We start from the raw sequence: 111,080 nt of genomic DNA on the forward strand, positions 1-111,080 counted from the left end.
AACTTTTTGCATCTGACCATGTGGACCGGTGAGCGATCAAGCTATCCTAAACATGCCCGATTCCCCGACTTCCATGAGAGACGCACATGTCCGGCTTTGCACTGTTCGTTCTGTTTTTCTTCGTCCTTTGCATCATCCTGGTGGTGCTCAGCGTCAAATTCGTACCCCAGGGAACCGAATACACGGTGGAACGCTTCGGCAAATACACGAGGACGCTGAGTCCCGGCATCAACTGGATTCGTCCGGTCATCGATCAGATCGGCGCCCGGCTGAACATGATGGAGCAGGTGCTGGACGTCCCCTCGCAGGAAGTGATCACCAAGGACAATGCCATGGTCACGGTCAACGGAGTGGTGTTCTACCAAGTGGTGGACGCCGCAAGGGCCGCTTATGAAGTCAACAACCTCCAGTTCGCCATCATGCAACTGACCATGACCAATATCCGCACCGTCATGGGATCGATGGATCTGGATGAGTTGCTCTCGAAGCGGGACGAGATCAACGCTCGCCTTCTCACCGTCGTGGACGACGCCACCACCCCCTGGGGCGTCAAGGTCACCCGCATCGAAATCAAGGATATCGCCCCACCGCAGGACCTCGTCGATTCGATGGCCCGGCAGATGAAGGCCGAGCGGGACAAGCGCGCCGCCATCCTGGAAGCGGAAGGTCATCGCCAGGCCGAAATCCTCAAGGCGGAGGGCGAAAAACAGGCGATGATCCTCGAAGCCGAAGGACGGCGTGAAGCGGCTTTCCGCGACGCCGAAGCCCGCGAAAGGCTGGCGGAAGCCGAGGCACGCGCCACGGCTCTGGTCTCCGAGGCCATCGCCAAGGGCGACATCCAGGCCGTCAACTATTTCGTCGCCCAGAAATACGTCGAAGCTCTGCGCGATGTGGCCGCCGCGCCGAACAACAAGCTCATCCTCATGCCGCTAGAGGCCTCCAGCCTGCTCGGTTCCCTGGGAGGCATCGCCGAGCTGGCTCGGGAGAGCTTTGGCGCGCCCAAGGTCCGCCAATGACCGGGTTCAGCCTGGTTTTCTGGCACTGGTGGACGCTGGGTGCCCTGTTGCTGATCCTCGAGCTCCTTCTCCCGGGGATGTATTTCCTCTGGATGGCGGAAGCAGCGCTGCTGACGGGTGCGGTACTCTGGCTGCTCCCCGGGCTGGGGTGGGAAATCCAGCTGCTGGTGTTTTCCGTCCTTTCTCTGGCCAGCATCTTCGTCTTCGAAAAATTCATCGGCCGCAAACCCATCGTTTCCGATCGGCCTTTGCTCAACCGCCGGGCGGCGCAATACATCGGGCGAACCCTGATGTTGGAGCAGCCCATCGTCAATGGTATGGGGAAAATCCGTATCGACGACTCGATTTGGCGGGTGCATGGGGATGATTGCCCCGCCGGTACCAAAATCAGGGTGTGTGACGTGGACGGCGTCATTCTGAAGGTCGAGCGGGTCGATTGATTGCCGTCATTTGAATCCTGCGTCTGCGGGTCTTTTCGAAATGCATTTCGAATTCATTCGGAATAAACGCCGACGCGCCATCGTTTGTCCGGCGGTCTGGTTTTTGTTCCTCGTCGTCTTGTATGCGGCTGCCGGATTATGGATCGTTCCCTATTGCCTTAAAGCCAGGTTACCGGAGATTGCGGCAGCGCGATTGCAGGGGTCGCTCCGGTTGACGGAGGTCAGATTCAATCCCTTTTCAGGCAGGTTGGAGTTCGATCAGATGGCATTGGCCACCCTCGATGGCCAATCCGCCCTGACGGCGGAGCACGTCTTTTTCGATATCGCCGTGGCGGCCAGCCTGAGAAGCGGGTATTTTGTGGTGGAGGGCATGGCGGACCAGGTCGGTCTGCGTATATGTCTGGATGCCAAGGGGGTTTCCAACTGGACCAAGCTCATGGGAGGGACCGGAGAGTCGCCTCCTCCACGGGTGCCTTTTGGTGTCGAACGATTTTCCATCAGAAACGCTGGCGTGGAATTCTTCGAGGAAGGTAGCAAGGTCCACCTTAACGCCTCGGAGGTGAATGCCGATCTTTACGGTCTGGGTCCGGATTTGAGCGAGCCAGCGCGCCTGGAAATGAAGGCTTCCATTGCAGGCCGGGCGGAGGTTCGCGGCAATTCGGAACTCACGCTGATTCCTTTTCATGTGAATCCAGTCGTCTACCTGGATGATTTCGACCTGACATCCATCGCGGCTTATCTCGAAGGGATGGGCGTCGTGATCAAGCAAGGAAGGATGAAAGGAAATCTGGCGTTTGAATATGGATCGGATGAGGCAGGACAAGTGTTCAGGCTGGGTAAATCGAATCTTATATGGCATGACGTTCGATGGGGCATGAAAAACGGTCCGGACGCAGATTGGGAGGTCGACGACATCCGCCTCGACGGGCTGGAATACGATGGTGCCACGGCGACGCTGAGGTTGGCCAAGTCACATATAGATACCCTGGCAGTTGCTTCCCGGACTGGGGTCAAGGTCCGGATTCGTGACGCGGATGTGGGAAAGCTGTCGCTCGATTTGTACAGGTTTTCGGCGCAGGCCGGGAGCATCGCCATACGTACCGTCGACCTGACCCAGGACCGCGGGTCTGGAAGCATGGCGGCGGCAGTTTCCAATCTCTGGTCCAATGGTTTGGAATGGAGTGGAACCCGGCTGGCGGCGAGAGGATTCGGATGGGAGGGCATGAGGCTCTGGGATTCTTCCGCGACCTTGGGTGAACCACCGGAGATTCGTTTCAGAAAAATGTCAGCGGACGATGTGGCGGCCGATTTCGTAAAAAGGTCTTTTTCGATGGCCAAGTTCGATTCCGCCGATGCTGAAATCAGTGCCTGGATTTCGCCAAAAAGGGAATTCGAAATTCCTGGTTTTCTCGGTGACTGGGCCGGTGTGATACGTCCTGGCTCTTCTAACGAAGGCTGGGCGTTCAGTCTGGGGGAAGGAGTGATCCGAAATTACCGGCTCAACCTCGCCGACCATGGCGTCGATCCGCCAGCCCGTATCAGCCTCGATGATTTGGAAATACGGCTCCAGGGAGTGGATACTCGGCAGGGAAAATTCGCGCTCCGTCTGGAATCTGTCGTGGACCGCAAGGGCAGGATCAGCGTGCAGGGTTCCGGGAGTTTCGATCCACCGGAAGCCGAGCTGCGCCTGCAAGTGGAAAACCTCGGTCTGCGGTCGTTCCGATCCTATCTCGACGATTTCGCCCGGATTGATCTGGCCAAGGGACGGCTCAACCTCGAAGGGGGGCTGGCATACCGTCCGGTCGGGAACGACGTTCGTTTCAGCGGAACGGCCGAAATCGCCGGCCTGGTTACCGTGGACAGGAAGGATGGAAGGGATTTCATTCACTGGCGGTCCTTGCGCGCGGAAGGACTGACACTGGAAACGTCCGCGAACCGGCTGAGCATACGCCAACTGGTCGCCGACAGGCCCTATGCCCGTATCGTCGTGAGCCGGGAACGTACGCTCAATTTGATCGAAAATCTGTTTCAGCCGCGTTCGAAGCCCGCTGCCCCGTCTGGGCAGGCGAGCCGGCCGTTCGCGGTCACGGTGGGTTCCCTCCTGGTTCGCGATGGCTCCGCGGATTTTTCCGACCTCAGTCTCCAGCCGAGCGTTTCCGTCGATATTCGCGGTCTGACCGGTGTCGTCCAGTCTTTGTCGTCCAGGCCGGACGCCGAGGCGGAAGTCTCGATCAAGGGCAGCATCAGCGATACCTCACCGGTGACCATCAGCGGCCGGATCAACCCGTTCCTGTTCGGTACCTTCGCCGACCTCAGCATACGCTTCAAGAACGTCGATCTCACCGAACTCTCGCCTTATTCCGCCCGCTTCGCCGGTTATCGCATCGACAAGGGCAAGGCCGACCTGGATCTGCATTACCGGCTTCGCGACCGGAAACTGCTGGCCGACAACAACCTGGTGTTCGACCATCTGACCCTGGGTGAGCGCGTCGACAGCCCGGAGGCGACTTCCCTGCCGGTGAAGCTCGCGGTGTCCCTGATGCGGGGGCTGGACGGCAAGATCAACATCGATTTGCCCATCAGCGGCAATTTGGACGATCCCAAGTTCAGCATCACCGGCTTGTTGACGAAAGCTGCCGTGGGGGTGATCACCAAGGTGGTCAGCTCGCCGTTTTCAGCGATCGGCATGTTGTTCGACGGCGGCAGTGACGATGCCGGCTCGATCGATTTCCGTCCTGGTTCGTTCGAACTGGAGGGTGCCGAAAAGAGTAGGCTGGACGAACTGGCGACAGCGCTTTCGCAACGCCCCGGCCTGTCCCTGGAAATCCGCGGAACGGCCCGGAGCGGCAGGGATGCGGGCGCGCTGGCAGAACAGCAGTTGCGGCGGCAACTGGAGAATGCCAAAGCCATCGAACTGCGTCTTGCTGGAGGAGACCGAGACAGGGCGCCGGCCGGTTCCTCGGTCCTGTCCGGGGAGGACTATCGCCGCTTGTTCAGTCACTTCTACCGTCTCCGTTACCCCGGAGCAGCGGAATGGGCGGCGTTGCCGCGAGGCGAGCGGGTGCTTGGGGGGGAGCTTTTTGAAAGCGCCCGGGGGAAAGTGTTGAAGGACTGGTCCATCAGCGAAATCGATCTGCGCCGACTGGCGCAGGCGCGCGCCGCGGCAGTACGCAGCTATCTCGTGCAGAAAGGGATCGAGCCGACGCGGATTTATCTGCTCGACGTGGAACTGACCCCCGGTGACGGTGACACCGTCGCCCTCTTGAGTCTGAGTTGAGGGCTGTCAGATGAAGCGGAGAATGCCGCGCTCGTGGAGGTCTGCCAGTACCGGCTCGACCTGCCGGCTCAGGATCAGGGTATCGCCGCCGGTTTCTGCCGCCAGCCGTTCGACATGTTTCCTGAGCGTGGAGGTCCCGCTTTCGCCGAACCGTTCCAACAGGCGATACAGCAGTGGTGGGCACTCCAGAAAGTGCACCCGGTCGTCCCGGCCGCGGTAGACCAGAAGGAAGCTGGGTATTTCCGGGGGGGAATCCGGCATGAAATCCGGACCGATGCGGTGGACCGGGTACCGGTAGGCCAGTCGCCAGGCCAGAGGGGAAATCTCCACGCTTCGGTCCAGCCAGTCTGGCGGCAGGCCGTCTGATCGCGAAAACGCCTCGGCAGGATGGATGGCCAGAGCGAGTTCGACCCATTCGTAATGGGCGAGTTCGAACAGAAAGGGAGGGTCGTCCCCGCCTGCTTTCCGCTCTTGTTCGAGATAGGCGAGGAATTCCTCGCCTATCTCGGAGAAATACGGGGTGGTGCAGACATGGCAGGCGAAGAAATCCCGTACCAGCGCATTCCAGCGCTCCTCGCCCAGAATCCGTTTGATGACCGGAAAGCCGTGACCGATGAAACTTTCGATGTTGTTGTACAGCAGTTCCTGATAGATCGCGATCCGCTTGGAGGGGATGCCGGCTGGAGCGGGATGCCGTGCAGGATCCCGGATGTGGGAGGCGAAAGCTCGCTGCAGGCGCTGAAAGGCGAATCCGGTTTCAGCCATGACACAGTTTGGGTTCGGCCGCCGGTCGTCGCTGCATGGCTCGGATCGTACCGAGCTCGTCCAGCAGTCTGGACAGAGGAGGGATGTCGAAGTCCCGTTCCAGCAGTGTAGGGAAAACGCCGAAGGTCTCATAGGCGGTGCCGAGCAGTTCCCAGACCGGGTCCACCACCGGCGCGCCATGGGTGTCGATCAGGAGATCCGGTGCTTGTACGTAGTGGCCCGCTATGTGGGCATAGACGATGCGCTCGGGTGGCAGGGCCCGGAGGAAGGCCGTCGGGTCGTAGCCGTGATTGACACTGTTCACGTAGATGTTGTTGACATCGAGCAGCAGGTCGCAATCGGCTTCCGCGAGCACGGCGTTGAGGAAATCGATCTCGTCCATTTCCTGGCCCAGCGCGGCGTAATAGGAAATGTTCTCGATGGCGATGCGCCGCTCCAGGATTTCCTGGACCCGGCGGATGCGTGCCGCGACGTAGTCCACCGCGTCGGTGGTGAACGGGATCGGCAGCAGATCATAGAGATGCCCTTCGTCGCTGCAGTAGCTGAGGTGCTCGCTGTACAGTGAGATGGAATGGTATTCCAGGAACGCCTTGAGTTCGGTGAGAAAGGCCCGGTCCAGAGGCGTCGGTCCGCCGAGGGAGAGCGTCAGTCCGTGGCAGACGAACGGGAAGCGTTCGGTCAGAGAACGAAACAGGCGACCGTTGCGGCCGCCCATTCGCATCCAGTTCTCGGGCGCGACTTCATAGAAATCCACCGATTCCGGCGGATCGGCGGCGACAGATTCGATGAAGTTGCGTCTGAGGCCGAGGCCCGCGCCGCAAATGCCGGTGGGTCGGTCGCTCATCCCGCGCGGCGCAGCCCGTAGGAAATTCAGGGTTTGGGGGTCTCGGCCGGAGCGGGAGCCGGGGAGGCACCATCTTTCTTCATGCCGGCGCACTTGCCTTCCATCGCCTTGGTGTCGGTGCTCTGCATCATCGAGGCGCCGCACTTCATCTCCGGGTTGTTTTTCATCACCTCGGCGCCGCATTTCATTTCCTTCTGCTCTTTGCCGGCTTCGGCGACCTGCATGTAGCCGCTCGTTAGTTCCTTGGCGGCGAAGGGGTTCTCGGCGGCGACGGTACCGGCCGACAGGGAGGTGGCCAGGGCGGTGCCCACGACGGTCGACAGCGAGGTTTTCTGGAATTTATTGCTCATGGCAGCTCAAATCCTCCAAGGTAAGTAATCATGCACGATCGAGGCATGCATTTGGTTAGACAACGCCGGAGCGAAAAGTCATCATGAATCGCCGAAGCCATTGTCCGGGGCATTCTCCCCTGCGGTTATTGTCACACATGGCCCACACCTTGGGTACTCCGAGAGTATGCTTGAAATGAGCGCTCCCGCCCTCACAACCTCGGACAATTGAATACGACCTTGAGGGGTTGAACCGATGCGAATGGACAAACTGACCAGCAAATTTCAGGCGGCCCTCGCCGATGCCCAGAGCCTGGCGCTCGGACGTGATCATCAGTTCATCGAAGCAGTGCACGTGATGTCGGCGCTGCTCGATCAGGAAGGCAGTACGGTGCGGCCGCTGCTGATTCAGGCCGGAGCCGACGTGCCCCAACTGCAGCAGGCCTTGGGTGCGGCGCTGGAGCGTCTGCCGGTGGTGGAAGGCGTCGGCGGGGACGTGCAGATTTCGGCCGAGCTGTCGCGGGTGCTGAACCTGACCGACAAGCTCGCCCAGAAACGCGGTGACCAGTTCATCACCAGCGAGATGTTCGTGCTGGCGGCGCTGGAATCGCGCGGCGAACTTGCCGAGCTCCTGCGCAAGGCCGGCTTGACCAAGGAGGCCTTGGAACGCGCGATCCAGGCGATGCGTGGCGGCCAGGCGGCGGATGATCCGAACGTGGAGGACCAGCGTCAGGCCTTACAGAAATACACCATCGATCTGACCGAGCGTGCCGAACGCGGCAAGCTCGATCCGGTGATCGGCCGGGACGACGAAATCCGCAGGACCATCCAGGTGCTGCAGCGGCGCACCAAGAACAATCCGGTGCTGATCGGCGAACCGGGCGTGGGCAAGACGGCCATCGTCGAGGGATTGGCCCAGCGCATCGTCAACGGTGAAGTGCCGGAAGGCGTCAAGGGCAAGCGCCTGCTGGCTCTGGACATGGCGGGGCTGATCGCCGGGGCGAAGTTCCGTGGTGAGTTCGAGGAGCGGCTGAAGGGCGTCCTCAATGACATCGCCAAGCAGGAAGGCCGCGTCATCCTGTTCATCGACGAGTTGCATACGATGGTCGGCGCCGGCAAGGCGGAAGGGGCCATGGATGCCGGCAACATGCTCAAGCCGGCACTGGCGCGCGGGGAATTGCACTGCATCGGGGCCACCACGCTGGACGAATACCGCAAATACATAGAAAAGGATGCGGCGCTGGAACGGCGCTTCCAGAAGGTGCTGGTGGATGAGCCGACCGTCGAGGACACCATTGCCATTCTGCGGGGCCTGAAAGAACGCTACGAGGTCCATCACGGCGTCACCATCACCGATCCGGCGATCGTGGCCGCCGCCACGCTGTCGCACCGTTACATCACCGACCGCCAGTTGCCTGATAAGGCCATCGACCTGGTGGACGAGGCCGCCAGCCGCATCCGCATGGAGATCGATTCCAAGCCGGAGGAAATGGACCGGCTCGACCGCCGTCTGATCCAGCTCCGGATCGAACGCGAAGCTTTGAAGAAAGAGACCGACGAGGCATCGAAGAAGCGGCTGGAGGCACTGGAAGGCGAGATCGGCAAGCTGGAAAAGGAATACGCCGATCTGGAGGAGATCTGGAAGAGCGAAAAGGCCCGGCTCTCCGGCGCCGCCAGCATCAAGGAGGAACTGGAAAAGGCCCGGCTCGACCTGGACAACGCCAAGCGCAGCGGCGATCTGACCCGCGCCGGCCAGATCCAGTATGAACGGATCCCGGCTTTGGAAAAACGGCTGGCCGTGGCCGAAGCCGGTGAGGATAGCGAGTTCCGTCTGCTGCGCAACAAGGTCACCGACGAGGAGATCGCCGAGGTCGTTTCCAAATGGACCGGAATTCCGGTGGCGAAGATGCTCGAGGGTGAGCGTGAGAAACTTTTGCACATGGAGGAGAACCTGAGCCGGCGGGTGGTTGGCCAACAGGAGGCGATTACCGCAGTGGCCAATGCCATACGCCGGTCCCGCGCGGGTCTGGCCGATCCCAACCGGCCGAATGGATCATTCCTGTTCCTGGGGCCGACCGGCGTGGGCAAGACCGAATTGTGCAAGGCGCTGGCCGAATTCCTGTTCGACACCGACGAGGCGATGGTACGCATCGACATGTCGGAATTCATGGAAAAGCATTCGGTCGCCCGCCTGATCGGGGCACCGCCCGGCTATGTCGGGTACGAAGAGGGTGGTTACCTCACCGAGGCCGTGCGGCGCAAGCCCTATTCCGTGATCCTGCTGGATGAAGTCGAAAAGGCCCATCCGGACGTCTTCAACGTCTTGCTGCAGGTGCTGGACGATGGCCGCCTCACCGATGGCCATGGCCGTACTGTGGATTTCCGCAATGCGGTGGTGGTGATGACCTCCAACCTGGGCTCCAATCGCATCCAGGAGTTGGCGGGGGAGGCGCATTACGCCGAGATGAAGGCCGAGGTCATGGAAATCGTGGGTCAGTATTTCCGGCCGGAGTTCATCAACCGCATCGACGAGGCGGTGGTGTTCCATCCCCTGGGGCGGGAGCAGATCCGCGCCATCGCCCGGCTGCAGGTCCGCCATCTCCAGGAACGCCTGGAGGCGCGCGAACTGTCCCTGGTGGTATCGGACGCTGCGCTGGACCTGCTCGGCGAGGCCGGATTCGACCCGGTCTATGGGGCGAGGCCGCTGAAGCGGACCATTCAGCAGGAACTGGAAAATCCTCTGGCGCTGGACATACTCGCCGGTCGCTTCGCAGCCGGCGACGTGATCGGGGTGGATGTCGAGAACGGAAAGCTGAAATTCTCCCGGATGGGCTGAGACTGACCGCGCCGCCTTCGTCCCCCGGCCTGACGCGGAGTTGTAACGGGACGGTAATCTTCGGTAATTAGATTAGACGCGGTTTTTTAACGCTGGAATCCGAAGAATGTCCGACATCAACGTGCTGGTAGTGGAAGACGAGGAAGCCATCCGGGAGATGCTGACCCTGGTCCTCGAACAGGCGGATTTCGCCGTGCAGACCGCAGGAGACGTCCAGCAGGCCTTGAACCGGATGGACGAACAGGAACCCGATCTGATCCTGCTGGACTGGATGCTGCCCGGCGTCAGCGGCGTCGAGTGGGCGCGTCGCCTGAAGAAGGACGAGAATTATGGCGACATCCCGTTGATCCTGGTGACGGCCCGCGGTGAGGAGGAAGACAAGATCAGGGGGCTCGACGTCGGCGCCGACGACTACGTGACCAAGCCCTTTTCGCCGCGGGAGTTGATCGCACGCATCCGTGCGGTCCTGCGTCGCAGCAACCGGCAGTCCAAGCTGGACGGGCGCATCGAGATCGGCGGTATCCTGCTGGACACCGATGAACACAGACTCAGCATCGATGACGAATCGGTGAACCTCAGTCCGACGGAGTACCGCCTGATGGAGTTTTTCCTGACCCACCCGAGCAAGGTGTACAGTCGGGCCCAGCTGCTCGACCAGGTGTGGGGCCGCAGTGCCTATATCGAGGAACGCACGGTCGATGTCCATATCCGGAGGCTGCGCAAGATACTTTCGGAACACGACCGGGAAGACATGATTCAGACCGTCCGCGGATTTGGTTATCGTTTCTCGACGCGGCCCGACTGACGCATGTTCCGGGCCTGGGCCTCCGAGCTCTTCACGATATTCTGGGTGGTGCTGGTTGCGGTCATCGCTGGCCGTATCGCTGAGGACTTCGGTTTCGCCCTGTGGGTCGGCACGCTCTTGTACCTGCTTCATCACCTGGTCCATGCCAACCGCCTGTATGTCTGGATGCGGGGCGGGCGGAGCGGCCGTGTTCCCGCCGGCACGGGAATCTGGGAAGAAATCTATTACCTGATCCACAAACTGCGCCGCCGCAACAAACGGCGTAAGAAGCAGCTCATCCGCATGCTGGAGCAATTCCGGACGGCGACTTCCGCCTTGCCGGACGCCACGGTGGTGCTGGGTGCGCGGGACGAAATCGACTGGTTCAACGAATCGGCCTGCCGTCTTCTCGGCCTCCGCAAGAGCGATCTCGGTCAGAACATCGGCAATCTGGTGCGCTATCCGAAGTTCGCCGAACACTTGAAGAATTCCCGGGACAGCGCGACCGTCTGCATCCCCTCTCCGGTGGACGAGGCGATGCAGCTGGAGGTTCGGGTCGTCCCCTACGGTGAGGACTCCAGGCTGCTGATCGCCCAGGACGTGACCCAGCTCCGTTTCATGGAGCGGGTGCGCAGTGATTTCGTGGCGAACGTTTCTCATGAGCTGCGCACGCCGTTGACGGTCTTGAAGGGTTACATGGAAACGCTGAACGAGGCCGGGCAGGATCTCCCCCCGTCGGCCTACCGAAAGATGGTCCAGCGCATGGTGGAACAGACCGGCCGCATGCAGAGTCTGGTCGACAATCTGCTTTCCCTCACCCGGCTGGAATCGGGTCCGCCCAAGCCGGCGGCCGTGGTTCGGGTGCCCGCTCTGCTGGAACGGCTGTGCAAGGAAGCCAACGTGGCGGAGGCGAATGAACACACGCCCGTGCGGCTGAAGCTCGATTCGCAGGTTTCCCTGCTGGGCAACGAGACCGACCTGCACAGCGCGTTCGCCAATCTGATTTCCAACGCCATCAAGTACAGCAGACCGTCCGATACCGTGACGGTACGCTGGTCGCAGGAGGAATCCGGAGCCGCCCGGCTGGATGTCGAAGATACCGGTCCGGGAATTCCGAAGGAACACATTCCCCGTCTCACCGAACGTTTCTATCGGGTGGAAATCGAAGGCTGCCGCAACAAATCGGGCACCGGCCTGGGACTCGCCATCGTCAAGCACGTCATGTCGCGGCATGATGCCGAATTGCTCATCGCCAGTGAGCTGGGCCGAGGCAGCCGGTTCACCTGTCTTTTCCCGTCGAGCCGCGTCGTGCCCGGCGCGGACAGGGGAGACCCAGAGTAACCGGCGAGTTCCTTTCCGGGTCCTTCTTTTTCTATCATTTGCACTGAATCCCCCCGGATCGGGCTCGAATCCGCCTGTCAAGAAAATTCAATGGAGGGGGTGGGATTGTGGTTGCGCTCGTCTGTTAGGCTGTTTTACTATTGGACCTGTTGTTTTATCACGCGTGATTTGTTGCATTTTTGCTAAGGAGACGGGGTATGGTTAAACGCACTTTGATGGCGCTGGGCATGGTGGCCGCAGCGACCGCTTCGGTACAGGCCGAAGAGACTTTCATGGACGACCGCTGGTACATTGCGCCGGTCGCGGAGTACACCTATACGGGTCGTAGTCCGGGCATTCTTCAGCAAGCCTGGGGCGCAGGTCTTGGCATCGGCAAGATTATCAATGAATACTTCAATGTCGAAGTACGTCCGTTGTGGAATCATTACGAAGGCAACACCACCAATGTAGGTGGGCCGGAGAACCGTAACGCGGACATGTACGGCGGCGTGGTCGATGTGCAGTATTACTTTTCTAGGGATGCGTTCCAGCCGTATGCGGTCGTTGCCGCCGGTGGTTCGACCTGGGGCTACAACGGAAATAATCGATCGACCCGTTTCCTGGGGGAAGCCGGGCTCGGTGCAAACTACGAGCTGAGCGACAACTTCCTGCTCCGCGGTGACCTTCGTTACCGTGCCAACGTGCTGGCGGACAACAATGGTCCTGGAGACCAGCACGGTTTGATACTGAACATCGGCTTCATGGTTCCGTTCGGCGAGAAGCCCCATGCAGCAGTGGCCGCCGCACCGGTTGCGCAGGACACCTGCGAATCGCGCGATTCCGATGGCGACGGTGTGAACGACTGCCTCGACAAATGCCCCGGCACGATGAAGGGCGCGAAGGTCGACAGCGATGGCTGCTTGATCCGCATCGAGCTGCATGGCGTCAACTTCAAGTACGACTCGGCCGAGCTGACCGACAGCGCCAAGCGTATCCTCGACGAGACGGCGGAAAACCTGATCCTTTTCCCCGAAAAGCGCGACATCGAAGTCGCCGGCCATACCAGCACCGAGGGTACCAACGAGTACAACATGCGCCTGTCGATTCGCCGTGCGCATTCGGTGGCCGACTACCTGAAGGCCAAGGGCGTGACCAACCAGCTCTATCCGAAGGGCTATGGCGAGGAATATCCGCTGGTTCCCGAGCATAGCGAAGCGGATCGTGAAAAGAACCGCCGCGTGGAACTGATCTGGATGGGTGACTGACCGGCGGCTGGCTTCGGCCGGCCTTCCGTACCGCCCAGCCCGACCCGCAAACCCGCCTTCCGGCGGGTTTGCTTTTTTGGCGCGCGCCGAGGCAGTAGTACAATCCGCCCCGTCGGATACCCGACGTTCGGGTAGACGCCACTGCTGTTGATCCAACCCATTCACGAGGATATCAGGTGCTAAAAAGATTCCCGGCGTACGCCGCCGCTTCAGTCCTGTTTTTCCATGCCGCAACGGCGCAAGCGGAATTCGGACGCCCTTATCTCTTGATCGCGGGCTCGTCGACGATTTTCCCCCTGGCCAGCGCCGTGGCGGATCATGTGTCGGCATCGGGCAAGATCCGCAAGCCGAAAGTCGAGTCCACCGGCACCGGCGGCGGCATCAAGCTGTTCTGCGAAGGGACGGGTCGGAACTATCCCGACATCGTGCTTGCCTCCCGAATGATGAAGAAGGTCGAGCGCGAGGAATGCGGGCTCAACGGCGTGAACGAAATCACCGAATTGAAGATCGGCTATGACGGCATCGTCATCGCGCAGTCACGTAAAGACGGGCCTTGGAACTTGACCAACCGCGACCTGTACCTGGCCTTGGCCAAAATGGTCCCGGACCCCAAGTGCAGTGGGTCCTGCGACCGGCTGATACCGAACCCCTACAGGAAATGGAGCGAAGTCAACCCCGCCTTGCCGGATCTGCCCATCGTAGTGTGGGGACCGCCCTTGAGTTCCGGAACCCGTGACACTTTCGCCGAGGACGTGCTCGAAGCGGGCTGCGCGGGCTTTCCGGCGATGAAACAGATGATGCTGGCCAACGAGGCCAGGTTCAAAAAACTCTGCCAGTCCATCCGCGAGGACGGTGTTTACGAGAGTGAGCCGGAAAGCAGCATCATTGATCATATAGCAAGCGGCCATGGCCTAGGCATCATCGATTTCGGCGTCCTTGCCAAGCACCGGTCCGAACTGGTCGCGGCTCCCATCGAAGGCATCGAGCCGACCTACGAATCCGTCAAATCACAGCGCTATCCGGTGGGTCGGCCCCTTTACATGTATGTCAAACAGGCGCATTTGGGCCTGGCACCGGGCATGGAGGCCTATCTCAAGGAATTCACCAGCGATAGGGCCTGGGGTGACGAAGGCTATCTCATCGCCGACGGTCTGATCCCGATGCCATCCGCCGAACGGACCATCGAGTTGGAGAAATTGAAAGGAATCGTGGCCTTGGCGGAGCCCGCGGCAGCCAAGAACGGAAAGAAACCCGGAAGCAGGGAAAGCAAGTCGGCCAGCAAAGCCAAATCCGCTAACTCCGCTAAGGAGAAGGGGGCCAGGAAGTCGCACGGATAGGCCGATGAGCCAGACCCCGGTCGAGTTGAACCTCGACGACATCGATCGCTACATCGCCGAAGATCTAGGCGCCGGCGATCTGACGGCCGACGTCGTTCCAGCGTCGGTTTCCGCCCGGGCCGAGGTCGTTACCCGGGAGTCCATGGTCTTGTGCGGGCAGGCATGGTTCGAGGCCGTTTTCCGGCGGCTCGATCCTGCCGTCAGGGTAATCTGGTTGGCCGAGGAAGGCGCGGAAGTTTCCGCCGCTGACCGCGTGTGTGAAGTCGAAGGAAACGCCAGGGCGTTGCTCAGCGGCGAGCGCACGGCGCTCAACCTGCTACAGACCTTGTCCGGGACCGCGACCATCGCCCGCCGGTACGCCCAGGCCGTCGCCGGCACCGGCGTGAAAGTCCTGGACACCCGGAAAACCCTTCCCGGCCTGCGTCTGGCCCAGAAATACGCCGTGCGGTGCGGAGGCTGCCACAATCACCGCGCCGGTCTCTACGACGCCGTGCTCATCAAGGAAAATCACATCGCCGCCGCCGGCTCCATCGGTGAGGCGGTGGCAACGGCGCGACGACTGCATCCGGGTGTCCTCGTCGAGGTCGAGGTGGAAAACTTCCCGGAACTCGAACAGGCCTTGGCCGCCGGTGCCGACCGGATCATGCTGGATGACTTCGAACGGGATGCCTTGAGCAAGGCGGTAGCCGTCGCCGCAGGGCGTGCGGAACTGGAAGTGTCCGGCAGCATCGATCTCGACAGTATTCGTGCCGTGGCGGAAACCGGGGTGGATTTCATTTCGGTAGGCGGATTGACCAAACACCTCCGCGCGATCGATCTGTCCATGCGCATCGCCCTGCTCGGCTGACGGCCGTCTCAATGCCGTTCCAGCGCTTTGCGTATGACCGATTCCACCCGGTCCAGGCAGAGCGGGCGCACCAGGTAGTCGAATGCGCCCTGATTCAGGGCAGTGAGCGCGCTTTCGTCGGTGCCATAGGCTGTCACCAGGATGACCGGGGTCGCGATGCCCATGGTTTTCAGCGCCGCGAGCAGGCTCAACCCGTCCAGTTCCGGCATGTTGATGTCGGTGATGATCAGATCAATGGCGCTTTCGCCGATTTGCTTCAGGGCCGATTTTCCATCGCCCGCCGACAACACATCGCAGCCCAGCCGGGACAGCAGTATTTCCAGCATCCGACGGCCGTTGGGTTCGTCGTCCACTACCAGGATGCAGGGTCTGGTCATGACGTGGTTTCCTCCTTCAGTGGCAGGCTGACCTTGAAGCGCGCTCCGCCCCACTCGGAGGCTTCCGCGACGATGCGGCCGTGATGGGCGTCGACGATCTGGCGGGTGACGGTGAGCCCCAAGCCGATGCCGCCTTCGCGAGTGGTGAAGAACGGATCGAACACTTTCGGGCGGTTTTGCTCGGGGATTCCGGGACCATCGTCGTCGACTTCCACCGACAGTGTCTCCCGATCCGAGCTCGAGCGGACTTCCACACGTCCCCCGGAAGGGGTGATCTGGATGGCGTTCATGACAAGGTTAAGGAACACTTGCATCAGCAGCTCCTCGTCGCATGCCGTCGTCGAATTTTCCGCTTTCAGCGAGCAGCCGAGGCGGATGTTCTTTTTCCGCGCCTGGGTCGCCAGCAAATCGGCGACGCGCCGCACGATGGCGTGCACATCGCACGACCGCATTCTCGGCGGGCGGGGGCGAGCGCATTCCAGCAGGGTGGAGATCAGCCGCTCGAGCCGCGCCGACTCGTCGAGCATGAAGCGGGTCAGTTCAAGCCCTTCGGCGCTCAGTAGCGGTTCGCGCTGCAGCATCTGCGCCGAGGTGTGCAGGATTCCCAGAGGAGTACGTACCTCGTGCGCCATGATCGCGGCCATTTCGCCGACCATCGCCAGCTTTGCGGCGTGGATGACTTGCTGGCGGGATTGTTGCAGATTCTCGAGCATCTGTCCGAATGCCGTTCCCAGTTCCCTCACTTCACGGGTGCCGGCGATGTGAGGGCCGACGGCGTTTTCGTGACGCACGAAATCTCGGGTCCAGGCCGTCAGCCGGACCAGGGGGCGGGCGATCCTGCCGGCGACCGCCAGCGCGGCGACGCCGGCGAGTAGCCCGGTGACGAGGAAAACCAGGCTGAACAGCCAGAGCAGTGCCCTCACCGAGCGAAAGGCCTGCTCGGTCGGCTGGAATACCAGGACCGACCAGCCGAGGCCAGGATAACCCTGATAGCCGCGGGAAGCGGCATGTCCGATCAAGACCTCCCCCTTCAGCAGCGGCACGCCGTTCCGGGTGAACGTCGCCATGCCGTCGGGGCGCCAGTCCGACAATGCTTTTGCCAGCAGGAGTCCACGATCGCGCAACGACGCCGAACCGGCAACCAGACGTCCTTCCTGGTCTATGAGGGCGACGTACCGGTTGCCCGAAACGGAATGTTCGGCCTGGTCGAACAGGCGGAAAATCTGCCACAGGTCGAATGCGCCGTACAGACCGCCGATTTCGCGTCCGTCGTAACGGCTGTAAACCGGGGTGTGGATCAGGAGGGAGGCCTGGCTGTAGGGCGCTTGCAGATCCAACGGTTGCAGGAAGACTTCGCCATTGGGCAGCTTGGCGCCGACCCAAGGTGCCTGGAGCGCTTGGGTTCGGCCGATGGCGGCGGTGGTGCTGGAGGCGACGACACGGCCGGTCCCGTCGGCGAAGAAGAGCTCGCTGTAGACCTCGCCATAGCCTTGGCGGATGTCCGTGAGGAAGCGGGCGAGCCGTTTGTCCACATCGCCCACTCTGGCGTCCTGCATAACGTCGAGCCGGCTCCAGGAATGGATGTTCTGCAGGCGCTCGAACAACTGCATGTCGACCTGTTCCATCAACAGCGTGGCGTCCTTGGCGAGGTTGCGGCCGATTTCCTCCGCCAGCGCTTCGCGTGAGGCGAAGAACGAAAGGCTCGCCAACAGGGCCAACGCCAGGAAAGTCAGCGACAGGAAGGCGATCAGCAGCAGCCGGGAGATGGTCATGAGACGGGAAGGAGAGTCCGGTTCGCGAAGTTAATGTAACATTCGTGGTTCCTGTGGAGCCTGCTTTCGCAGGCCGAATTTTTCACCATCCTGTCGCCGACGGCCAAGCTTTTGCTCGCCCGACTCCGTCTCTTTTTCCTCTCGGTTCTTGTCCTGTCCGCCGCGCGGGCCGAACCAGGCGGCGATGGCTCCAGCTATCAGCTGGGGCGGGGTTTGGCCGTAGGGGATACCGGCATCCGCTTCGGCGGTTATGCCAGCGTCGAAGCGGGAGCGCCGAGTCCCGGCCCATGGGAATTCAGCGTCAGCGATCTCAGCCTTTTCACGACCTGGACCGACCACGCGCACTGGCGCTTCTTTTCGGAAACCGAAGTGGGCGAAGCGCTGACCGCGGGGGGGAACCAGGGTTTCAGTACCCGCAACGCGCATTTCGAACTCGAACGTCTGTACATCGACCGGCTGTTCGACGATTTGTTCTCGTTACGTTTCGGCAAGTTTCTGACCCCCGTTGGCCGCTGGAACCTGCTCCACGCCAGCCCCCTGACCTGGACCACGACACGGCCGGTCGCGACCTACGATCTGTTCTCCAAGCATGCCACCGGCCTGATGCTGCACGGCGGTTTCCCCGTGTTGGATCGGCACATGGACTATGCCTTTTATGCCGACCTGACGGAAGACCTCGATCCGTATCGCTCGGCTGATCCGTTCGACAATGCTCTGGGTTCCCACTGGCTTTATTCGTTGGCGGACAACCTGGAGCTGGGGCTGTCCTATGTCAATTACCAATTGCATGACGATCCCAGCCACCGCTTCAACCTCGTCGGCGTCGAAGGGGCCTGGTTTTACCGCCGGTTCGAACTCAACACCGAGTGGGTATACCGGAACGGCGGGCTCCAAGGTCTGTACCAGGGCTTTGTGCAGGGGGTGGCACCGTTGGTAAGCCATTGGTACGCCATCGGGCGCTACGAGTATTTCGATCAGGTACAGCAGCCAGCCGGGCAGCTGGGCGTGTTCGGACTGGCATTCCGACCCGTCCCACCGTTGGTTTGGAAGGTGGAGTACCGGATCGGCAGCCATAACGAAATTTCGGCTCCGGACGGTCTGTACGGGTCGTTTGCGGTGTTGTTTTGATCGCCGTGTGCCGGTTGCTCCTCATCCTTGTTCTCGCATCCTGGCAGGCGTTTCCCTGGGCGGGGGAATCCATAGCCGTGGTCGCCGCAGCCGGAAGCCGTCTGGACAAGCTGTCCCTCGACACGGTCAAGCTCATCTTCAAGCGCAAGAGCATGGTGAACGCGTATGGCGACCGCTGGATTCCGGTGAACCTACCTCCCGCGCATCCTCTGCGCCGGCTCTTCTCGCTCGCCGTGTTCGACGCCCTGCCCGAGGACATGGAGGAATATTGGAACGAGCAGTATTTCCAGGGCATCAATCCGCCTGAGGTGCTCTCGTCCGAGGAGGCCGTGCTCCGGTTCGTCGCTGCCACGCCGGCGGCCATCGGCTATGTGCGGCAAGCCCAGGCCGATGCGCGAGTGAAGATCCTGTTGCGGATCCCGTCGACGGGCGACCTCGGCGAGCCGCCATGACAAACCCGGGCCTTCAGGGTGACAGGTGTTTCTTCGGGTAGTCCAAGAATTTCAGCCGGCCGGCGCCTTCCATGACATGCGCCCAACTGTCGAGCGGGAATTCGATCGCCACGATGCCGCAGGTGGGTATCTGTCCCAGACTTTCGCCGATAAGGCAGGAAGCGGCTTCCGACAGGTCGGGATTGTGGCCGATCACGTACACCCGCCCGTTCTTGTCGTCCAGCGCCCGCACCAATTCCACGATGGCCCTCGTCCCGCCGAGATAGAGTTCTTCCGCGATGACGATGGAGTCTTTGTCGTAGCCGACTTTGCTGGCAATGAGGTGGGCGGTTTTCCGCGCCCGCCGCGCGGGGCTGGACACCATGCAATCGGGTTCCATGCCTCTGAACCGCAACAGACTCCCCATGAAGGGGGCATCGCGCTTGCCGCGCTTGTTGAGCGGCCGGTCGCGGTCGCTGAGCGATGCGTCGTCCCAGGCGGATTTCGCATGCCGGATCAATAGCAGCTCTTTCACAAGCCTCTCTCTCGTGCGTGTGGATGGCAGGGGTTCAAGTTCAGGTAATGGACACCCCGTTGTATACTATGAACGGCACGATGTGCCAACGCGTGAGCATTTTTGTGATGCCGCTGGTGATGATGCGCCGGGCGTCCTGAGGGGCGTCGCTCCATCCGTAGATCTCCCCGCCCGGCGGCGTGCCGGCACTCGATTGGTTTTTTTGCAACTCTCTTGGCGAGAACGATTCCATTGAACAGACGCACCGGGATGCTCCTGTATCTGTGCCTGGCATGGGCCGGCGGTTTGGCGCACGCAGGCCCGGCGAGACAGCCCGCACCGGTACCGCTCCCGAGTTCCACCCCCCTGCCTCCGGCCACAGAGGAAGACAGGCCTTTTGGTTTCGATGTGGTTGAACGGCGCGCCCGTGCCCTGGCAGCCCAACCCTATGTCCGTGACGACGGCGGTGTGCCGGAATTCCTCGGCAAACTGGACTACGATCAGTACCGCGATATCCGCTTCAAGGCTGAAAAGGCGCTGTGGCGCGACGAGGGGCTGCCCTTCCAGATCCAGCTGTTCCATCGGGGATTCATGTTCAAGGACCGGGTCATGATCAACGTGGTCAGCAACGGCGAAGCGACACGCCTGGCTTATTCGCCGGAATTGTTCGACTTCGGCAAGAACCCGCTGCCGGGCCCGCTCGATGCCGACCTCGGGTTTGCCGGTGTCCGCTTCCATTACCCCTTGCGCCGCAACGACGTTTTCGATGAAGCCGCCGTCTTCCTGGGCGCCAGCTATTTCCGCGCCGTGGGTCTGGGCCAGACGTACGGCCTTTCGGCCCGGGGGCTGGCGGTCGATACCGGGCTCACCAAGGCGGAAGAGTTTCCGGTCTTCCGGGAGTTCTGGATCGAAAAACCGGCCCCGGGTGGGTCTGAGCTGGTCATCCACGCGCTCATGGACAGCCCCAGTGTCACCGGTGCCTATCGCTTCGTGCTGCGACCGGGCCTGGATACCGCCTTGGACGTGACCCATCATCTCTATTTCCGCCGCAAGGTCGAGCGTCTGGGGATAGCGCCGCTGACCAGCATGTTCTTCCATGGCGAGAACACCGACCGTTTCGCGGACGACTTCCGCCCTGAAGTCCATGACTCGGACGGCTTGCTTATCTCTCGCAGCAACGGCGAGTGGATCTGGCGTCCCCTGAACAATCCTCGCCATCTGCGGATCAGCGTGTTCCGGGACGAGAAGTTCAACGGGTTTGGCTTGCTCCAGCGCGACCGCGGCTTCGACCATTATCAGGATCTGGAGGCGAATTATCATCGCCGGCCGACGTCCTGGGTCGAAGCCGTGGGTGATTGGGGTCCCGGTGCGATTTATCTCATCGAGATTCCGAGCGATGCGGAGAAGTACGACAACATCGTCGCGTTCTGGGTGCCGGATCAGCCGGTCGATGCGGGCAAGGAGATGAGCTTCTCGTACCGGCTGCATTTCACTTCCGACGAGCTGATGGCGCCACGTTCCGGCAAGGTCCAGGCGACCCGGATCGGTGCGGGTGGCACCAATGCCCAGGAAGCCGGCAGACGCAAGTTCGTGGTCGATTTCGCCAGCGAAACCCTGAGACTGTACGGCGAGGACGCGAAGATCGAAGCGGACGTTGGCACCTCTTCGGGCTCGATCCGCGACACGGTGGTCCACAAGAACACCGAGACCGGGGCCTGGCGCCTGAGCTTCGAGCTGGAGCCTGAGAAGGATAAGGATCCCGTCGAGTTGCGTGCGGTGCTGCGTGCAGGCAAGGACGTGCTCACCGAGACCTGGCTGTATCAATGGAGTGCTCAATGAGTGCCGAGCCGGCGGCCGTTTCTGCGGCCATGGCAGCCGATACCACCGCGCACGGTGCTTGCGAGACCGGGGAAACAGTCAGATCTTATCTACGGCGCCTTCGGTTCCAGGATCCAGCCCTCATCGAAAGGCTGGCGGCGGAATGCGTGGAACGGGCTCGCCGGCGCGTCTCCCGACACGACCCGGCCGAGCTGTCGCGGCGCGCCATCGAGGAAGCCCAGCGGCGCCTGGATCAGGCGCTGGCGCGGGCGCTGGGCGTGAATGCCGGTCGCGAGCCGGCGTTGATCGCGGCTGCGCGCGCCGCGTTGCTGCTGGCCGATGCGGGGGTCACTGCCGACGAGGTCTACCTGACTGCCTCGGCCAATCCGGCGCTGGCCTCGCGTCTGTCCAGACACCTTCCCCAGGCTCAGCCGCCCGAGGCGCCCGCGTCGATGCAGCCGCAGAAGCTTCGCTTCTTTCTCTTCAAATCCGTCTGATTCATCAGGACCCGCATGGCCGTTCATTCGCCGATGCCCCGCCGGCCCAGGCTGTTCCGTCGAACCGTGTTCCTGACCCTGGTGACGCTGACCACCTTCGCCGCCATGTTCATGATCACCAGTGCCTTCCAGCAGAACGGCCTGACGCCGCAGGAACTCGTGCTGCTGCTGCTCTATACACTGCTTATCCTGTGGATCAGCACGTCGTTCTGGACTGCGACGATCGGTTTTCTGGTCCTGCTGTTCGGCGGCGACGGCCAGTCGATCGGCCGTTTGCCGCCGACGGCGTCGCCGGAGCCGGAGGCGACGCCGCTGCGGACGGCCATCGTCATGCCGATCTACAACGAAGATCCACAGCGGGTGTTTTCCGGCCTGGCGGCGATCTGGCAATCCCTGCTGGAAACCGGGCGTTCCGAGGGTTTCGAACTGTTCATCCTGAGCGATACCCGCGACCCGGAGATCTGGATTCAGGAGGAGACTCGCTGGTACCGGCTGTGCGAGGAGTTCGACGGGCACGGGCGCATTTTCTACCGCAACCGGGAAAAGAACATCGCCCGCAAGAGCGGCAACATCGAGGAGTTCTGCCATCGCTGGGGCAACCGCTATCGTTACATGGTCGTGCTCGATGCCGACAGTCTGATGAGTGGCGAGACGCTGGTGCGCATGGTGGATCTGATGGAGGCGCATCCCAACGTCGCGCTGATCCAGTCTCCACCGCTCCCGGTCAATCAGAAGTCGCTGTTCGCTCGGATCCTGCAGTTCGCCAGCAGTCTGTATTCAGACATCTTCACCGCCGGGTCGTCGTACTGGCAGCTCGCCGACAGCAATTACTGGGGCCACAATGCCATCATCCGCATGCAGCCGTTCGTGAAACATTGCGGCCTGCCCAGGCTGCCGGGCCGCGAGCCCTTCGGTGGCGAAATCCTCAGCCACGACTTCGTCGAGGCTGCCCTGCTGCGGGAGGCGGGCTGGGAAGTCTGGCTGGCCTACGAGCTTGCCGGCAGCTATGAAGAACTGCCGCCCACCCTCATCGATTACGCCAAGCGGGACCGGCGCTGGTGCCAAGGCAATCTTCAGCACGTCCGCATGGTGTTCGCCCGCGGACTCTCCGGCATCAGCCGGTTGCATTTGGTGATGGGTATCATGTCCTACCTCTCGTCCCCCTTGTGGCTGCTGTTCCTGCTCATCACCGGTTTCGAGGCCTATATCCAAAGCCAGACTCTGCCGGTGTACTTTTTCGGTGACAACATCTTCCCGGTCTGGCCGGAGTCCTACGCCGTCGAGATGACGACGGTCCTCCTGGTCACCCTGGCCATGCTGTTTTTGCCCAAACTGTGGAGCCTCGTTCTGCTTTTTACCCGCAACCGCCGCAAGCTGAAGGCGTTCGGGGGCGTTTTCCGGGTGACGCTCAGCGTGCTTTTCGAGAGCGTGTTCTCGATTTTCACCGCGCCGGTGCTGATGCTTTACCAGAGCAAATTCGTCATCTCCATTCTGGCGAGGAAGAGTGTGGGCTGGCCGCCCCAGCAACGCGATGCGCATGGCTTGAGCTTCAAGGAGGCGTTTCTGGCCCACGGTGGACAGACGTTGGTCGGCATCGTCGCCGGTGCCCTCAGCTATTACTATGTGCCCAGCTTTTTCTGGTGGTTCACCCCGGTCCTCGCTGGCCTCGTTTTCGCCATACCGACCTCCATGATTTCCAGCAGCGCCGGGTTGGGTCTCCTCGCCCGCCGGCTTGGGCTGTTTTTGACGCCGGAGGAATCCCGGGCTCCCCGGGTGATCGAACTCTTACATCGGAATCTCGAGCGCGACTCCGGCGTGGAAGAAAGCAGCTACGGCAAGATCGTCGATCCCGCCGCCTGTGCATTGCATGCGGCATTGCTTCCTCAGCGGCTTCCGAAGAAGCGTCTGCGCCACCAACGGCATGCACTGATGTATCAGTTGGTCGAGGAAGGCCCGGAAACGCTTTCCAGCGCAGAGAAGCGCAGCCTCGTTTCCGATCCGGATACCTTGATGCGGCTGCACACCCTTGCCTGGAGCCGGGGCGAAAGCCATTGACTGACGTCACGGAAGCGATAGAGCGCCATCAAGCCGAGTTACGGCGGTGCAGCCGTTGCCCGGACATGGTGCCGCCGGTGGTCGTGGGTCAGCCGGTCGTCTCGCCGGTGTACCTGGTGGGGCAGGCGCCGGGCGCAAAAGAGGGCGCGCTGGGCAGGCCGTTCGCCTGGACGGCGGGCAGGACGATGTTCCGCTGGTTCGCGAACATCGGCCTGGACGAGGAAACGTTCCGGGAGCGGGTCTACATGGCTGCGGTATGTCGCTGTTTTCCCGGCAAGAACCCCAAGGGCGGAGACCGTGTCCCGGCTCCGCAGGAGATCGAGCGGTGTTCGGTCTGGCTGCATACCGAACTCGATCTGCTCAGGCCGGCGCTGATCATTCCGGTGGGAAAGCTCGCGGCGAGCCGGTTTCTGACGTTCGGGCAGCTCGGCGACGTTGTGGGGAAGCGGCACCGTGTCGAACTCGGAGGGGTAAGAGCGGATCTGATTCCGCTGCCGCACCCATCCGGCGCATCCACTTGGCATCGGCGCGAGCCGGGCAGGAGTCTGCTCGAACAGGCGCTGGGGCTCATTCACAGCCATCCCGCATGGCGTTCTTTGTGTGACTGGAATGCACGCTGACAGGGCATTCTGCTGCGAGTTGTGCACAATCGTACGGATCGCCCCGTTTTGTTGAAGGTCTTTGTCCCATGCCGAAGCCGTGTCGGCAAATATTTGTATTAAAAGTCATTTTATGAGAATCTCGAGACGAGGGACGGCGATGCCGTGGCAGTTGACGGAGCTATTCGGGCATATCCCGCATTTTTCCCACAAAGTTATCCACAGGTTATCCGCCCCCTGAACCCATGTCAGCCATGAATGTCCAGGTCAGCCCGGAAGGCAGTCTCGAAGTCCTTTCCAAACTCGAAGTTGGGAAGTTGCTCGACAGCAGCGAGAGCGCTCTTCACGAACTGTTCCGCAATTGTTCGCTCGCGGTGTTGAACTGCGGCGGCCAGGTCGATGACAGCAGGGCGGTGTTCGATAAGTACCGCAACTTCGACATCCGAGTTCTCCCCACGGCGCGCGGCGTGCGCCTGGAACTCATCGACCCCCCGCCGAGCGCTTTCGTGGACGGTGAAATGATCCGTGGGATACGCGAGCACCTGTTCTCGGTGTTGCGGGACATCGTCTATACCCGCTTCGAGATCGTCGGTGATCCCAAATTCGACCTGTCCCAATCGCGGCACATCACCGATGCAGTGTTCCACATCCTCCGCAACGCCAATTGCCTAATCCCCGATGTGCCGCCGAACATGGTGGTGTGCTGGGGTGGTCATTCCATCGACCGCGGCGAGTACGAGTACACCAAGGAAGTCGGCCACGAACTGGGTCTGAGGGGACTGGACGTGTGCACCGGTTGCGGACCGGGTGCGATGAAAGGGCCCATGAAGGGTGCCACCATCGCCCATGCCAAGCAGCGTATCCGGAGCCCGCGCTATGTCGGTATCAGTGAGCCCGGCATCATTGCCGCCGAGCCGCCCAATCCGATCGTCAACGAACTGGTCATCATGCCTGACATCGAAAAGCGCCTGGAGGCCTTCGTGCGGACGGGCCATGGCATCGTCGTGTTTCCTGGCGGTGTGGGTACGGCGGAGGAGGTTTTGCACCTGCTCGGTATCCTGCTGCATCCGGAAAACAAATACCTGCCGTTTCCCCTGGTCTTCACCGGCCCCCGCCACAGCGCTGGCTATTTCGAGCAGATCGACCGCTTCATCGGCGCGACTCTGGGGCAGGAAGCACGGAAGCGCTACCAGATCGTGATCGGCGACCCTGCGCAGGTCGCCCGACGGATGAAAGAAGGCATCGATCTGGTGCGGCAGTTCCGGCGCCACCATGACGACGCCTATTACTATAACTGGCTGCTTCACCTCGAACCGGCGTTTCAGACGCCTTTCGTGCCGAGCCACGAAAACATGGCCGGCCTCGCCCTGCACCGGAACCAGCCTCCTCATGCGCTGGCGGCGAATCTGCGGCGGGCTTTCTCCGGGATCGTCGCGGGGAACGTCAAGGCCGACGGCATCCGCCGGATCGAGCAGGAAGGGCCGTTCGAGATCCGCGGCGACCGTTCGATCCTCGATCCCCTGGACGAATTGCTCGCGACGTTCGTGGCGCAGAAGAGAATGAAGCTGCCGGGGACGAAATACGAGCCGTGTTACCGACTGGTCGCCTGAAGCCGTTCAATGTTTCGCGGCGGGGGCGGGGGACTGGCGGGGTGTCATTTTCTGTACCACGCTGTCGATCCCGTTCTTTTTGAGGATCGTGCGCAGGCGGTCGGCTTCGGCCAGATTCTCATAGGGTCCGATCTTCACGCGGAACCATTCGACGTTTTCTATTTTGACTCTCTCCAGCCGGGCTTTGACCTTGAGCTTGGCCAGTTCGGCACGCATTTTTTCGGCATCGGGCCGCGAGCGGTAGGATCCCGCCTGGACGATGTAGCCGCCACCCGGCGGCGACCTGCCCTGTTCCTCCTCGCGCTTGATGGTCCGGATTTCCGCTTCCGGGATGATTTCTTCCTTTTCCGACAATATCTTGTAGAAGGTAAAGCGGGGGGGAGCGGCTTTCTTGACGGCCGTGGGGGCAGGCGTTTCCAAACGCCTGGCTTCGGTCCCGGTTCCTGTGGGAACCGCCGGCGCCGGCTGGGGGGGAGCTTCCGGCGTAGGGTTCACCGTGGCTGTTTCGGCCTGTCGGGAAAGGATGACATAGGTTCCGGCTCCGGCCGCGAGGCATACCACGACGATGCCCGCCGCCAGCCAGCCCCGCTTGCCTCGGCGCCGTGCCTGGCGGTAACCGGGAACCCTGTGTTTGTAATCCTTAGGCATTGCTACATGGTTTCGGGAGCGGACACGCCCAGCAAGCCGAGACCGTTGGCGATGACCTGCCGTACGGCATCGATCAGATTCAGACGGGCATCTCGCAGGTCGCCGTCCTCGACCAGGAACTGACAGCTATTATAGTAGCCGTGGAATTCCGCGGCGAGGTCGCGCAGATAGTGCACCAGGTGATGCGGGGCGTATTGCAGCGCCGCCTGCTCCACGACTTCCGGGTAGCGCGAGAGGCTGGCCACCAGCGTGAGCTCATGCGGTTCGCAGAGTCTTTCCAGACGACGCATCCCGCGCCCCAGATCCCGTGCCCAGCCTTTCTCGTCGAGCTGGCGGAACACGCTGCATACCCGGGCATGGGCATACTGCACGTAGTAGACGGGATTTTCGTTGGTTCGCGAGGTGGCCAGCTTGAGATCGAAGTCCATGTGCTGGTCGGATTTGCGCATCACATAGAAGAAGCGTGCCGCATCCTTGCCGACCTCGTTGCGGAGCTGGCGGAGGGTCACGAACTCCCCGGAGCGGGTGGACATCTGCACCCGCTCCGTACCCCGGTACAGCACGGCGAACTGTACCAGCAGCACCTCCAGTTTGCTGGCATCGCCCCCCAGTGCCTGGATGGCGGCCTTGACGCGGGGGATGTAGCCGTGATGGTCGGCACCCCAGACGTTGACGATACGGTCGAAGCCGCGTTCCAGCTTGTTCAGGTGATAGGCGACGTCGGAGGCGAAATAAGTGGTCTGGCCGTTCTCTCGCACCAAGACCCGGTCCTTTTCGTCGCCCAGCCGGGTGGAAGCGAACCACTGCGCCCCGTCCTTCTCATAGACGTAGCCCGAGGACTTGAGTCTTTCCAGGGCACGTTCCACGGCTCCGGTTTCGGTGAGACTCTGTTCTGAGAACCATTCCTGGTAATGGGTGCCGAATTCGCCCAGATCGTCGCGGATGTCGTCGAGGATGCTGTCCAGGCCGGCGTTGAACACCTCGCAGTAACGCTCGGGGCCGAGGAGGTTTTTCGACTTGCTCACCACGGCGTCGATATATTCCTCCTTATCTCCCCCCTGGGGCTCGTCCGGCGGCAGTCCCAAGAGGACTTCGTCGGCGGACGTCCGGTAACGCTCGCCCTGGGTACGGTAAAGATCGGAGGCGATGTCGCGGACGTATTCGCCGCGGTAACCGTTGGCCGGAAAAGGCAGCACTTCCCCGCAGTTTTCCAGGTAACGCAGCCAGACGCTGGCGGCCAGGATGTCCATCTGCCGGCCGGCGTCGTTGACGTAGTATTCCCGGTGGACGTCGAAACCCGCCGCTTCGAGCAGGTCGGCGACGACGGCGCCATAGGCGGCGCCGCGGCCATGGCCGACGTGGAGGGGGCCGGTGGGATTGGCGGACACGAATTCGACCTGCACCCGCTGTCCCGCACCGATGCTGCTGCGGCCGAAGCCGGGACCCTGACCGTGTATATCGGCGATGACCCGGTGCTGGGCGATCGCATCCAGGAAGAAGTTGATGAAGCCGGGGCCCGCGATTTCGGTGCGGATGACCGCCGGGTCCTCGGGCAGTGCGGCGCGGATTTTTTCCGCCAGCCGCCGCGGGTCGCAACGGGCGGATTTGGCCAACAGCATGGCGGTGTTGGCCGCGAAATCGCCGTGCGCCGGATCACGGGTGCGTTCGATCTGAAGAGGTACTTCCTGGTCGGCGGGGAGGTCGCCGGCTGTTTTGAGTCGCTCCAGCGCACTACGGAGCAGGGTTTCCAGACGCTTTTTCATGAACGGGGAGCCGGACAAAGGGAGAATGGTGAAAAAGCGATTATTATCCTATAAAGGCACGCCTGCCGCCCAATACGACGGGCAGGTCTTTCACCATCGGAGATGATCAATCGTCATGACCACACGGGATATTTTTCATCGCCTCCGCGTGGGGCTGGCCTTGCTCGCCGGTTTCCTGGTGGGCAAACTGCTCGGAGGGCATTTCGGTCACCATGCTTCCGAGTTTTTCATCGGCGGCTTTATGTTGGGCTTCCTGCTGACCCATGCGCTCTACTGGGTCATTGACAGGGCATTCGGCCGCCGCGCGCCGCTCTGAGGACTGGCCTGGGCCGGCGGATGCAGGGGGGCGAGCGCGACCGGACCGCGGTTCTCCGCTCTGGCTTTGCCGAGATCGGTGGTGACGATCGCGGCCCACAAGGCCGCACCGTTCCATTCCGTCCGGGGATATCCATAAAGCGCCCGGCCGAGTGCTTGGACGGCGTGCTTGAGCTCGCCTTGGGAGTGTCCGGCAATCCCTTCCAGCGAAGCGTCACAGTCGGGCCAGCGCTGCGCGGCCCAGTCGAGCAGGGCCCGGCGGGCACGGCCTGGATCGTTGGCGGCACAGGCCTCCTTCAGTTCGCGCATGAGCCGTGAACCGGAAAGCTGCGGGGATTCCGATGGCTTCATGACGGTTTTCTCCTGGCTCCACCGGGCCGTTCGCCACCACAGGCCGGCGGTGATCAGCCATCCTCCGGCGAGGAAGAGGCAGAGCCAGAACCAGATCGGCGAGTCCGCTCGGCCGCTTTCTGGTTCGCCGCCCTTGACGGGCGGGGTACCTGCCGTCTCCTGTGCGGATGCAGGCGTCGGTTCCGGGACCGGCTGGATCGGCGCTGCAGCACCTGCGGCGACTTCGATCTCGCGTTCGGGAAGACGGGCCACTTCCATTCTTTCGGCCGCGGTGTTCCACCACGGCACCTCGATGGCGGGAAGGAGGTAGCGGCCCGGTCTGTCGGGGACCAGGGCCGTCTTCTCCTGGCGGGTGCTGAGGAGCCCCGTGCCTTGCCGCTGCTCGTCGAGGGCCGGCTGATCGGGATAGCGCCGGATGTCCTCCGGCAGTCCCGCCAGGCCGAGTTCCGGCAGCACCCCCACGGTGGCCCCTTGCGCCCTGAGCGTGAGGGTGCGGGTGAGCGGCTGGCCAGTCTCTATCCGACCGGTATCGGGTGACAAGGTCTCCTCCAGCGTCACGTTTTGCGCGGGTAGCCAGTGCTTGCCGGAAAATGCGGCGGGTGCCGGCCGCACCTGCAGCTCTATGGCCTTGGAACGCAGGCTAACGGTCTTCATCGGCCGGCCGAAGAACGGGTTGAAGCCGCCCCGTCCGCTGGCCTGTACTTCGGCGTCCAGGGTCAGCGGCGGGATGAGCAGGGGGCCGCTCTTCTGCGGGAAGATCGCATAGCGGATTTCGGTCGCCGAGTAGGTCGCGCCGTTGCGTTCCGTCGAGTAATTGTGTTTGTCTCCCAGCTGCTGCACCAGCGCATCGGGAATCTCCAAGGGGCTCAACCGGGCGCCGCCCAGACGGGTCCGGTAGAGCACCCGCACCGTGTAGATCACCTGCGCCTGGACGTACGGGTTCTTCGGCGAGACGTCGACTTCGATCAGCAACGCGTCGTCGCCCGCACTACCCGCCGGTCCCGGCGCCGGCCGATCGGTGACCGTCACCGTCAAGGGCTTGGAGCGGTCGTCGCCGAAGGCGATGGGCGGCACGGTCAGTGTGCCGGCCTGCTTGGCGACGACCGTGACGGTCCATTCGAAGGTGCGGCTGACCTTGCCGTTGACCATCGAGATCTGGCTGTTCTGACTTTGGCTCAGTACCCGGAAATCCCGGCTCAGCGGCGTGAAGTCCGGCTCACCGTCCGGCGATTCGTCGGCGCTGAAGGTGAGGTTGAAGGACTCGTCGACGGAGACTGGCTCGCGGTCGGCTGTGACGATGATCTCCGTTGCCAGGACGGCGCCGCTCCAGCCCAGCCAAAGCAGTAGGCCAAGGATGAGCGGGCCCCATGCGCGCAAGCCTCGTGCCGCCATGCTCACTGCCCTCCCGTGCCCTGCTGGCGTTGCCGATACTGGTAAAGGAATTTGCGCCGCAGCAGGCCGCCGGGGTCGTCCGGGATGCGTTTGAGCCATTGTTCGGTGGCCTGCTCCTTTTCCTGCTCGGTCTGGGATTCGGATTGCTGCATCGGCTTTTCCTGGGTTTCTCGTTCTTCCGCCGGTGGCTCGCCGGACTGGGGGGTCGGCGATGCACCATGGGTTTGGTCCGGTGCTTCCGGCTCGGGGGTTTGCCGTTCACCGTCTTTCTGGCCGGGCGGCGGCTCGGGTGGTGTTTCGTTTGGTCTGGATTCTTCCTCGGACGGGTCTGGCCGTCGTTCCGGCGAATCTCTGCCGCGGTCGTTCGGATCCTGTTGCTGATCGTCCTTCGGATTCTGGTCCCGGTCATGGGAACCGGATGGCTGTTTCTGCTGTTCCCGTCGCTTCAGTGCGTCTTCCACGACTGCGCGGTTGTGGCGAATGTCTTCGTCGTCGGGGGCGAGCCGTTCGGCCTGTTCGTAGGCTTCCAGTGCCTCCTCGAGCCTGCCTGCTTTCGCCAGCGCGTTGCCCCGGTTGTAAGCGGCGTCGGCGCCATCCAGTCCTTCCAGCGCCCGCGCCGCTTCCTCGTATTTGCCGGCGCGGTACTCGGCAGCGCTCTTCCAGGCCGGGTCGTGAAAGCCGGTGGCGGCCTGGTCGAATCGTCCGGCTTCGAAGGCTTCCGCCGCCCGCTGGTCCGGCGTCTTCCAGAGCCCCTGCCAGTCCAGTGCGTGGGCGGGGTCAGGCCAGGGCAATGCAAGCACCAGCGCGGCGAGCCAGCCGCGACGGAAGCCCAGGGCCGCCAAAGGCAAGACCAGCAGGAGCAGCCAGGGGCCGCGGTCTTCCCACAGCTCCAGCTCGCTGGCCGCCTCCCTGTCCTCGTGGCGGCGGGCGTTTTGTTCGAAGAAGGTGGTGAGGGCATCGGTGGTCGCGGCGCCGGAGTTCAATTCGAGGTAACGCCCGCCGCCCTGGGCCGCCAGTTCGCGCAGCGCAGGCGCATCCAGGCGCGACAGTTCGATTTCGCCGCTGGCTCCTTTGCGGAAGCCGCCGTTTCGCAGCGGTATGGGGGCGCCCGCTTCGGTACCGACCCCCAGTACCGAAATCCGGAAGCCTTCGCCGTGCAGTTCCGCTGCCAGCTCCGCGGCCGCCGGGTCCGCCCGGACCGCGGCTAGCAGAATGTCGCCGTGGCGGAAACCGGCATCGCGCAGGAGCTGCGCGGCCAGTGTCAGCGCCCGGCCGGCATCGTGGCCGGTGGCCGGTACCAGATCGGAGCTCAGGGCCGGAAGCTGGGCGTCGATGGTGTCGACGTCGTCGGTCAACGGCGTGACCGTGAAAGCATCACCGCCGTAGACGAGCAGTGCCGTCTGGCCGTCCTTGCGGCGTTTCAGCAGGTCGGTGACCGCGTAGCGCAACCGGGTGAGGCGGGAGGGTCGAAGGTCCGTCGCGTCCACCGCCGGAGACAGCTCCAGCGCGATCACCAATGCCGACTGGTTTCGGAAGGCCGGCATCGGCTGGCGTTCCCACGTGGGGCCGGCCGCTGCCAGAATCGCCAGGGCGCCGACGATCGTGCCCAGCCACCACGGCAGCTTGCCATTCCGCCCCGGCGTGCCAGTCAACAACAGATGAGGCAGTAGCACTTCGTCGCAAATCTTGGCCCAGTCGCTTCCGCCCTGGCTGCGGCGATACCAGTAACCGAGTGCCAGCATCAGGGGAATCCAGGCCAGCAGCCAGAGCGGACGCAGGAAATGAAACTCCGTCACGTGGCGTTCCTCCCGCGCAGCCACAACGCACCGGCACCGGCCAGCAGCCCGAGTCCCAGCGGCCAGGGATAGAGTTCGTCCCGGGGGCGGAAATAGCGGGCATCACGCGCGGTGGGTTCGAGTCGGTCCAGCAGGGCGTAGATCCTGTCCAATTCCTCGGTATTGCGGGCGCGGAAATAGCGTCCCCCGGTCTTCTCCGCGATGGCGGTCATCGCGGCCTCGTCCAGGTCCTCGGACGGATTGACCCGGCGGGTGCCGAAAAAGTCGCGCACGATCATTTCGTCCGCGCCGACGCCGATGGTGTAGATCTTCAGCCCTTCCCGCGCCGCCAGCTCGGCGGCCTGCAGCGGCTGGACCTGGCCGGCGGTGTTGGCGCCGTCGCTGAGCAGGATCAGCACCCGCTGGTCGGCCGGGTTGTCGCGCAGGCGCTTGATCGCCAGGCCGATGGCATCGCCGATCGCGGTCTTGTCGCCGGCCAGGCCGATCGCCGCCTCATCGAGCAGCTTCTCGACGGTCTTGCGGTCGAAGGTGAGCGGCACCTGGAGATAGGCCTGTTCGCCGAACAGGATCAGACCGATCCGGTCGCCGCTGCGGCGTTCGATGAAAGCGCTCGCGACCCGCTTGACCGCCTCGAGCCGGTTGGAAACCTCCCCGTCGACCACGAAATCCTCGATGTCCATGCTGCCAGACAAGTCCACCGCCAGCATCAGGTCGCGCCCGCTCACGGTCTGCTCGATCGGTTCGCCCAGCCACTGCGGGCGGGCGGCGGCGGCCACCAGCAGTAGCCAGCCCACCACGGCCAGGATCAGGGGCGCGCGGCTGCCCGGCATCGTGCTCCCCGCGGCTCCCAGATCGGCGAACTCGCCGGCGAAAGCAACCCGCAGCGCTGCTTCGCCGCCGCGCGGCGCGGGTTTCCAGAACCGATGCACGAGGAGCGGCGCGGGCAGGACGAGGAACAGCAGAGGCCAGGCGAATTCGAACATGGCAGTGAAGCTCAGGGCGGGTATCGCCGGGATCGGGGAAGTTTGCGCGCCCAGCTCCGGCAGAGGGCAAACAGGACATCCAGTTGCACTGCGCCGCCGGGGCGGTAAGGAGCGTCGATCAGGCAGCGGCCGGGGCCATCGCGGAACTGGCGACCGCCCAATACGGCGTCCAGCCGTTCCAGCCACGCCGGGCCGGTCAATCCCGCCACGTCCTCACGCGGATAGAGTGTGAGGCAGGCGCGCCGCAGCAGGATCGAGACCCGCGCGATCTTCTCGGCCGGTTCGAGCTCGTCCGATGCCTCGATTACGGCCAGCTCGCGCAGCAGTGCCGCCCGGAACGGGTTGCGGATGAGGCGCCGCCATGCGATCCACAGGGTCAGGATCAGCGCCAGGACGAGCAGCGGCGCCAGGTACCAGCCGGGCGCTGGAGGCCACCCGCCGACCGGCGGGGGCAGATGGATGTCACGGAGATCGAGCTGCTGTTCCATGCTCTCAGCGTGTTTTCGACGAGGCGCGCAGCGACCGCTGCAGGAAAGCCAGCGGATCGTCGGCGGTGGAACATTCGAGCCAGCGCATGCCGCGGCCGCGGGCGAAACGCTCCAGTGCGCCGCGGCGCGTTTCGAATTTCGCGCGCCAGCGCTCGGCGCTGCGGCGGCCGGCGTCGAAGGCCGTTTCCCGGACCGTGTCGCTGACCCGGAAATGGCCGGATTTCGGCAATTCCGCCTCCAGAGGATCGTACACGAACACCAACACCACCGAGGAATGCCGCGCCAGGGCACTCAAGGCGGTCTGCGCGGCGGCGTCGAAGCCGCGGAAGTCGCTGAGCACGAACACCAAAGTCCCCGGTTTCGCGTGCTGCTGTAAGTGCTTCATGGCCATGGCCGGTACGGTTTCGGACGCCGTTGCCGGCAACGCCGGAGCCTGCGCCTCCGCCAGCTGCCGGATGAGGCGAAGCACCCCGCGCTGGCCGTGCTCTGGCTTGAACTCGCTGCAGCCGTGATCGGAAAAGATCTGGCCGCCCACCCGGTCGCCGTGGTGGCTTGCGCTCCAGGCCAGGAGGGAAGCGAGCTGAGCGACGCGCACCGATTTGAACGCCCCGCGGGTGGCGAACCACATCGCCGCGCGGTAGTCCACCGACAGCATCACCGGCCGCTCGCGTTCTTCCCGGAACAGCTTGGTGTGGGTCCGGCCGGTCCGCGCCGTGACCCGCCAGTCTAGGTTGCGAACGTCGTCGCCCGGGGCATAGGGGCGGGATTCCGCGAATTCCATGCCGCGGGCCTTGAAGCGTGACAGGTAGCCGCCGCTCTCCACCGCCTTCACCGCGATCCGGTACAGCCCGATGCCGGAGGCCGGATGGTTCAGGCGGATCAGCCCGGCCAGCGAAGGGCGGACCAGGTCGGCGGTAGGGCCAGCCGGGTGTGGCATACTGCTCATCGGATGCGGAGTGGAAGAGGCGGAACGCGGTACGAAGCGGAATTCGGCAGGGGCTCGATGCCTCGGTGAGAAAGAATTAAAGCGCTCCAGAGCGGCGGGGTCAAATGAGGTTTGCCGGTCGGCCCGAAAGTCGCAGCCCCTTTGCTTTAATTCTCCCCCAGGAGCGGTATTCGTTCGGCGCATCCCCATGCCGAACCCTTCGGGCGCCACCCGGGCAAACCGGCTTTCCTGTCGATTCATGCATCGACCCCGAGGGCGCCGGGCACGAGAGCCCGGCATGAACCCTCACGCCGTGTCGGTACACTGTCCCGTCACCGGGTTGTCCATCCACCCTTGTCATGAATCGCCCAATCCCTTCGATTCTGCTCCCCCTTTGCCTGGCCGCCTGTACTGCCGCGGTGGACGGTCTGGAGGGCACCGCTGTACCCCGTGTTTCCAGAGTTTTGTTACATTAGAGACAAACAGAACGCTCATCGGCTCTCTGGTTTACGGTGCGTGGGCAGCCCGCAGGAGCCGCCGTCGCGGTTCGCGATTCCGGCGAGTCGCGGCCGTCCGGTGGGGAATTCGACGCCGAGGTATTGCGGCCTCGGCAGCGTGAGTTGCAGGCCCTACCGGTACGGCGCTGGCATTCAGTGCCATCGAGGTTCGAGTCAGGCCATTGAATTTCAAGGAAGCCAGCGAGGCATCGGCGCCTGGATGGCATCGCAAGTCTGGGGAGAGGAATGAACGAAACGGATGACCGGCAAGCCCGTATCTTGATCGTCGATGACGCCTTGGCGAACGTCGGCCTGTTGCTGGACGCCCTGGAACCCGAGTTCGACGTCCAGTTCGCGACGTCCGGGACCGAGGCGTTATTTCTGTTGGAAGCGGGGGCGCAGCCCGACCTCATCCTCCTCGACGTGGCGATGCCGGACATGGACGGCTTCGAGGTTTGCCGGCGGCTCAAGGCGGACGGGAGGACCCGCGACATCCCGGTCATCTTCCTGACCGCCGAGGATGGGGAACACGACGAAACCTTCGGCTTGGCTCTCGGGGCGGTGGACTACATCGCCAAGTCGTCTCCCATGGCCATCGTGAAGGCGCGGTTGCGCAACCATGCCAGACTGGTCATGCAGGAACGGCGCCTGCAGCGGGAGATCGCCGAGCACAAGGCAGCCCGGGAGCAGCTGCAAGTGGCCGGAATGGTGTTCAGCGCCTCCAGCGAAGGCATGCTGCTGGTGAATGCCGACAACCGGATCGTGGCGGTCAACCCCGCTTTCGTCGCCCTCACCGGATACGGGCCGGAAGACGTGGTCGGCAAGGACCCGAAGCTGCTGCAATCGGGGCGGCACGGTCCCGCCTTTTACCAGGCCATGTGGGCGGCCCTCGAGGCTACCGGAACCTGGCGCGGCGAGATCTGGAACAGGCGCAGGAACGGCGAGGAATACGCCGAGCATCTCACCATCAACACGATTTACGACGAAGCCGGCAAAGTCCACCTACGCGTCGCCCTGTTCTCCGACATCACCGAGAAAAAGGCGTCGGAAGCCCTGATCGAGTTCCAGTCCTGCTACGACGCCCTGACCCGGTTGCCCAACCGACGGTTGTTCGCCGAGCGCCTGGCACTGGCCAGTGAACGGGCGCACCGCGACCGCGGCCGCGTGGCGCTGTTATACATCGATCTGGATCATTTCAAGGAGGTCAACGACACACTGGGGCACCACCAGGGTGATGCCCTGCTGGTCCAGGTGGCCCACCGCGTCCGGCGCTGTGTCCGCGAGTCGGAGACCGTAACCGTCGCCAGGCTCGGGGGCGACGAGTTTACCGTGATCGTACCGGACTTCGAAGGCATGGATGAGGTCGAGCGGCTGGCACGCGCCATCATCGACAGCCTGAGCGAGCCTTTCCGCCTCGGGGATCAACTCGCCCATGTTTCCGCGAGCATAGGTATCACCGTCTTTCCGGACGACGCCGCCGACACCGACGGTCTTTTGCGGAATGCCGATCAAGCGATGTATGCGGCCAAGCGGGCGGGGCGCAACGGTTACCAGGCGTTCAATCCGGAGATGCAGCGCGCCATGTCGATGCGGGTACGCCTGAGCCAGGCGCTGCGGGACGCGGTGCAGGCGGGTCAGTTGCGTTTGCATTACCAACCCATCGTCGAACTGGCGTCCGGACGGGTACGCAAGGCCGAGGCCCTGTTGCGGTGGGAGCATCCCGAGTTCGGCGAGGTGAGTCCCGCCGCCTTCATACCGATCGCCGAAGACTGTGGCAGCATACATTGCATCGGCGATTGGGTGTTCGAGCGGGCGGCTTGCCAGGCGGCCCGCTGGCGGAGCCGGTTCGGGACCGATTTCCAGGTCAGCATCAATGTCTCGCCCCGGCAGTTTCAAGCCGGCGGCAGGGATTTCGGTCGCTGGCTGGAACGGCTGGGGGAACTCGGGCTGGATGGAAGTATGCTGGCGCTCGAAATCACCGAGACGCTGCTGATGGATACGGACCAGGCGATCGCCGACAAGCTCGCCCAGTTTCGGGCCGCGGGTGTGCAGATTGCGCTCGACGATTTCGGGACGGGGTATTCTTCGCTTGCGTATCTCAAGGAATTCAGAATCGATTACCTCAAAATCGACCGGACGTTCGTTCGGGACATGACGCCGGATTCCAAGAGCTTCTTGTTGTCGGAAGCCATCGTAACGATGGCGCACCGGCTGGGCTTGAAGGTCATCGCGGAAGGGGTGGAAACTCCGCAGCAGTACGCGCTGCTCGAGCGCATCGGCTGCGATTACTTCCAAGGATACCTGTTTTCCAGGCCGCTGCCGGAGGATGCGTTCGAGGGCTTGCTGCGATCGGCCTCCTGCGAGGCTGTATGTCCATGAACGGCCGAAACTGACGGAGGCGGCCATGGTCGTATTTTTGGTGCACCTTTTCTTTACGGCGGCACTGCTGCTGGTGGTGGCCCATCTGGTGCGTGGCGTGGAGGTGGAAGGCTGGGGGCCGGCGATCCTGGGCGCGATCATGCTCGGCCTGGTGAATGCGTTCGTGAGGCCGGTCATGGTACTGCTGACCCTCCCGTTCACGATTCTGAGCTTCGGGCTGTTCCTCCTGGTGATCAACGCCTTGATGCTGTGGCTGGTGTCGGTGCTGGTGCCGGGCATAAGGGTCAGGGATTTCGCTTCGGCCTTGCTGGGGAGTCTCCTGCTCACGCTGCTCAACCTGGGCGTCGCTTCACTCCTGGGGCCGGTCTAAGCCCGTTCGTCCTTGGTTCAGGCCGGCGGGAGGAAGCGCTGCAAGACCTCGTCCAGGAAATTCCAGCCGCGGTCGCTACAGCGAATCACGCCGCCATGGCGTTCGAGGTGTCCTTCTTGCAGGCATTCCGACAGGGCGGGTTCCAGGGCGCATGCGGTCAGTCCGGTGCGTTCGGTGAAGCTTGCGAGTTCGAAACCTTCCCGCAGCCGCAACTGGTTCATCAGAAATTCGAAGGGCAGGCTCGCATCGTCCACGACGTGCTCGCCTCCCAGACCCTGGGTTTCCAGGTATCGCGCGGGATGGCGGGTCTTCCACAGGCGCGTGATCCGACCCGATGCCGGGTCGGTGACCTTGCCGTGGGCGCCGGCTCCCACCCCCAGATAGTCGCCGAAACGCCAGTAGTTGACGTTGTGGCGGCAGCGGAAGCCGTCGCGGGCATAGGCCGAGATTTCGTAGTGGCCGTAGCCGGCATCGGCCAGCAGTGCCTGGCCGGCGCGCTGGATGTCCCAAACCGCGTCCGCCTCCGGCAATGCAGGGGGGGAGCGGTGGAACAATGTGTTGGGTTCGAGCGTGAGCTGGTAATAGGAGACATGGGTCGGCCGCTGGGCGATGGCCGTTTCCACATCCCGTTTCGCCTGGGCGATGGTCTGTCCGGGCAGGCCGAACATCAGGTCGAGGTTGAAGTTGGTGAATCCGGCTTCGCGGGCCATCGCCGCGGCCTCGACGGCGGCGCGGCCGTCGTGGATGCGGCCCAGCGCGGTCAGTTTGGCATCGTCGAAGCTCTGCACGCCGATCGACAGGCGGTTGACGCCGGCTTCGCGGAAGCCCTTGAACTTGGCGGTTTCCGCCGTGCCGGGATTGGCTTCGAGCGTGATTTCCGCGTCGCTGGCCAGGGCGATGCGCGACCTGACACCCTCCAGCAGCAGGTCGACGGCTTCGGGACTCAGCAGGCTGGGCGTGCCGCCTCCGATGAAGACCGATTCGACGCAGCGGCCGGTCACCCTGTCTGCGTCCCGCGCCAGATCGTTCAGCAAGGCCGCGATATAATCGCGCTCCGGCAGTCCTCCCTCGAGGCGGTGGGAGTTGAAGTCGCAGTACGGACACTTGCGCACGCACCAGGGCACGTGGACGTAGAGTCCCAAGGGTGGTGGTTTCAGCATGGACGGGGCCGTGCGTCCCGGTCGACTTGCATTTCGTACAAACTTTCGTATCTTACGCGCAACATGACGAGCCTGATTCAAGTTCAAGAACTCTATAGGTATTACGGCGATCACTGCGCTGTGAACAATGTGAGCTTCACGCTGGAGAAAGGCGAGATTCTCGGGTTTCTCGGCCCCAATGGCGCCGGTAAGTCCTCGACCATGCAGATGATCTGCGGGAACCTCGCGCCGACTTCCGGCCAGATCCTGATCAACGGGATCGACATCCTCGACCAGCCACGCGAAGCCAAGCGCGAGCTCGGCTACCTTCCGGAGATTCCGCCAGTCTATCGGGATCTGACCGTGGATGAATACCTGGAGTTCTGCGCCCGGCTCCACGGGATCCACCGGGACCGGTCGCGCCGCGCGGTCGACACCGCGAAGGAGCGTTGCGGTCTGACCGAGGTGGGGCCGCGCCTCATCAACAACCTGTCGAAGGGTTACCAGCAGCGTGTCGGTATCGCCCAGGCCATCGTACACATGCCGGCGGTGATCGTGCTGGACGAGCCCACCGTGGGCCTGGACCCGATCCAGATCCGCGAGATCCGCGAGCTGATCCGGGAACTGGGCCGCGAGCACGGGGTGATCCTGTCCACCCACATTCTGCCGGAAGTGCAAGAGTCCTGCACCCACGTCCAGATCATCCACAAGGGCAGGCTGGTGCTCAACGGCACCATCGCCAGCCTGGAGCAGCGGATGCGCGCCTCCAGCCTCGTGGTGGCGACCTGTGAGCCGGCCGACGTACGGCAACTCTACAGCGTGGAGGGTGTGCAGTCCATCGAGGAGACCGGCCACAACCGCTACCGCATTTTTCACGACAAGGACAAGGACCCGGCGGTCCGGATCGCCGAGATCGTGGTGGGCGCCGGCTGGGGCCTGGCCGAACTGGTACCGGAGCGGCGCAGCATGGAGCAGATCTTCATCGATATCACCCAGACCAGTCCGCAGGGCGAGGAGCAGACGGCATGATGGCGTTCACGATCGCAGCGCGCGAATTGCGCACCCTCTTTCTGTCGCCGTTGGCCTGGTCCGTGCTCGGCGTGATCCAGATCATCCTGGGCTATATGTTCCTGGCCCAGCTCGATTATTTCCTGATGGTCCAGCCGCGCATGGCCGGCATGGAGGACGTCCCGGGCGTGACGGACCTTATCGTGGCTCCGTTGTTCGGCAATGCCGGCGTCATTCTCCTTCTGGTGACCCCGCTGCTCACCATGCGCCTGATCAGCGAGGAACGCCGCAACCGGACCCTGAGCCTGCTGTTCACCGCGCCGGTGTCGATGACCGACATCATCGTGGGCAAATACCTGGGCGTGTTCTTCTTCCTGCTGATCATGGTCGGCATGCTGGCGCTGATGCCGCTGTCCCTGCTGATGGGCGGTGCGCTCGATCTCGGCAAGCTGGCTTCCTGTATCCTGGCCTTGGTGCTGTTGCTGGCCGGTTTCGCAGCGGTGGGCCTTTACATCTCGGCTTCGTCCAACCAGCCGACGGTGGCGGCGGTGGCGACCTTCGGCGCCTTGCTGCTGCTGTGGATCATCGACTGGACGGGCGGTGCGGAAGGAAACGCCAATGGCGTGCTGCAGTACCTATCCCTGCTGAGGCACTACGAGGCCTTGTTGAAAGGTTTGGTTTCGACCACCGACCTGATCTATTTCCTCCTGTTCATCCTGACGTTCCTGGTGCTGAGCGTCCATCGTCTGGATAACGACCGGCTGCAAAAATGAAGATCAACCGCAAGACTCACATGGAGCTACGGCTCCAGAACCTGACGTTCACCCTGTTGTTTCTCGGCGTGGTGGCGCTGGTCGCCTGGCTGAGCACCCGCTATTCCGCGCAGTTCGATTGGACCGCCGCCCACCGACACACACTGTCGGAAGCCAGTGTCAAGGTGCTGGACATGCTGAAGGATCCGGTCCGGGTGACGGCCTACGCCCGTGAAACCAAGAGCCTGCGCGATCAGATCAGCGACCAGGTCGGCCGCTACAGCCGTCGCAAGAAAGATCTGAGCCTGAATTTCGTCAACCCCGATACCCAGCCGGACAAGGTGCGGGAACTCGGCATCTCGGTCGACGGCGAACTGGTCATCGAATACCAGGGCCGCAGCGAAAACGTGCAGGAGGCGAACGAGACCACCATCACCAACGCGCTGCAGCGCCTGGCCCGGGCCAAGGACCAGCGCATCGTGTTCCTGGAAGGCCACGGCGAGCGCTCGCCCACCGAACGTGCCAACCACGATCTGGGCCAGTTCGGTGACGAGCTGGGGCGCAAGGGCCTCACCGTATCCACGGTGAACCTGGGGGTCACGCCGAAGATTCCCGACAACACCGACGTACTGGTCATCGCCGGCCCGAACGCCAACCTGCTGCCGGGCGAGGTGAGCCTGATCGGTGACTGGGTGAAGCAGGGCGGCAATCTCCTGTGGATGATCGATTCCGACAACCTCAAGGGTCTCGGGCCACTCGCCCAGCAGCTCGGCATACAGGTGCTGCGGGGCACGGTGGTGGATGCCTCCACCCAGTTGTTCGGCATCGACGATCCCACCTTCGCCCTGGTCGCCGAATATCCGCCGCACGCCATCACCTACGGTTTCCAGACCATGACCCTGTTCCCGTCGGCGCTGGCGTTGGATGCGGTGCAGGACAACCATGACTTCGAGCGCGAGGCGCTGCTGAACACCCTCTCCCGCTCCTGGACCGAGACCGGCCCCATCGAGGGCAAGATTCAGTTCGATGCCGACAAAGGCGAACGCCAGGGCCCGCTGCACATCGCCTACGTCCTGACCCGCGAGCTCAAGCCCGAGCCGAAGGGGGAAGAAAAGAAGGAGGGCGCCGAGGCGGGCAAGCCGCGGGAACAGCGCATCGTGGTGATCGGCGACGGCGATTTCCTGTCCAACGCCTTTCTCGGCAACGGCGGCAATCTCAATCTGGGCCTCAACATGATCAACTGGCTGAGCCAGAACGACCAGTTCATCAACATTCCTGCCAAGACTTCGCCGGACCGCGATCTGCAGCTCACTCCGCTGGCTTCGGGCATCATCGGTTTCGGGTTCCTGATCGTGCTCCCTGTGGCATTGATCGGCAGCGGCGTGCTGATCTGGTGGCGGCGGCGCCAGCGTTGAGGGTCGAGGTCGCGGCGGCTCTGGTTCGGACGTTCCGGGAGCCGTCGCCTGCCTCGGCTTCCGGTTATTTGGTGGAGGGACTATGAAATCTCGTATGCTGCTCAATCTTTCGCTGCTGGCCGTCCTGGCGGTGCTCGGCGCCGTCGCCTATTTCGAGCCCGGCAAGAAGGAGCCCGCCGAGACGCCGCTGACAGGCGTGGAGACTGACAAGGTCGATACTCTGACCCTGCAGCGGGGGGACAAGACCATCGTCCTGGCGAAGAAGGGAGGACATTGGTGGGTGTCGGCGCCGTTTTCCGCTCCGGCCAACGAGTTCCGGGTCCGCCAGCTGCTGGAGATCGCCAAAACCCCCAGCGACGCCAGCTATCCGCTCAAGCCGGACGAACTGGCCAAATTCGAGCTGGACAAGCCCCTCGCCAGCCTGACCCTGGGAGATGTGGTGCTGGTCTTCGGCGGAGCCGATCCCATCAACATGCGGCGCTACGTTCGCATCGGGGATACGCTGCACCTGGTGCGCGATGATTTCTCGCGGCACCTGACGGCGCAGGCGACGGATTACGTCGACAAGAAACTGCTGCCCGAGGACGCGCGGATCCAGGAGATCGCCTTGCCGGAATGGAAAGCCCGGCTGGGGCAGGATGGCAAATGGGTCTTCGAGACGCCGCAGGAAGGCGGAGAGACCCTCATCGGCGAGCTGCTGACCCAGTGGCAGGCGGCACGTGCGATCGACGTCAAGCACCTGGACAAGGCGGCTGAAGGGCAGAAACTCCACATCGGATTGGCGAACGGGGAGTCGGTGGATTTCGTCATCGTCCAGCGCGAACCCGAGTTGCTGCTGGTTCGCCCGGATTACGGGCTCCAGTATGAGGTCGTGGGCGAGCCAGCCAAGCGCCTGCTCAGCCTGAATCCCAAACCTGCCGAGACCCGGACCGAGGAAGCGTCCCCGTCGGCTTCACCGGTCCCCCAGGCCCCAACGGACGAGGGCGGGGCCGAGGAAATCGAGGCAGACTGAAGACGGGGCGTGTCCCTTCCGGCCCGTCGCCACAGGCAACGCTACGCCTTTCGTTCGGACCGGTCCCGGTCGCCCCGCTCGAGCCGGTCCGATGCTGTTCAACTCCTACGAATTCCTGTTCTTTTACCTGCCGACGGTGCTTGCCGGCTTCTATGCCCTGCGGCGGCACCGCAGCGATCTTGCCCTCGCCTGGCTGGCGTTGGCTTCGCTGTTCTTCTACGGTTGGTGGAATCCGAAGTATGTCCTGCTGTTGCTGGTTTCCGTCGGTTTCAATTTTCTCGCCGGGCGCCACATCAGTCTGATGCCGCAAGGGTCGAAGGCGCGACGTTGGCTGCTGGCCGGTTCCATCGCCGTCGACCTCGTCGTGCTGGGCTACTACAAATACGCCAATTTTTTCGTGCGCGCCGTGAACGATCTGTCCGGCGCCCACTGGGGTTTCGAGGAGATCGTGCTGCCACTGGGCATCTCCTTCTTCACCTTCACCCAGATCGCCTTCCTGGTCGATGCGTACCGGGGTCGGGCGCGGGAATACCGTTTCGTGCCTTATCTTCTGTTCGTCACGTATTTTCCCCACCTGATCGCCGGTCCCGTCCTGCATCACGGCGAGATGATGCCGCAGTTTTCCCGGGACCCGGGTGGCCGACGGATCGCCGACGATTTCGCCACGGGATTCACCCTGTTCCTGTTTGGTCTGTTCAAGAAGACGGTGCTGGCCGACGGCATCGCGCCCCATGCCCAGCAGTTGTTCTCGGCGGCGCAGAGCCAGCCGCCGATGTTCCTGGAAAGCTGGACAGGCGCCCTCGCCTATACTTTCCAGCTCTATTTCGACTTTTCCGGGTATTCCGACATGGCGATCGGCCTGTCGCTGCTGTTCGGAATCCGTTTGCCCGTCAACTTTGATTCCCCCTACAAGGCGACGGACATCGCCGATTTCTGGCGGCGCTGGCATATGACGCTGTCCCGTTTCCTGCGGGACTACCTCTACATCCCACTGGGCGGCAACCGCTGTGCGCCCTGGCGGCACGGCCTGAACCTGTTCGTCACCATGGTGCTGGGCGGGTTCTGGCACGGCGCCAACTGGACCTATCTGGCCTGGGGCGCGCTCCACGGTACTTACCTCGTCATCCATCGCGGCTGGCGTAGCTTGCGGCGGCGCGCGCGATGGGGTGCCGACCCCGCGTCCCGCCCGGCGCGCTGGGCGGGGAGACTCCTCACCTTCCTCGCCGTGGTGTTCGGCTGGGTGTTGTTCCGCTCCGACAGCCTGACGACCGCCGGGGGCATCTTGCGCGGCATGTTGGGGCTGAACGGGTTGGCGCTGCCGGCCGGGTTGAAAGACGGCGCGTTGGGCGACTACCTGGCGGCGGAAGGCTGGAAGTTCAGTGAGTCGCCGTTGCTGCACGGTGCCGGGCCGGTGCTATGGATCGCGGTCTTGTTGCTGGTTTCCGTAGCCATGCCCAACACCAACGAAATCTTCGCCCGCTTCCGGCCCGGCCTGAACGGCGCCAGAGTCGGTTCGCACGAAGCGAGGTTCTGGCAGTGGCGGCCGGATCGGGCCTGGGCGTTGCTGAGCATCGTCGTCGGGGTGGCCGCGGTGTGCGCGATTTCCGGGCTGAGCGAATTCATTTACTTCCAGTTCTGACGATGGACAGCGACGCCTATCTCAAGACGGTATCGACCGGGATCTTCGCCCTGCTGGCGGCGCTGGCGACGTTCTGTTACCTGGTCGATCCGTTTTGGTACAACCGCAAGGTGAGCATTCCCGGTTTCAACGCGGTCAAACCGGAGTTCAAGCGCTACGAGCGCCATGTCAAGCCGCAGATCGTCCGGCGCGAACGGCCTGCCGCCCTGGTGTTAGGCAATTCCTACGCGGAAATCGGCTTCGATCCGCTGCATCCGGCGCTGACCCGGTCGGACCGGCACGAACGGGGCTATAACTTCGGCCTCGCGGGTGCGGACTGGGAACGGGTGTACTGCTCGGTACGGTTCGCCCTCGAGTACGCCGCGCCGAAGCGGATGGTCATCGGTTTCCAGCCCGGCCATCCGTTCCCGGCAGTCGACTGCCGGATGCTCATGGCGGAGATGGAGCACCTGCCGGTCGCTGCGCTGCTGCTGTCGGGCAAGGCCATCAAGGCTTCGCTACGGACGGTGAAAGGCCAGCGCAGGATGCCGACCCATACCGCGGAGGGCCTGTTCTATTACACTCGCTTCGAGGTCGACGAAGTGGAGCGCCGTTTCCGGGCGGACTTCGCCCGCTATCTGGCCAACCTGAGGCCGGATGCGCCTTGCCTGCTCAAGCCCCGGGCCGCCGTGGTCCCGCCGGATTTCGATCCGTCCCTGGGGACGACCATTCCCGCGGACCTCGCCGGCCTCCAAGATCTGGTGGACCGCCTCGCCCGCGCCGGTGTCGAAACCCGGCTGGTCGCCTATCCCGTGCATGCCTTGCGCGCCGAAGCCGACATCGCCTGCGGCTTCGCCGATCTGCGCTGGGAGGCGCTGCTGTCGGTTGCACGCACCGTCCGCGCGGCGGATCCGGAGGGGCGCTGGGCGGAGGTCTGGGATTTCCAGGGCTACGATCCCGATCTTTTGGAGCCCATCCGCGACAACCAGACCCGGCTGTGGCAGGACGTCGGCCATTTCAATTTCGAATTCGGCAACCGGTTGTTGGACCGGATGTTCGGCCTGGGCGAGGAAGGTTTCGGGAGCCGGGTCGAGCCGGCGGCGGTTCCGGCGTTGCGCGCGGCATTTTTCCGCGACCGCGCCACGTTCCTGGAAAGCCACCCCGGTTTCATGCGCGAATTCGCCGATCTGATCGCTTCCTGCCGCAAGACTTCCTGAGACACGATGCCCGAACTGCCCGAAGTCGAAACCACCCGCCGCGGCATCGCTCCGCACATCGCCGGCCGGCGAATCGTCGACGTGAGGGTGAGGGAGGCGCGGCTGCGCTGGCCGGTACCCGCCGATCTGGGGGAGACGCTGACCGGTCGGCGACTGACGGATGTGCGTCGCCGCGGCAAATACCTCCTGCTCGATTTCGACGAAGGCACCCTGATCGCCCATCTCGGTATGTCGGGGAGTCTGCGTATCTGCAAGCCGGGCTTTCCTCCGCGCAAGCACGATCATGTCGATCTGGTGTTCGAAGGCGATATTTGCCTGCGCTACCACGATCCGCGGCGCTTCGGCTGTTTGCTGTGGACTGCGGAACCGCCTGAGCGGCACCCGCTGTTGGCCGCGCTCGGTCCGGAGCCCCTGGACAAAGCATTCGATGGCGCGCATCTGCACCGCCTCGCTGCGGGACGGAACACGGCGGTCAAATCCTTCATCATGGACAGTCGCGTCGTGGCTGGCGTTGGCAATATCTACGCCAACGAAGCCTTGTTTCGGGCCGGTATCCATCCCGCGCGTCCCGCCGGAAAAATCAGTCTCGCCCGCTACCGGAACCTGGGGGAGCATATCGCCGAGGTACTGGCGACGTCCATCGAGCAGGGAGGTACGACCTTGCGGGATTTCGTCAACGAATCCGGCGCGCCGGGCTACTTCAAGCAGGTACTCCGGGTCTATGACCGTGCCGGTCAGCCTTGCCGGGTTTGCGGCGAGCCGATCCGCTGCATGCGGCTGGGGCAGCGCGCGACCTATTACTGTCCGCGCTGCCAGCGTTGAATCGCGCTACGCCTGACGCACCCGCTCGACGATGGCTTCGGCCATCTGTGCGGTGCCGCAGGGGGAGTCCTTGGCCAGGTCCGGCGTGACCGAGCGGCCGTCCTCGATCACCTCGCGCACCGCGCGTTCGATCCTGCGCGCGGCGTCCGGTTCGCCGATGTGTTCGAGCATCATGGCGCCGGCCATGATCATGGCGGTGGGATTGGCGATGCCTTTGTCGGCGATGTCCGGCGCGCTGCCGTGCACGGCTTCGAACAGCGCCGCGTCGGTGCCGATGTTGGCGCCCGCCGTGAGCCCGAGGCCGCCGATCAGGCCGGCCGCCAGGTCCGACAGGATATCGCCGAACAGATTGGTGGTGACCAGCACGTCGAAGCGCTGAGGCTGCATGACCATCTGCATCGAGCAGGCATCGACGATACGGTCGTCGAATTCGATGTCTGGGTATTCCTTGGCGATTTCGCGACCGATTTCCAGGAACAGGCCGGAGGTGCACTTGAGGATGTTGGCCTTGTGCACCAGGGTGACCTTCTTGCGCCGGGCGCGGCGGGCATAGTCGAAGGCATAGCGGATGATGCGCTCGGAGCCCTTGCGGGTGACGACCGCGATGCTTTCCGCCGCGATCTTTTCCTCGTCGACCTTGATGAAATGCTCGATGCCGGCGTACAAGCCTTCGGTGTTCTCGCGGACGGTGACGAGGTTGACGTCGCTGAAGGCGGTGTCGGTGCCCTCGAAGGAGATGGCCGGACGGACGTTGGCATAGAGGTTGAAGGCTTGGCGCAGGGTGACGTTGACGCTGCGGTAACCTCCGCCGACGGGAGTGGTGAGCGGTCCCTTGAAGCAGATGCGGTTGGCGCGGATGGAGTCCAGCGTGGCGTCCGGCAACGGGGTACCGAATTTCTCGACCGCCGCCATGCCGGCGGATTGGGTGTCCCATTGGACCTGGACGCCGGTGGCCTCGATGACCTTGACGGCGGCGTCGACGATGGAGGGGCCGATACCGTCGCCGGGGATGAGGGTGATCTTGTGCATGGGACTTTCCTTGGAGTTTGGAACAATCGGTCGATTATCCGACAGACGCCAGCAAAAATTAAGCCGCAGCCGATCGGGGTGTCAGAAACCGTCGAACTCGGCGACGACCGGGGCGTGATCCGAGGGACGTTCGAGGCTGCGCGGCGTCTTGTCGATGGAACAGGCGGTGCAGCGCCCGGCGAGCGGCAGGGAGGCGAGGATGTGGTCGATCCGGAGCCCCAGATTGCGGCGGAAGCCGGCGGCGCGGTAGTCCCACCAGGAGAAGCTGCCCTCGGGCTGCTCGAAGCGGCGGAATAGATCGGACAGCCCCAGTCCTGCCAAGGCACGGAAGGCATCGCGTTCGGGCGTGCTGCACAGGATCTTTTCGCGCCAGCTTTCCGGGTCGTGCACATCGCGGTCTTCGGGAGCGATGTTGAAGTCGCCCAGCACGACCGCATGGGGGTGTGCGGCCATTTCTTCCGCGATGAAATCGCGGACTTTCGCCAGCCAGTCGAGCTTGTAGGCGTATTTGTCCGAACCGACTTCACTGCCGTTGGGGACGTACAGGTTGATGATGCGCAGGGGTCCCGCGGTCACTGCCAGGATGCGCCGCTGCGGATCGTCCAGGTTGGGCGGATCGGTCAACACGTCCGCGACCGGCGCTTTGCTCAGTACAGCCACGCCGTTGTAGGTCTTCTGGCCGCTGTAGACGGCGTGGTAACCCACGGCACGCAACGCATCGACCGGGAACGCGTCATCCGTCAGCTTGGTTTCCTGCACGGCCAGGACGCCCGGCTGCACCGATTCCAGCCAGTCGAGCACCTGCGGCAGTCTGACCCGCAGGGAGTTCACGTTCCACGTCGCTATTTTCATGACATGAAGGGCAGGATCGCCGCGCTCCGAAGGCCGGAAAGCCTTGCCGACATCGAAGCCTTCCCTGCTCCCCGGGGAGCAGGGAGGATTTCGAGGTCATTCGGCGGTTAGCCGGAAAAACTCGTAACGGCCGCGTCTTTCGGTGACGAGCTTGCCTTCGCGCGCCAGCCAGCCGATGGCGCGCTGCACCTCGTTCCTGTCCAGGCCCGTTTCATCGGCGAGCCGGCTGGCGCTGGCTTCGCCGTTCTGGTCGAGGAAATGCCATATCTTGCCGGCGGCGTTCCCAACGGTGGTAGCGATGTCGTCGTGCATGGAGGATCTCCCGTGGTTTGGGCGGGTCGGAAAATGGGACGTTCAGCCGCGCTTGCGCTTCGGCCGGGATTCGATGGCGTCCGGAAGGACGACGTTGAGTTCGAGCACCTCCCGGTTGTCGTCCTTTTCCATGGTGACCGTGATGGCATCCTGGCCGACGTTGACGTATTTGCGTATGACTTCGAGCAGCTCCTTCTGCAGCAAGGGCAGATAATCGGGCTTGTTGCGTTCGGCCCGTTCGTGGGCCACGAGGATCTGCAGCCGCTCCTTGGCGACCGCCGCGCTGTCGGTTCTAGAACCGCGAAAATAGTCCAGGAGTCCCATGGTCTTAACCTCTGAAAAGCCGGCTGATGAAGCTTTTCTTTTCCGCCGCGATGAACCGGTGCGGCACATCCTCACCCAGATAACGGCGTACGGCGTCATCATACGCCCGTCCCGCATCGCTTTTTTCGTCCAGGATCACCGGCGATCCCGCGTTGGAGGCGTTGAGCACGGCGCGGGAGTCCGGGATCACCCCCAACAGGTGCAGGGACAGGATTTCCTGCACGTCGTCCACGCTGAGCATTTCACCGATCTTGGCGCGCTGCGGCGAATAGCGGGTGAGCAACAGGTATTCCTTGATCGGTTCCTCGCCCGCTTCGGCCCGCCGCGACTTGGAGGCGAGGATGCCGAGCATGCGGTCGGAGTCGCGTACCGACGAGACCTCGGGGTTGGTGACGACGATGGCGTCGTCGGCGAAGTACATGGCCAGGGTGGCGCCGCGCTCGATGCCGGCCGGGGAATCGCAGACGATGTAGTCGAAGGTTTCGCCCAATTCGCCCAGGACACGTTCGACGCCTTCTTTGGTGAGGCTCTCCTTGTCCCGGGTCTGGGAGGCGGGGAGGATGAACAGGTTGTCGCACCGCTTGTCCCGGATGAGTGCCTGGTTGAGGGTCGCCTCCTGGTTGATGACGTTGACGAAATCGTAGACCACCCGGCGTTCGCAGCCCATGATGAGGTCCAGGTTGCGCAGTCCGACGTCGAAATCGATCACTGCAGTGCGGAAACCCTTGAGCGCAAGCCCCGTCGCGAAGGCGGCGCTGGTCGTGGTTTTGCCGACCCCGCCTTTCCCGGAGGTTACAACGATGATTCTGGCCAAGTTTCGGTCCTCCCAATATTCGTCGAAAACGTCATAAATCCTGGATGATCAGTGCATTGTCGCGCAGCATGATCTGTACCGGTCTGCCGCGCGCGGTGCCGTCGAGGTTCTCGCTGACCTTGTAATGGCCGCCGATGGCGATCAGCTCCGCCTGGAGATCCAGGCAAAAGATACGGGCGTCGAGGTCACCCTTGACACCGGCCATGGCGCGCCCGCGAAGCGAGCCGTAGACATGGATGTTGCCGTCGGCCATCAGTTCCGCTCCCGGGCTTACCGTGGCAATCACGACCAGATCGCCGTCGTTCGCGTAGACCCGCTGGCCCGACCGAATCGGCTGGTCGATGATTTTCGTGCCCTGCCGGGGGGGGCGAATCGGTTCCGGCGTGGGATGGGGGGACTCGGTCGCGGGGTGGCTTTCGTGATGCTTGCCCTCGGCCAGCAGGGCCAGCCCCGCCGCGTCCGCAGCGGCGTTCTGTTCCGCATTACCACCGCGGACCCCCACCGGGGTCAGCCCGCTACCGCGGAGGATTTGCAACAGGGCGTCGAAGTCGGGGACCTGATCACGAGTGGCCAGCTCGTGTAGATCGAGGATGACCGGGGCGTGCCGGAAGAAGTCCGGGGCCTGCTGGACCCGGGCCGCGAGCAGGCCGGCGATGGCGTCCGCGCTGTCGCTGGTCAGCTTGAGCACGGGCAGATTGAACGAGCCCGCGCGGATTTCGAAGGGGACATCGTGGGCTTGCGATGGATCGAGCATGTCTTGTGCGGCAGAGACGGGCTGGGTCAGATGTATTCTCGGAATTCTAACATTGCGCTCACCGGCCGCCCACGGCTGAGTCAAGTCCTTGCCGGATCGGCAAAGTCCGGAGAGGCTTTCTTGAGATGCAGCAGGGTGAACAGCCCCATCGGTGGCAGTGTCTGCCGGCGGACTTCATGCAGCGAGGTATGGGCGAGAATTTCGTCGATGGGCATGTCGGGACGCCAGCCGAGCTTGTGGGACAGCGGTGACAGCAGGGTCTCGAAATGGCGACGAGTACCTTTTTTGTCGGCCGCGAAGTGGTTGACGATGATGACGTCGCCGCCTGCCTTGCAGACCCGCTCGATTTCGCGCAGCACCCGCTGCGGTTCCGGTACCACTGACATCACGTAGGCGGCCACGACCGCATCGAAGTGATCGTCGGGGAATGCCATCTCGCGCGCGTCCATGATCTCCAGCCGGACCACGTGATCGAGGTTTTTGCTGTGTACCCGCCGGCGCGCGCGCTCCAGCATGTGGGGCGAGATGTCGATGCCGTGCACCTGATGCTCCTTGCGGTAGAACGGCAGGCTGATGCCGGTACCCACGCCCACTTCCAGGATGCGGCCCGGCCGACGGTTGGTGAGATGGGCGGCCAGCGAGCGTCCGCGGAAGTTCAGGAGCCAGCCGAAGGTGTGATCGTAGACCGGCGCGTAACGCGCATAGGACCTCAAGATGTGTTCCAGTTGCACGAGCTTCCTCTTAACTTTGAACTGAACCGATGCGTGGGAACGCCGCCCTCGTTCCGGGCGGTTCTTATGGGATACGGACTGGAATTATACCCGTGCCGGGCGATCGTTGCCGGTCCGCCGTCATCGCCAGCTCCGACCAATTCGGCTACCATACCGGCCGCTATTCCTCAGTGCCTCACAGGACCATGAGCAAAGTCATCGAGATCAAGATCGGTTCCGAGCCCCGCTCGCTCGTCGCCAAGGCGGAAAAGGCGGCGCGCGAGAAAGGTATGGAATTCTTCGGCGACGAAACCTCGGGCCGTTTCAGCGGCCATGGGGTGGACGGGGTTTACGAATTCAGGGGCGACGTTCTGGCCATCACGATCACCAGGAAGCCCTTCGTATTGCCTTGGGCGGTGATCGAAGCGAGCGTGAAGGGTTTCTTCGCCTGACCATACGGTTTTTTTTCCGGCTGAGCGCAAATGAGCCGAAATGGTGCCAAATACCGGGATCTGAGGGATTTCATCGCCCGGCTCGAGGCGGAAGGGGAGCTGCGGCGCATCGGTGCTTCGGTGGACCCGAATCTCGAAATCACCGAAATCTGCGACCGGACATTGAAGTCGGAAGGTCCGGCTCTCTTGTTCGAACATCCCAAAGGCTCCGCCGTCCCCTTGCTCGGCAATCTGTTCGGCACCCCGCGGCGGGTGGCCTTGGGGATGGGGGAGGTCTCGGTGGGAGCGTTGCGGCAGGTGGGCGTGCTGCTCGCCTCCCTCAAGGAGCCCGAACCGCCCAAGGGCATGCGGGATGCCTTCGAGAAGGTGCCGTTGTACCGCCAGGTGCTGCACATGGCGCCGAAGGAGGTCCGCAACGCCCCCTGCCAACAGGAGGTGCTGCGCGGCAGCGACATCGACCTCGGACGCTATCCGATCCAGACCTGCTGGCCGGGTGATGCCGGTCCGCTGATCACCTGGCCGCTGGTCATCACCCGCGGGCCGTACAAGGCCAGGCAGAATCTGGGAATCTACCGCCAGCAGGTCATCGGCCGCAACAAGACCATCATGCGCTGGCTGGCCCACCGGGGCGGTGCCCTGGATTTTCGCGACTGGCAGGAGGCAAGGCCCGGCGAGCCCTTTCCGGTGGCAGTGGCCCTGGGCGCCGATCCGGCGACGATGTTGGGGGCGGTGACGCCGGTGCCGGATACGCTGTCCGAGTACGGCTTCGCAGGCCTTTTGCGGAGCGCCAGGACGGAGGTTACCCCCTGCATCCTGAGCGACCTGCAGGTGCCGGCCAGCGCCGAGATCGTCCTGGAAGGGTTTCTATATCCCGGCGAGACGGCGCCGGAAGGCCCGTTCGGCGACCACACCGGGTATTACAACGAGGTGGAGTCGTTTCCGGTCTTCACCATCGAATGCATCACCCAGCGGCATTCGCCGATCTATCACAGCACCTATACCGGCAGGCCTCCTGACGAACCCGCGGTACTGGGCGTGGCGCTCAACGAGGTTTTCGTCCCCATCCTGCAAAAGCAGTTTCCCGAAGTCGTGGATTTCTATCTGCCGCCGGAGGGCTGTTCCTATCGCCTGGCCGTGGTCAGCATGAAAAAGCAGTATGCCGGCCACGCCAAGCGGGTGATGTTCGGCGTATGGTCGTTTCTGCGGCAGTTCATGTACACCAAGTTCGTGATCGTGGTCGATGACGACGTCGACGCCAGAAACTGGAAGGACGTGGTCTGGGCGATGACGACCCGGATGGACCCGGCCCGTGATCTCACCCTGATCGAGAACACGCCGATCGACTACCTGGATTTCGCCTCGCCGGTGTCGGGACTGGGTTCCAAGGTCGGCTTCGATGCCACCCACAAGTGGCCCGGTGAAACCAGCCGGGAATGGGGCCGGCCCATCACCATGGATGCGGCGGTGCGGCGCCGGGTGGATGAAATCTGGGATTCGCTGGGGATATTCGCCGGCAGCCGTGGCTGAGGGCGCCGTCAGTCCGGCGTTTCGGTGTCGAACCCGGCGGGTTCGGATTCGCCGCGGGGGTTTCGGTCGATCTGGGCGATGACTTCGTTCGAGGCGAGCAGCAGTCCTCGACGGAAACAGTCACAGGCTGCCGCCGTCTCGTTCCGCTCCAGGAGCAGGTCGCCCATGAGCTGGCAGGCCTCCACGCTCGGTTCCAGTGCCAGGCTCCGGTCGAGATAGCGCAGGGCGGATTCGGTCTGCCGGGCGAGTACCGCGAGCTTGCCGAGCACCCGCAGCAGCACGGCGTCGTTGCTGTGGCGGACCAGCCACTGCTCTGCCCGGGCGAGTTGCTCGCCGGGGTCGGGCAGCTGGATGCAGCCGTAAAGGACCACGACGGTTTGACTCCATTCGCGGTCCAGACTCGCGCGTACGGCGGGTTCGATTTCCGGTCCTGCGCCGGCATCGATCATGGCGGCGAAATACAGCGTTTCGATACCGGCGGCCTTGCGGATATGGGCCGGGATGTTCTCCCAAAGCGCTTTCAGGCGCGCGGCATCGCGCGTCTCTGCGTGCTGCTTCAGCAAGGCGCTGTAGGTTTCGGTCTCCAGCAGCTTGATCTCCGCTTCCATCATCACCTTGTTGGTGTGGAGGCTGGGGATGAGGTTGCGCAGGCCTTCCCAGTCTTCCATCTGGGCATAGACCTGATGGAGCAGTCTCAGGACGGTTGCGTGGGTGGGAGCGATCCGGTTGAGCTGCGACAGCGATTCCAGCGCCTGGTCGAACTGTTTGTCGGAAAGCTGCAGCTCCGCCCGGGTGAGGCCGATGGCGATTTCCGCCTCGGGCACGGCTTCGTGGGCCAGTTTCAGGTATTCGTCACGTTGCTCGGCCGCCCCGCGCGAGTGCGCCGCCCGGGCCGCGGTCAGGTAGTTGATCAGGGGAACGCCGCTGTCGGCAGCATGGCGGATGAGCGTCTTCTCGGCCTTTTCCCAGTTGCCTTCGGCGGATTCGATCAGGCCCGTGATGAGCGCCTCCTGCGATTGCCGGCTACGCCGGTGGCCGCCGCGCTGCCGCAGTATCTTGGGTAGCCGCATGGCGTGGATGACCAGGCGGATGCTGGCGTAGAACAGAATGAAGGCCAGGGTGAGGGCACCGGCGAGGACCACCAGGGAAGATTCCAGCGTCCAGGGGCCGTAGCCGATGATGACGTAGCCGGGATCGCCCTGGGCCAGGAAATGGCGGTAGACGTAATACGCCGCCCCGGCGACGAGGGCCAGGATCGCGGCCGCAATAGCGAGTCTTCTCACGGTCTGTCTCCCGGCGCTTCATTCCCGGCGGGGGCGGCCGTGCTTGCCGGTGCGACGGGGTCGGTTTCGAGCCGCAGTTTTTCGATGTTGCGGAGCAAGGCGAGTGATCCGCTGATGTCGGGGAAGGCGGCCTTGAGCTGGACGCCGGCCAGGGCCCGGAGATCGTCCGAGATGTCCTTGAAGGCGGGGGACTCGCGGTCGAAATTTTCGTTCAGCCAGGCGTTTGCGGATTCCAGATTGCTGTGGAACAGTGCATCGTCGCCGCGCAACAGGGAGGTGCGGGTCATCTCCAGTTTGAGCAGCAGGATTTCCCGGAGGCCGGCGGCCTCCTGGGGAGTCAGGACGGCATGCACGGGGCGGTCGCTGCGGCGCACGGTGACCAGTCCCTTGAGCTGCTCGAGGGTGGACTCGACGGCATCGCCGGTTTCGGGCTCCGGTGATTTGGGCTTGGACGTCTCGCGCGGTTCCTTCGACATGTCGGGATGTGGCAGGAACAGCGGCAGCTCCCGCGTCTTGGCTTCAATCGCCAGCAGCCTGGCCGACAGTCCGACCACGTCGGGCGGCTGGAAGGCCTCGAGTCGGTTGATTTCCTCCGCCAAGACCTCCCGCACCTTGAACACGCCGGGGTCGCCGCTGTCATGGAGTCTTTGGTCCGCGGCCTTCATGGCTTCGAGGACGGATTTCACGTCACCGGTGAGGTGCAGCTTCTGATTGGCAATGCCCAAAAGATATTCGGCATCCGCGATCAGGACATCGCTGTGGGTCCGGCTTAGTTGACGCTGGAGGGTCTCGATGGACCGCGTCAGTTCTTTGCGGCTGTCCTCGAGCCTCTGGCCGAAACTGGCGGATTGCTCGCCGAGCAGACGCTCCAGCTTGCTGTCCTCCGTCCCGAGCTGGGACTGGAGGGTGGCGAACTGGGAATGGAGGGTGGCGAGTTGAGTCTGCAGGCTGCTGACCTGGCGGCTGAGTTCCAGCAAGTGCAGATCGCCCTTGTTGAGCTCGCCGCCCAGACCCTCCTGCTTGGAGCGCAGTTCCTGGATCAGGAAATAGCCGGCGGTGGCCAGCAGCAGAATGGCGGCCAGCATCGAGTAGCCCAGCCAGGCGACTATCCGCGATCTGCGCGGCGGATGCACCGGAGGCGCGGCAGCGTTGCCGTGCGGGTGTCGGGAGACTTCCCCGGCTGCCGGTGATTGCGGCGCTTCGGTCATTTGTTTTTCTTCCTCGGCCAATGGCTTATCCCCGTCGTTGGGCGCGGCTCGCAAGGATGCCAAACGGGCTGCGACATCCTCCAGGGCTTGCAGCACGGCGGCATCCGATGCGGCGTCGGCCACCTTCACGTGCCGGAAACCCAGCGATCCGGCTTGATTTTTCAATCGTTCGCTGATGACGACCAGCGGCGTCTCGACCAGCCGCGGCCGGTCCTCGGGTGGAACCAGGCGGTACAGATGCTCGATGGCTTCGCCGCTGGTGGCGGTCAGCATGTCGAGCCCGGCGGTCCGCAGGCCTTCGATCAGTGCTTCGGCACCCGTGTGCACCGGCACCCGCCGGTACAGCTCGGCATACTGGACCAGTGCCCCACGTTCGACAAGCCGTTCCTTGAGCGTTTCCCGCCCGCCCTCGCCGCGCACGATGAGGATCCGCCGGCCTGCGACGTCCCGCATCGGGGGCGTCTCCAGCAGTCCTTCCGAATTGGCCTGCGATTCCGGAACGAGGTCCACGGCAATCCCGCCGTCGACCAGGGCATCGGCCGTGGCTTTGCCGATGGCGGCGATGCGCGGCCCGGCACCGTCCGGCCGAAGCACATCCAGAGCCCGGGCCCGGTTCACCGCGTTGACGCTGACGAAGATCCACCAGTCCCAATCCGATGCCTGCCGGAGGAGAGCCGCTCCCTCTTCCGCCTGCGCGCTCGGCTCGATGTCGAGCAGGGGGAAACGGACCGCCTTGCCGCCTGCCGTTTCGATCAGCCTGCACAGGGGTTCGGCCTGTTCCTTCGGTCGCGTGACGAGGACGCGCATCCCCGACAAGGAGGGCGGCGGGCTCATCGTCGTCAGGGGGTGGCGTAAACGCGCCGGAGTATTTCGTCGGCGCCCTGGTCGAGCAGATGCTCGGCGACCCGCTTTCCCAGTGCCTCGAAGGTGGACGGGTGACCGACGGCTTCGGCGCGGATGATGCCCGAGCCGTCCGGGTTGCCAACCAGTCCGCGCAGGCTCAGGGTGTCGCCTTCGAGCTGGGCGAAACCGGCGATCGGAACCTGGCAGCCGCCGTCGAGGCGTCGGTTCATGGCGCGTTCGGCCAGGACGCACCACGCCGTGGGCGGATGGTGCAGCGGCACCAGCAGGGCGTTGGTCCGGGTATCGGTGCTCCGGCACTCCACGCCGATCGCCCCTTGACCGATGGCCGGGAGGCATTGTTCCGGTGTCAGTGTTTCGGCGATACGTTCCTGGAAGCCGAGCCGTTTCAGGCCGGCAGAGGCGAGCACGATGGCGTCGAACTCACCCGCGTCCAGTTTGGCGAGCCGGGTGTTGACGTTGCCGCGCAGATCGTACAGGGAGCAGCCGGGGAGGCGGCATTTGATCTGGCACTGGCGCCGCAGGCTGGAGGTGCCGATGCGGGCATCGGCCGGCAACTCCGCGAAGCTCCGGTAACGGTGGGAGACCAGAGCGTCACGCGGGTCTTCGCGTTCCAGGATGGCGGCGAGATGGAGCCCTTCGGGGAATTCGACTGGCACGTCCTTCATGGAATGGACGGCGATGTCGGCCCTGCCCTCGAGCAGGCCCTGTTCCAGCTCCTTCACGAACAATCCCTTGCCGCCCACTTTCGCGAGTGGAGCATCGAGCAGCTTGTCGCCCCGGGTGGTCATCCCGACCAGTTCGACCCGGAGGTCGGGGTGGGCTGCCCGAAGACGGGATGCGACGTATTCTGCCTGCCACAAAGCCAGTGGGCTCTTGCGGGTCGCTATGCGGAGGGTGTGACTGGCCACGGTCGAAGGAAAACTTGGAAAAGACGATCCGCGCATTTTAACAGATCGCGATTTGCCGGGCCGAAATCCTGGTACCGGCGTTCCGTGGGGCGGTGGTCCGCTCAGCGTTCGGCGTTCCACCATTGCAGCAGACTGAAGGCGCCCAGGCCCAGGAAGCAGATCAGTACCCAGGCGGGCATGCTCAGGCCGAGGAAAGTCCAGTCCACCTTGGCGCAGTCGCCGGTACCGCTCAGCATCGCCTTGAGTGTGTCGCCGAGTGGAAAATTCCGGAACATGTAGCTCAGTCCTGGTCCGCATTCAGGGACTTCCTCCGGCGGCAGGTGCAGTAGCCAGACATGGCGGCCGGAAATCGAAGCGCCGCCCAGAGCCACGGCGGTACCCAATAGGGCGTAAGCCCGGATACCGATGGAGGCCGGGTGGTGGATCGCTGCGGCCAGGAAAACCAGCGCCACCGCCAGCACCATGATGCGTTGCGAGATGCACAAGGGGCAGGGCTCGAGTCCGCCGGAGAACTGGAAGTAAAGCGCCGCTGCCAATAAGGCGGCGCAGAACAGGAAGCCGAGGAGGAAACAGGTACGGGCGCTGGGGAGGGTCATGAGGTATGAAACAGGGGAAAAAATGGAGCTTTCAGTCTTCGATTCGAAAGCCGACTTTCAGTGTGACCTGAAAATGCGCCACCTCGCCGTCGACGATGTGTCCGCGGGTTTCGACGACTTCGAACCAGTTCATGTGGCGCAGGGTCTTCCCGGCTTTGGTTATGGCCGTGCGGATTGCATCGTCGGTGCTGACTGTGGACGAGCCGACGATTTCGATGACTTTGTAGACGTGATCGGGCATGACTGTTCTCCAATGGAAAGGGCTGAAAAGGCGGCGCGGCGGGAGCCCCGGTTTTCGCCGAATATCCTTAATATCACACATCGGTGCCATGACGTCGATCACGCGCTCACCGTTCGGGCTCGCCTCGAGCCAGGAGTTCGCGTACCCTCAGGCGGATGCTCGCTGCGATGTCGTCGGTGGGAAGATCGTTCGCGTCCTCGCCGAACGGATTCTCGATTTCCTCGGCGATCAGTTCGAGGCTGGCCAGCACGTAGAATACCAGGGTCGTGATCAGCGCCGTCCAGTAGTGGAACTCCGGCACGAAGCAGAACGGCATGGAAACGATGTAAAGAAAGATGAACTTCTTCAGGAACAGGCTGTAGGAATACGGAATGGGCGTTTTCTGGATCCGCTCGCAGCCACCGCAGACTTCGGCGAATGCGCTCAGGTCGGGATTGAGACAGAGCAGCTGATCACCGGAGAGGTCGCCTCTGTCCCTCAAGCGGGCCGTTTCCGCGAACAGTTGGGCGGCGATACGGTTGGGACGGTGTTCCGCCGTGGCTGCCGCCCGGAGGTGGCGTGTCAGGCTGTCCGCATACGCGCCGATGAGCCCTGCGATCTGTGGCCTGGAAGGGTGGCCGCTCGGCAGAAAGGCATCCAGCTTGAGTGCCAGATTGCGCGAGGCATTGGTCAGGCTGCCCCACAGTCTCCGGCCTTCCCACCAGCGTTCGTAGGCGGTGTTGGTGCGGAACACCAGCAGCATCGAAATGACGAAGCCCAACAGGGCGTGCAGGGCTGTGGTGCTCTTGAGCTGATTCGGGAGGAGGTGCCGGTCCGCATAGGCGATCCCGGCGGAGAACAGGGCCAGGGAGAGCATGGCCGGCAGTAGACGCCGGAACGTGTCGCTTTTGTGGAACTTGAAAATCAGTCCCCACCAGGACTTGGGGTCGTAGCTGATCATCGTGGCGGTGACGACCTCGACGGATCGTTCATTTCCGTGGACGAGGGAATTTCCTGCACCAAAACCCAGGGAGCGACGACCACGGCCCAGAACAGCGGATCGCGCTCGTGCCAGTCGCGGGCCTCGGTTGCGGTCGCTCGTCCTACCTGCCCGTCGCGGAGCCAGCGGGACAGGGTTCGCGTCTCGTCGGCAGCCATGACTGTGGCGACCTCGATGAGATCCAGACCCGGAGCGACCCGAACGATGGCTCCCCGGGCGAAGTGCGGCTGCATTTCCTGCCAGGTCAGTTTGCCGGAGTCCAGGTTCAGCTTTGCGTAAATCGAAGATGGGTGTTCGGCCATCGGTGGAACGGATCACGGGCTGGGGGGGGGAGCATGGCCGTCCGTGTTCGTCCGGACCCAGCGCTCGCCTTGCTCCAGGCTCTCTTTCTTCCAGAACGGAGCACGGTGCTTGAGCGCTTCCAAGATATGGCGGCAGGCATCGAAGGCGGTTCCGCGGTGGGACGACCAGACGGCGACCAACACGATGGGGTCGGCGGGAAACAGCTCGCCGACGCGGTGAATCACGAGAGCGTCGTCGAACGGCCAGCGGTTCCGGGCTTCGTCGACGATGGTTTGCAGCTGACGCTCGGTCATGCCGGCGTAGTGCTCGAGCGTCATCTTGTGGACGGATGAGCCTTCGTTGAAGTCGCGCATGGTACCGATGAAGACCGCGAGGGCCCCTATCCGTGCCGTGGGTAGAGACGCGTCCTGGTAGCGGGAGAGTTCGGCGAGAGGATCGAAGGCCTCACTGCGGATCTCGATCAGCATGTCAGCCTCCGGTGACCGGCGGAAAGAAGGCCACTTCGTCGCCGTCTTTCACCGGTGTGTCGGCCCCGGCGTAGTCCAAGTTCACTGCGCACAGGACATCTTCGGGCAGGCGTTTGCCGCGGCAGACGGCTTTCCAGACATCGGCGACGCTGGCGAAGTCTTCGAAGGCGAGCTGTTCTTCGGCGCGGCCCATCTGTTCCCTCAGGCCGGCGAAATATCGGACACGGATCGTCATGGCTGTGGATCGAAGCTGGTGCTATGGAATATCAGGAAGTTGCGGATGCATCGCTTTGCTCGGTCGAGCATGCGAGGGTGTCGACGACCGCGTTCAGCGCCCGGTCCAGCAACGGTTCGTTCGCCCCCGCTATCAGCCGGATCGTATTGGCGGCGAGTCCGGAAGCCAGTTCATGCAGGCCGATTTCGCGAAGTTTCATGCCGCGCCGGTTGACGAAAACATAACGGGAGGTGAACCGGCTTTTCAAGAGGAGCTTGGCACGGAAGGGCAATGCCGGGCCATCGCAAAATTCGACCCAATCCCCCGCGCAGAGGTTCCTGGCCTGTTCGACGAAGCTTTCATCGATGGCTGGCGCGGACTGCGCGGCGGGCTGGGCATCCTCCATGCCCTCGATGAGAATGTCCTCGATTTCACACGGTTCCACCGTTGCATTGGCCGGAGCCGGTGTGGGACCGAGGTTCCCGCGGCTGAGATGCCAGAGTTCGAGGTCCTTGAAAAACGCGTGCAATTGCCCCGGATCGAAAGCGATGTTCTCCAGCCGCTCGCGAGCGGCCCGGATGGCTTCCGGCTCACCCGTTCCGGCGTCCGCTCGCCGCGGTTCGGCGTCATGGGCGTCCGCCCAATCGATGAGCCGATCCATGATGGCCAGGGCCTCGTCCCAGTCGGTGGAATCTTTCTCCCGGCGCAGATGGGCGATCACCAACACGTCCTTCCAGGCGTTGAGCAGCAGCGAAACCAGGGCTGGCGGAAGCGGCCGCTTCTCGATGCGGGCCGTGATTTCGACGGCGGCGGCGCGCTTCGCCAGGGTTAGCCGCTCCTGGCTGATCGCCGCCTGGCGCGTGCGTTCTTCCATGGCCTTGACGCCCTTGCGCTCGCCCTCGATGAAAGCGGAAAAGTCCTCCAGCAGCTCAGCGAATATTCGGGTATCTTCGTCGAATTCGGTCAGTATCCGGTAAACCACTTCCTCGATTTTCTTCAGCACGATCCGGTCCTTCCTGTCGTCCGGTTCCAGGCCCACGCCGGCCTGAGCCAGGGCATTCAAGAGCGCCCGCAGGGGATGCGTTTTTTTGGCCAGGAACGAGCGCTCAATGATCGCGACTTTGACGACGGGGATCTGGAGGCGGGCGATGAGCGCCTTGACCGGGTCGGGCAGGTTTCGGTCCTCCAGGATGAAATCGAAGATCATCGACACCATGTCGATGACGTCTTCCTCGAACCGGCCCAGACGGCGCAGTTCGCCATCGGGGTAAAATCCGGTCAGCTGCTCGACCAGGGACTGCTTCAGCCGCGGGACCGGGGCACCGGGGCGCCATTCGCCGGACGCGAGGGCACTGGCGCTTTGCTGCAGCAGACTCAAGGCGCCGACCACTTCGCCAGGATCGAAGTGTTGGCCATCGGTTTGGCTCGCGTCGTTTCCCGCTTGGCGCTTCCAGAGATCGAGCAGATGCAGCAGATCACTCAGCTGTTCAGCGGAGTCGTCTTCTCGCACGTGGGCGGCGGATGATGGCCGGTGCTGCTCCGGCATCGTGGAAGTCTTGGCCTTGAAGACAAGAGAGGCATCCGGCAGCACGCCATGGTCGGCCAGGAGCTGGTTCATTTGCCGGTAGGTCGTCCCCATCTGGCATAGGACGTGGCGGTCGAACAGTTTCAGTATCAGCAGGGTCACCCGGATGTCGACCGGTTGGCCGGTGAGTGACGCGGCGAATGCGTGGGCCAGTGCCTCGGGTGTGAACGGATGAGGCGGCAGAGGGGGGCCTTGGAGTCCCTTGAGCGCCGCGAGACGGAGTTCGAACGGCCCCAACGTGTCCTGGAACAGGAGGTTTGCCTTCTGTGCGGCATGGGTCACCGCGAGCTCGATTTCCAGGACGTCGTTTTCCAGGAGTGTCAGGCCAGGGTTGCCGGAATCCTCCGGCTGTGCGGAGGGGGTGTCCGCAGGATTCCAGAAGTGCTCCTCGGCCTCGAGTATTTCCCGCAGGCAGCGGCTTCGCATGCCGGCCTGGTCACGGCGGATTTGGCGCATGGCATCGAAATACAGCGTTTGCAAGCCGCTGTTGTCGGCTCTGTCGGCGAGCTTGAACAGCTCGTCGTCGATCCGGCTGAACAAGTCCTGCAGCAGCTGCCCGAAGCCGGTCTCGAAAATGGCGCGAATTTGAGCTGCCAGAGAGTGATGGTCCGGGAGATCGTCGGTCGGGTGCAGATGGTCGGCATCGGGATGAAGGCCTGATGGCATGGGCTGGACTCACTGACAGACGGAATTCGGCTACCATAGTTTAGCCTACCGCCGGCCCGCCTGGGCGGCGCGGCGAGGAACCGTCGATGGCGGCGCGTGACTGTTCGGTGCGCGGGTGAGCGTCGACACGACTGACGAGGTATGCGGGCGATGAAAGAGGATGACAGAACGGGCTGGGGAGAGGAAACCTTGTCCTCGCCCAATCAGGACGACAGGCCGTGGGGGGAGACGATCTCCCTGATCGTGATCCACGGCATCAGTCTTCCGCCGGGTCGGTTCGGCGGTCCCTGGATACGGCACTTGTTCACCAACACCCTCGACGGCACCGTCCATCCGTTCTTTGAGTCTATTCGGCACCTTAGGGTGTCGGCCCATGCACTGATACGGCGGGGCGGTGAAGTCGAACACTATGTGCCGCCCGATCGTCGGGCGTGGCATGCCGGCGTGTCCGAGTTCCGGGGACGGAGTGCCTGTAACGACTTTTCGATCGGAATCGAACTCGAGGGAACCGACGATCTTCCCTACCGGCGGGAACAATACAGGAGTCTAGCCGCTCTCGTGGCGGAGCTGATGGCGCGTTATCCGGCGATCACCGAGGATCGCATCGTGGGACACAGTACAATCGCCCCGCAGCGGAAAACGGATCCCGGTCCCGCTTTCGACTGGGGATGCTTCTATCGCGAACTGGCGAAGCAGGGAGGGCGCCGCCAGACCGTCGATGGCGAGCCGGGTCGCGTGAGGGAGGTCAGCCTTTCTCACGATCCGCCATCATGCGTTCGAGTATCGGCCGGAAAATGATCTCCATTGCGAGTCCCATCTTGCCTCCCGGAATCACGATCGAATTATGTCGTGACATGAAGGAGTTTTGCAGCATGGCCAGGAGATAAGGGAAATCCACGTTGAATTTGCCAGGCTCTTTGAAGCGGATGATGACGAAACTCTCATCCGGGGTGGGAATATCCCGGGCAATGAACGGATTGGAAGTATCGACCGTCGGGACACGCTGGAAATTGATGTCGGTCTGTGAAAATTGGGGGGTGATGACCTTGACGTAGTCATCCATGCGGCGCAGTATCGTTTCCGTAACGTCCTCGGGCTTATAGCCGCGTTCGGCGGTATCGCGATGGATTTTTTGAATCCATTCCAAATTGACGATGGGAACCACGCCGACGAGAAGATCGACGTATTTTCTGACATTGATGCGGTCGGTGATCACGCCTCCGTGCAAACCTTCGTAAAACAGCAGATCCGTCCCTGCAGGTACTTCTTCCCATGGGGTGAAGGTTCCCGGTTTGTAACCCCCCAGCCGCTGACTCTCGGCTTCATTGTGAACATAAAAACGGCGGCGAGCCGTTCCCGTTTCCCCGTAGTGCCGAAAAACGTTTTCGAGCTCGTCCAGGATGTTGGCCTCGATCGAAAAATGGCTGAAATGACGTCCTTCACGTCTGGCCTTGTCGATCTGCGCACGCATTTCCACACGGTCATAGCGATGAAAGCTGTCGCCCTCGATGACCAGTGGTTTGAGTCCGAGCCTGAAGAAAATATGCTCGAAGGCGCATTTTACGGTGGTCGTGCCCGCGCCGGACGAACCGGTGATGGCGATGATGGGGTGTTTCTTGGACATTTTAGCCTCCCGTGCGTTTCAATTATACGCGAGATCGCCTCTCGAACATGGGCCGGGAGCCTGTGATGATGGTGCGTTCAAGGAAGGGTTTTTCGAGGTCGGGATGACCCTGCCCTCGGTGAAAACCGGCGTCCCGGCAGCTCGAGCGAAAGCCGCCAGGGACGGACAACATGCCACGCGAGCGGCCCCGAAAGGAATCCGCTCGCTCCGGAGTCTGGATTATTCCAGGTTGGCGTGACGAGTTCTCATTTCTTCTTCGGGGATGCCTTTCTCGTGGATGATGTGAGAGATGGTGGCCTCGAGGAAGAGGAGGGTGGAGAGCTCGAAGACGGTGCCCATGGGCATGCCGACGACTTTTCCGAAGAGCTCTGGGGAGCCGATGCGGAAGACGGAGTCGGCGAGGTCGCCGAGGGAGGAGCTGTCGCGGGTGGAGATGAGGGCGATGGAGGCGCCCTGCTCCTTGGCTTTTTTGGTGAAGGCGAGCATGGTTTCGGTTTCACCGGAGCCGGAGATCACGATCAGCAAGTCGCCCTTGCGGATGCTGGGGGTGACGATTTCGCCGACGACGAAGACGTCATAGCCGCCGTGCATGAGGCGCATGGCGAAGAACTTGGCGACCAGCCCCGACCGGCCGGCCCCCGCGACGAAGATGCGGGAGGCCTGGTCGAGCATGGCAGTCAGTTTTGCATCATAGCCGGCATCGGTGGCGGCGAGGATGCCGGAGATTTTGTCTATGATCAGTTTCTGATGCATGCAAATTCCCGATTAGGCGGAAGCGGCGACGACCTGTTCGTAGATTTCGCGCGCGGCATCGGCGGGGGAGGCGGCGCCGTAGATGGCGGCTCCGACGACGATGATGTTGGCACCGGTTTTGACGACCTGTTGGGCGGTGGAGGCCTTGATGCCGCCGGCGACGGAGATGCGGACGGGGAGGCCGAGCTTGGCGATGGCCTGGAGGTCGGCGAAGGGGGTCTGGCCGGCGGCCTGGGCGTCGAGGCCGGTGTGGATGCCGACGATATGGGCGCCGGCCTTGGCGGACTCACGGGCGCAGGCGGCCTTGTCGGGGACGTTGATCAGGTCGACCTGGACCTCGGCGTTGTGCTTGTTGGCGGCGTTGATGACGCCCTTGATGGTGGCCAGTCCTGCGACGCCGAGGACGGTGGTGATGTCGGCGCCGGCGGCGAAGAAGGGGGTGGCTTCGTATTCACCGGCGTCCATGGTTTTGAGGTCGACCAGGAGCAGCTTGTTGGGGAAGCGTTTTTTGAACTCCTTCACCAGGGCGATGCCGTTGTGCTTGATGCTGGGGGTGCCGATTTCGAAGATATCGACATAGGGCGCGGTGAGGCTTGCGAGCTTCAGGGTCTGCGGGATGTCCAGCGTGTCCAGGGCGAGCTGAATCAATGGTCTTGCCATGAGATCTCCTCCGATCAAAAAAGTAAGGTAGAGAGAAAAAAGTCGGGCTTAAGCCTTAGGAGTTATGGGGTATTGCTAAACGCACAATTTCCCAACTGTAAAGAGTGAGGGGGCCGCTGTCAATGCAGCCCCTCCCCTTTCGCAGGGTCAGCCGTTGAGGCTTTTCAGGTACTTGGTGACGCCGGTTTCGCCCGTGGCCACGACGGCGGGCTTGGGCAGGTTCTTGATGTACCTGGCGACACCGGTTTCGGCGGCGGCAGCCACTTCGGGCAGTGGCAGGTTCTTGAGGTAGCGGGCCACGCCGGTTTCGGCGGTGCGGACGGGTTCCGGCAGCGCCTTGAGGTATTTGGCGACACCGGTTTCGGGGCCGGTGGCGAGCCCTTGGGCCTGGAGGTATTTGGCGACGCCGGTGGCTGCCGGCGCCGGTGCGGCGGCGGGGGCGGCCGCGGCCGCTGCGGTGGTTGCGGCCGGGTGGGCGGTGGCCGGACGGCGGCTGCTCCAGAGCACGAAGCCGATGAGGGCGGCGACCACGCCGCCGAACAGGTAATAATCCGAGCCGGTGTCCGGGGCGGGTTTGGCGGGGCTGGACGGTGCGGCCTGGGGTTCGGGGGCGGCCTCGGTCTTGGCGGGGGCCGCCGGTGCCGGGCGGGCAGGCGCGGCGGGCGCGGCCTGGGGTTGGGCCGGCGGGGCGGCTTCGGGAGCCGCGGGCTTGCCGGTCAGGCTGGGATCCCGATAGATCACCGACGGCTTGAAGTCGGGCGGATAATCGGCGGCGCCCGCGAGCGGGGCGGCCAGCAGCAGGGCTGCGGACAGGATGTGGGTCGAGAACGGTTTCTTCACGTGGTTTCCCCCATAAGTCTGGTCAGTTGGGTACAAAAGCTCGGCGGGGCGGGTTGCGGGATCGCCCCCCTTGTTTTTCCAATTGCATCGCTTGCGTTCCGTTGCCGGACGCTTTCACGTCCGCCTCCCGGCGCCCGTTCGGCCCACCGCGCTAGCGGACGATCGGATCGAGTTTGCCCTGGGCATACGCCAAGCTCATGTCCTCCAGGCGCAGGGGCTTGATCTTGGCGGCCTGGCCGGCGGCGCCGAAGGCCTCGTAGCGGGCCCGGCAGATCGCGGTCATGGCGGTTTGCGCGGCCTTGTAGAGCTTGCGCGGGTCGAAGTTCTTCCTGTCCTCGACCATGAACCTGCGCATGGCGCCGTAGGAGGCGATGCGCAGGTCGGTATCGATGTTGACCTTGCGGACACCGTGGCGGATGCCCTCGACGATCTCCTCGACCGGCACGCCGTAGGTCTGGCCGATGTCGCCGCCGTAGTCGTTGATCATCTGCGCCCACTCCTCGGGGACCGAAGACGAGCCGTGCATCACCAGATGGATAGTGGGGATCCGCTGGTGGATCGCCTTGACTCGGTCGATCCGCAGCACCTGCCCGGTCGGTTTGCGGGTGAACTTGTAGGCGCCGTGGCTGGTGCCGATGGCGATCGCCAGGGCATCGACCTGGGTCTGGCGGACGAAATCCGCCGCCTCGTCCGGATCGGTCAGCAGCAGCGAGTGGTCCAGCTCCCCTTCCGCGCCGTGGCCGTCTTCCTTCCCTGCCCGGCCGGTTTCCAGCGAACCCAGGCAGCCGAGTTCGCCTTCCACCGATACCCCACAGGCATGCGCCATCTCGACCACCTTGCGGGTGGTCTCGACATTGTACGCATAGCTGGCCGGGGTTTTCATGTCCTCCAGCAGGGAGCCGTCCATCATCACCGAGCTGAAGCCGGATTGGATGGAGCGGATGCACACCGCCGGGGAGGCGCCGTGATCCTGATGCATGCACACCGGGATGTGCGGATACATCTCGATGGCGGCCTGCACCAGATGGCGCAGGAACGGCTCGCCGGCATAGGTCCTCGCGCCGGCCGAGCCCTGCAGGATCACCGGGGCGTCCACGGCCGAAGCCGCCTCCATGATGGCCTTGATCTGCTCCATGTTGTTGACGTTGAACGCCGGCAGGCCGTAGCCGTGCTCGGCGGCGTGGTCCAGCAGTTGGCGCAGGGAGATCAAAGCCATGGGGTGGTCTCGGGTGGGGTTAGAACAAGGCCTCGGCCTGGCCGACCACGTTGTCGACGGTGAAGCCGAAGGTCTTGAACAGCACGCCGGCCGGCGCGGATTCGCCGAAGCGGTCCAGGCCGATAACTTTGCCATGGCTGCCGACGTATTTCCACCAGCCGTCGCTGACACCGGCCTCGATGGCGAGGCGGCGGGTCACGGCGGGCGGCAGCACGCTGTCGCGGTACGCCGGCTCCTGGGCATCGAACACGTTGGTGGAGGCCATCGACACCACCCGCACCTGCCTGCCCTTGGCGGTCAGGGCCTCGGCCGCTTTCACCGCCAGCTCGACCTCCGAGCCGGTGGCCAGCAGGATGAGGTCGGGGGTGCCGGTGCAGTCGACCAGGACATAGCCGCCCTTGGCGATCGCGGCGATCTGCTCCGGCGTGCGGGGCATGTGCGGCAGGTTCTGGCGCGAGAAGATCAGGGCGGAGGGACCGTCCCGGCGCTCGATCGCGCACTTCCAGGCCACCGCCGATTCCACCGCGTCGCACGGCCGCCAGACCTGCATGTTGGGGATGAGGCGCAGGGTGGCGGTCTGCTCGACGGGCTGGTGGGTGGGGCCGTCCTCACCCAGGCCGATGGAGTCGTGGGTGTAGACGTAGATCACCGGGATCTTCATCAGGGCCGACATGCGCAGCGCGTTGCGGGCGTATTCGGAGAACATCAGGAAGGTCGCGCCGTAGGGCTTGAAGCCACCGTGCAGGGCGATGCCGTTCATGATGGCGGACATGCCGAATTCACGCACGCCGTAGTAGACGTAGTTGCCGTCGTGGCCGGGGGCGTTGACGTCCTTGCAGCCGGACCACAGGGTCAGGTTGGAGCCGGCGAGGTCGGCCGAGCCGCCCAGGATCTCCGGCAGCAGGGGCCCGAAGCCGTTGAGGGCGTTCTGGGAGGCCTTGCGGCTGGCGATGGTCTCGGCCTTCTCGTTCACCTGGGCCACGAAGGCGGCGGATTTCTCCGCCCAGTCGCGGGGCAATTCGCCGGCCATGCGGCGTTCGAACTCGGCGGCCAGCTCGGGGAATTCGCGGCGGTAGTTTTCGAAGCGGTCGTTCCACTCGCCTTCGGCCTTGGCGCCGGTCTCGCGCGCGCTCCAGGCCTCGTAGATGTCGGCCGGGATTTCGAAAGGCGGGTGCGACCAGCCGATGTTCTCGCGGGTCAAGGCGACCTCGTCGGTGCCGAGGGCGGCGCCGTGGCAGTCTTCCTTGCCCTGTTTGTTGGGCGAACCCCAGCCGATGATGGTCTGGCAGCAGATCAGCGACGGTTTGTCGGTGACCGCGCGGGCTTCCTCGATGGCCGCCTTCACGGCGTCCGGATCATGCCCGTCGACCTTGGGGATCACGTGCCAGCCGTAAGCCTCGAAGCGCCGGGGGGTATCGTCCATGAACCAGCCGGGCACGCCGCCATGGCCGCGCACTTCGCCGTCGATGGAGATGTTGTTGTCGTCGTAGAAGGCGATCAGCTTGCCCAGCTTCATGGAGCCGGCCAGCGAGCAGGCCTCGTGGGAGATGCCCTCCATCAGGCAGCCATCGCCCAGGAAGACGTAGGTGTAATGGTCGACGATGGTATGGCCGGGGCGGTTGAACTGGCCGGCGAGCGTGCGCTCGGCCAGGGCCATGCCGACGGCGTTGGTGATGCCCTGGCCCAGCGGACCCGTGGTGGTCTCCACCCCGGGGGTGTAGCCGTATTCGGGATGGCCGGGGGTTTTGGAGTGGAGCTGACGGAAGTTCTGCAGCTCCTCGATGGGCAGATCGTAGCCGGTCAGATGCAGCAGGGAATAGATCAGCATCGAGCCGTGGCCGTTGGACAGCACGAAGCGGTCGCGGTTGGGCCACTTCGGATTGGCCGGGTTGTGGCACAGGTAGTCGTTCCACAGCACCTCGGCAATGTCCGCCATCCCCATCGGCGCCCCGGGATGGCCCGAGTTGGCCTTCTGCACGGCATCCATGCTCAAGGCGCGTATGGCGTTGGCGAGTTCTCGTCGCGAAGGCATGATAGATCTCCTTATGTCATTGGGGTGAAAAATCAGGGATGATGCCGGATGCGGAAGCTCTGGCGGCGACCCCATGAGGGATAGCGTAATAATAGGGTTTTGAAAGAGGAACGGGCCGTCGCGTGGGAACACTCCGCGCGACGGCCTGCCGCTTTATGCCGCTTCCAGATGGGCCAGGCGATCGGCCAGCAACTTCTCCAGCTGCTCGAGTGCCTTGGTAAAGCCTTGAATGCCTTCTTCCAGTTTCTCGGTGGCCATGCGGTTTTCCGCATGCATCTTGTCGAAGGTGTATTTGTTGACGTGGATTTTCTCGATCGGATAATCCTTCGCTTTGGCGGGATCCAGCTTACGCGGCAGTCCGCCTTCGGTGGCTTGCAGTTCGGCCAGCAGTGAAGGTGCGATGGTCAGCAGGTCGCAGCCGGCCAGTTCGGTGATTTCGCCGATGTTGCGGAAGCTGGCGCCCATGACCTCGGTCTTGTAACCGAACTTCTTGTAGTAGTTGTAGATCTGGGTCACGGACAGGACGCCTGGATCTTCATGCGGCGCATAGGATTCGCGACCGGTGTCCTTCTTGTACCAGTCGAGGATACGACCGACGAAGGGGGAAATCAGGGTGATGCCGTTCTCGGCGCAGGCGATGGCCTGATGCAGGCCGAACAACAGCGTCAGGTTGCAGTGGATACCCTCCTTTTCCAGTACGGCGGCGGCCTCGATGCCCTCCCAAGTCGCGGCGATCTTGATCAGGACACGCTCTTTGGAAACGCCGGCGGCTTCGTATTGCTTGATGATTTCGCGAGCCTTCTCGATGGTGCCTTCGGTGTCGTAGGAAAGGCGGGCATCCACTTCGGTGGAAACGCGGCCTTCGATAATCTGCAGGATCTTCAAGCCGAAAGAGACGGCCAGACGATCGAAAGCGCGATTCGCCACTTGAGCGGCCGATGCGCCAGGTCCCAGAGTCTGCCTCGCACCTTTCAGGGTATCGTCGACGATATCCTGGTATTGCGGCATTTGGGCCGCGGCGGTGATGAGCGAGGGATTGGTGGTCGCGTCACGTGGCTTGAATTTCTCGATCGCTTCGATGTCTCCGGTATCGGCGACGACGACGGTGACTTCGCGGAGTTGGTCAAGCAGGTTTTTCGACATGGTGGACTCCTAAAGATTTCTTAAAGTATTGGGTGCTGCCAGCAATCACGAAAATGTTCCCCGGTCGGGACTTTATTTATTTTCCTACACGGGCTTCATACGGTGGCACCTTATCGACGCCGTGCTCTGCTGGCCTTTGCCCTAGCATCGTTGCCCGCCTCTGGCCGCTCGGATTCGGTTCGAGTCCGGGGCGTCGAGCGCCGGGTCCATAGGAAGGGCAAGAGCCCGGGCAGAAGGGAGGACTGCCACAGGCTTTGCCTTCTTCTTATTCCAGGTTGGCGTGACGAGTTCTCATTTCTTCTTCGGGGATGCCTTTCTCGTGGATGATGTGAGAGATGGTGGCCTCGAGGAAGAGGAGGGTGGAGAGCTCGAAGACGGTGCCCATGGGCATGCCGACGACTTTTCCGAAGAGCTCTGGGGAGCCGATGCGGAAGACGGAGTCGGCGAGGTCGCCGAGGGAGGAGCTGTCGCGGGTGGAGATGAGGGCGATGGAGGCGCCCTGCTCCTTGGCTTTTTTGGTGAAGGCGAGCATGGTTTCGGTTTCACCGGAGCCGGAGATCACGATCAGCAAGTCGCCCTTGCGGATGCTGGGGGTGACGATTTCGCCGACGACGAAGACGTCATAGCCGCCGTGCATGAGGCGCATGGCGAAGAACTTGGCGACCAGCCCCGACCGGCCGGCCCCCGCGACGAAGATGCGGGAGGCCTGGTCGAGCATGGCAGTCAGTTTTGCATCATAGCCGGCATCGGTGGCGGCGAGGATGCCGGAGATTTTGTCTATGATCAGTTTCTGATGCATGCAAATTCCCGATTAGGCGGAAGCGGCGACGACCTGTTCGTAGATTTCGCGCGCGGCATCGGCGGGGGAGGCGGCGCCGTAGATGGCGGCTCCGACGACGATGATGTTGGCACCGGTTTTGACGACCTGTTGGGCGGTGGAGGCCTTGATGCCGCCGGCGACGGAGATGCGGACGGGGAGGCCGAGCTTGGCGATGGCCTGGAGGTCGGCGAAGGGGGTCTGGCCGGCGGCCTGGGCGTCGAGGCCGGTGTGGATGCCGACGATATGGGCGCCGGCCTTGGCGGACTCACGGGCGCAGGCGGCCTTGTCGGGGACGTTGATCAGGTCGACCTGGACCTCGGCGTTGTGCTTGTTGGCGGCGTTGATGACGCCCTTGATGGTGGCCAGTCCTGCGACGCCGAGGACGGTGGTGATGTCGGCGCCGGCGGCGAAGAAGGGGGTGGCTTCGTATTCACCGGCGTCCATGGTTTTGAGGTCGACCAGGAGCAGCTTGTTGGGGAAGCGTTTTTTGAACTCCTTCACCAGGGCGATGCCGTTGTGCTTGATGCTGGGGGTGCCGATTTCGAAGATATCGACATAGGGCGCGGTGAGGCTTGCGAGCTTCAGGGTCTGCGGGATGTCCAGCGTGTCCAGGGCGAGCTGAATCAATGGTCTTGCCATGAGATCTCCTCCGATCAAAAAAGTAAGGTAGAGAGAAAAAAGTCGGGCTTAAGCCTTAGGAGTTATGGGGTATTGCTAAACGCACAATTTCCCAACTGTAAAGAGTGAGGGGGCCGCTGTCAATGCAGCCCCTCCCCTTTCGCAGGGTCAGCCGTTGAGGCTTTTCAGGTACTTGGTGACGCCGGTTTCGCCCGTGGCCACGACGGCGGGCTTGGGCAGGTTCTTGATGTACCTGGCGACACCGGTTTCGGCGGCGGCAGCCACTTCGGGCAGTGGCAGGTTCTTGAGGTAGCGGGCCACGCCGGTTTCGGCGGTGCGGACGGGTTCCGGCAGCGCCTTGAGGTATTTGGCGACACCGGTTTCGGGGCCGGTGGCGAGCCCTTGGGCCTGGAGGTATTTGGCGACGCCGGTGGCTGCCGGCGCCGGTGCGGCGGCGGGGGCGGCCGCGGCCGCTGCGGTGGTTGCGGCCGGGTGGGCGGTGGCCGGACGGCGGCTGCTCCAGAGCACGAAGCCGATGAGGGCGGCGACCACGCCGCCGAACAGGTAATAATCCGAGCCGGTGTCCGGGGCGGGTTTGGCGGGGCTGGACGGTGCGGCCTGGGGTTCGGGGGCGGCCTCGGTCTTGGCGGGGGCCGCCGGTGCCGGGCGGGCAGGCGCGGCGGGCGCGGCCTGGGGTTGGGCCGGCGGGGCGGCTTCGGGAGCCGCGGGCTTGCCGGTCAGGCTGGGATCCCGATAGATCACCGACGGCTTGAAGTCGGGCGGATAATCGGCGGCGCCCGCGAGCGGGGCGGCCAGCAGCAGGGCTGCGGACAGGATGTGGGTCGAGAACGGTTTCTTCACGTGGTTTCCCCCATAAGTCTGGTCAGTTGGGTACAAAAGCTCGGCGGGGCGGGTTGCGGGATCGCCCCCCTTGTTTTTCCAATTGCATCGCTTGCGTTCCGTTGCCGGACGCTTTCACGTCCGCCTCCCGGCGCCCGTTCGGCCCACCGCGCTAGCGGACGATCGGATCGAGTTTGCCCTGGGCATACGCCAAGCTCATGTCCTCCAGGCGCAGGGGCTTGATCTTGGCGGCCTGGCCGGCGGCGCCGAAGGCCTCGTAGCGGGCCCGGCAGATCGCGGTCATGGCGGTTTGCGCGGCCTTGTAGAGCTTGCGCGGGTCGAAGTTCTTCCTGTCCTCGACCATGAACCTGCGCATGGCGCCGTAGGAGGCGATGCGCAGGTCGGTATCGATGTTGACCTTGCGGACACCGTGGCGGATGCCCTCGACGATCTCCTCGACCGGCACGCCGTAGGTCTGGCCGATGTCGCCGCCGTAGTCGTTGATCATCTGCGCCCACTCCTCGGGGACCGAAGACGAGCCGTGCATCACCAGATGGATAGTGGGGATCCGCTGGTGGATCGCCTTGACTCGGTCGATCCGCAGCACCTGCCCGGTCGGTTTGCGGGTGAACTTGTAGGCGCCGTGGCTGGTGCCGATGGCGATCGCCAGGGCATCGACCTGGGTCTGGCGGACGAAATCCGCCGCCTCGTCCGGATCGGTCAGCAGCAGCGAGTGGTCCAGCTCCCCTTCCGCGCCGTGGCCGTCTTCCTTCCCTGCCCGGCCGGTTTCCAGCGAACCCAGGCAGCCGAGTTCGCCTTCCACCGATACCCCACAGGCATGCGCCATCTCGACCACCTTGCGGGTGGTCTCGACATTGTACGCATAGCTGGCCGGGGTTTTCATGTCCTCCAGCAGGGAGCCGTCCATCATCACCGAGCTGAAGCCGGATTGGATGGAGCGGATGCACACCGCCGGGGAGGCGCCGTGATCCTGATGCATGCACACCGGGATGTGCGGATACATCTCGATGGCGGCCTGCACCAGATGGCGCAGGAACGGCTCGCCGGCATAGGTCCTCGCGCCGGCCGAGCCCTGCAGGATCACCGGGGCGTCCACGGCCGAAGCCGCCTCCATGATGGCCTTGATCTGCTCCATGTTGTTGACGTTGAACGCCGGCAGGCCGTAGCCGTGCTCGGCGGCGTGGTCCAGCAGTTGGCGCAGGGAGATCAAAGCCATGGGGTGGTCTCGGGTGGGGTTAGAACAAGGCCTCGGCCTGGCCGACCACGTTGTCGACGGTGAAGCCGAAGGTCTTGAACAGCACGCCGGCCGGCGCGGATTCGCCGAAGCGGTCCAGGCCGATAACTTTGCCATGGCTGCCGACGTATTTCCACCAGCCGTCGCTGACACCGGCCTCGATGGCGAGGCGGCGGGTCACGGCGGGCGGCAGCACGCTGTCGCGGTACGCCGGCTCCTGGGCATCGAACACGTTGGTGGAGGCCATCGACACCACCCGCACCTGCCTGCCCTTGGCGGTCAGGGCCTCGGCCGCTTTCACCGCCAGCTCGACCTCCGAGCCGGTGGCCAGCAGGATGAGGTCGGGGGTGCCGGTGCAGTCGACCAGGACATAGCCGCCCTTGGCGATCGCGGCGATCTGCTCCGGCGTGCGGGGCATGTGCGGCAGGTTCTGGCGCGAGAAGATCAGGGCGGAGGGACCGTCCCGGCGCTCGATCGCGCACTTCCAGGCCACCGCCGATTCCACCGCGTCGCACGGCCGCCAGACCTGCATGTTGGGGATGAGGCGCAGGGTGGCGGTCTGCTCGACGGGCTGGTGGGTGGGGCCGTCCTCACCCAGGCCGATGGAGTCGTGGGTGTAGACGTAGATCACCGGGATCTTCATCAGGGCCGACATGCGCAGCGCGTTGCGGGCGTATTCGGAGAACATCAGGAAGGTCGCGCCGTAGGGCTTGAAGCCACCGTGCAGGGCGATGCCGTTCATGATGGCGGACATGCCGAATTCACGCACGCCGTAGTAGACGTAGTTGCCGTCGTGGCCGGGGGCGTTGACGTCCTTGCAGCCGGACCACAGGGTCAGGTTGGAGCCGGCGAGGTCGGCCGAGCCGCCCAGGATCTCCGGCAGCAGGGGCCCGAAGCCGTTGAGGGCGTTCTGGGAGGCCTTGCGGCTGGCGATGGTCTCGGCCTTCTCGTTCACCTGGGCCACGAAGGCGGCGGATTTCTCCGCCCAGTCGCGGGGCAATTCGCCGGCCATGCGGCGTTCGAACTCGGCGGCCAGCTCGGGGAATTCGCGGCGGTAGTTTTCGAAGCGGTCGTTCCACTCGCCTTCGGCCTTGGCGCCGGTCTCGCGCGCGCTCCAGGCCTCGTAGATGTCGGCCGGGATTTCGAAAGGCGGGTGCGACCAGCCGATGTTCTCGCGGGTCAAGGCGACCTCGTCGGTGCCGAGGGCGGCGCCGTGGCAGTCTTCCTTGCCCTGTTTGTTGGGCGAACCCCAGCCGATGATGGTCTGGCAGCAGATCAGCGACGGTTTGTCGGTGACCGCGCGGGCTTCCTCGATGGCCGCCTTCACGGCGTCCGGATCATGCCCGTCGACCTTGGGGATCACGTGCCAGCCGTAAGCCTCGAAGCGCCGGGGGGTATCGTCCATGAACCAGCCGGGCACGCCGCCATGGCCGCGCACTTCGCCGTCGATGGAGATGTTGTTGTCGTCGTAGAAGGCGATCAGCTTGCCCAGCTTCATGGAGCCGGCCAGCGAGCAGGCCTCGTGGGAGATGCCCTCCATCAGGCAGCCATCGCCCAGGAAGACGTAGGTGTAATGGTCGACGATGGTATGGCCGGGGCGGTTGAACTGGCCGGCGAGCGTGCGCTCGGCCAGGGCCATGCCGACGGCGTTGGTGATGCCCTGGCCCAGCGGACCCGTGGTGGTCTCCACCCCGGGGGTGTAGCCGTATTCGGGATGGCCGGGGGTTTTGGAGTGGAGCTGACGGAAGTTCTGCAGCTCCTCGATGGGCAGATCGTAGCCGGTCAGATGCAGCAGGGAATAGATCAGCATCGAGCCGTGGCCGTTGGACAGCACGAAGCGGTCGCGGTTGGGCCACTTCGGATTGGCCGGGTTGTGGCACAGGTAGTCGTTCCACAGCACCTCGGCAATGTCCGCCATCCCCATCGGCGCCCCGGGATGGCCCGAGTTGGCCTTCTGCACGGCATCCATGCTCAAGGCGCGTATGGCGTTGGCGAGTTCTCGTCGCGTCCTCATGTCGGTCTCCTCCAATGTTGTCTGCTCGCTGGGATGCGTGGAAAATTCTGAAACAATGTATTATCCCTCAGTAAATTCCATCTTGTCACGCCTCGAGGAACCGGCGCGGGGGGCGGGGCGCGCCGCGTTGAAACGGCCGGCGTGACTCGGGGCGCCTAATTTATTGGCAATCCAGGATAAGAGAAAATCAGTCTATATTAACAAAATAATAAATAAAAATTATCCATGAACATTACCCTCCGGCAGTTGAAGGTCTTCGAGCGGGTCGCGCGGCGGCTGAGTTTCACGCGCGCGGCGGAAGAGCTCTATCTGACGCAGCCCGCCGTTTCGATGCAGATCAAACAGTTCGAGGAGAGCATAGGGCTGCCATTGTTCGAGCGCTTGGGAAAAAAAATCTTCCTCACCCGTGCCGGCGAGGAGCTGTATCGATTGAGTCGGCAGATTTCGCTTCAGCTCGACGAGGCCGAGCAGCTCATCGAGGAGTTGAAAGGCATGGAAGGCGGGCGGCTGGTCGTCGCGGTGGCGAGTACGGTGCATTATTTCGCGATCCGGCTGCTGGCGGACTTCTGCAAGCGCTATCCGAAGGTGAGGGTGAATTTCAAGGTGACCAATCGCAAGGGGCTGCTGCAGATGCTCGACGACAACGAAGTGGATACGGTGCTGATGGGGCGTCCGCCGGATGACATGGACCTCGTGGCCGAGGCGTTCATGGACAATCCCTTGGTCATCATTGCGCCGACGGATCATCCCCGTGTAGGCGAAAAAGGCATACGTCTGGAGGACTTGCGCAATGAGACGTTCCTCATGCGCGAACAGGGGTCGGGCACCCGCAATGCGGTCGAGCGGTTCTTCGCCGAGCGGGGGGTGCGGGTGCTCGCCAGCATGGAAATGAACACCAACGGAGCCATCAAGCAGGGAGTCGAAGTCGGTCTGGGGCTGGGACTGGTCTCGATACATACGGTCGAACGCGAACTCGCCGACCGCCGGGTGGTGGTGCTGGACGTGGAAGCATTTCCGATCATGCGTCAGTGGTACATCGTGCATCGGGCGGGCAAGCGCTTGTCGGCGACGGCCACGGCGTTTGAGGAGTTCGTGCGAAGTGAGGCCCGGCGGTTCGTCGCGCCATTCAATGCAATCCTCGGCGCCGGGAAGGAGGCGGTGGTCGGAGCGATGGAATATTGAGGGGAGAGACTATTTGCCGAGACAGAAACTCGAAAATATCCGGTTCAGCAAGTCCTCATTGGTGAATTCGCCAGTGATCTCGCCCAGCGCTTTCTGGGCGGCGCGGAGTTCCTCGGCCAGGAGTTCGGCAGTCTTGGTGTGCAGGTAGAGGCGGGCGTTGGCCACGGCGGCGCGGGCTCTTCGGATGGCGTCCAGATGCCGTCGGCGGGCACTGAACACCCCTTCGGTGCCCTTCTTGTAACCCGCGCGACGGATGATTTCCTGCCTCAGCAGATCGACACCTTCGCCGGTGCGAGCGGAGAGATGGATCACGGTGGTTTCTCGTTCGACCGTCAGGGATGCCGGTGCCCTCGTCAGGTCGATCTTGTTGAAGATCCGGATGAGCGGGATGGTTTCCGGCAGGTCCGCCGGCAGGGCGTCGCCGGCTTCGGTGTGGCGGGCGTCGCAGACCAGCAGGATGCAGTCGGCGTTGGCGAGTGCATCCCGGGCGCGCCGGATGCCTTCGCGTTCGATCGGGTCTTCGCTGTCGCGCAGTCCCGCGGTGTCGACGATATGCAGGGGGAGACCGCCAACCTGCAGCGATTCGCGGAGGAGGTCGCGGGTGGTGCCGGGAATCTCGGTCACGATCGCCAAGTCGCGGCCGGCCAGGGCGTTGAGGAGGCTGGATTTGCCGACATTGGGACGTCCTGCGATCACCGTCGTGAGACCTTCGCGCAGCAATGCCCCTTGGTGCGCCTTGGTGTCGATGGTGTCGAGCTTGTCCAGTAGTCCGGTGATCTCATGGCCGAGAGTGGCGTCATCCAGCAGGTCGATGTCCTCGTCGCTGAAGTCGATGGCGGCTTCGACGTAGGTCCGGAGCCGGACGAGGCATTCCTGCAGGTGATGGATGTGAGCGGAAAACTCGCCCTGGAGCGAGCGCTGTGCAGAGCGGGCGCTTTCTTCCGTGCTGCTGTCGATGAGGTCGGCGATGGCTTCGGCCTGGGCGAGGTCCAGCTTTCCGTTCAGATAGGCGCGTTCGGAAAACTCCCCCGGTCGGGCGAGCCGGCATCCCAACTGCAGCGTACGTCGCAGCAGGAGGTCCAGGACCACTGGGCCGCCATGGCCGTGCAGTTCGAGGACGTTTTCGCCCGTGAACGAGCGGGGTGCGGGAAAATACAGTGCGATACCGCTGTCGATGGCGCGGCCGTCGGCGCCCAGGAAATGGCGGAACTCGGCGTAGCGGGGACGCGGCGGGCGGTCGAGCAGGGCGTCGAGAACCGGTCCGAGATTGCTGCCGGAAATGCGGACGATGCCGACGCCTCCCTTCCCGGGCGGCGTGGCGATCGCGGTTATGGTGTCTTGATCGGGGGCTGCCATCGCCGGGCGAGGACTAGGCCCTGGCGGTGTTTTTCTCGATCTGGCGGGTGATGTACCACTGTTGGATGATCGAGAGAATGTTGTTGACCACCCAGTACAGCACCAGCCCCGAGGGGAAGAAGAGGAAGAACACCGTGAAGACCAGTGGAAAGAACTGCATCACCCGTGCCTGGATCGGGTCGGTAGGCGGCGGGTTCAGGCGCTGCTGGATGAACATGGAAACACCCATGATGAGCGGCAGGACGAAGTACGGGTCTTTGGACGAAAGATCGTCCAGCCAGAGCAGGAACGGCGCTTGGCGCAGATCCACGCTTTCGACCAGCACCCAGTACAGCGAGATGAATACCGGGATCTGAACCAGGATCGGGAGGCAGCCGCCGAGTGGGTTGACCTTCTCCTTGCGGTAGAGTTCCATCATCGCCTGGTTGTAGCGCTGGCGATCCTCGCCATAGCGCTCCTTCAATTCCACCAGCTTGGGTTGCAGCTTCCGCATGTTGGCCATGGAACGGTAGCTGGCTTCGGAGAGCTTGAAGAACAGCGCCTTGATGACCAGTGTCACGAAAATGATGGCCCAGCCCCAGTTGTTGAAAAAGCCGTGGAATGTTTCCAGCAGCCAGTAGATGGGCTTGGCGATGACGGTCAGGATGCCGAAGTCGGCGGTCAGCTCGAGGCCGGGGGCAATGCCTTCCAGCACGTGCTGCAGCTTGGGGCCGGCGAACAGCCGGGCTTTGAGTGTCTGGCTGCTGCCTGCCGGGACCTCGGCCGGGGGCGAGTAGGCGCCGATCACGAAAACGCGGTCGGCCAGCGCCTTGGTGTAGAAGGTCGATTCGTCTTCCGCGGGAGGAACCCAGGCGGCGAGGAAGTAATGCTGGATCATGGCGATCCAGCCCTGGCGGGATTTCGCGTCCAGGTTGCCGCTCGCCATGTCCTTGAAGGCGATCTTCTCGTAGCTTTTGTCCTCAGTGTGCAGGACACCGCCGGTGTAGGTACGGATGAATTGAGAGTCTTCCTGCGCACTGGTTGGTTCCTTGCGCTGGAGTTGCATGTACTGGCGGCCCGTCCAGTTGGTGTTCGAGCGGTTGTCGATCGTCTGTTCCATGTCGATCAGATAGCTGCCGCGCCGGAGGATGTATGTCTTGGTCACCGTCACGCCCTGGCCGTCGCTCCAGGTGAGGGGTACGCGTAGGATGTCCTGGCCATCTTGTAGGCGGTACTCGCCGGCTTCGGCCTGCCAGAGGCTGTGATGGTTGGGGACCTGCTGGGCGGCACCGATGAAGCCGCTCTGGGCGACGAAGATGTCGCCCTGGTCGGTCAGGAGGCGCACGGGCCGGTCCGGCTGCTCCTTGCTGACGGGGTAGTTGAGCAGGTCGAGTTGGCGCAGGTCGCCACCGCGGGTGTCGATTTCGAGGCTGAGGACGTCGGTGTGGACCCGGATGCGCCGACTGCCTTCCTGCGTCGGTGCTTCAGTGTGCACCGTTACGTCGCTCTCGTCGTCGCTGGGCCGTTGCGGCAGATCGCCTGCCGGGCGGGAGGCGCCGTCGGTCTGGGCCACGGCTTGGGGCTTCGGGCCGTAGTCGATCTGCCACTGCTCCCATAGCAGGAAGCTCAGGAATATGAAAAAGACGAAAAGCACAAACCGTAGGTTATCCATTATTGTTTTCCAAGTTTTTCCGGGACCGGATCGATGCCGCCAGGATGCCAGGGGTGGCATCTCATGAGCCGCCGTATTGTAAGGTATGCTCCGCGCATCGCGCCAAAGCGTCCGATGGCGTCCATGGCATAGTTCGAGCAAGTGGGGAAGAAACGGCAGTGATGGCCGAGCCAGGGGCTGAGCAGGTATTGGTAGAGCCTGATCAGGGTGATGAGGAGCCGCTGCATCGTCGGGTCAGTATGAGCCAGTGTTTTTCCAGGGCGCGCAGCAGGACGGCGGAATTCACGCTGGTTGCCGGGGTGCGGGCCATGACGACATAATCGATGGTGCCGAGCTGTGCCTGGCGAAGACGGAACGATTCGCGAACCAGTCGCTTGATCCGGTTGCGATCGACCGCTTTTCGAATCTGCTTCCGGGAGAGCGCCAAGCCCAACCGTGGATGGGCCAGGCTGTTGGGGCGGGCCAGCACCGTGAGCCACGAATCCGAGGAGCGGCAGGCGTCTTCGAATACGAAACGGAACTCGACGGGGCTGGCCAATCGGTGGGATCTGGGAAACCCGTACCCTTGGCCGGGAACGGGCCGTTCCATCAGACCGAGAGCTTTCTGCGCCCTTTCGCGCGCCGGGCGCTGAGGACGGCGCGGCCGCCGCGGGTCTTCATGCGGGCGCGGAAGCCGTGGGTGCGCACGCGCTTGATCTTGCTTGGTTGATAGGTTCTTTTCATGATCGGTCCTGCTTGATGCCGAGCAGCGGCAAAAAGAAAAAGAGCGCAACTATAAGATGTGGTACGTTCGCCGTCAAGAATCTGGTAAGGGGCCATTTTCCGGTAGAATAACCCCCCCTTCCGGGGCGGCCCGCCCCTACCAGTTTCCCTAAGGATATCCCCGATGAGCGTGCTTTGGAGTCATTGCATCAGCAAGCTTGAAGGCGAACTTCCTCCGCAACAGTTCAACACCTGGATCAGGCCGTTGCAGGCGGTGGAGGACGGCGGGGAGTTGCGTCTTCTGGCGCCGAACCGGTTCGTTCTCGACTGGGTGAAGCAGCATTTCATCGGTAAGATCGAGGAGGTCGTGTCCGAGCAGAACCGCGACTCCGCCCCCAACGTCGTGCTGGAGATCGGTTCGCGCGCCGCCGAGGCGGCCCAGATGAGGTCGGCGAATCCCCCCCGCAAGACCGCTCCGGCACGCAAACAGGTGCCTAACAACCTGAACAGCGCCTTCATTTTCGGTAATTTCGTCGAAGGCAAGTCCAACCAGCTGGCGAAGGCTGCCTCGCTGCAGGTGGCGCAGAACGTGGGGCGCGCCTACAATCCGCTGTTCATTTACGGTGGCGTCGGTCTGGGTAAGACCCATTTGATGCACGCCATCGGCAACGAAATTCTCCGCGGAAATCCGGCGGCCAACATCGTTTATCTGCATTCCGAGCGCTTCGTTTCCGATATGGTGAAGGCGCTGCAGCATAATGCGATCAACGCCTTCAAGGAGTTTTACCGTACCGTCGATGCCCTGCTGATCGACGACATCCAGTTTTTCGCAGGCAAGGAACGCTCGCAGGAGGAGTTTTTCCACACATTCAACACCCTGCTGGAAAACAAGCATCAGGTGGTGCTTACCTGTGACCGCTACCCCAAAGAGATCAAGGGCCTGGAAGAGCGGCTCAAATCGCGGTTTGGCTGGGGATTGCCGGTGGCCATCGAACCGCCCGATCTGGAGACGCGGGTCGCCATTCTCATGAGCAAGGCCCAGCAGTCCGGCATCGACCTGTCGCCGGAAGTGGCATTTTTCATCGGCAAGCGTATTCGCTCCAATATCCGTGAGCTGGAGGGCGCGCTTCGTCGCGTCATCGCCAACGCGCAGTTCACCGGGCGGCCGATCACCCTGGAGTTTGCCAAGGAGGCCTTGCGCGACCTGATCGCGCTGCAGGACCGGATGATCAACGTGGAAAACATCCAGAAAACGGTCTCGGAGTATTTCAAGATCCGTCAGGCCGACCTGTTGTCGAACAAACGCACGCGTTCGCTCACCCGGCCACGCCAGATCGCCATGGCTTTGTCCAAGGAGCTGACCAGCCATAGCCTGCCGGAGATCGGTCAGATGTTCGGTGGGCGGGATCACACCACGGTGCTGCATGCCTGCCGGAAAGTACAGGAGCTCAAGGAGAGCGATGCCAGATTCATGGAGGATTTTTCCAATCTTCTGCGTATTCTCTCCAACTGACACCCCGTTTCTTTCGCCAAGGGCTCGAGCCATGAAATTCCGTATCTTGCGGGAAGATTTGTTATTGCCGCTGCAGCAGGTCATCGGTGTCATCGAGCGGCGCCAGACGCTGCCGATCCTTTCGAACGTGCTGATCGAGGTGGAGGCCGGACGGATGGAACTGGCCGGGACCGATCTGGAGGTTCAGCTGGTTGCAAATACCGACATGGAAGGTAAGGAATCCGGGCGTTTCACCGTGCCTGCGCGCAAACTTATGGACATCTGCAGGCTCCTGCCGGAGGGTGGGGAGCTAGCATTCGACGTGAAGTCGGAGCGAGTATCGCTGCAATGCGGCAAGAGCCGTTTCATTTTGGGTGCACTGCCGGCGGAGAACTATCCCAACTTCGAGCATGGCGATCCGGAGGCGGTGTTCGACTGCGAGGCGCAGTTGCTGCGGCGGGCCATCGAGAAGACGGCTTTCGCCATGGCTCAGCAGGACGTGCGCTATTATCTGAATGGTCTGCTCCTGGAAATCCGGCAGGGTCGGATACGGGCTGTGGCGTCCGATGGCCATCGGCTGGCGCTGTTCGAGGAGGCGGTGGACGGAATGCCGGACGTCGCCAGGCAGATCATCATTCCCCGAAAGGGGGTTCTGGAGCTGGGGCGTCTTCTGGCTCGCGTGGAAGGCTCGGCGAACGTGCGGATATCGGCGAATAACGTCAGGATCCTGTTCGGCACATTCAGTTTCGCCGTGAAGCTGGTCGAGGGTCGATATCCGGATTATGAGCGTGTGATTCCAAAGACGGCTTGCCGGGTCGTCGTGGTCGACCGCCATGAACTGCGCGGTGCACTGACGCGGGTCGCCGTGCTGTCCAACGAGAAGTTCAAGGGCGTCAGCCTGGAAATCGGAGAGGGGCTCATCCGTCTCAGGGCGCAGAATCCAGAGCATGAAGAGGCGGAAGACGAGGTGCCTGCCGACGTGTCCGGCGAGGCCTTCGCGGTGGGTTTCAATGCCTCCTATCTGCTCGATGCGATCAACGCGGTGGCTTCGGATGCGGTGCGCATGTCCTTTACCGATGCCAATGGCAGTTGCCTGATAGAAGATTTGTCGGATTCCAGGTACCGCTTCATTGTGATGCCGATGCGTCTCTGATGCCGGAATATCCGGCCTTGAGGAGCAAAGGAGTCGGAACCGCCGGCACCGTATGGCGCTGCTGAAGCTCGACATTGCCGATGTCCGCAATATCGAATCCGCCAGCCTGAGTCCCGGCGAGGGGCTCAATCTGCTGTTCGGAGCCAACGGCAGCGGCAAGACTTCGCTGCTTGAGGCGATTTATCTTCTCAGTCGGGGCAAATCCTTTCGCTCCCCGCAGTCCGGCCGGATCATCCGTTTCGATCGGCCGTGTCTTACGGTTTCCGGTAGTATCGGGCGGCCGGGAGCGGGTATTGCGGTGGGCGTTCGCCTCGGTCGCAGCGAGAAGGAAGTCCGTGTCGGGGGGCGGAGCTGTGATTCCAGTGCGCAATTGATCCGCCTTTTTCCTGCTGTCTTGATCCATCCTGCCAGCGTTGCACTGCTCGAGGGGCCGCCTCGATGGCGAAGGCAGATGCTCGATTGGGGGGTGTTCCACGTGGAACAGGGCTATCTCGATCTGCTGCGCCGCTTTTCGCGCACACTCGAGCAGCGCAATGCGGTGCTCCGGGGCGAGGCGCCTGGCTCGAGTCTGGCGGCATGGTCAGGAGAGCTGGCACGATGGGGTACAATGATCGCCGAACTGCGATCGTCCTACCTCGATCGGATTCGGATGCATTTCGTGGAAATGGTGTCCGCATTGCTCGGCCGGACGGATGTCGAACTGGTGGTTCGTCCGGGGTGGAGAGCGGGATGGTCCTATGCGGACGCCCTCGCCGCATCCCAGCCGACGGACCGGCGGTTGGGCTATACGGAGCCGGGCCCCCAAAAAGGGGATTTCGCGGTGCTGGTCGGGGGGCGGCCGGCCAGGGACTATTTGTCGCGGGGCCAGCTGAAGCTCCTGACCTATGCGCTTTTGCTGGCGCAAGCCGGCCTGCTGGAAGCGGATCAGCCGGGTCGGGTCTGCCTTCTGGTCGATGACATTGCTTCGGAACTGGATTCCCGCAACCAGGAGCGGCTGCTGAGCCTGGTCAAGTCGACCGGCTTGCAGTCCTTCGTTACTTTTTCCGGCGCCACTCAGGGGGTGGCGGCCGTGGTCGGCCGGACCGCCAGGGTGTTCCACGTGGAACAAGGTCGCATCCGCACTGGCTCATGAGAATGAGACGATCCCGGCGACCCGCTTTCCCGCTTTACGAAAGCGACCTTCACGCCATGCTCGTTTCCCCTCGCCCCGCCCGCTCCCAAGGGAGCGGGTGAGCAAGGTTGAGCGACTTTCACGATTAAATGACTCAATCGAATGACTACCAAGCCTAACGAATACGACAGCTCCCACATCAAGATTCTCAAAGGGCTCGACGCGGTGCGCAAGCGTCCGGGCATGTACATCGGCGACACCGATGACGGGACGGGGTTGCATCACATGGTCTTCGAGGTCGTGGACAACTCGATCGACGAAGCCATGGCCGGCTACTGCAAACGTATCTGCGTGACGGTCCACGAGGATGAATCGGTCACGGTCTCCGATGATGGTCGCGGCATTCCTGTCGATATCCATCCCGAAGAGGGGCGTTCGGCCGCCGAAGTGATCATGACCGTGCTCCATGCCGGGGGCAAGTTCGACGACAACGCATACAAGGTGTCGGGAGGGTTGCACGGCGTGGGCGTTTCCGTGGTCAACGCATTGTCCGAAAGGCTCTGGCTGGAGATCTGCCGGGGGGGGAGGCGTTACCGGCAGGAATATCGGGACGGGGAGCCTCTGGCGCCCTTGGCGGAGGTCGGGCCGGCCGATACGACGGGAACGACGGTGCGGTTCAAGCCCAGTCCCCAGATTTTTTCCAATATAGAGTTTCACTACGAGATCCTTGCCAAGCGCCTGAGAGAGCTGTCCTTCCTCAATTCCGGCGTGCGGATCGAGCTGGAGGATAAGCGCAGTGGAAAGAACGAGGTGTTCGAGTTCGAGGGCGGCATCCGGGCTTTCGTCGAGCACCTGAACAAGAACAAGACACCGCTGTTCGACAAGGTATTCCATCTCCAGGCTGAACGGGATGGCGTCGGCGTCGAGATCGCCATGCAGTGGAACGATTCTTATCAGGAAAACGTTTTCTGCTACACCAACAACATTCCCCAGCGCGACGGGGGGACGCATCTGGCCGGTTTCCGCGCCGCCCTCACACGTACCGTAAACCAGTACATCGAAGAACAGGGGCTGCTGAAGAAGCAGAAGGTCGCCACCGTCGGCGACGATGCCCGCGAAGGACTGACTGCGGTGTTGTCGGTGAAGGTGCCGGACCCCAAGTTCTCTTCCCAGACCAAAGAAAAACTGGTGTCATCGGAAGTGAAATCCGTGGTCGAATCGGTCATGGCGGAGAAGCTGAACGACTTCCTGCTGGAGAATCCGTCGATTGCCCGGACCATTGCCAACAAGGTCGTCGATGCGGCCCGCGCCCGGGAGGCGGCCCGGAAGGCCAGGGAAATGACACGCCGCAAGTCCGCGCTGGATATCGCGGGTCTGCCAGGCAAGCTGGCGGACTGCCAGGAGAAGGACCCGGCACTTTCTGAGCTGTTCATCGTCGAGGGCGATTCCGCCGGCGGTTCCGCCAAACAGGGACGTGACCGGCGCAGCCAGGCCATTCTTCCGCTCAAAGGCAAGATCCTGAACGTCGAACGGGCGCGGTTCGACAAGATGCTGTCGTCGGAAGAAGTCGGAACTCTCATCACCGCCTTGGGGTGCGGCATCGGCCGGGAGGAATACAACCCGGACAAGCTGCGCTACCACCGCATCATCATCATGACCGATGCCGACGTCGACGGTTCGCACATACGCACTCTCCTCCTGACCTTTTTCTACCGCCAGATGCCGGAGCTGGTCGACCGCGGCCATGTCTACATCGCACAGCCACCCCTTTACAAGGTCAAGAAAGGGCGCCAGGAGCACTATGTCAAGGACGACGCCGAACTCAACGAATACCTGCTGCAGCTCGCCATAGACAAGACCCGGCTGGTCGTCGACGACCAGTCCCCACCCATCCAGGGGCAAGGGCTGGAAAAGCTGTCGCACGAGTACCTGCACGTCAGGAAGCTGATCGGCCGACTTGCCCACCGCTATGATGAGGCCTTCCTCGAGGCACTGACGGTGTTGCCGCCTCTGTCCGCCGCAGAGCTCGAAGATGAAGCCCTGCGCCGCGAATGGTTCGCGGAGGTCGAGCGGATCCTGAATGCAGAAGGGCCGGCGCACTATGTCGTCGCGGTCCGGTCCGGGGACGCTCCGGGAGACTTCACGGTGCAGGTGGACCGCCGTCTGCACGGGGTCGAGCGGACTTTTGAAGTCGGAGCGGGATTCTTCGGTGGCAATGACTATGCCGTATTGAGTGCCTTCGGCCAGCGTGTGGCGGGTTTGTTCGGCGACACCAGCACAGTCTGTTTCAACGACGAACGCCGGCCGGTGCGGTCATTCAAGGAGTTGTTTGACTGGATGCTGACTGAGGCCAAGAAGGGACAGCACATTCAGCGCTACAAGGGATTGGGGGAGATGAATCCGGAACAGCTTTGGGAAACGACCCTGGATGCCAACACGCGTCGCCTGCTGCAGGTCCGCATCGAGGATGCCATCGCTGCCGACGAGGTGTTCACCACCCTGATGGGGGATCAGGTCGAGCCGCGGCGAGAGTTCATCGAGCGCAACGCGCTGCAGGTGGCGAATCTGGACGTGTAGTGCAGGCGTGCCCCGCCGCCCCTCGGGGGCGGGGCGGCTCTTCACTTGAGCCCGGTGGGGCCGGGGCCGACGTAGGCACTGAACTTGATTCCGTAATCCAGCCTGGCGAGAGAATTGAGCAAAGTCTCCGGTTGGGTCTGCCACAGGGGTTCTCTCGTCGCGCCGGCGCTCTTGCGTTCCATGTGCCCGAGCAGGGCATTGATATGGAGTTCCGGAGCACCGGCCAGTCTCAGGTAATGCTGAAAAGTCGCGCGGAAAGCCTCGGTTCGCCGCCCGCTCCGTTTCAGGCCATGTCGTTCCAGGTGTCTGCTCAGCCACATCCCCATATTCTGTCCTTTGCTGCCCAGCCGGGGGATGATCAGGCCCGGCCACAGCGTGTCGAGGCCGTCGAGTCCGTCGACGTAGGCCAAAAGACCCAGCTCGATCAGTTTGGGGTGCACCGGTACCCGGCGTTCGGATTTTCCCCGGGCGGTCGACGCCACGAACCGGAACGCCGGAATCCGCTCGCCGATCAGGGTGATGTCCTTGGGTTCGAGCTGGCAGATTTCGCCGATGCGTGCGCCGGTGTGCAGCTGAATCAGAGGAACCCAGTATTTATAGGGGGTGTCGAAATCGGCAGCGGTCTCTTCGCCTTCGAAAAAAGCCCGCAACTGTTCCAGGGTCAACGGCTTGTCTGCCGGCTGCTGGCGCTGCTCCGCCGCCACCGTGCCCGTCGGCAATTTGCAGCCGCTGCAGGGATTCTCCATCAGGCCTGGGTGCCCCTGAGCGAGCGCCCAGTTGAACAAAGCGGAGAGGGAGCTGAGGTGGCCGTTGACCGTGGAAGCGGAGAGGCGCCGCCTTTCTGACAGTTCTTTCGCGAAGGCCGTGACGTCGGCGCTCAGGTATTCCGGGAGCGGCCTGTCGCCGGCGATCTCGATGAAACGCAGCAGATGGTTTTCCGCCTGCCGCAGCCTTTCGAACCGGACTTTCCCATGCTGGTCCCGGATGTATTCCCGGATCATGGGGAACATCGTAGGGGTGCCGCCGTGCCGCCGTCGCCGATGTCCATACCGCTCGACATGCCGAGTTTCTGCCTTTTGGGTCTGGGGCTCGCTTTGCTTTTCGATGTTCATCGTCGCGCGTGATCTCTTTCTGGACATGGATGGATGGCGGAGTTGAAGGGGGCGTGTCGCGTGGTGGCGGGAGGCGCGGCGACATAACTTGCCCTTGGCATCCCATTTTTGGAAACCCTAGCAAATCATCCGTCTTCGTTCTTGGACAATAACGTATTCGAATAGGACTATTCTTTACTCTGAAACATGGGATATGCCCGGACGTCGCCCGTTCTGGCGAAAAGCAGACATCCTCCGGCCGGGTCTGTCCCGACTTTCGGTCCGTTCGAGGCATGACGCAGCGCGGACAGGGGCTGCGGATGTTGTCCACCCAAGGAGGTTTCGGCCATGATCACTGAGCTGACGTTCGATTCCGATGCCATCGCCGAATGCGATCGTTTCGAAGTGTGGCGGGAGATGTTCTGTTCGAAGATGTGGGGGTTGGACATCGCGCATTCCGACTCCCGGCCATTTTTCGCCCGCTGCCGTTTCGTGAATCTCGGAGCCGTAGAGGTCATCCGCAGCGAGCTGAACGGGCTGGATTTCAGTCGCACCCCACGTAGGGTTCGTCAGCAGGAGTCGGACGACTTCGGGTTTCACCTCAGTCTGTCGGGGGGCGTCCGTGCGGTTCAGGCGGGATGCCATGCCGAAGTGCGCGGTGCGGGGGGGCTGCTTTTGGCCGGCGGCCAGCCCTATACCCTTTCCACTCCACAGATGCCGGGAAGCGCCCATTACCAGTGTTATTCGCTGCATTTGCCGAGGAAAGAACTGCTGCAGCGCGTCCCGGATGCCGAACGCCATTTGGCCGAAGTCTGCGCTGGCGGCGAGCCGTTGAATCTTCTGGTGCAGTATCTGGACCTCGTGGCGGGTCATGATGCGGCCTTGCGGTCACCCGACCTGCGCAGACTCGCCGGCGAGCACCTGCTGGATCTCGTTGCCCTGACGCTGGAGCCCGGGCGCGATCCGGAATCACAGTTCCAGCGGGGCGGGCTGCGCGCCGCACGGCGTGCGGCATTGGTGAGATATCTGGAGCAGCACTACCGGGACGAACGTCTTTCAGTGAAAACGGCCGCGGCCGCGTTGGGGATCTCCGAAAGCTACCTGCACCGTCTGATGGCGGAGAGCGGAGAGAGTTTCACCGAAATGGTCAACCGTTTGCGGCTGGAGCGGGCGAAACGCATGCTCGAAGACCCGGGATGCGATGGTCTGCGCATCGGCGACATCGCATTCGCCACGGGATTCAACGATTTCACCTATTTCAACCGGCTGTTCCGGCGGCGCTTCGGTGATACTCCCCGGACGTTCCGTGCCGATCGGCCGGAGCAGGGCGATACGATGCAGTGATCGCCCCCGCGCGCCCTTGCGAAGGCAGTCACTCCACATTCTGGACCTGTTCGCGCATCTGCTCGATCAGTACCTTGATGTCCACGGCCGCGCGGGTGGTCTCCAGATCGGCCGACTTGGACGCCAGCGTGTTGGCCTCGCGGTTCATTTCCTGGATCAGGAAATCCAGGCGGCGCCCCGCGGGTTCCCGTTGGGTGAGGATGTGCCGCATTTCAGTGGTATGCGCGGTCAGTCGATCCAGCTCTTCGGCGACGTCCATCTTCTGCGCGAGGTAGACCAGTTCCTGTTCGAGGCGGGCGGCATCGGGCTCGGCGGCCAGTTCGGCCAGCCGCGCCCTCAGCTTGTTCCGGATACCGGCGAGAATCGCCGGCAGGCGCTCCCGTACCGCGCCGACCGCGCGCTGGATGTCGGCACAGCGCAGGTCCAGCAACGCGGCGATCTGGGCACCCTCGCGCTCACGGAACGCCCGCGCCTCGGCCAGCGCCCGGTCGAGCACGGCGAGGAGCCCAGGTTCGAGCGTGGCGAGGTCCGGCTCGCTTTCCTGCATGACGCCCGGCCAGCGCAGCAGTTCGATGGCGCTCAGGCCGGCCCAGCAGCGGTCTTCCAGCGCTTCGACGTTTCGCAGCGCACCGAGCAGGCCGCGTACCAGCGCGGTGTCGATACATGTCGGGCCGGCTTCCGGCGCCGAGGGTTTCCACGTCAGGGTGCAGTCCACCCGCCCCCGCTTGAACGACTCGCCTATCCTGTTGCGCACCGCCAGTTCCAGGCCGCGCAGGGGATCCGGCAGGCGCAGGCCGACATCGAGATAGCGATGATTGACGGCACGCAGGTCCCAGCTCACCCGCCAGTTGCCCACCGTCCCTTGCGCGGTCCCGAAAGCCGTCATGCTGCGGATCATGATGTCTCCTCAAAGCTCCATTCAATGTCCGCGTACTATGCCCTGCATGAGGATCACGTGAAACCCCTCGCTGGCACCAGGCGTCAGAGTGCTGGCTTGAGTCGCAGCGTTTCCACGGGCGGGCCGGGTTCGAAAGGCAGGGGTTGGCCGGTGGCCCAGGCATCGTGCTGATCGCGGTAGTGCGGGGATAGAGGATGACCGGACTGGCCGGCCGGCATGTGCAGGATGCCGTCACCATGATGGCCGGGCGATACCACCAGCCGCTCGCTCGCTCCCTGATGGGGTGTCAGCACCCGGATGCATTGGCCGCCGCAGCCGACACCCTCCACTTGCGGCATGTCCAGCAGCGCGGATATCAACGGCAGGTTCTTGCTGAACGGATGCCGGACCTCCACCCGGTTGACCCGGCCCCAGGTCAGGTCTTGAAGTGCGGCGGTACCGAATTCCCTTTTCAGTTCGTCTATGCTCTGTTCCAGAATACCGCGCAGAAACGCGTCCCAGGAGCCACTGCGGTCCGGAACGGTGCCCGGCAGACGCGAGGAAATCAGTGCACGCAGCGGCGTCTCCGCTTCGCGCCAGGCATAGACGAAGCCGGGGTCGGTCTGGTTGCAGCGGCTCAGCAGGCGGGAGAATACCGTGCGGGCGAGATTGCGCCGGTAACGTACCAGCAGCGCGATGCCACGGCTGTCCGTCTCCATCCGTCCATCCCAGGCTTCCACCGCCCGCCGGCTTTCGGTGAGCACCGGATCGTTGGCGTTCGCCGTCAATGCCAGGACCAGGTCGCGGTAGAAATCGAAGAACTCACTGCGGGTATCGAGCTGCAAGCCGAACAACTCGGTTTCGGTCAGTGCCTGTGCCTGCTTCAGTCTTTCGCCGATACGGTAGGCGCGGTAACTGTTGGAATAGTTGTGGCCGATGACATAGGGATAATCGCGCCCGAGTGTACGGTTGTTGGCCGTGGCGAGGTATCCCCCGGGGGGATCGACCACCCGCGGCAGCCGTTCGGGCGGAACGAAACCGTCCCAGGCGGCGCCGTCGCTCCAACTCCGGCTCACCGAGCCGTCGAAGCCGCGCCGCAGCGGAAACCGGCCGGTGAGGGTCCAGGCGATGTGACCCGCCCGGTCGGCCAGCACCACGTTCTGCGGCGGGTTGCCGGCACGGTTCATGACCGCCATGGCCGAATCCAGATCGCGGGCGCCGTCCATCTCCAGCAGGCCGAGATCGACCCCCTGGGTCTCGAGCGCGGTCCAGCGCAACGCCACCGGCATGCCCAGCAGCGGCTCGGTCATGACCGGCCCCCAGCGGCTGGATTTGAGGACCAGGGTTTCGTCCACGCCGTCTTTCACGCGCAAGGTTTCGGTACGCGTGTCCAGTGTCGCCCAGCCTTCGGGTGTGCGGTAGCGATCCGGTTCGAAGGCGTGCATTTCCAGTTTCACGAGGTCGAGCACGTCCGCGTCGACGTTGGTGAAGCCCCAGGCGATCCGGCCGTTGCTGCCGGCCACCAGCAGCGGCAGGCCGGGCAGGGTCACGCCGCTCATCACGGCTTCGCCATAGCGCAGTTCGGCCCGGTACCAGATGTTGGGTACGCCCAGGTTCAGATGCATGTCGTTGGCGACGATCGCCCGTCCATCCCGGGTCCGGGTGCCGGCGACCGCCCAGTTGTTGGAGCCGGCGGGAAGGGTTTCGGCATCGACCGCGGCGCCCAGCGTGAGATGCCGGGTTTCGGCGAGCAGCTCTGCCAGCGCAGCCGCGGGTACCGGCCGTTCGGGGCGCCGCGAGCCGTTCCCGCCGGCGAGGACCGTGGTGTAGGCGTCGACGTCCGGCGTCAGGAAGGCGAGGACTTCCGGCGGCAAGGTCTCGGCCATTACACTGAGCATGCGTTCTTCGTCGGGATGGCCGTTGAGGGTCTGGAACATGCCGAGGCCGACCAGCAGGCTGTCTTCCGCCCGCCAGGGTTCCGGGGTATAGCCAAGGACCAGTATTTCCGGGGGCGGTACGGTCTGTTCGGCCATGCGGGCGTTGACGCCGGCGACGTAGGCCTCGAGCGCCAGCCGCTGGGATTCCGGAAGCGCTGCGACGATGGCCGCGGCGGCGCCCCCGAAGGCGTAGATCCGTTGCGCGCGGTCGTGCGCCCGGGCCCGTTCTCCGAAGATTTCGGCCAGCCGGCCCGCAGCTTTGCGCCGCATCAGATCCATCTGGAACAACCGGTCGCGCGCATGCAGATAGCCCAGCGCGCGCAGGGCGTCTTCCCGGTTCGCCGCCATCACCCGCGGGATGCCGAGCCGATCGAATTCGACGGTGGCGGGCCGGGTGAGCCCCGGCAGTACGCTCTCGCCGCCGGTGGCAGGGAGCGAGGCCGCCGCCTTTTCCAGGCGGGTGCCGGCATAGGTCGCGAGGGCGAGGATCCCGAAGCCGGCGATGTACAGGATATGCTTGAATTTCATGGTGAAAGCGGGTCGGCGCCGCAGCGGCAATTCGAGTATACTGACGCGCTTTTCATCGGATAAGCAAGCCCATATGAGACCCAGCGGACGCCGTCCCGATCAACTCCGTCGCATCGCCTTCACCTGCAACTACACCAAGCACGCCGAAGGCTCGGTGCTCGTCGAATTCGGCGATACCCGCGTCATCTGCACCGCGAGCGTGGAGGAGCGGGTTCCGCCTTTCCTCAAAGGCAAAGGCAGCGGCTGGATCACCGCCGAATACGGCATGCTGCCGCGTGCCACCCACGAGCGTACCGGCCGTGAGGCCGCCCGCGGCAAGCAGGGGGGGCGGACCATGGAGATCCAGCGCCTGATCGGCCGCTCCCTGCGCGCCGCGTTGAACCTGGAAGCCCTGGGCGAGCGCACCGTCACCCTCGACTGCGACGTCATCCAGGCCGACGGTGGCACCCGCACCGCATCGATCACCGGCGGCTACGTGGCTCTGGTGCTGGCCGTGCAGCGGCTGCTGAAGAGCCGCAAGATCAAGACCAATCCGGTGCACGGTCAGATCGCTTCGGTCTCCGTCGGCATCTGCCAGGGGGTTCCCGTCCTCGACCTGGACTACGCCGAGGACTGCGACGCCGAAACAGACATGAACGTGGTCATGAACGACGCCGGCGCCTTCATCGAAATCCAGGGCACGGCCGAAGGCCATGCGTTCCGCCGCGACGAGCTGGATGCCATGCTGCGGCTCGCCGAGGCCGGCATCGCCGATCTCCTGCTGCACCAGCAGGAGGCGTTGGATGGCTGTGGCATCAAAAGCTAGGCCGGTCATGCGGCGCAAACTGGTCCTCGCCAGTAACAACGCGGGCAAGGTGCGGGAACTCCAGGCGCTGATTTCGACGTCGGGCTTCGAGATCATCCCCCAGGGGGCGCTGGGGATCCCGGAGGCCGAGGAAACCGGCGCCAGCTTCGTCGAAAATGCGTTGATCAAGGCGTACCACGCGGCCAGACACAGCGGATTGCCCGCCATCGCCGACGATTCCGGACTGGAGGTCGATGCGCTGGGCGGTGAACCCGGGGTCCATTCGGCGCGCTATGCCGGCCCAGCGGCCTCCGACGATGACAACATCGACAGACTGCTGGCCGCTTTGGACGGCGTCGAGGCTGGGTGCCGCCGTGCGCGTTTCCGCTGCGTCATGGTGTTCGTCCGCGATGCGGAAGATACCGATCCCCTCGTTGCCGAAGGGTGCTGGGAAGGCTGGATCGGCGAGAACCGCCGGGGTAGCGGCGGCTTCGGTTACGATCCGGTGTTTATCGTGCCGGGAACGGGTCTTTCGGCCGCCGAACTCCCACCGGAGGACAAAAACCGCCTGAGCCATCGCGGCCAGGCTGCGGCTGTCCTCGCTAGCCGGCTCCGGGCTCTGACGGGCGGCTGATCCGCCCGGTTTCCTGCGGTTTGTCATCCCTCTGTGCCTCGACAGGAAAGGGAAAACACACCACAATTCAGGGCCGGGTCCAGCCGTCCCGGCGCCACCGGATCTCGCGCTGGCAGAAGGTGCCCATGACCAGTTCCGATACGCTCGAATTTCTCGAATCGTTCCTGGCCAAGGACTTTGAGGCCGAATACCATCGGCGTCGGCCCCGCAAGCGCGCCGAACCCCTGGTCATCACCCTGTCCCGCGATTTCGGCGCCGGCGGCGAAGCGCTGGCTGCGGATCTGGCCCATTTTCTGGACCTGCCGATCTACGACAGGGAGATTCTTGACCGGGTCGCCGACAAGACCCGGATCGACAAAAGCCATTTCGAGCATCATGATGAGGATAGCGCCGAGCGCATCAGCGACCTGCTCTACAACTTGATGTTCGGTACGGCGGCCACCCGTCACGACTACCGGCGGGCGCTGATCGAAGTGGTGACCGAGCTGGCGAGGAGCGATTGCATCATCGTCGGGCGCGGCGCCCACCTGATCCTGGCGGGTCGCAAGGTATTCCGTCTGCGCGTGGTCGGGTCGCGTGCGGTCTGTGGCGAACGCATCGCGGCCGAACTGGGCATCGGCCAGGCCGAGGCCGAGCGACTGGTGTTCGAGACCAACAACAAACGGCACAAGTCGGTCCAGACGCTGTTCAGCGATCTGTATGACGCGTGTTCCCTGGAACACGCCGTCAATTTCGATCTCGTGCTCAACACCGACCATCTGCCAGCCGGTAACGCTCTGCCGACCGTACTCGTGGCGGTACGGCAGTTCGGCTTCGAAGTCTTCGATCTCGGTCAGCGGGAAGCCTCGTGAGCCAGGCGGTGGGACAGACCGCATCCCGTCTGCTAACGGTCGAGATCGTCGACGTCTGCCGGGAGATATTTTCCGGGCGTTGTAGCCGGGTGGTCGCGCCGGCCGTGGACGGTGAGGTCGGCGTCCTGCCCCGTCATACGCCGTTCCTGACCCGGCTCCGGCCCGGCGAGATAAGGCTCAGGACCGAGGCAGGCGAAGACCAGTATTTCTACCTCTCGGGGGGCTACATGGAGGTGCAGCAGTGGGAGGTCAGCATCCTGGCCGACCAGGTGCTCCGCTCCCAAGAGATCGACCGGGAAGCGGCCCTGGCGGCCAAGCGCAACGCCGAGCGGATGCTCCGCGAGAACCGGATTCCCGGCGAGCGTGACCGCGCCTATCTGGAATTGCTCAAGGCCCTGGCCCAGTTGCGCCTGCTGGAACGGCTGAATGCACGAAAGAGGGACCGGAACCGGCTCTGATCCTGCGGTGACAAGCGGCGAACGCGATAGTTCGAGGAGACCATCATGACGATGAAGAAGCGTGTCTACGCCTTCTCCGAAGGCGACGGCAAGAACAAACGCCTGCTCGGCGGCAAGGGGGCCAACCTCTGCGAAATGACGCAGATCGGGCTCAACGTGCCGCCGGGTTTCGTTATTACCACGGAAGCCTGCCTCGAATACCTGGCAGACAAGAAGCTGCCGGCCGGCTTGATGGACGAAGTCCGGGAGCACATGGCCCGGCTCGAACAGGCTACCGGCAAGCGCTTCGGCGATCCCGCCAATCCGCTTTTGGTCTCGGTGCGTTCCGGTTCGGCCCTGTCCATGCCGGGCATGATGGATACCATTCTCAACCTCGGCCTCAACCACGATACACTCCAGGGGTTGATCCGGCAGACCGGCAATGAGCGCTTCGGTCACGATGCCTACCGGCGGTTCATCCAGTTGTTCGGCAAGGTTGCCCTCGGTGTTCCCGACGAGCTGTTCGACGCCGAATTCGAAGCCATCAAGCACCAGGCCGGGGTCGCCGCCGACATCGGCCTGAGCGCCATCCATCTCGCCGACATCGGCGAACGTTTCCTCGCCGTCGTGCGCCGCCATACCGGCAAACCCTTCCCCGAAGACGTCTACGAGCAGCTCGAGATCGCGATCCGGGCGGTATTCGACTCCTGGATGGGAAAACGCGCGGTGGATTACCGCCGCGAATTCCACATCACGCCCGACCAGGCCAACGGCACGGCGGTGAACGTGGTGACCATGGTGTTCGGCAACATGGGCGACGACTCCGCCACCGGTGTCGGCTTCACCCGCAATCCGGGTACCGGTGAGAACGAGATGTTCGGCGAGTATCTGGTCAACGCCCAGGGTGAGGATGTGGTAGCCGGAATCCGCACGCCCAAGCCCGTGCACGAGATGGCAACCGAAATGCCGGCGCTTTACGCCCAACTGGTGGAACTGCGCGACAAGCTCGAAGCCCATTACCACGAGGTGCAGGACTTCGAGTACACCATCGAGAAAGGGGTCTTGTACTGCCTGCAGACGCGCAACGGCAAGATGAACGCCCAGGCGATGGTGCGCACCTCGGTCGAGATGTGCCGGGAAGGGCTGATCACGCGGGATCAGGCACTCCTGCGGGTCAACCCCGCCCATCTGGAACAGTTGCTCCATCCCTGCCTCGACACCTCGCACAACCCCACGCCGCTGGCGCAGGGGCTGCCTGCCTCGCCCGGCGCCGCCAGCGGCCGTTGCGTGTTCGATGCGGATCAGGCCGAACTGTTGGGACGGGCCGGTGAAAAGGTCATCCTGGTGCGTGAGGAGACCAAGCCGGAAGACATCCACGGCTTCTTCGCGGCCCAGGGAATCCTCACCAGTCGCGGCGGCAAGACCTCGCATGCCGCCGTGGTCGCCCGCGGCATGGGCAAGGCCTGCGTGGCCGGTGCCGAAGGCATCAGGGTGGACAGCCGGGCGCGGCTGGCAACGGTGGGAGAGGTCACGTTGCACGAAGGTGACATCATCACCATCGACGGCAGCACCGGCCGCGTCTATCTCGGCGCGATCCCGACGATCGCGCCGACCTTCTCCGAACACCTCAGGACACTGCTGTCCTGGGCCGACGAAGCCGCGCATCTCAAGGTCAAGGCCAATGCCGACACGCCGGAAGCGGCGAAGGAGGCGCGCGAATTCGGTGCCGTGGGCATCGGGCTGTGCCGTACCGAACGCATGTTCAACGCCAGCGACCGGCTCCCGGTGGTGGTGGAGATGATCCTGGCGCCCGACGTGGAGGAACGCAAGGCTGCACTGGACAAGCTGTTGCCGATGCAGCGCTGCGACTTCCAGGCGATTTTCACCCTGATGGCTCCCTACCCCGTCACCGTCCGGCTGCTGGACCCGCCCATCCACGAATTCCTTCCAGACGAGCATTCCCTGGCGGACGAGATCGATGCGCTGCGGCAATTCCGGCGGGTCGCGAAAGGGCGGGCGGCGGCTTTGAGCGCGCTGGGTCAGGCAGTCGAGGCAGACGGCGTCGGCGAGGATGCCGTGGCTGCCGTCATCGCCCGCAAGGAACGGCTGCTGGCCAAGGTCCGAGAACTGCACGAGATCAACCCGATGCTGGGGCACCGTGGGGTGCGACTCGGGATCACCTTCCCCGAAATCTACGAGATGCAGATCCGCGCCGTGCTCGAGGCCGCGGCGGAGTGCGTCAAGGCCGGCGTGGCCGCCGCCCCGGAGATCATGGTGCCCCAGGTCGTCGACGGCGCGGAATTGGAGCGTGTCCGGGCGATGGTCGATCGCCTGCGGCAGGAAATCGAAGCCAGCCACGGCGTCCGGCTCGATTTCAAGTTCGGCAGCATGGTGGAAACCGTGCGCGCCTGTGTGAGCGCCGATGGGTTGGCGCGGACCGCGGAATTCTTCTCCTTCGGGACCAACGACCTGACCCAGGCGACCTGGTCGTTCTCGCGCGAGGATGCGGAAAACAAGTTCCTCCCTCAGTACATCGGCAGCGGCATCCTCAAGGACAATCCGTTCGAAGTGCTCGACGTCGTCGGTGTCGGTGCCATGATGCGGATGGCGGTGGAAAAGGGACGCAGCGTCCGTCCGGACCTCGAAATCGGCATCTGTGGGGAGCACGGCGGGCATCCCGGCTCCATCCGTTTCTGCGACGGCATCGGCCTCAGCTACGTCTCCTGTTCGGCGCCGCGGGTGCCTGTCGCCCGGCTGGCGGCGGCACACGCCGCCTTGCTGAACGGCGGCTGAGGGAGCGTCTGGCAGGAAGGGACTGCCGCGCCGAGCGCGGTCGCCGCGGTTTGCCATCGTTCCATCGCGTCCGTATACTTCGCCGACCCTGTAACGACTGGCCGAACTCGAGGAGCGCGCCGTGGAAAAGCCTTATATCCTGCACATGTTCACGCCGGAAAAGAATCTGAGCCCGTTCGATGCGAACATGGCGCTCGACGCCGGCTGGTTGTCCCTCGTGCCCTATACGAACCTGGAGCCGGGGGAAATCACCGCCCTGGTACAGGATGCGATCTTCTCGCGCAGCCCCGCCGGCGTGAAGCGCACCGCCGTCTTCATCGGCGGACGTGATGTCGGGACAGCCATGGCCATGCTGCGCACCGCCCGGAAGTCGATGGTTCCGCCGTTCGAGATTTCCGCTTTCGCCGATCCGAGCGGCGCCTTCACGACCGCCGCGGCGATGGTCGCAATGGCCGAGGGCGAGCTGCGGAAGCATTACCAGACCGGTCTCGAAGGCAAGTCGGTGCTGGCACTGGGCGGCACCGGTCCGGTCGGCCAGATCGCCGCCGTGCTGGCGGCCCGTGCCGGCGCCCAGGTCAAGATCATCGGACGCCAGCTCGAAAAGGCCCAGAAAGTGGCCGAGCTGTGCAATGCCGAATTCGGCGAAGGCCAGACCGCCATCGAGGGCGATGCCGATGCCAACAAGGGCGAACTGCTCAAGACCGCCGATGTGGTATTCGCGACCGCCGCCGCCGGCATCCAGGTGCTGAGCGCCGAGCTGCTGGCGGCATCACCCCGGCTCAAGGTGGCCGCCGACGTCAACGCCGTGCCGCCGTCCGGCATCGCCGGCTTGGATCCCCATCACAAAGGCACGCCGATCGAAGGTTCGCCGAGCGGGGCCATCGGCATCGGCGCCCTGGCCATCGGCAATGTCAAATACCAGGCCCAGCACCGGCTGCTGCTGCGGATGCGCAACACCGACAAGCCGGTCTATCTGGCATTCAACGAGGCTTTCGAGATTGCCCGCGAAGTCGTCCGCGGTGGCTGAGGTCCAGCCCTAAGCCGCGCCGGTCGGAATTTTCGCAGGGCGCGGCCCGACGCCTTCTTTACTTACCGATTTTTTCCGAGACCCACCCAGAATGGAAAAACGCGCCGTCCTCCACATGTTCGACCCCATGCCGCATGTGAGCCCCTTCGATATCAACATGGCGGTCGACGCCGGTTTCGAGGTCATCGTGCCCTACAGCAACGTCAAGGCGGAAGAGGTACATGGCCTGGTGCAGGATGCGATTTTCTCGCGCGGTCCGGCGGGCGTGAAACGCACCGGAATCTTCATCGGCGGGCGCGATCTGGCGGTCGCGCTCACCATGCTGGAAACCGCCAAAGGCGCGATGGTGCCGCCGTTCGAAGTGTCGGTGCTGGCCGATCCCAGCGGCGGATTCACCACCGCGGCGGCGCTGGTGGCGCTGGTGGAAAAGCAGCTCAAGCTGAAGCATGGCGCAGAGCTGGCGGGCCAGCGTGCGGTGGTGTTCGGCGGCACGGGGCCGGTGGGCATCGCCACCGGCGTCATCGCGTCGCTGGCCGGGGCGGACGTGACCCTCGTCGACCCGTTCAACGTCGAAACCGCACTGGCCAAGGCCGACGAATACAACCGGCGCTGCGGTGCCCGCCTGCACGGTACCTTCGCCGGTTCGGAAGCCGACAAGGCGCGCCTCTTGTCGAATGCCGACGTGGTGTTCTGCACCGCCAAGGCCGGTGTCGAAGTGCTCAACGCGTCGGTACTGGCCGATGCCAAACGCCTCAAAGTCGCCGGTGACGTCAACGCGGTGCCACCGCTCGGCATCGAGGGGATCAAGCTGAAGCACAACGGCGAACCGCTGGTGCATGCGGTCAACAGTCCCGGTGCCGTCGGGGTGGGAGCCCTTGCCGTCGGCAACGTGAAATACCAGTTGCAGAATCACCTGCTGGCGCTGCTGTTGAAATCGGAAAGTCCGGTCTTCTTCGACTTCCGGGCCGCGTTCGAGCGGGCACGCGAAATCGTCTGATCGGTGTTTCCTCTATGGGCGGACGAAAAGACCCTGCCCTCGTGGCCGGGTTTTTCGTCGAGGGAATGATCAGAGGCCGTCACTCGGACCGGGCAATCGGGGGGCGGCTTCGATGGCGGCGGATTCGACTGCTCCTGGCAGGATGGTCTGTCTGGCGCCGACCCGGCGGCCCACCACTATCCCCCCCAACATGCAGGCCAGGAAAACCCACACGCCGGCATCCGCCGTGACGAGGGAAACCACGGCAGGTCCGGGACAATAACCGGACAGCCCCCAGCCCACGCCGAAGATCGCGGCACCTCCCACGAGGCGGCCGTCGATGTGTTTCCGGACCGGAAGATCGAAGCGATCTCCCAGGACAGGGCGCTCCCGTCGCAGAATCCGCGGAAACGAGACGAAGGTCAGGCCCACTGCTCCTCCCATCACCAGCATCAGCGACGGGTCCCAGTTTCCGCCGACGTCCAGGAAGGCCAGGATTTTTCCTGGGCGGGTCATGCCGGCCAGCCCCAGCCCCGTTGCGAAGATCACGCCCCAAAGGAAAGCACTGAAAATGGGCATCCCGGCTCAACCTCCGCTGAGGCGGTTGAAAAGGAGCACGGTTGCCATGCCAGTGCCCATGAAGGTCAGCACGGCGATCACGGAGCGCATGGACCGGCGGCCGAGCCCGCAGACGCCGTGCCCGCTGGTGCAGCCGTTGCTGATCTGTGCCCCCAGGCCGACCAGAAAGCCGCCGATACCCAGCGCCCACAGCGGCCTCGGAGCCGTGTCGAAAGCCTCCGGGTAGACGCCGAGCAGCAGCACGCCGGCGACCACCAGCCCCAGCACGAAGGCACATCGCCAAGCCCAGTCTACCGAGGCGGGCCATAGCATTCCCGCCAGTATGTTGCTGACCCCTGCCAGCCGGCCATTGAAATAGAGAAGGCCACAGGCGGCCGCGCCGATCAAGGCGCCGCCGCCGAGGGCCGACAGCAGGGCTTGAGAGTTCATGAGGATCCCATCCGAGTTCGTACACCAATGAGCGGCACTATAAGGCGTGCAGTGTACATTCGGCAAAGAGCATTTTCTCATTTCGTTATATTCAAATGTTTTCATAATCTCCGTGCCGATTTTGAGTTTCCCCTCCGTCGTCAAGTGCGCTATCTTGGACCGTGAAAACCGTCGGTCGACAGAGGACCTAAAGTCATGAACAAGGCTTTGTGGTATGTCGTCTTGCCCGCATTGCTGGTCACCGTCCTGGCGCAGCGCTTCGGCCATCTTACGGTCAACTTCCCGCTCAAATCCGTGTTCGGCGGAGCAACGCCCGCCGAGGCGGCTTTGCACCGAAGGATCGCGCTGCCTTCGGGGTTCAGCCTCACGGTTTACGCGGCGGACTTGCCGGGGGCCCGGATGCTGCGCTTTACCCGGACCGGCGACCTGCTGGTCAGCCAGCCGCATGCCGGCGCCATCGTCCTGCTGGAAAAGGACGCCGACGGTGATGGCCGCCCCGACGGCCGGCGGCAACTGCTGACGGGACTCAGTCGGCCGCACGGCCTCGATCTCCGCGACGGGTGGCTCTACGTGGCGGAAACCTATGGTGTCGTTCGCGTCCGTTACGACGCGGCCCAGCGGCAGATTTCCGGGGCGCCTGAGATGGTGGTGAGCGGGATTCCCGGCGGAGGCAATCACTGGAGCCGGACTCTCAAGTTCGGCCCGGACGGTGGGATGTACGTTTCGGTGGGTTCGAGTTGCAACGTTTGTATCGAAGATGACCCGCTTCGCGCCACACTGCTGCGTTTCGAGCCGGATGGCACGAAGCGGGAAATCTACGCCACGGGTCTGCGCAATACCGTCGGTTTCGACTGGCGCCCCGGCAGCCGCGAGCTTTATGGCACCGACAATGGTCGTGACCTGCTGGGCGATGATTTCCCACCGTGTGAACTCAACCGCATCGAAAAAGGCGGCTTTTACGGCTGGCCTTACGCCAACGGCAACCGCGTCCCGGATCCCGATTACGGACGAGGACACGAGGCCGACATTCGACGCAGCTTGCCGCCCGTCCATGAATTCCGTGCTCACGTCGCCCCGCTCGGTATGGTTTTCCTCAAAGGCGGGGGATTGCCGCAGGACTACCGCGGCGCCGCCCTGGTCGCCCTGCACGGCTCCTGGAACCGGTCGAAAAAACAGGGCTACGAGGTCGTGTCACTGCATTTCGGTGCTGACGGCCGGATAGCCGAGCGTCCCTTCATGACCGGATTCAATATCGACGAAGACGTCATCGGCCGGCCGGTGGATGTCGCCGAAGGGCCCGACGGTGCCATCTATGTGTCTGACGACTATGCGGGTGCCATCTACCGCGTCCTTTACCGCCCGCCTGTCACCGCTTCCCACGACTGACTGCATAAGCTCGGAAACCTTTGGCACTCCTTTGGAGAAGGAGGAGTATCGTGCAAGTGCAGCACATTGGGCACGGCGTCCGGGGGTGACCGGGTAGCCAGTTCGGGGCGTCTTGGGGAGATGACACCCAACGATGACCAACGAAGACTCGAAATCCGGTGCCTTGGGGACGAGCACAGGTTGGCGGCCCAGTCCAGTGCGGCCCAACCATCGCCACCCCCAGAGCGATCCGGGGCTGGTGGCCGAAATCCGTAGGCTGCGCACGCTGCATCCCAACCCAGGCAAAGACCGCCCTACTGGCATGCCTGGCGGTTGATACCATCGATTGCGTCCGCAATGGCATGCGCCGCTACCTCATCACCTTCATCGATCCAGCCAGCGCCTCGGCCGCCCTCCTCTCCAATCCCTCCTCCAACATCATCCCGAGTGTCAAAGGTGGGGGAGGCATACGCTGCTTGACTCAAGGAGCCGTTCCCTGCTTTAATTGGCAGCTCTTTGGCCAGGTAGCTCAGTTGGTAGAGCAGGGGACTGAAAATCCCCGTGTCGGCGGTTCGATTCCGTCCCTGGCCACCAAAATTCAGCGCCCAACTGTTCTCAGTTGGGCGTTTTCGTTTTCAGGTTCCGCGAAACAACGCGGGGCGGCGACCCGTTCTGCGTGTGCTGCCCTTCGTCGCCAGGTCGCGAAGGGCCCACCCGGTTCGACTCTCTTTCGCCCTCTTTTCTCTCGAAATCCGCGCCAACTTCTTTGCGGAAGCGCACGCAAATGGCCTTGTGGCCCAGTGACTTGCACGTGCGTCACTGCCATCGGTTGTCCATCGTGCTTGGATGAGCAAGGCATCAAGCCTGCACGGGGCGCTGTGGAAGGTAGCTCCCTGGGCAAGTGCAATCGAGGGGGGGGGGACGCTGCGTAGGGCCGCGTGCCCCCCATCCTGCAGCGTGACCTGATTGGGTCAAGGCCGGGTTGTCATGCAGGCAGTTTGGCTGCAAGCAGTTCGACCTTCTCGATATTGGGTGGAGAACTGAGCAAGGTCGCTGCGTTGGCCATCAAGGCCGCGGCGATCTGGCCGTTCAGATGTGCCTGGCGACCAGCCTCATCGGCAAAGGCATCGAACACACCAAACGTCGAAGGGCCAAACTTCAATGCGAACCAGGCCGTGGTGCCGGACTCGGCGTTGGCGAGCGGCAGTGCGCTGGCCAGGAAGTCGGCAAGCGCAGCCTCCTGGCCGGGTTTGGCTTCGAGGCGAACAAACAGGGCGAGCTTGGTCATGCTGTATTCCTTTGGGTAAATGGAAAGGTGGGTGAAGGGATCGACGAGACTGCAGTCTAAGTCTTCATGACAGACATCTCTATAGGCAAGAATGACAACATTGATATCATTGTTGCCATGAAACTCCACATCCTTGTTTGTGATGGCGTGTTTGATCTGGGGCTTGCGGCGCTCACCGACACAGTGGGCTTGGCCAATGCGATGTCGGGCTCGCTGCCACAGGCTCCCGCGCACACAGAGCTCACGCTGGTGGGCGTGCGGCGTCGCATCCGAACTGCGCAAGGCTTGACGGTCCCCGTGGTCACTGCGCGTGGTGTGCCGGAACCAGACGTCGTGCTCGTGCCCGCGTTTGGTGACAAGATGCCTGACACGCTCTCGGCTCGGCTCACACGCCCCGACGTGCCCGATGCGGTCGCCGTGCTGCAGCAGTGGTCCGCCGCTGGCGCGCACCTTGGTGCCGCCTGCTCCGGTAGTTTCTTGCTTGCAGAGAGCGGCCTGCTTGATGGGCATCGTGCGACGACGTCATGGTGGCTGGGGCCGATGTTTCGGCAGCGCTATCCGAACGTCACGCTGGACGAGTCACGCATGATCGTGAACTCGACACGCTTCACCACCGCGGGTGCCGCTTTGGCCCACGTCGACCTGGCCTTGCGCATCATCCGCGGGCGCAGTCCGGCGCTGGCGGCCCTGGTGGCACGCTATCTGCTGGTCGAGGCACGCAGTTCGCAAGCCGAGTTCGTGATTCCCGACCACCTTGCGCATGCCGACCCGATAGTGGAGCGCTTCGAGTGCTGGGCCAGAAGTCGGCTCGCGAAGGGGTTCTCGCTGGCCGAGGCGGCGAGCGCCGCGGGCACAAGCGAGCGCACCTTGGCGCGGCGGCTGCAAAGCGTTTTGGGTAAGACACCGCTGTCGTATTTCCAGGACCTGCGCGTGGAACATGCCGTCCATCTCTTGCGCACCGGAAACGCGAGCGTCGACCAAGTCGCCGCGCAGGTCGGGTACTCGGATGGGGCGACCCTGCGGGCCCTGTTGCGCCGCAAGCTGGGCCGGGGTGTCAGGGAGTTGCGACGCGGTGGATGACCAGAGGCGTTTGGTGTATGTACAGCTGGAGACCGCCGGGAAACTGACGCAGGCCAAACGGCGCATTTGGACCTGACAAAACTACTGCCCGCAACGGCACGCAAGCTCCAGTTTGACCCCGGACACCGTTTTGCTGGCAACGCCGTGGTTGAGCAAGGCATCAAGCCTGCACGGGGCTCAATGCTGCAGCACAGGGCATCGAGTACAGCCCCGGGCGCCCCTGCACGACCTGGACGAGGGCCCGGTATGCAACGAGTGGCCCTTCGGCTTCCGGCTTGCCCTTGTCGCGCGTCTTGACCTTGAACACGTCGATGGGCTTGGCGCTGTCGAGCCCGGCACGCCGCATGACCTGTTCGGCGGTGCGGGGCTCCCCCTTGAACGACCACAGGGCCTCGAACACTGCTGCCTGAGCCTCGGTCAGCCGGATCGGGCCGTGCGGCCCCTCGGGCAGCGTGACCCAGCGGAAATCCGCCGAGAAAGGCCCCTTCACCGGCGTCGTTGGATCGCTGGCCTGCGGGCCTGGTGGCTCACCCGACATGCCGATGAACGAGATGCCGCCGCCGTAGAAGGCGAACCGATCCTCCAGAGCCAACCACTCCACGCCCGGGCCGAAGGGCGCCCCGCGCGTCTCGCGCGGCTTCGGCGTGATGACGCGGATCGGCCCGCCTGCGACCCGCACCCGGTCCAGCAGGGCCGGCTCGCGCCACAGACGAACGATGTCACATGCCAGCAGCACCGGCGAACGCCGCGAATCACCTAGCCGCCACACGCCGTCGCCGAGGTCGTCGATGCCGTCGCGGCTCTCGATCGAAAGCGCCAGGCGCAGCTTCTGGCGCAGCCAGTCCTCGTTCAGCCGTAGCGCTGTGCCGTCCTGCGGCAAGACCGGCACCGGCCCGCAGTCCGGGCAGCGGCACAAGCGTCCGCCGTGCCCGTCGCCAAACACCGGCGCCCGATGCAGCGCGCAATGCGGGCACAGCACGCAGGATTGATCGGTCACCGCCGCCTGGATCGCGCGGCCCAGGTGCGGCAGCAGCGCCACCTCGCGCGGCGACAGGGTGGCGCGCAGCACCGGTGTGCCCGCGGCGAACAGCCGGCAGAGGAACTGCCAACCCTCGTGCGCCGACATCTCACGCGCCCTCGGGCGTCGTCGCACCCACCGGGCCCGCAGACAAGGGCGCCTCCTGCACGCTCAAGGTCTGGCCGGGGCGCAGGATGCCGATGCGCACCAGGTAGCGCTCCAGCTGCGCTTGCAGCCTGGGGTCGAACTGATGCAGGTTGAGCCGCCCGCGGCTCGTGACCTCGATGGGCACCACGCGGGCGCGGGTGCGTCCCGGCTCCGGCGGGTAGTACAGGTTGATCTGGGCGGCCAGCACCGTCCAGCGGCCTTCCAGTGGCGCGGGCAGTTGCTCGCGCAGCAGCTCGTGCACCGAGCGGTGGCGGCTGGCCTGCATGGCGGTGCACTCGATCTTGAGCTCGCCGTCCGGGCTCAGCAGCGCCAGCGACTTCAGCTGCACCAGCGAGAAGCCGTCCTCGAACACTTCGGGCACGTCGAAGCCCATGCGCAGCGCCGACAGATCCAGCGCCGGGGCCTTGATGCGCTCGGGCGTGGCCTGCACCCCGAGCACATGCTCGGCGAAGGCCTGCACCAGCATCTGCTGCACCTTGTGGCCGCCGCGCACCAGGGTGCGCACCACGCCCGTGGCCTCGGCGTACTCCAGCACCATGTGGATGTTGGGATTGCCCACGCGCTGCTTCAACACCACGCCCTCGAACTCCAGCCGCAGCATGGCCAAGTCCTTGACGTGCACCGTCAGCAGGTGGATGCCGGGGCTCGGGGTCACCAGATAGGCCACACACCCCTCGCCGCACTGCCGCTCGCGCTGGTAGTAGGCCGAAATCGCCTGGCGCAAGCCGCCCAGGGCCGCGTCCGTCGCGATCGGACGGCGCCGCACCCCCAGGTCGAACTGCTGCGCCTGGGCGCTGTGGTGCGCCCAGAAATCGAGATCGCTGGCGCGCTCGAACAGCGCCCGGTGCCGCACGTATAGCCAAAACGACCGATGCAGGTCGCTCTGACAAAAGGTGAGTCCCGTCAACACCGCCGGATCGGCCAGCGCGGCCTCGAACATCGCCTGACCGCCCGCGGCATCGCCGAGTGCGACGCTGGCCATCAGCTCGGCCGTCAGCCGGTCACGCGCCGCTGTGTCGCCCCAGGCCTTGATGGCTTCGATCACATCCCGGTTGGGCGGCCCGTCCGGCTGCGGCTCGGGCGCAGGCGGCACCGCCAGCCCGTGGCTGGCCAGGAACTGGTGCAGGGTCTCGTCCGGCGGCAGCGCCAGCAGCACGTCGACATAGGTCTTCTTCATCGCGTCTCGGTCCTTTCCCTGAGGTGGCGTCGGAGGTCTGCGGACCGAGGGTTCGGGCGCGCGGGCCGGCGACAGTTGACTGAACGTGTATCACGCAAAAGTAAGGCAGCGTGATACAGGGCGATTGTGTCCCTGCGTGGTCCGCTTGTCAAACCACATGGCACATCTGGCGGTCTTTGGTATCACAGGGCTATACTGTCAGACCGCATTCCAACCCTTTCCGTGATTCGAGACAGGACATCGCCATGGCTTCCACATTCGGATCTCGCCTGCGGCGATTTCGCGAGGCGAAGAAACTGACCTTGCAGCAGGTGGCCGATGCGGTCGGCTGCACCAAGGCCTACATCTGGGAACTGGAGATGAAAGAGGGGCAGCGCCCCTCGGCCGAGCGCGTGCAGGCGCTGGCCAAGGTGCTGGGCGTGACCATGGAGGACATCATGGGCGAGCCCCTGCCCGCAGCGCCCGAGGCCAGCCCCGAGGACGTGGCCTTCTTCCGCGCCTACGCCGGCATGCGTGAGGACGAAAAAGCGCGTGTGCGCCAGGCCCTCAAACTCATCTTCCCGGACAAGGACCTGCCGGAGCCCAAGGGATGACCACGGCGCAGCCGCTCACCGGGTCGATCGCCGCCAGCAAGCTGCATCACTGGCTGCGGGCCTGGTATGCGGGAACAGTGCCGGAGGCGGTCGATCTCGATGTCGTGCGGCAGATGCTGCCCGCCACCCCCTTCGGAGCAGGGGTGCGCGAAATCCGTCCGCCGGTGGCGTTCGACGACGCGGCCTTCGAAGGGATGCTGGCGCGCGATCCCACGGATCCCGCCGTCTGGGGCATCGCCTACAACGGTAGGGTCAGCCCCGAGCGCCAGCGCTTCACCATCGCGCACGAGCTTGGGCATTTCGTGCTGCACCGCGACCGGCAGCCGCGCTTTGGCTGCGATAAGGAGAGCGTCTACTCCGGCCACGAGCCCATGCGCCAGATCGAGCGCGAGGCCGACGACTTCGCCGCCAACTTGCTGATGCCCGGCGACCTGCTGCGCCAATGGACGGCCAACCGGCGCATCGATCTGCACGTCCTCAGCGCGATTGCCCAGCGCTTCCAAGTCTCGTTCGAGGCGCTGTGCATCCGCTTCATCAAGTACACCGACGAGCGCGCCATCCTGGTCTACTGGGACAACGGCTACGCGAAGTACGAGTGGCGCAGCAGCAGCGCCGTGAAGACCCGGGCGCGCATCCGGCGCACCGACGATCCGCAAGAGCCCCTGCCCGGCACGCTCGCCGCCGACGCGAGCGTCGTGCAGGCGTGGGAGGGGGTGGAAATGTCCGCCGCGATCTGGCGTGCGGAAGAAGCGCCCTACATGAAGCTGCGCGAATTCAAGCACAGCTACGGCGCGAAGGATCGCGTCTTGACCCTGCTCCTGCTCGAAAGTGCGGAGCCGCGGGGGTGGGATCGGTCTTGGCAGCACGACGAAGCCCCCGACATCTACGACCAATATCCTGGGAACGGCAAGAATCTGGGCTTAACGCTCGGAAGCTTGTCCGTTCGCGATCGACAAAATAGTGCAGATTGAAGGAGATTGCAGTGCAAATAACCGAAACACCGATTGCTGGCGAAAGGTCTGACCAGCTCCGTAAGAGCAGCAAGGTGCGCGCGCCGCGCAACCGCACATTGACCATAGGCAACGATGAAAAGGCTGCTCTTTTAGATCAGACGATTTCCTTTACTCGTCCGGTTAGTGTGGCAGAGATAGAGGGGCGAGTCATCCATCAAGACATCTTCGAGTGCGCTGGCTATTTGCCAGACTCATTTATTGATCTGCTTATTGTCGACCCCCCTTACAATCTAAACAAGATTTTCGGCGGTACCAAATTCTCTAGGGCGAGTCCTAAAGATTATGAAGAGTGGCTAAATGCATGGCTAAGCAAGATCGTCCGTTGTCTTAAGCCTACTGCATCAATCTACGTCTGCTGCGACTGGCAATCGTCTGCTTCTGTTCAGGCTGTATTGCAGAGACACTTCATCGTAAGGAATAGAATCACGTGGGAGAGAGAAAAAGGACGAGGGGCAAGCGCGAATTGGAAAAACTGCTCCGAGGACATTTGGTTCTGCACAATGTCAAAGGAATACTTTTTCAACGTCGAGGCCGTAAAGCTCAAAAAGAAGGTCATTGCTCCCTACAGAGATAAGTCGGGCGCTCCTAAGGATTGGGAGGAAACTGATTCCGGCAAATTTCGCCTAACACACCCTTCTAATCTTTGGACTGATATCTCAATTCCATTTTGGTCGATGCCGGAGAATACAGACCACCCCACGCAGAAGCCAGAGAAACTACTTGCGAAGCTAATCTTGGCGAGCTCGCGTGAGGGCGATTTCGTTTTTGATCCATTTCTAGGATCTGGCTCAACATGCGTGACCGCCAAGAAGCTCGGACGTCGGTTTAGCGGGGTAGAGATAGAGGCTGATTACTGTTGTATGGCCGTCAAGCGGCTGGCTCGCGCAGATACTGATCGAAGCATCCAGGGATACCGCGGAGGTTACTTTTGGGAGCGGAACAGCCTCAGCGAGCAGGAGTTCGAGCAAAAATAGCGCTTCTTTCGAAATAAGCAGAGAACTCTTCTATGAATAATGCCCTACTAAAGCAGTTGATCGAATTTATATCAAAGCACGATGGAATCGGTGACAAAGCCAAACTTGCTGCCATTGTGAATAAAGAATTTTCGCTGACGCAGGATCGATCTGTCTACTATCGGCCTGAGTTCGCCATCCGTTTCAGCTCTGCCAAGAACGAGAGCTTCAGCAATACCGTCCTATCACTCTCGAATCTA

105 protein-coding genes and 1 tRNA gene (1 of these 106 only partly in view) are annotated in these 111,080 nt (G+C 63.4%); 48 read left to right on the plus strand and 58 right to left on the minus strand.

The annotated features are described in order from the left end of the window. Window positions 1-86: 86 nt before the first annotated feature. The 3 genes from ACSHWJ_RS07805 to ACSHWJ_RS07815 are packed head-to-tail and all read left to right on the plus strand — an operon-like array spanning window position 87 to window position 4,733. On the plus strand, window positions 87-1,016 hold the full coding sequence (locus ACSHWJ_RS07805; RefSeq protein ID WP_010962296.1) for an SPFH domain-containing protein: 930 nt from the start codon (window positions 87-89) through the stop codon (window positions 1,014-1,016). Beyond that, window positions 1,013-1,456 (plus strand): NfeD family protein, encoded by a 444-nt coding sequence (locus ACSHWJ_RS07810; protein ID WP_218796733.1) that lies wholly within the window; start codon window positions 1,013-1,015, stop codon window positions 1,454-1,456. Before ACSHWJ_RS07805 ends, ACSHWJ_RS07810 begins: the two co-directional genes overlap by 4 nt. A 40-nt stretch (window positions 1,457-1,496) precedes the next feature. After that, the gene (locus tag ACSHWJ_RS07815; RefSeq protein WP_435920145.1) at window positions 1,497-4,733 is read left to right on the plus strand and encodes a DUF748 domain-containing protein; all 3,237 of its coding nucleotides are present in this window, start codon (window positions 1,497-1,499) and stop codon (window positions 4,731-4,733) included. Between the two features lie 6 nt (window positions 4,734-4,739). Here ACSHWJ_RS07815 and ACSHWJ_RS07820 read toward each other — a convergent pair whose 3' ends face one another. Genes ACSHWJ_RS07820 through ACSHWJ_RS07830 form a run of 3 tightly spaced genes read right to left on the minus strand, consistent with a single transcriptional unit; the run spans window position 4,740 to window position 6,692 of the window. Continuing rightward, a complete protein-coding gene (locus tag ACSHWJ_RS07820) occupies window positions 4,740-5,498 on the minus strand; it encodes an HvfC family RiPP maturation protein (protein ID WP_432539597.1) in 759 nt (252 codons plus the stop codon). Next, the gene (locus tag ACSHWJ_RS07825; RefSeq protein WP_432539598.1) at window positions 5,491-6,342 is read right to left on the minus strand and encodes an HvfB family MNIO-type RiPP peptide maturase; all 852 of its coding nucleotides are present in this window, start codon (window positions 6,340-6,342) and stop codon (window positions 5,491-5,493) included. The genes ACSHWJ_RS07820 and ACSHWJ_RS07825 overlap by 8 nt, the downstream gene beginning before the upstream one ends. Window positions 6,343-6,368: 26 nt before the next feature. Continuing rightward, window positions 6,369-6,692 (minus strand): hypothetical protein, encoded by a 324-nt coding sequence (locus ACSHWJ_RS07830; RefSeq protein WP_010962291.1) that lies wholly within the window; start codon window positions 6,690-6,692, stop codon window positions 6,369-6,371. A 235-nt stretch (window positions 6,693-6,927) separates the two neighbouring features. Here ACSHWJ_RS07830 and clpB point away from each other — a divergent pair, with 235 nt between their 5' ends. The 6 genes from clpB to nadC all read left to right on the plus strand — a co-directional run bounded on the left by clpB (window position 6,928) and on the right by nadC (window position 15,060). Next, window positions 6,928-9,507 carry an ATP-dependent chaperone ClpB gene (gene clpB, locus ACSHWJ_RS07835; protein ID WP_218796729.1) on the plus strand — a complete coding sequence of 860 codons (2,580 nt, stop codon included), beginning with the start codon at window positions 6,928-6,930 and terminating at the stop codon, window positions 9,505-9,507. A 106-nt stretch (window positions 9,508-9,613) separates the two neighbouring features. Further along, entirely contained in the window at window positions 9,614-10,312 is a 699-nt protein-coding gene (phoB, locus tag ACSHWJ_RS07840) for a phosphate regulon transcriptional regulator PhoB (protein ID WP_010962289.1), read from the plus strand. Window positions 10,313-10,315: 3 nt separating this feature from the next. Beyond that, a complete protein-coding gene (phoR, locus tag ACSHWJ_RS07845) occupies window positions 10,316-11,632 on the plus strand; it encodes a phosphate regulon sensor histidine kinase PhoR (protein ID WP_010962288.1) in 1,317 nt (438 codons plus the stop codon). Between the two features lie 197 nt (window positions 11,633-11,829). Next, window positions 11,830-12,876 (plus strand): OmpA family protein, encoded by a 1,047-nt coding sequence (locus ACSHWJ_RS07850; RefSeq protein ID WP_010962287.1) that lies wholly within the window; start codon window positions 11,830-11,832, stop codon window positions 12,874-12,876. A gap of 176 nt (window positions 12,877-13,052) precedes the next feature. Continuing rightward, window positions 13,053-14,213 carry a substrate-binding domain-containing protein gene (locus tag ACSHWJ_RS07855; RefSeq protein ID WP_432539599.1) on the plus strand — a complete coding sequence of 387 codons (1,161 nt, stop codon included), beginning with the start codon at window positions 13,053-13,055 and terminating at the stop codon, window positions 14,211-14,213. Between the two features lie 4 nt (window positions 14,214-14,217). After that, window positions 14,218-15,060, plus strand: coding sequence for a carboxylating nicotinate-nucleotide diphosphorylase (gene nadC, locus ACSHWJ_RS07860; protein WP_218796726.1), 843 nt, complete (start codon window positions 14,218-14,220; stop codon window positions 15,058-15,060). Between the two features lie 8 nt (window positions 15,061-15,068). Here the strand turns inward: nadC and ACSHWJ_RS07865 are convergent, their stop codons facing one another. Both ACSHWJ_RS07865 and ACSHWJ_RS07870 read right to left on the minus strand, forming a co-directional pair. Further along, window positions 15,069-15,437 (minus strand): response regulator, encoded by a 369-nt coding sequence (locus ACSHWJ_RS07865; protein ID WP_218796725.1) that lies wholly within the window; start codon window positions 15,435-15,437, stop codon window positions 15,069-15,071. After that, window positions 15,434-17,209 (minus strand): cache domain-containing protein, encoded by a 1,776-nt coding sequence (locus tag ACSHWJ_RS07870; protein ID WP_432539600.1) that lies wholly within the window; start codon window positions 17,207-17,209, stop codon window positions 15,434-15,436. The genes ACSHWJ_RS07865 and ACSHWJ_RS07870 overlap by 4 nt, the downstream gene beginning before the upstream one ends. Window positions 17,210-17,320: 111 nt before the next feature. On the opposite strand from ACSHWJ_RS07870, the gene ACSHWJ_RS07875 reads away from it, so the two are divergent. Together ACSHWJ_RS07875 and ACSHWJ_RS07880 are read left to right on the plus strand one after the other, a co-directional pair. After that, the gene (locus ACSHWJ_RS07875) at window positions 17,321-18,337 is read left to right on the plus strand and encodes a hypothetical protein (protein ID WP_081423439.1); all 1,017 of its coding nucleotides are present in this window, start codon (window positions 17,321-17,323) and stop codon (window positions 18,335-18,337) included. A gap of 77 nt (window positions 18,338-18,414) precedes the next feature. Next, window positions 18,415-18,789: a hypothetical protein gene (locus ACSHWJ_RS07880; protein ID WP_010962281.1), complete on the plus strand. Its 375-nt coding sequence runs from the start codon at window positions 18,415-18,417 to the stop codon at window positions 18,787-18,789. 13 nt (window positions 18,790-18,802) lie between these two features. On the opposite strand, the gene ACSHWJ_RS07885 is transcribed toward ACSHWJ_RS07880, so the two are convergent. Continuing rightward, a complete protein-coding gene (locus tag ACSHWJ_RS07885; RefSeq protein ID WP_017364821.1) occupies window positions 18,803-19,303 on the minus strand; it encodes a SixA phosphatase family protein in 501 nt (166 codons plus the stop codon). A 40-nt stretch (window positions 19,304-19,343) separates the two neighbouring features. After that, window positions 19,344-19,535, minus strand: a complete 192-nt coding sequence (locus tag ACSHWJ_RS07890) for a hypothetical protein (protein ID WP_017364820.1) — start codon at window positions 19,533-19,535, stop codon at window positions 19,344-19,346. A 155-nt stretch (window positions 19,536-19,690) separates the two neighbouring features. Between ACSHWJ_RS07890 and ACSHWJ_RS07895 the strand changes: the two genes are divergently transcribed. From ACSHWJ_RS07895 to ppnN, 5 genes are all read left to right on the plus strand, one after another. Next, complete coding sequence (locus ACSHWJ_RS07895; RefSeq protein WP_218796722.1) at window positions 19,691-21,121, plus strand: glucan biosynthesis protein G; 1,431 nt, start codon at window positions 19,691-19,693, stop codon at window positions 21,119-21,121. Next, window positions 21,118-21,597, plus strand: coding sequence for a hypothetical protein (locus ACSHWJ_RS07900; protein ID WP_010962278.1), 480 nt, complete (start codon window positions 21,118-21,120; stop codon window positions 21,595-21,597). The genes ACSHWJ_RS07895 and ACSHWJ_RS07900 overlap by 4 nt, the downstream gene beginning before the upstream one ends. A 15-nt stretch (window positions 21,598-21,612) precedes the next feature. Then, window positions 21,613-23,652, plus strand: coding sequence for a glucans biosynthesis glucosyltransferase MdoH (mdoH, locus tag ACSHWJ_RS07905; protein ID WP_017364818.1), 2,040 nt, complete (start codon window positions 21,613-21,615; stop codon window positions 23,650-23,652). A gap of 65 nt (window positions 23,653-23,717) precedes the next feature. Next, entirely contained in the window at window positions 23,718-24,272 is a 555-nt protein-coding gene (locus tag ACSHWJ_RS07910; RefSeq protein WP_432539651.1) for a uracil-DNA glycosylase family protein, read from the plus strand. 224 nt (window positions 24,273-24,496) lie between these two features. Further along, on the plus strand, window positions 24,497-25,861 hold the full coding sequence (ppnN, locus tag ACSHWJ_RS07915) for a nucleotide 5'-monophosphate nucleosidase PpnN (protein WP_010962275.1): 1,365 nt from the start codon (window positions 24,497-24,499) through the stop codon (window positions 25,859-25,861). 6 nt (window positions 25,862-25,867) lie between these two features. Here ppnN and ACSHWJ_RS07920 read toward each other — a convergent pair whose 3' ends face one another. The 8 genes from ACSHWJ_RS07920 to ACSHWJ_RS07955 form a co-directional block, all read right to left on the minus strand. Next, window positions 25,868-26,509: an SPOR domain-containing protein gene (locus ACSHWJ_RS07920; protein ID WP_010962274.1), complete on the minus strand. Its 642-nt coding sequence runs from the start codon at window positions 26,507-26,509 to the stop codon at window positions 25,868-25,870. A 2-nt stretch (window positions 26,510-26,511) separates the two neighbouring features. After that, on the minus strand, window positions 26,512-28,272 hold the full coding sequence (gene argS / locus ACSHWJ_RS07925) for an arginine--tRNA ligase (RefSeq protein WP_026045873.1): 1,761 nt from the start codon (window positions 28,270-28,272) through the stop codon (window positions 26,512-26,514). Window positions 28,273-28,378: 106 nt separating this feature from the next. Beyond that, window positions 28,379-28,537, minus strand: a complete 159-nt coding sequence (locus ACSHWJ_RS07930) for a hypothetical protein (protein WP_187148241.1) — start codon at window positions 28,535-28,537, stop codon at window positions 28,379-28,381. Between the two features lie 5 nt (window positions 28,538-28,542). Then, on the minus strand, window positions 28,543-30,330 hold the full coding sequence (locus ACSHWJ_RS07935; protein ID WP_017364815.1) for a BatD family protein: 1,788 nt from the start codon (window positions 30,328-30,330) through the stop codon (window positions 28,543-28,545). 2 nt (window positions 30,331-30,332) lie between these two features. Next, window positions 30,333-32,126: a VWA domain-containing protein gene (locus tag ACSHWJ_RS07940; RefSeq protein ID WP_432539601.1), complete on the minus strand. Its 1,794-nt coding sequence runs from the start codon at window positions 32,124-32,126 to the stop codon at window positions 30,333-30,335. Continuing rightward, window positions 32,123-33,109 carry a vWA domain-containing protein gene (locus ACSHWJ_RS07945; protein WP_010962269.1) on the minus strand — a complete coding sequence of 329 codons (987 nt, stop codon included), beginning with the start codon at window positions 33,107-33,109 and terminating at the stop codon, window positions 32,123-32,125. The genes ACSHWJ_RS07940 and ACSHWJ_RS07945 overlap by 4 nt, the downstream gene beginning before the upstream one ends. Window positions 33,110-33,120: 11 nt before the next feature. After that, entirely contained in the window at window positions 33,121-33,597 is a 477-nt protein-coding gene (locus ACSHWJ_RS07950; protein ID WP_010962268.1) for a DUF4381 domain-containing protein, read from the minus strand. A 4-nt stretch (window positions 33,598-33,601) separates the two neighbouring features. Further along, on the minus strand, window positions 33,602-34,534 hold the full coding sequence (locus ACSHWJ_RS07955) for a DUF58 domain-containing protein (RefSeq protein WP_017364812.1): 933 nt from the start codon (window positions 34,532-34,534) through the stop codon (window positions 33,602-33,604). A 731-nt stretch (window positions 34,535-35,265) separates the two neighbouring features. Between ACSHWJ_RS07955 and ACSHWJ_RS07960 the strand changes: the two genes are divergently transcribed. After that, window positions 35,266-37,398, plus strand: a complete 2,133-nt coding sequence (locus ACSHWJ_RS07960; RefSeq protein ID WP_218796715.1) for an EAL domain-containing response regulator — start codon at window positions 35,266-35,268, stop codon at window positions 37,396-37,398. A 25-nt stretch (window positions 37,399-37,423) separates the two neighbouring features. After that, window positions 37,424-37,768, plus strand: a complete 345-nt coding sequence (locus ACSHWJ_RS07965; protein WP_010962264.1) for a phage holin family protein — start codon at window positions 37,424-37,426, stop codon at window positions 37,766-37,768. A 17-nt stretch (window positions 37,769-37,785) separates the two neighbouring features. Here ACSHWJ_RS07965 and hemW read toward each other — a convergent pair whose 3' ends face one another. Further along, on the minus strand, window positions 37,786-38,928 hold the full coding sequence (gene hemW / locus ACSHWJ_RS07970) for a radical SAM family heme chaperone HemW (RefSeq protein ID WP_010962263.1): 1,143 nt from the start codon (window positions 38,926-38,928) through the stop codon (window positions 37,786-37,788). A gap of 63 nt (window positions 38,929-38,991) precedes the next feature. Here hemW and ACSHWJ_RS07975 point away from each other — a divergent pair, with 63 nt between their 5' ends. The 7 genes from ACSHWJ_RS07975 to mutM all read left to right on the plus strand — a co-directional run bounded on the left by ACSHWJ_RS07975 (window position 38,992) and on the right by mutM (window position 46,751). Further along, window positions 38,992-39,936 (plus strand): ABC transporter ATP-binding protein, encoded by a 945-nt coding sequence (locus tag ACSHWJ_RS07975; RefSeq protein WP_010962262.1) that lies wholly within the window; start codon window positions 38,992-38,994, stop codon window positions 39,934-39,936. Beyond that, entirely contained in the window at window positions 39,933-40,688 is a 756-nt protein-coding gene (locus ACSHWJ_RS07980) for an ABC transporter permease subunit (protein WP_010962261.1), read from the plus strand. Before ACSHWJ_RS07975 ends, ACSHWJ_RS07980 begins: the two co-directional genes overlap by 4 nt. Next, the gene (locus ACSHWJ_RS07985; protein WP_017364808.1) at window positions 40,685-42,082 is read left to right on the plus strand and encodes a GldG family protein; all 1,398 of its coding nucleotides are present in this window, start codon (window positions 40,685-40,687) and stop codon (window positions 42,080-42,082) included. Before ACSHWJ_RS07980 ends, ACSHWJ_RS07985 begins: the two co-directional genes overlap by 4 nt. 82 nt (window positions 42,083-42,164) lie before the next feature. Next, entirely contained in the window at window positions 42,165-43,094 is a 930-nt protein-coding gene (locus ACSHWJ_RS07990) for a DUF4340 domain-containing protein (RefSeq protein WP_010962259.1), read from the plus strand. A 91-nt stretch (window positions 43,095-43,185) separates the two neighbouring features. Continuing rightward, complete coding sequence (locus ACSHWJ_RS07995) at window positions 43,186-44,733, plus strand: MBOAT family O-acyltransferase (protein WP_017364806.1); 1,548 nt, start codon at window positions 43,186-43,188, stop codon at window positions 44,731-44,733. Between the two features lie 2 nt (window positions 44,734-44,735). Next, the gene (locus ACSHWJ_RS08000; protein ID WP_432539602.1) at window positions 44,736-45,929 is read left to right on the plus strand and encodes a hypothetical protein; all 1,194 of its coding nucleotides are present in this window, start codon (window positions 44,736-44,738) and stop codon (window positions 45,927-45,929) included. Between the two features lie 6 nt (window positions 45,930-45,935). Next, the gene (mutM, locus tag ACSHWJ_RS08005) at window positions 45,936-46,751 is read left to right on the plus strand and encodes a bifunctional DNA-formamidopyrimidine glycosylase/DNA-(apurinic or apyrimidinic site) lyase (protein ID WP_432539603.1); all 816 of its coding nucleotides are present in this window, start codon (window positions 45,936-45,938) and stop codon (window positions 46,749-46,751) included. 6 nt (window positions 46,752-46,757) lie between these two features. On the opposite strand, the gene ACSHWJ_RS08010 is transcribed toward mutM, so the two are convergent. The 7 genes from ACSHWJ_RS08010 to ACSHWJ_RS08040 all read right to left on the minus strand — a co-directional run bounded on the left by ACSHWJ_RS08010 (window position 46,758) and on the right by ACSHWJ_RS08040 (window position 51,567). After that, a complete protein-coding gene (locus tag ACSHWJ_RS08010; protein WP_010962255.1) occupies window positions 46,758-47,780 on the minus strand; it encodes an isocitrate/isopropylmalate dehydrogenase family protein in 1,023 nt (340 codons plus the stop codon). Window positions 47,781-47,861: 81 nt separating this feature from the next. Continuing rightward, entirely contained in the window at window positions 47,862-48,632 is a 771-nt protein-coding gene (xth, locus tag ACSHWJ_RS08015) for an exodeoxyribonuclease III (protein WP_432539604.1), read from the minus strand. A gap of 96 nt (window positions 48,633-48,728) precedes the next feature. After that, entirely contained in the window at window positions 48,729-48,944 is a 216-nt protein-coding gene (locus ACSHWJ_RS08020) for a winged helix-turn-helix domain-containing protein (protein ID WP_010962253.1), read from the minus strand. A gap of 42 nt (window positions 48,945-48,986) precedes the next feature. Beyond that, entirely contained in the window at window positions 48,987-49,268 is a 282-nt protein-coding gene (gene minE / locus ACSHWJ_RS08025; RefSeq protein WP_010962252.1) for a cell division topological specificity factor MinE, read from the minus strand. A 4-nt stretch (window positions 49,269-49,272) separates the two neighbouring features. After that, window positions 49,273-50,082, minus strand: a complete 810-nt coding sequence (gene minD / locus ACSHWJ_RS08030) for a septum site-determining protein MinD (protein WP_010962251.1) — start codon at window positions 50,080-50,082, stop codon at window positions 49,273-49,275. A 31-nt stretch (window positions 50,083-50,113) separates the two neighbouring features. Then, complete coding sequence (gene minC, locus ACSHWJ_RS08035) at window positions 50,114-50,836, minus strand: septum site-determining protein MinC (RefSeq protein ID WP_432539605.1); 723 nt, start codon at window positions 50,834-50,836, stop codon at window positions 50,114-50,116. Between the two features lie 80 nt (window positions 50,837-50,916). Further along, a complete protein-coding gene (locus tag ACSHWJ_RS08040; RefSeq protein WP_432539606.1) occupies window positions 50,917-51,567 on the minus strand; it encodes a class I SAM-dependent methyltransferase in 651 nt (216 codons plus the stop codon). Window positions 51,568-51,752: 185 nt separating this feature from the next. Here ACSHWJ_RS08040 and ACSHWJ_RS08045 point away from each other — a divergent pair, with 185 nt between their 5' ends. After that, window positions 51,753-51,998 carry a hypothetical protein gene (locus ACSHWJ_RS08045; RefSeq protein WP_228370235.1) on the plus strand — a complete coding sequence of 82 codons (246 nt, stop codon included), beginning with the start codon at window positions 51,753-51,755 and terminating at the stop codon, window positions 51,996-51,998. Window positions 51,999-52,028: 30 nt separating this feature from the next. Beyond that, window positions 52,029-53,525, plus strand: coding sequence for a 4-hydroxy-3-polyprenylbenzoate decarboxylase (gene ubiD, locus ACSHWJ_RS08050; protein WP_432539607.1), 1,497 nt, complete (start codon window positions 52,029-52,031; stop codon window positions 53,523-53,525). Window positions 53,526-53,533: 8 nt separating this feature from the next. On the opposite strand, the gene ACSHWJ_RS08055 is transcribed toward ubiD, so the two are convergent. From ACSHWJ_RS08055 to ACSHWJ_RS08100, 10 genes are all read right to left on the minus strand, one after another. Next, window positions 53,534-54,808 (minus strand): heme biosynthesis HemY N-terminal domain-containing protein, encoded by a 1,275-nt coding sequence (locus ACSHWJ_RS08055; RefSeq protein WP_017364797.1) that lies wholly within the window; start codon window positions 54,806-54,808, stop codon window positions 53,534-53,536. Then, window positions 54,805-56,850: a fused uroporphyrinogen-III synthase HemD/membrane protein HemX gene (hemDX, locus tag ACSHWJ_RS08060; RefSeq protein WP_432539608.1), complete on the minus strand. Its 2,046-nt coding sequence runs from the start codon at window positions 56,848-56,850 to the stop codon at window positions 54,805-54,807. The genes ACSHWJ_RS08055 and hemDX overlap by 4 nt, the downstream gene beginning before the upstream one ends. A gap of 5 nt (window positions 56,851-56,855) precedes the next feature. Then, window positions 56,856-57,788 (minus strand): hydroxymethylbilane synthase, encoded by a 933-nt coding sequence (gene hemC / locus ACSHWJ_RS08065; RefSeq protein WP_041361654.1) that lies wholly within the window; start codon window positions 57,786-57,788, stop codon window positions 56,856-56,858. Window positions 57,789-57,889: 101 nt separating this feature from the next. Then, window positions 57,890-58,384, minus strand: a complete 495-nt coding sequence (locus ACSHWJ_RS08070) for a disulfide bond formation protein B (RefSeq protein WP_017364794.1) — start codon at window positions 58,382-58,384, stop codon at window positions 57,890-57,892. A gap of 31 nt (window positions 58,385-58,415) precedes the next feature. Beyond that, the gene (locus ACSHWJ_RS08075) at window positions 58,416-58,625 is read right to left on the minus strand and encodes a dodecin (protein WP_010962242.1); all 210 of its coding nucleotides are present in this window, start codon (window positions 58,623-58,625) and stop codon (window positions 58,416-58,418) included. A gap of 106 nt (window positions 58,626-58,731) precedes the next feature. Continuing rightward, window positions 58,732-59,565, minus strand: coding sequence for a bestrophin family protein (locus tag ACSHWJ_RS08080; protein ID WP_010962241.1), 834 nt, complete (start codon window positions 59,563-59,565; stop codon window positions 58,732-58,734). Next, window positions 59,562-59,906, minus strand: coding sequence for a DUF2288 domain-containing protein (locus tag ACSHWJ_RS08085; protein WP_010962240.1), 345 nt, complete (start codon window positions 59,904-59,906; stop codon window positions 59,562-59,564). The genes ACSHWJ_RS08080 and ACSHWJ_RS08085 overlap by 4 nt, the downstream gene beginning before the upstream one ends. 12 nt (window positions 59,907-59,918) lie before the next feature. After that, window positions 59,919-60,374, minus strand: coding sequence for a molybdenum cofactor biosynthesis protein MoaE (locus ACSHWJ_RS08090; protein WP_010962239.1), 456 nt, complete (start codon window positions 60,372-60,374; stop codon window positions 59,919-59,921). A 1-nt stretch (window position 60,375) separates the two neighbouring features. Further along, complete coding sequence (moaD, locus tag ACSHWJ_RS08095; protein ID WP_432539609.1) at window positions 60,376-60,609, minus strand: molybdopterin converting factor subunit 1; 234 nt, start codon at window positions 60,607-60,609, stop codon at window positions 60,376-60,378. A 31-nt stretch (window positions 60,610-60,640) separates the two neighbouring features. After that, entirely contained in the window at window positions 60,641-62,839 is a 2,199-nt protein-coding gene (locus ACSHWJ_RS08100) for a DUF1631 domain-containing protein (RefSeq protein WP_432539610.1), read from the minus strand. A 150-nt stretch (window positions 62,840-62,989) separates the two neighbouring features. On the opposite strand from ACSHWJ_RS08100, the gene ampD reads away from it, so the two are divergent. After that, window positions 62,990-63,637: a 1,6-anhydro-N-acetylmuramyl-L-alanine amidase AmpD gene (gene ampD / locus ACSHWJ_RS08105; protein WP_218800702.1), complete on the plus strand. Its 648-nt coding sequence runs from the start codon at window positions 62,990-62,992 to the stop codon at window positions 63,635-63,637. Here ampD and ACSHWJ_RS08110 read toward each other — a convergent pair. From ACSHWJ_RS08110 to tkt (ACSHWJ_RS08165), 12 genes are all read right to left on the minus strand, one after another. After that, complete coding sequence (locus ACSHWJ_RS08110) at window positions 63,585-64,463, minus strand: phosphoribulokinase (protein WP_010962235.1); 879 nt, start codon at window positions 64,461-64,463, stop codon at window positions 63,585-63,587. The genes ampD and ACSHWJ_RS08110 overlap by 53 nt on opposite strands. Before the next feature lie 219 nt (window positions 64,464-64,682). Beyond that, the gene (gene hxlB / locus ACSHWJ_RS08115; RefSeq protein WP_010962232.1) at window positions 64,683-65,216 is read right to left on the minus strand and encodes a 6-phospho-3-hexuloisomerase; all 534 of its coding nucleotides are present in this window, start codon (window positions 65,214-65,216) and stop codon (window positions 64,683-64,685) included. Between the two features lie 12 nt (window positions 65,217-65,228). Then, window positions 65,229-65,876: a 3-hexulose-6-phosphate synthase gene (gene hxlA, locus ACSHWJ_RS08120; RefSeq protein ID WP_282213662.1), complete on the minus strand. Its 648-nt coding sequence runs from the start codon at window positions 65,874-65,876 to the stop codon at window positions 65,229-65,231. A gap of 147 nt (window positions 65,877-66,023) precedes the next feature. Continuing rightward, on the minus strand, window positions 66,024-66,716 hold the full coding sequence (locus ACSHWJ_RS08125; protein WP_432539611.1) for a hypothetical protein: 693 nt from the start codon (window positions 66,714-66,716) through the stop codon (window positions 66,024-66,026). A gap of 151 nt (window positions 66,717-66,867) precedes the next feature. Further along, a complete protein-coding gene (gene fba / locus ACSHWJ_RS08130) occupies window positions 66,868-67,932 on the minus strand; it encodes a class II fructose-bisphosphate aldolase (RefSeq protein ID WP_017364098.1) in 1,065 nt (354 codons plus the stop codon). 19 nt (window positions 67,933-67,951) lie between these two features. Continuing rightward, on the minus strand, window positions 67,952-69,964 hold the full coding sequence (gene tkt, locus ACSHWJ_RS08135) for a transketolase (RefSeq protein ID WP_218800701.1): 2,013 nt from the start codon (window positions 69,962-69,964) through the stop codon (window positions 67,952-67,954). Between the two features lie 153 nt (window positions 69,965-70,117). After that, the gene (locus ACSHWJ_RS08140) at window positions 70,118-71,107 is read right to left on the minus strand and encodes a transaldolase (protein ID WP_432539612.1); all 990 of its coding nucleotides are present in this window, start codon (window positions 71,105-71,107) and stop codon (window positions 70,118-70,120) included. 265 nt (window positions 71,108-71,372) lie between these two features. Beyond that, entirely contained in the window at window positions 71,373-71,906 is a 534-nt protein-coding gene (hxlB, locus tag ACSHWJ_RS08145) for a 6-phospho-3-hexuloisomerase (protein WP_010962232.1), read from the minus strand. 12 nt (window positions 71,907-71,918) lie between these two features. Next, entirely contained in the window at window positions 71,919-72,566 is a 648-nt protein-coding gene (hxlA, locus tag ACSHWJ_RS08150; protein WP_282213662.1) for a 3-hexulose-6-phosphate synthase, read from the minus strand. Between the two features lie 147 nt (window positions 72,567-72,713). Continuing rightward, window positions 72,714-73,406 (minus strand): hypothetical protein, encoded by a 693-nt coding sequence (locus ACSHWJ_RS08155; protein ID WP_432539611.1) that lies wholly within the window; start codon window positions 73,404-73,406, stop codon window positions 72,714-72,716. Between the two features lie 151 nt (window positions 73,407-73,557). After that, on the minus strand, window positions 73,558-74,622 hold the full coding sequence (gene fba, locus ACSHWJ_RS08160) for a class II fructose-bisphosphate aldolase (protein WP_017364098.1): 1,065 nt from the start codon (window positions 74,620-74,622) through the stop codon (window positions 73,558-73,560). Window positions 74,623-74,641: 19 nt separating this feature from the next. Further along, on the minus strand, window positions 74,642-76,654 hold the full coding sequence (gene tkt / locus ACSHWJ_RS08165; RefSeq protein ID WP_026597594.1) for a transketolase: 2,013 nt from the start codon (window positions 76,652-76,654) through the stop codon (window positions 74,642-74,644). A gap of 225 nt (window positions 76,655-76,879) precedes the next feature. Here tkt (ACSHWJ_RS08165) and ACSHWJ_RS08170 point away from each other — a divergent pair, with 225 nt between their 5' ends. Then, on the plus strand, window positions 76,880-77,836 hold the full coding sequence (locus tag ACSHWJ_RS08170) for a LysR family transcriptional regulator (RefSeq protein ID WP_010962227.1): 957 nt from the start codon (window positions 76,880-76,882) through the stop codon (window positions 77,834-77,836). Window positions 77,837-77,845: 9 nt separating this feature from the next. Here ACSHWJ_RS08170 and mnmE read toward each other — a convergent pair whose 3' ends face one another. The 5 genes from mnmE to rpmH are packed head-to-tail and all read right to left on the minus strand — an operon-like array spanning window position 77,846 to window position 81,566. Beyond that, window positions 77,846-79,192 carry a tRNA uridine-5-carboxymethylaminomethyl(34) synthesis GTPase MnmE gene (mnmE, locus tag ACSHWJ_RS08175; protein ID WP_432539613.1) on the minus strand — a complete coding sequence of 449 codons (1,347 nt, stop codon included), beginning with the start codon at window positions 79,190-79,192 and terminating at the stop codon, window positions 77,846-77,848. A 13-nt stretch (window positions 79,193-79,205) separates the two neighbouring features. Continuing rightward, entirely contained in the window at window positions 79,206-80,843 is a 1,638-nt protein-coding gene (yidC, locus tag ACSHWJ_RS08180) for a membrane protein insertase YidC (protein WP_010962225.1), read from the minus strand. Next, window positions 80,843-81,070, minus strand: a complete 228-nt coding sequence (gene yidD / locus ACSHWJ_RS08185) for a membrane protein insertion efficiency factor YidD (protein WP_010962224.1) — start codon at window positions 81,068-81,070, stop codon at window positions 80,843-80,845. Before yidD ends, yidC begins: the two co-directional genes overlap by 1 nt. Next, window positions 81,046-81,432: a ribonuclease P protein component gene (rnpA, locus tag ACSHWJ_RS08190; protein WP_010962223.1), complete on the minus strand. Its 387-nt coding sequence runs from the start codon at window positions 81,430-81,432 to the stop codon at window positions 81,046-81,048. The genes yidD and rnpA overlap by 25 nt, the downstream gene beginning before the upstream one ends. Then, the gene (gene rpmH / locus ACSHWJ_RS08195) at window positions 81,432-81,566 is read right to left on the minus strand and encodes a 50S ribosomal protein L34 (protein WP_010962222.1); all 135 of its coding nucleotides are present in this window, start codon (window positions 81,564-81,566) and stop codon (window positions 81,432-81,434) included. The genes rnpA and rpmH overlap by 1 nt, the downstream gene beginning before the upstream one ends. A 163-nt stretch (window positions 81,567-81,729) precedes the next feature. Here rpmH and dnaA point away from each other — a divergent pair, with 163 nt between their 5' ends. The 4 genes from dnaA to gyrB all read left to right on the plus strand — a co-directional run bounded on the left by dnaA (window position 81,730) and on the right by gyrB (window position 87,878). Beyond that, window positions 81,730-83,058: a chromosomal replication initiator protein DnaA gene (gene dnaA, locus ACSHWJ_RS08200; RefSeq protein ID WP_010962221.1), complete on the plus strand. Its 1,329-nt coding sequence runs from the start codon at window positions 81,730-81,732 to the stop codon at window positions 83,056-83,058. A gap of 31 nt (window positions 83,059-83,089) precedes the next feature. Beyond that, window positions 83,090-84,190 carry a DNA polymerase III subunit beta gene (dnaN, locus tag ACSHWJ_RS08205; protein WP_432539614.1) on the plus strand — a complete coding sequence of 367 codons (1,101 nt, stop codon included), beginning with the start codon at window positions 83,090-83,092 and terminating at the stop codon, window positions 84,188-84,190. Window positions 84,191-84,242: 52 nt separating this feature from the next. Then, window positions 84,243-85,322: a DNA replication/repair protein RecF gene (recF, locus tag ACSHWJ_RS08210; protein ID WP_432539615.1), complete on the plus strand. Its 1,080-nt coding sequence runs from the start codon at window positions 84,243-84,245 to the stop codon at window positions 85,320-85,322. 141 nt (window positions 85,323-85,463) lie between these two features. Continuing rightward, window positions 85,464-87,878, plus strand: a complete 2,415-nt coding sequence (gene gyrB / locus ACSHWJ_RS08215) for a DNA topoisomerase (ATP-hydrolyzing) subunit B (protein ID WP_432539616.1) — start codon at window positions 85,464-85,466, stop codon at window positions 87,876-87,878. Window positions 87,879-87,919: 41 nt separating this feature from the next. Here the strand turns inward: gyrB and ACSHWJ_RS08220 are convergent, their stop codons facing one another. Continuing rightward, window positions 87,920-88,879: a phage integrase N-terminal SAM-like domain-containing protein gene (locus ACSHWJ_RS08220; protein WP_432539617.1), complete on the minus strand. Its 960-nt coding sequence runs from the start codon at window positions 88,877-88,879 to the stop codon at window positions 87,920-87,922. Window positions 88,880-89,317: 438 nt separating this feature from the next. On the opposite strand from ACSHWJ_RS08220, the gene ACSHWJ_RS08225 reads away from it, so the two are divergent. Further along, window positions 89,318-90,313: an AraC family transcriptional regulator gene (locus ACSHWJ_RS08225; RefSeq protein WP_432539618.1), complete on the plus strand. Its 996-nt coding sequence runs from the start codon at window positions 89,318-89,320 to the stop codon at window positions 90,311-90,313. Window positions 90,314-90,341: 28 nt separating this feature from the next. Here the strand turns inward: ACSHWJ_RS08225 and ACSHWJ_RS08230 are convergent, their stop codons facing one another. Together ACSHWJ_RS08230 and ACSHWJ_RS08235 are read right to left on the minus strand one after the other, a co-directional pair. After that, complete coding sequence (locus ACSHWJ_RS08230; protein ID WP_017364406.1) at window positions 90,342-91,211, minus strand: YicC/YloC family endoribonuclease; 870 nt, start codon at window positions 91,209-91,211, stop codon at window positions 90,342-90,344. An 83-nt stretch (window positions 91,212-91,294) separates the two neighbouring features. Continuing rightward, window positions 91,295-93,655, minus strand: a complete 2,361-nt coding sequence (locus tag ACSHWJ_RS08235) for a penicillin acylase family protein (RefSeq protein ID WP_432539619.1) — start codon at window positions 93,653-93,655, stop codon at window positions 91,295-91,297. A 73-nt stretch (window positions 93,656-93,728) separates the two neighbouring features. Here ACSHWJ_RS08235 and rph point away from each other — a divergent pair, with 73 nt between their 5' ends. The 7 genes from rph (at window position 93,729) to ACSHWJ_RS08270 (ending at window position 101,178) form a co-directional block, all read left to right on the plus strand. Next, window positions 93,729-94,460: a ribonuclease PH gene (gene rph / locus ACSHWJ_RS08240; RefSeq protein WP_010962212.1), complete on the plus strand. Its 732-nt coding sequence runs from the start codon at window positions 93,729-93,731 to the stop codon at window positions 94,458-94,460. A gap of 7 nt (window positions 94,461-94,467) precedes the next feature. Further along, window positions 94,468-95,073 carry an RdgB/HAM1 family non-canonical purine NTP pyrophosphatase gene (rdgB, locus tag ACSHWJ_RS08245; RefSeq protein ID WP_432539652.1) on the plus strand — a complete coding sequence of 202 codons (606 nt, stop codon included), beginning with the start codon at window positions 94,468-94,470 and terminating at the stop codon, window positions 95,071-95,073. 125 nt (window positions 95,074-95,198) lie between these two features. Then, window positions 95,199-95,924 carry a cytidylate kinase-like family protein gene (locus ACSHWJ_RS08250; protein ID WP_432539620.1) on the plus strand — a complete coding sequence of 242 codons (726 nt, stop codon included), beginning with the start codon at window positions 95,199-95,201 and terminating at the stop codon, window positions 95,922-95,924. Beyond that, a complete protein-coding gene (locus ACSHWJ_RS08255) occupies window positions 95,921-96,382 on the plus strand; it encodes a F0F1 ATP synthase subunit epsilon (protein ID WP_432539621.1) in 462 nt (153 codons plus the stop codon). The genes ACSHWJ_RS08250 and ACSHWJ_RS08255 overlap by 4 nt, the downstream gene beginning before the upstream one ends. A 45-nt stretch (window positions 96,383-96,427) precedes the next feature. Beyond that, window positions 96,428-99,154: a pyruvate, phosphate dikinase gene (gene ppdK / locus ACSHWJ_RS08260; protein ID WP_432539622.1), complete on the plus strand. Its 2,727-nt coding sequence runs from the start codon at window positions 96,428-96,430 to the stop codon at window positions 99,152-99,154. Window positions 99,155-99,275: 121 nt separating this feature from the next. Next, window positions 99,276-100,181: an NADP-dependent methylenetetrahydromethanopterin/methylenetetrahydrofolate dehydrogenase gene (locus tag ACSHWJ_RS08265; RefSeq protein WP_432539623.1), complete on the plus strand. Its 906-nt coding sequence runs from the start codon at window positions 99,276-99,278 to the stop codon at window positions 100,179-100,181. A 91-nt stretch (window positions 100,182-100,272) separates the two neighbouring features. Continuing rightward, window positions 100,273-101,178, plus strand: coding sequence for an NAD(P)-dependent methylenetetrahydromethanopterin dehydrogenase (locus ACSHWJ_RS08270; protein WP_010962206.1), 906 nt, complete (start codon window positions 100,273-100,275; stop codon window positions 101,176-101,178). A 69-nt stretch (window positions 101,179-101,247) separates the two neighbouring features. Here ACSHWJ_RS08270 and ACSHWJ_RS08275 read toward each other — a convergent pair whose 3' ends face one another. Next, window positions 101,248-101,736, minus strand: a complete 489-nt coding sequence (locus ACSHWJ_RS08275; protein ID WP_218800676.1) for a DUF6691 family protein — start codon at window positions 101,734-101,736, stop codon at window positions 101,248-101,250. A gap of 6 nt (window positions 101,737-101,742) precedes the next feature. After that, window positions 101,743-102,165, minus strand: a complete 423-nt coding sequence (locus ACSHWJ_RS08280; protein WP_432539624.1) for a YeeE/YedE family protein — start codon at window positions 102,163-102,165, stop codon at window positions 101,743-101,745. A 195-nt stretch (window positions 102,166-102,360) separates the two neighbouring features. Between ACSHWJ_RS08280 and ACSHWJ_RS08285 the strand changes: the two genes are divergently transcribed. Both ACSHWJ_RS08285 and ACSHWJ_RS08290 read left to right on the plus strand, forming a co-directional pair. Next, the gene (locus ACSHWJ_RS08285) at window positions 102,361-103,551 is read left to right on the plus strand and encodes a PQQ-dependent sugar dehydrogenase (RefSeq protein WP_432539625.1); all 1,191 of its coding nucleotides are present in this window, start codon (window positions 102,361-102,363) and stop codon (window positions 103,549-103,551) included. Window positions 103,552-104,048: 497 nt separating this feature from the next. Continuing rightward, window positions 104,049-104,124, plus strand: a tRNA-Phe gene (locus tag ACSHWJ_RS08290). Between the two features lie 391 nt (window positions 104,125-104,515). Here ACSHWJ_RS08290 and ACSHWJ_RS08295 read toward each other — a convergent pair. Then, entirely contained in the window at window positions 104,516-104,818 is a 303-nt protein-coding gene (locus ACSHWJ_RS08295; RefSeq protein ID WP_007182542.1) for a putative quinol monooxygenase, read from the minus strand. 585 nt (window positions 104,819-105,403) lie between these two features. On the opposite strand from ACSHWJ_RS08295, the gene ACSHWJ_RS08300 reads away from it, so the two are divergent. Continuing rightward, window positions 105,404-105,898, plus strand: a complete 495-nt coding sequence (locus ACSHWJ_RS08300; protein ID WP_432539653.1) for a helix-turn-helix domain-containing protein — start codon at window positions 105,404-105,406, stop codon at window positions 105,896-105,898. Window positions 105,899-106,058: 160 nt separating this feature from the next. Here ACSHWJ_RS08300 and ACSHWJ_RS08305 read toward each other — a convergent pair whose 3' ends face one another. Both ACSHWJ_RS08305 and ACSHWJ_RS08310 read right to left on the minus strand, forming a co-directional pair. Then, window positions 106,059-107,024: a hypothetical protein gene (locus ACSHWJ_RS08305; RefSeq protein WP_432539626.1), complete on the minus strand. Its 966-nt coding sequence runs from the start codon at window positions 107,022-107,024 to the stop codon at window positions 106,059-106,061. 1 nt (window position 107,025) lies between these two features. Further along, entirely contained in the window at window positions 107,026-108,261 is a 1,236-nt protein-coding gene (locus ACSHWJ_RS08310; protein WP_432539627.1) for a hypothetical protein, read from the minus strand. A gap of 245 nt (window positions 108,262-108,506) precedes the next feature. Between ACSHWJ_RS08310 and ACSHWJ_RS08315 the strand changes: the two genes are divergently transcribed. The 4 genes in view from ACSHWJ_RS08315 to ACSHWJ_RS08330 are tightly spaced (at most 32 nt apart) and all read left to right on the plus strand, a layout consistent with a single transcriptional unit that may run on beyond the window. Then, window positions 108,507-108,854 (plus strand): helix-turn-helix domain-containing protein, encoded by a 348-nt coding sequence (locus ACSHWJ_RS08315; RefSeq protein ID WP_017365788.1) that lies wholly within the window; start codon window positions 108,507-108,509, stop codon window positions 108,852-108,854. Continuing rightward, the gene (locus ACSHWJ_RS08320) at window positions 108,851-109,825 is read left to right on the plus strand and encodes an ImmA/IrrE family metallo-endopeptidase (protein WP_432539628.1); all 975 of its coding nucleotides are present in this window, start codon (window positions 108,851-108,853) and stop codon (window positions 109,823-109,825) included. Before ACSHWJ_RS08315 ends, ACSHWJ_RS08320 begins: the two co-directional genes overlap by 4 nt. Window positions 109,826-109,836: 11 nt before the next feature. Next, window positions 109,837-110,841, plus strand: a complete 1,005-nt coding sequence (locus ACSHWJ_RS08325) for a DNA-methyltransferase (RefSeq protein WP_432539629.1) — start codon at window positions 109,837-109,839, stop codon at window positions 110,839-110,841. Window positions 110,842-110,873: 32 nt separating this feature from the next. Continuing rightward, a protein-coding gene (locus tag ACSHWJ_RS08330; RefSeq protein ID WP_432539630.1) for a hypothetical protein crosses the window boundary here: on the plus strand, window positions 110,874-111,080 show its 5' end (the start). It continues 954 nt past the right edge of the window; only the first 207 of its 1,161 coding nucleotides appear in the window; its start codon is at window positions 110,874-110,876; its stop codon lies beyond the right edge, outside the window.

This window comes from Methylococcus sp. S1M (assembly GCF_051295855.1).
GTDB classification, from domain to species: Bacteria; Pseudomonadota; Gammaproteobacteria; order Methylococcales; family Methylococcaceae; genus Methylococcus; species Methylococcus capsulatus.

What these genes read in the sequence shown, in the direction of transcription:
- ACSHWJ_RS07985 (WP_017364808.1), top strand. Translation starts at nt 40,685, where the DNA reads ATGAAGATCAACCGCAAGACTCACATGGAGCTACGGCTCCAGAACCTG.
- ACSHWJ_RS08295 (WP_007182542.1), bottom strand. Translation starts at nt 104,818, where the DNA reads ATGACCAAGCTCGCCCTGTTTGTTCGCCTCGAAGCCAAACCCGGCCAG.
- ACSHWJ_RS07990 (WP_010962259.1), top strand. Translation starts at nt 42,165, where the DNA reads ATGAAATCTCGTATGCTGCTCAATCTTTCGCTGCTGGCCGTCCTGGCG.
- ACSHWJ_RS07980 (WP_010962261.1), top strand. Translation starts at nt 39,933, where the DNA reads ATGATGGCGTTCACGATCGCAGCGCGCGAATTGCGCACCCTCTTTCTG.
- ACSHWJ_RS07810 (WP_218796733.1), top strand. Translation starts at nt 1,013, where the DNA reads ATGACCGGGTTCAGCCTGGTTTTCTGGCACTGGTGGACGCTGGGTGCC.
- ACSHWJ_RS08220 (WP_432539617.1), bottom strand. Translation starts at nt 88,879, where the DNA reads ATGATCCGGGAATACATCCGGGACCAGCATGGGAAAGTCCGGTTCGAA.
- ACSHWJ_RS08275 (WP_218800676.1), bottom strand. Translation starts at nt 101,736, where the DNA reads ATGCCCATTTTCAGTGCTTTCCTTTGGGGCGTGATCTTCGCAACGGGG.
- mnmE (WP_432539613.1), bottom strand. Translation starts at nt 79,192, where the DNA reads ATGGCAGCCCCCGATCAAGACACCATAACCGCGATCGCCACGCCGCCC.
- ACSHWJ_RS08305 (WP_432539626.1), bottom strand. Translation starts at nt 107,024, where the DNA reads ATGTCGGCGCACGAGGGTTGGCAGTTCCTCTGCCGGCTGTTCGCCGCG.
- ACSHWJ_RS08080 (WP_010962241.1), bottom strand. Translation starts at nt 59,565, where the DNA reads ATGATCAGCTACGACCCCAAGTCCTGGTGGGGACTGATTTTCAAGTTC.
- recF (WP_432539615.1), top strand. Translation starts at nt 84,243, where the DNA reads ATGGCGCTGCTGAAGCTCGACATTGCCGATGTCCGCAATATCGAATCC.
- dnaA (WP_010962221.1), top strand. Translation starts at nt 81,730, where the DNA reads ATGAGCGTGCTTTGGAGTCATTGCATCAGCAAGCTTGAAGGCGAACTT.
- ACSHWJ_RS08250 (WP_432539620.1), top strand. Translation starts at nt 95,199, where the DNA reads ATGACCAGTTCCGATACGCTCGAATTTCTCGAATCGTTCCTGGCCAAG.
- ACSHWJ_RS07820 (WP_432539597.1), bottom strand. Translation starts at nt 5,498, where the DNA reads ATGGCTGAAACCGGATTCGCCTTTCAGCGCCTGCAGCGAGCTTTCGCC.
- clpB (WP_218796729.1), top strand. Translation starts at nt 6,928, where the DNA reads ATGCGAATGGACAAACTGACCAGCAAATTTCAGGCGGCCCTCGCCGAT.
- ACSHWJ_RS07920 (WP_010962274.1), bottom strand. Translation starts at nt 26,509, where the DNA reads ATGCCTAAGGATTACAAACACAGGGTTCCCGGTTACCGCCAGGCACGG.
- ACSHWJ_RS08270 (WP_010962206.1), top strand. Translation starts at nt 100,273, where the DNA reads ATGGAAAAACGCGCCGTCCTCCACATGTTCGACCCCATGCCGCATGTG.
- fba (WP_017364098.1), bottom strand. Translation starts at nt 67,932, where the DNA reads ATGGCTTTGATCTCCCTGCGCCAACTGCTGGACCACGCCGCCGAGCAC.
- ACSHWJ_RS08235 (WP_432539619.1), bottom strand. Translation starts at nt 93,655, where the DNA reads ATGAAATTCAAGCATATCCTGTACATCGCCGGCTTCGGGATCCTCGCC.
- ACSHWJ_RS08045 (WP_228370235.1), top strand. Translation starts at nt 51,753, where the DNA reads ATGAGCAAAGTCATCGAGATCAAGATCGGTTCCGAGCCCCGCTCGCTC.
- hemW (WP_010962263.1), bottom strand. Translation starts at nt 38,928, where the DNA reads ATGCTGAAACCACCACCCTTGGGACTCTACGTCCACGTGCCCTGGTGC.
- ACSHWJ_RS08300 (WP_432539653.1), top strand. Translation starts at nt 105,404, where the DNA reads ATGATCGTGAACTCGACACGCTTCACCACCGCGGGTGCCGCTTTGGCC.
- ACSHWJ_RS07945 (WP_010962269.1), bottom strand. Translation starts at nt 33,109, where the DNA reads ATGTTCGAATTCGCCTGGCCTCTGCTGTTCCTCGTCCTGCCCGCGCCG.
- ACSHWJ_RS08070 (WP_017364794.1), bottom strand. Translation starts at nt 58,384, where the DNA reads ATGACCCTCCCCAGCGCCCGTACCTGTTTCCTCCTCGGCTTCCTGTTC.
- minC (WP_432539605.1), bottom strand. Translation starts at nt 50,836, where the DNA reads ATGCTCGATCCATCGCAAGCCCACGATGTCCCCTTCGAAATCCGCGCG.
- ACSHWJ_RS08140 (WP_432539612.1), bottom strand. Translation starts at nt 71,107, where the DNA reads ATGTCGAAAAACCTGCTTGACCAACTCCGCGAAGTCACCGTCGTCGTC.
- ACSHWJ_RS08085 (WP_010962240.1), bottom strand. Translation starts at nt 59,906, where the DNA reads ATGGCCGAACACCCATCTTCGATTTACGCAAAGCTGAACCTGGACTCC.
- phoR (WP_010962288.1), top strand. Translation starts at nt 10,316, where the DNA reads ATGTTCCGGGCCTGGGCCTCCGAGCTCTTCACGATATTCTGGGTGGTG.
- hxlB (WP_010962232.1), bottom strand. Translation starts at nt 65,216, where the DNA reads ATGCATCAGAAACTGATCATAGACAAAATCTCCGGCATCCTCGCCGCC.
- ACSHWJ_RS08020 (WP_010962253.1), bottom strand. Translation starts at nt 48,944, where the DNA reads ATGCACGACGACATCGCTACCACCGTTGGGAACGCCGCCGGCAAGATA.
- ampD (WP_218800702.1), top strand. Translation starts at nt 62,990, where the DNA reads ATGAAAGAGGATGACAGAACGGGCTGGGGAGAGGAAACCTTGTCCTCG.
- tkt (WP_218800701.1), bottom strand. Translation starts at nt 69,964, where the DNA reads ATGCCTTCGCGACGAGAACTCGCCAACGCCATACGCGCCTTGAGCATG.
- mutM (WP_432539603.1), top strand. Translation starts at nt 45,936, where the DNA reads ATGCCCGAACTGCCCGAAGTCGAAACCACCCGCCGCGGCATCGCTCCG.
- ACSHWJ_RS08310 (WP_432539627.1), bottom strand. Translation starts at nt 108,261, where the DNA reads ATGAAGAAGACCTATGTCGACGTGCTGCTGGCGCTGCCGCCGGACGAG.
- ACSHWJ_RS07825 (WP_432539598.1), bottom strand. Translation starts at nt 6,342, where the DNA reads ATGAGCGACCGACCCACCGGCATTTGCGGCGCGGGCCTCGGCCTCAGA.
- ACSHWJ_RS07805 (WP_010962296.1), top strand. Translation starts at nt 87, where the DNA reads ATGTCCGGCTTTGCACTGTTCGTTCTGTTTTTCTTCGTCCTTTGCATC.
- ACSHWJ_RS08170 (WP_010962227.1), top strand. Translation starts at nt 76,880, where the DNA reads ATGAACATTACCCTCCGGCAGTTGAAGGTCTTCGAGCGGGTCGCGCGG.
- ACSHWJ_RS08100 (WP_432539610.1), bottom strand. Translation starts at nt 62,839, where the DNA reads ATGCCATCAGGCCTTCATCCCGATGCCGACCATCTGCACCCGACCGAC.
- ACSHWJ_RS07815 (WP_435920145.1), top strand. Translation starts at nt 1,497, where the DNA reads ATGCATTTCGAATTCATTCGGAATAAACGCCGACGCGCCATCGTTTGT.
- ACSHWJ_RS07870 (WP_432539600.1), bottom strand. Translation starts at nt 17,209, where the DNA reads ATGACCATCTCCCGGCTGCTGCTGATCGCCTTCCTGTCGCTGACTTTC.
- ACSHWJ_RS08090 (WP_010962239.1), bottom strand. Translation starts at nt 60,374, where the DNA reads ATGCTGATCGAGATCCGCAGTGAGGCCTTCGATCCTCTCGCCGAACTC.
- ACSHWJ_RS07975 (WP_010962262.1), top strand. Translation starts at nt 38,992, where the DNA reads ATGACGAGCCTGATTCAAGTTCAAGAACTCTATAGGTATTACGGCGAT.
- rpmH (WP_010962222.1), bottom strand. Translation starts at nt 81,566, where the DNA reads ATGAAAAGAACCTATCAACCAAGCAAGATCAAGCGCGTGCGCACCCAC.
- mdoH (WP_017364818.1), top strand. Translation starts at nt 21,613, where the DNA reads ATGGCCGTTCATTCGCCGATGCCCCGCCGGCCCAGGCTGTTCCGTCGA.
- ACSHWJ_RS07935 (WP_017364815.1), bottom strand. Translation starts at nt 30,330, where the DNA reads ATGGCGGCACGAGGCTTGCGCGCATGGGGCCCGCTCATCCTTGGCCTA.
- ACSHWJ_RS07950 (WP_010962268.1), bottom strand. Translation starts at nt 33,597, where the DNA reads ATGGAACAGCAGCTCGATCTCCGTGACATCCATCTGCCCCCGCCGGTC.
- fba (WP_017364098.1), bottom strand. Translation starts at nt 74,622, where the DNA reads ATGGCTTTGATCTCCCTGCGCCAACTGCTGGACCACGCCGCCGAGCAC.
- ACSHWJ_RS08320 (WP_432539628.1), top strand. Translation starts at nt 108,851, where the DNA reads ATGACCACGGCGCAGCCGCTCACCGGGTCGATCGCCGCCAGCAAGCTG.
- ACSHWJ_RS07900 (WP_010962278.1), top strand. Translation starts at nt 21,118, where the DNA reads ATGAGTGCCGAGCCGGCGGCCGTTTCTGCGGCCATGGCAGCCGATACC.
- hxlB (WP_010962232.1), bottom strand. Translation starts at nt 71,906, where the DNA reads ATGCATCAGAAACTGATCATAGACAAAATCTCCGGCATCCTCGCCGCC.
- phoB (WP_010962289.1), top strand. Translation starts at nt 9,614, where the DNA reads ATGTCCGACATCAACGTGCTGGTAGTGGAAGACGAGGAAGCCATCCGG.
- ACSHWJ_RS07995 (WP_017364806.1), top strand. Translation starts at nt 43,186, where the DNA reads ATGCTGTTCAACTCCTACGAATTCCTGTTCTTTTACCTGCCGACGGTG.
- ACSHWJ_RS08285 (WP_432539625.1), top strand. Translation starts at nt 102,361, where the DNA reads ATGAACAAGGCTTTGTGGTATGTCGTCTTGCCCGCATTGCTGGTCACC.
- ACSHWJ_RS08000 (WP_432539602.1), top strand. Translation starts at nt 44,736, where the DNA reads ATGGACAGCGACGCCTATCTCAAGACGGTATCGACCGGGATCTTCGCC.
- yidC (WP_010962225.1), bottom strand. Translation starts at nt 80,843, where the DNA reads ATGGATAACCTACGGTTTGTGCTTTTCGTCTTTTTCATATTCCTGAGC.
- ACSHWJ_RS07890 (WP_017364820.1), bottom strand. Translation starts at nt 19,535, where the DNA reads ATGGAATCGTTCTCGCCAAGAGAGTTGCAAAAAAACCAATCGAGTGCC.
- ppdK (WP_432539622.1), top strand. Translation starts at nt 96,428, where the DNA reads ATGACGATGAAGAAGCGTGTCTACGCCTTCTCCGAAGGCGACGGCAAG.
- ACSHWJ_RS07830 (WP_010962291.1), bottom strand. Translation starts at nt 6,692, where the DNA reads ATGAGCAATAAATTCCAGAAAACCTCGCTGTCGACCGTCGTGGGCACC.
- nadC (WP_218796726.1), top strand. Translation starts at nt 14,218, where the DNA reads ATGAGCCAGACCCCGGTCGAGTTGAACCTCGACGACATCGATCGCTAC.
- ACSHWJ_RS07865 (WP_218796725.1), bottom strand. Translation starts at nt 15,437, where the DNA reads ATGACCAGACCCTGCATCCTGGTAGTGGACGACGAACCCAACGGCCGT.
- minE (WP_010962252.1), bottom strand. Translation starts at nt 49,268, where the DNA reads ATGGGACTCCTGGACTATTTTCGCGGTTCTAGAACCGACAGCGCGGCG.
- rph (WP_010962212.1), top strand. Translation starts at nt 93,729, where the DNA reads ATGAGACCCAGCGGACGCCGTCCCGATCAACTCCGTCGCATCGCCTTC.
- ACSHWJ_RS07965 (WP_010962264.1), top strand. Translation starts at nt 37,424, where the DNA reads ATGGTCGTATTTTTGGTGCACCTTTTCTTTACGGCGGCACTGCTGCTG.
- rdgB (WP_432539652.1), top strand. Translation starts at nt 94,468, where the DNA reads ATGCGGCGCAAACTGGTCCTCGCCAGTAACAACGCGGGCAAGGTGCGG.
- gyrB (WP_432539616.1), top strand. Translation starts at nt 85,464, where the DNA reads ATGACTACCAAGCCTAACGAATACGACAGCTCCCACATCAAGATTCTC.
- ACSHWJ_RS07910 (WP_432539651.1), top strand. Translation starts at nt 23,718, where the DNA reads ATGGTGCCGCCGGTGGTCGTGGGTCAGCCGGTCGTCTCGCCGGTGTAC.
- ppnN (WP_010962275.1), top strand. Translation starts at nt 24,497, where the DNA reads ATGTCAGCCATGAATGTCCAGGTCAGCCCGGAAGGCAGTCTCGAAGTC.
- hemDX (WP_432539608.1), bottom strand. Translation starts at nt 56,850, where the DNA reads ATGAGCCCGCCGCCCTCCTTGTCGGGGATGCGCGTCCTCGTCACGCGA.
- ACSHWJ_RS08315 (WP_017365788.1), top strand. Translation starts at nt 108,507, where the DNA reads ATGGCTTCCACATTCGGATCTCGCCTGCGGCGATTTCGCGAGGCGAAG.
- rnpA (WP_010962223.1), bottom strand. Translation starts at nt 81,432, where the DNA reads ATGGAACGGCCCGTTCCCGGCCAAGGGTACGGGTTTCCCAGATCCCAC.
- ACSHWJ_RS08280 (WP_432539624.1), bottom strand. Translation starts at nt 102,165, where the DNA reads ATGAACTCTCAAGCCCTGCTGTCGGCCCTCGGCGGCGGCGCCTTGATC.
- yidD (WP_010962224.1), bottom strand. Translation starts at nt 81,070, where the DNA reads ATGCAGCGGCTCCTCATCACCCTGATCAGGCTCTACCAATACCTGCTC.
- ACSHWJ_RS08110 (WP_010962235.1), bottom strand. Translation starts at nt 64,463, where the DNA reads ATGTCCAAGAAACACCCCATCATCGCCATCACCGGTTCGTCCGGCGCG.
- ACSHWJ_RS08075 (WP_010962242.1), bottom strand. Translation starts at nt 58,625, where the DNA reads ATGCCCGATCACGTCTACAAAGTCATCGAAATCGTCGGCTCGTCCACA.
- argS (WP_026045873.1), bottom strand. Translation starts at nt 28,272, where the DNA reads ATGAAAAAGCGTCTGGAAACCCTGCTCCGTAGTGCGCTGGAGCGACTC.
- ACSHWJ_RS08230 (WP_017364406.1), bottom strand. Translation starts at nt 91,211, where the DNA reads ATGATCCGCAGCATGACGGCTTTCGGGACCGCGCAAGGGACGGTGGGC.
- ACSHWJ_RS08010 (WP_010962255.1), bottom strand. Translation starts at nt 47,780, where the DNA reads ATGCACAAGATCACCCTCATCCCCGGCGACGGTATCGGCCCCTCCATC.
- ubiD (WP_432539607.1), top strand. Translation starts at nt 52,029, where the DNA reads ATGAGCCGAAATGGTGCCAAATACCGGGATCTGAGGGATTTCATCGCC.
- hxlA (WP_282213662.1), bottom strand. Translation starts at nt 65,876, where the DNA reads ATGGCAAGACCATTGATTCAGCTCGCCCTGGACACGCTGGACATCCCG.
- moaD (WP_432539609.1), bottom strand. Translation starts at nt 60,609, where the DNA reads ATGACGATCCGTGTCCGATATTTCGCCGGCCTGAGGGAACAGATGGGC.
- ACSHWJ_RS07930 (WP_187148241.1), bottom strand. Translation starts at nt 28,537, where the DNA reads ATGGGTCAGCAGGAAGCCCAACATAAAGCCGCCGATGAAAAACTCGGA.
- ACSHWJ_RS07960 (WP_218796715.1), top strand. Translation starts at nt 35,266, where the DNA reads ATGAACGAAACGGATGACCGGCAAGCCCGTATCTTGATCGTCGATGAC.
- tkt (WP_026597594.1), bottom strand. Translation starts at nt 76,654, where the DNA reads ATGAGGACGCGACGAGAACTCGCCAACGCCATACGCGCCTTGAGCATG.
- ACSHWJ_RS08225 (WP_432539618.1), top strand. Translation starts at nt 89,318, where the DNA reads ATGATCACTGAGCTGACGTTCGATTCCGATGCCATCGCCGAATGCGAT.
- dnaN (WP_432539614.1), top strand. Translation starts at nt 83,090, where the DNA reads ATGAAATTCCGTATCTTGCGGGAAGATTTGTTATTGCCGCTGCAGCAG.
- xth (WP_432539604.1), bottom strand. Translation starts at nt 48,632, where the DNA reads ATGAAAATAGCGACGTGGAACGTGAACTCCCTGCGGGTCAGACTGCCG.
- hxlA (WP_282213662.1), bottom strand. Translation starts at nt 72,566, where the DNA reads ATGGCAAGACCATTGATTCAGCTCGCCCTGGACACGCTGGACATCCCG.
- ACSHWJ_RS07850 (WP_010962287.1), top strand. Translation starts at nt 11,830, where the DNA reads ATGGTTAAACGCACTTTGATGGCGCTGGGCATGGTGGCCGCAGCGACC.
- ACSHWJ_RS07955 (WP_017364812.1), bottom strand. Translation starts at nt 34,534, where the DNA reads ATGCCACACCCGGCTGGCCCTACCGCCGACCTGGTCCGCCCTTCGCTG.